109 protein-coding genes and 1 riboswitch (2 of these 110 only partly in view) are annotated in these 115,343 nt (G+C 48.4%); of the genes, 57 read left to right on the top strand and 52 right to left on the bottom strand.

All coding sequences use genetic code 11. The annotated features are described in order from the left end of the window. From Q7P67_RS01855 to Q7P67_RS01805, 11 genes are all read left to right on the top strand, one after another. On the top strand, positions 1-116 hold the final stretch of the coding sequence (locus tag Q7P67_RS01855; RefSeq protein WP_303850140.1) for a homoserine O-acetyltransferase. The gene continues 1,000 nt to the left of window position 1, outside the view; the window shows 116 of its 1,116 coding nt (coding positions 1,001-1,116); its start codon lies off the left edge, out of view; it ends in the stop codon at positions 114-116. A 1-nt stretch (position 117) separates the two neighbouring features. Continuing rightward, positions 118-834 carry a class I SAM-dependent methyltransferase gene (locus Q7P67_RS01850; protein WP_303850138.1) on the top strand — a complete coding sequence of 239 codons (717 nt, stop codon included), beginning with the start codon at positions 118-120 and terminating at the stop codon, positions 832-834. Positions 835-887: 53 nt separating this feature from the next. Beyond that, positions 888-2,681, top strand: coding sequence for a chloride channel protein (locus Q7P67_RS01845; RefSeq protein WP_303850136.1), 1,794 nt, complete (start codon positions 888-890; stop codon positions 2,679-2,681). Positions 2,682-2,829: 148 nt separating this feature from the next. After that, positions 2,830-3,078, top strand: coding sequence for a hypothetical protein (locus Q7P67_RS01840; RefSeq protein WP_303850134.1), 249 nt, complete (start codon positions 2,830-2,832; stop codon positions 3,076-3,078). Positions 3,079-3,144: 66 nt separating this feature from the next. Next, positions 3,145-4,248 (top strand): ABC transporter substrate-binding protein, encoded by a 1,104-nt coding sequence (locus tag Q7P67_RS01835; RefSeq protein WP_303850132.1) that lies wholly within the window; start codon positions 3,145-3,147, stop codon positions 4,246-4,248. Further along, a complete protein-coding gene (locus Q7P67_RS01830) occupies positions 4,245-6,923 on the top strand; it encodes a PAS domain S-box protein (protein ID WP_303850130.1) in 2,679 nt (892 codons plus the stop codon). Before Q7P67_RS01835 ends, Q7P67_RS01830 begins: the two co-directional genes overlap by 4 nt. A gap of 69 nt (positions 6,924-6,992) precedes the next feature. Further along, complete coding sequence (locus Q7P67_RS01825; RefSeq protein ID WP_303850128.1) at positions 6,993-8,231, top strand: HDOD domain-containing protein; 1,239 nt, start codon at positions 6,993-6,995, stop codon at positions 8,229-8,231. Between the two features lie 3 nt (positions 8,232-8,234). Then, positions 8,235-9,785, top strand: coding sequence for a sensor histidine kinase (locus Q7P67_RS01820; protein ID WP_303850126.1), 1,551 nt, complete (start codon positions 8,235-8,237; stop codon positions 9,783-9,785). 14 nt (positions 9,786-9,799) lie between these two features. Beyond that, a complete protein-coding gene (locus Q7P67_RS01815) occupies positions 9,800-12,829 on the top strand; it encodes a PAS domain S-box protein (RefSeq protein WP_303850124.1) in 3,030 nt (1,009 codons plus the stop codon). Continuing rightward, positions 12,826-13,776, top strand: a complete 951-nt coding sequence (locus Q7P67_RS01810; RefSeq protein ID WP_303850122.1) for a diguanylate cyclase — start codon at positions 12,826-12,828, stop codon at positions 13,774-13,776. Before Q7P67_RS01815 ends, Q7P67_RS01810 begins: the two co-directional genes overlap by 4 nt. Before the next feature lie 190 nt (positions 13,777-13,966). Then, positions 13,967-15,715, top strand: coding sequence for a sensor histidine kinase (locus Q7P67_RS01805; RefSeq protein ID WP_303850119.1), 1,749 nt, complete (start codon positions 13,967-13,969; stop codon positions 15,713-15,715). A gap of 18 nt (positions 15,716-15,733) precedes the next feature. Here Q7P67_RS01805 and gmhB read toward each other — a convergent pair whose 3' ends face one another. Continuing rightward, a complete protein-coding gene (gmhB, locus tag Q7P67_RS01800; RefSeq protein ID WP_303850117.1) occupies positions 15,734-16,267 on the bottom strand; it encodes a D-glycero-beta-D-manno-heptose 1,7-bisphosphate 7-phosphatase in 534 nt (177 codons plus the stop codon). Between the two features lie 74 nt (positions 16,268-16,341). Between gmhB and Q7P67_RS01795 the strand changes: the two genes are divergently transcribed. From Q7P67_RS01795 to Q7P67_RS01725, 15 genes are read left to right on the top strand one after another with little or no spacing between them, the layout of a single operon-like run. After that, positions 16,342-17,130: a ParA family protein gene (locus Q7P67_RS01795; RefSeq protein WP_303850115.1), complete on the top strand. Its 789-nt coding sequence runs from the start codon at positions 16,342-16,344 to the stop codon at positions 17,128-17,130. Further along, positions 17,127-18,626: an Hsp70 family protein gene (locus Q7P67_RS01790; protein WP_303850113.1), complete on the top strand. Its 1,500-nt coding sequence runs from the start codon at positions 17,127-17,129 to the stop codon at positions 18,624-18,626. Before Q7P67_RS01795 ends, Q7P67_RS01790 begins: the two co-directional genes overlap by 4 nt. Before the next feature lie 21 nt (positions 18,627-18,647). Next, complete coding sequence (locus Q7P67_RS01785; RefSeq protein WP_303850111.1) at positions 18,648-20,888, top strand: methyl-accepting chemotaxis protein; 2,241 nt, start codon at positions 18,648-18,650, stop codon at positions 20,886-20,888. Between the two features lie 39 nt (positions 20,889-20,927). Further along, on the top strand, positions 20,928-22,439 hold the full coding sequence (locus tag Q7P67_RS01780) for a chemotaxis protein CheW (RefSeq protein ID WP_303850109.1): 1,512 nt from the start codon (positions 20,928-20,930) through the stop codon (positions 22,437-22,439). Continuing rightward, entirely contained in the window at positions 22,436-23,509 is a 1,074-nt protein-coding gene (locus Q7P67_RS01775) for a chemotaxis response regulator protein-glutamate methylesterase (RefSeq protein WP_303850107.1), read from the top strand. Before Q7P67_RS01780 ends, Q7P67_RS01775 begins: the two co-directional genes overlap by 4 nt. A 1-nt stretch (position 23,510) precedes the next feature. Beyond that, a complete protein-coding gene (locus Q7P67_RS01770) occupies positions 23,511-23,807 on the top strand; it encodes an STAS domain-containing protein (protein WP_303850105.1) in 297 nt (98 codons plus the stop codon). Then, the gene (locus Q7P67_RS01765; RefSeq protein WP_303850103.1) at positions 23,807-24,169 is read left to right on the top strand and encodes a response regulator; all 363 of its coding nucleotides are present in this window, start codon (positions 23,807-23,809) and stop codon (positions 24,167-24,169) included. The genes Q7P67_RS01770 and Q7P67_RS01765 overlap by 1 nt, the downstream gene beginning before the upstream one ends. A gap of 16 nt (positions 24,170-24,185) precedes the next feature. After that, a complete protein-coding gene (locus tag Q7P67_RS01760; RefSeq protein WP_303850101.1) occupies positions 24,186-25,241 on the top strand; it encodes a HEAT repeat domain-containing protein in 1,056 nt (351 codons plus the stop codon). 18 nt (positions 25,242-25,259) lie between these two features. After that, the gene (locus tag Q7P67_RS01755; protein ID WP_303850099.1) at positions 25,260-26,087 is read left to right on the top strand and encodes a protein-glutamate O-methyltransferase CheR; all 828 of its coding nucleotides are present in this window, start codon (positions 25,260-25,262) and stop codon (positions 26,085-26,087) included. A 2-nt stretch (positions 26,088-26,089) separates the two neighbouring features. Continuing rightward, positions 26,090-26,455 carry a response regulator transcription factor gene (locus Q7P67_RS01750; RefSeq protein ID WP_303850097.1) on the top strand — a complete coding sequence of 122 codons (366 nt, stop codon included), beginning with the start codon at positions 26,090-26,092 and terminating at the stop codon, positions 26,453-26,455. Between the two features lie 16 nt (positions 26,456-26,471). Next, complete coding sequence (locus tag Q7P67_RS01745) at positions 26,472-29,408, top strand: chemotaxis protein CheA (RefSeq protein ID WP_303850095.1); 2,937 nt, start codon at positions 26,472-26,474, stop codon at positions 29,406-29,408. Positions 29,409-29,419: 11 nt separating this feature from the next. Then, on the top strand, positions 29,420-29,776 hold the full coding sequence (locus tag Q7P67_RS01740; RefSeq protein ID WP_303850093.1) for a response regulator: 357 nt from the start codon (positions 29,420-29,422) through the stop codon (positions 29,774-29,776). Then, entirely contained in the window at positions 29,769-31,241 is a 1,473-nt protein-coding gene (locus Q7P67_RS01735) for a hypothetical protein (protein WP_303850091.1), read from the top strand. Before Q7P67_RS01740 ends, Q7P67_RS01735 begins: the two co-directional genes overlap by 8 nt. Next, positions 31,241-31,927 carry a response regulator gene (locus Q7P67_RS01730; protein WP_303850089.1) on the top strand — a complete coding sequence of 229 codons (687 nt, stop codon included), beginning with the start codon at positions 31,241-31,243 and terminating at the stop codon, positions 31,925-31,927. The genes Q7P67_RS01735 and Q7P67_RS01730 overlap by 1 nt, the downstream gene beginning before the upstream one ends. Before the next feature lie 51 nt (positions 31,928-31,978). Further along, complete coding sequence (locus Q7P67_RS01725) at positions 31,979-34,498, top strand: EAL domain-containing protein (RefSeq protein WP_303850087.1); 2,520 nt, start codon at positions 31,979-31,981, stop codon at positions 34,496-34,498. Here Q7P67_RS01725 and larC read toward each other — a convergent pair. Together larC and nth are read right to left on the bottom strand one after the other, a co-directional pair. Next, a complete protein-coding gene (larC, locus tag Q7P67_RS01720) occupies positions 34,473-35,630 on the bottom strand; it encodes a nickel pincer cofactor biosynthesis protein LarC (RefSeq protein ID WP_303850085.1) in 1,158 nt (385 codons plus the stop codon). The two genes, Q7P67_RS01725 and larC, sit on opposite strands and share 26 nt — an antisense overlap. Then, positions 35,602-36,234: an endonuclease III gene (gene nth, locus Q7P67_RS01715; protein WP_303850083.1), complete on the bottom strand. Its 633-nt coding sequence runs from the start codon at positions 36,232-36,234 to the stop codon at positions 35,602-35,604. The genes larC and nth overlap by 29 nt, the downstream gene beginning before the upstream one ends. Before the next feature lie 167 nt (positions 36,235-36,401). On the opposite strand from nth, the gene Q7P67_RS01710 reads away from it, so the two are divergent. Continuing rightward, on the top strand, positions 36,402-37,157 hold the full coding sequence (locus Q7P67_RS01710; RefSeq protein WP_303850081.1) for a sulfite exporter TauE/SafE family protein: 756 nt from the start codon (positions 36,402-36,404) through the stop codon (positions 37,155-37,157). Here the strand turns inward: Q7P67_RS01710 and Q7P67_RS01705 are convergent. Continuing rightward, complete coding sequence (locus Q7P67_RS01705) at positions 37,147-38,013, bottom strand: DUF2156 domain-containing protein (RefSeq protein WP_303850079.1); 867 nt, start codon at positions 38,011-38,013, stop codon at positions 37,147-37,149. The two genes, Q7P67_RS01710 and Q7P67_RS01705, sit on opposite strands and share 11 nt — an antisense overlap. A gap of 357 nt (positions 38,014-38,370) precedes the next feature. Between Q7P67_RS01705 and Q7P67_RS01700 the strand changes: the two genes are divergently transcribed. From Q7P67_RS01700 to Q7P67_RS01675, 6 genes are read left to right on the top strand one after another with little or no spacing between them, the layout of a single operon-like run. Continuing rightward, positions 38,371-39,162, top strand: a complete 792-nt coding sequence (locus Q7P67_RS01700) for an inner membrane protein YpjD (protein WP_303850077.1) — start codon at positions 38,371-38,373, stop codon at positions 39,160-39,162. Between the two features lie 7 nt (positions 39,163-39,169). Beyond that, a complete protein-coding gene (gene hemA / locus Q7P67_RS01695; protein ID WP_303850074.1) occupies positions 39,170-40,441 on the top strand; it encodes a glutamyl-tRNA reductase in 1,272 nt (423 codons plus the stop codon). Next, a complete protein-coding gene (gene hemC / locus Q7P67_RS01690) occupies positions 40,438-41,361 on the top strand; it encodes a hydroxymethylbilane synthase (RefSeq protein WP_303850072.1) in 924 nt (307 codons plus the stop codon). Before hemA ends, hemC begins: the two co-directional genes overlap by 4 nt. After that, entirely contained in the window at positions 41,361-42,038 is a 678-nt protein-coding gene (locus Q7P67_RS01685) for a uroporphyrinogen-III synthase (RefSeq protein WP_303850071.1), read from the top strand. The genes hemC and Q7P67_RS01685 overlap by 1 nt, the downstream gene beginning before the upstream one ends. Positions 42,039-42,049: 11 nt before the next feature. Further along, the gene (hemB, locus tag Q7P67_RS01680) at positions 42,050-43,021 is read left to right on the top strand and encodes a porphobilinogen synthase (RefSeq protein WP_303850069.1); all 972 of its coding nucleotides are present in this window, start codon (positions 42,050-42,052) and stop codon (positions 43,019-43,021) included. Further along, positions 43,011-43,745, top strand: a complete 735-nt coding sequence (locus Q7P67_RS01675) for a DUF815 domain-containing protein (RefSeq protein ID WP_303850067.1) — start codon at positions 43,011-43,013, stop codon at positions 43,743-43,745. The genes hemB and Q7P67_RS01675 overlap by 11 nt, the downstream gene beginning before the upstream one ends. Here Q7P67_RS01675 and Q7P67_RS01670 read toward each other — a convergent pair. From Q7P67_RS01670 to Q7P67_RS01620, 11 genes are all read right to left on the bottom strand, one after another. After that, complete coding sequence (locus tag Q7P67_RS01670; protein WP_303850064.1) at positions 43,736-44,113, bottom strand: (deoxy)nucleoside triphosphate pyrophosphohydrolase; 378 nt, start codon at positions 44,111-44,113, stop codon at positions 43,736-43,738. The genes Q7P67_RS01675 and Q7P67_RS01670 overlap by 10 nt on opposite strands. Positions 44,114-44,371: 258 nt before the next feature. Continuing rightward, entirely contained in the window at positions 44,372-45,541 is a 1,170-nt protein-coding gene (pgk, locus tag Q7P67_RS01665; protein ID WP_303850062.1) for a phosphoglycerate kinase, read from the bottom strand. 9 nt (positions 45,542-45,550) lie between these two features. Continuing rightward, the gene (gap, locus tag Q7P67_RS01660) at positions 45,551-46,549 is read right to left on the bottom strand and encodes a type I glyceraldehyde-3-phosphate dehydrogenase (protein WP_303850060.1); all 999 of its coding nucleotides are present in this window, start codon (positions 46,547-46,549) and stop codon (positions 45,551-45,553) included. 176 nt (positions 46,550-46,725) lie between these two features. Beyond that, positions 46,726-47,907 (bottom strand): PAS domain-containing protein, encoded by a 1,182-nt coding sequence (locus Q7P67_RS01655; protein ID WP_303850058.1) that lies wholly within the window; start codon positions 47,905-47,907, stop codon positions 46,726-46,728. Between the two features lie 35 nt (positions 47,908-47,942). Then, positions 47,943-48,602 carry a ComF family protein gene (locus Q7P67_RS01650; RefSeq protein WP_303850056.1) on the bottom strand — a complete coding sequence of 220 codons (660 nt, stop codon included), beginning with the start codon at positions 48,600-48,602 and terminating at the stop codon, positions 47,943-47,945. Next, a complete protein-coding gene (gpmI, locus tag Q7P67_RS01645) occupies positions 48,602-50,119 on the bottom strand; it encodes a 2,3-bisphosphoglycerate-independent phosphoglycerate mutase (RefSeq protein WP_303850054.1) in 1,518 nt (505 codons plus the stop codon). The genes Q7P67_RS01650 and gpmI overlap by 1 nt, the downstream gene beginning before the upstream one ends. 81 nt (positions 50,120-50,200) lie before the next feature. Further along, the gene (locus tag Q7P67_RS01640; RefSeq protein WP_303850052.1) at positions 50,201-50,563 is read right to left on the bottom strand and encodes a TraR/DksA C4-type zinc finger protein; all 363 of its coding nucleotides are present in this window, start codon (positions 50,561-50,563) and stop codon (positions 50,201-50,203) included. Between the two features lie 56 nt (positions 50,564-50,619). Next, positions 50,620-51,027, bottom strand: a complete 408-nt coding sequence (locus tag Q7P67_RS01635) for a 23S rRNA (pseudouridine(1915)-N(3))-methyltransferase RlmH (RefSeq protein ID WP_303850050.1) — start codon at positions 51,025-51,027, stop codon at positions 50,620-50,622. Positions 51,028-51,095: 68 nt separating this feature from the next. Then, a complete protein-coding gene (locus Q7P67_RS01630; protein WP_303850048.1) occupies positions 51,096-51,779 on the bottom strand; it encodes an RNA methyltransferase in 684 nt (227 codons plus the stop codon). Next, positions 51,776-53,686, bottom strand: coding sequence for a transketolase (locus tag Q7P67_RS01625; RefSeq protein ID WP_303850046.1), 1,911 nt, complete (start codon positions 53,684-53,686; stop codon positions 51,776-51,778). Before Q7P67_RS01625 ends, Q7P67_RS01630 begins: the two co-directional genes overlap by 4 nt. A 75-nt stretch (positions 53,687-53,761) precedes the next feature. Then, positions 53,762-54,619 (bottom strand): DMT family transporter, encoded by an 858-nt coding sequence (locus Q7P67_RS01620; protein ID WP_303850044.1) that lies wholly within the window; start codon positions 54,617-54,619, stop codon positions 53,762-53,764. Positions 54,620-54,701: 82 nt separating this feature from the next. Here Q7P67_RS01620 and Q7P67_RS01615 point away from each other — a divergent pair, with 82 nt between their 5' ends. Further along, positions 54,702-55,286 (top strand): TetR/AcrR family transcriptional regulator, encoded by a 585-nt coding sequence (locus Q7P67_RS01615; protein ID WP_303850042.1) that lies wholly within the window; start codon positions 54,702-54,704, stop codon positions 55,284-55,286. On the opposite strand, the gene Q7P67_RS01610 is transcribed toward Q7P67_RS01615, so the two are convergent. Beyond that, positions 55,273-56,211 (bottom strand): glycosyltransferase family 9 protein, encoded by a 939-nt coding sequence (locus tag Q7P67_RS01610; RefSeq protein WP_303850040.1) that lies wholly within the window; start codon positions 56,209-56,211, stop codon positions 55,273-55,275. The genes Q7P67_RS01615 and Q7P67_RS01610 overlap by 14 nt on opposite strands. After that, positions 56,211-57,248, bottom strand: coding sequence for a lipopolysaccharide heptosyltransferase II (gene waaF, locus Q7P67_RS01605; protein WP_303850038.1), 1,038 nt, complete (start codon positions 57,246-57,248; stop codon positions 56,211-56,213). The genes Q7P67_RS01610 and waaF overlap by 1 nt, the downstream gene beginning before the upstream one ends. Before the next feature lie 196 nt (positions 57,249-57,444). Between waaF and pheA the strand changes: the two genes are divergently transcribed. The 14 genes from pheA (at position 57,445) to Q7P67_RS01535 (ending at position 71,147) form a co-directional block, all read left to right on the top strand. Further along, positions 57,445-58,515, top strand: a complete 1,071-nt coding sequence (pheA, locus tag Q7P67_RS01600) for a prephenate dehydratase (RefSeq protein ID WP_303850036.1) — start codon at positions 57,445-57,447, stop codon at positions 58,513-58,515. Continuing rightward, positions 58,512-59,609, top strand: a complete 1,098-nt coding sequence (gene hisC, locus Q7P67_RS01595) for a histidinol-phosphate transaminase (protein ID WP_303850034.1) — start codon at positions 58,512-58,514, stop codon at positions 59,607-59,609. Before pheA ends, hisC begins: the two co-directional genes overlap by 4 nt. Continuing rightward, entirely contained in the window at positions 59,606-60,628 is a 1,023-nt protein-coding gene (gene aroF / locus Q7P67_RS01590) for a 3-deoxy-7-phosphoheptulonate synthase (RefSeq protein ID WP_303850032.1), read from the top strand. The genes hisC and aroF overlap by 4 nt, the downstream gene beginning before the upstream one ends. After that, on the top strand, positions 60,625-61,452 hold the full coding sequence (locus tag Q7P67_RS01585; protein ID WP_303850030.1) for a prephenate dehydrogenase: 828 nt from the start codon (positions 60,625-60,627) through the stop codon (positions 61,450-61,452). The genes aroF and Q7P67_RS01585 overlap by 4 nt, the downstream gene beginning before the upstream one ends. Further along, complete coding sequence (gene aroA, locus Q7P67_RS01580; RefSeq protein WP_303850028.1) at positions 61,449-62,729, top strand: 3-phosphoshikimate 1-carboxyvinyltransferase; 1,281 nt, start codon at positions 61,449-61,451, stop codon at positions 62,727-62,729. Before Q7P67_RS01585 ends, aroA begins: the two co-directional genes overlap by 4 nt. Beyond that, positions 62,729-63,379 (top strand): (d)CMP kinase, encoded by a 651-nt coding sequence (cmk, locus tag Q7P67_RS01575; protein ID WP_369695985.1) that lies wholly within the window; start codon positions 62,729-62,731, stop codon positions 63,377-63,379. Before aroA ends, cmk begins: the two co-directional genes overlap by 1 nt. A 93-nt stretch (positions 63,380-63,472) precedes the next feature. Next, positions 63,473-64,321 (top strand): 4-hydroxy-3-methylbut-2-enyl diphosphate reductase, encoded by an 849-nt coding sequence (gene ispH / locus Q7P67_RS01570; RefSeq protein WP_303850024.1) that lies wholly within the window; start codon positions 63,473-63,475, stop codon positions 64,319-64,321. Continuing rightward, entirely contained in the window at positions 64,308-66,002 is a 1,695-nt protein-coding gene (locus tag Q7P67_RS01565) for a S1 RNA-binding domain-containing protein (RefSeq protein ID WP_303850022.1), read from the top strand. Before ispH ends, Q7P67_RS01565 begins: the two co-directional genes overlap by 14 nt. Positions 66,003-66,147: 145 nt before the next feature. Further along, positions 66,148-67,014: a signal peptide peptidase SppA gene (gene sppA, locus Q7P67_RS01560; protein ID WP_303850020.1), complete on the top strand. Its 867-nt coding sequence runs from the start codon at positions 66,148-66,150 to the stop codon at positions 67,012-67,014. Between the two features lie 2 nt (positions 67,015-67,016). Continuing rightward, a complete protein-coding gene (locus Q7P67_RS01555; RefSeq protein WP_303850018.1) occupies positions 67,017-67,892 on the top strand; it encodes a LysR family transcriptional regulator in 876 nt (291 codons plus the stop codon). 1 nt (position 67,893) lies between these two features. Continuing rightward, a complete protein-coding gene (locus tag Q7P67_RS01550) occupies positions 67,894-68,082 on the top strand; it encodes a hypothetical protein (protein WP_303850016.1) in 189 nt (62 codons plus the stop codon). Beyond that, positions 68,079-68,834, top strand: coding sequence for an acetolactate decarboxylase (budA, locus tag Q7P67_RS01545; protein ID WP_303850014.1), 756 nt, complete (start codon positions 68,079-68,081; stop codon positions 68,832-68,834). The genes Q7P67_RS01550 and budA overlap by 4 nt, the downstream gene beginning before the upstream one ends. A 267-nt stretch (positions 68,835-69,101) precedes the next feature. Beyond that, the gene (locus Q7P67_RS01540) at positions 69,102-70,622 is read left to right on the top strand and encodes a YifB family Mg chelatase-like AAA ATPase (RefSeq protein ID WP_303850012.1); all 1,521 of its coding nucleotides are present in this window, start codon (positions 69,102-69,104) and stop codon (positions 70,620-70,622) included. 87 nt (positions 70,623-70,709) lie between these two features. Next, complete coding sequence (locus Q7P67_RS01535) at positions 70,710-71,147, top strand: Rrf2 family transcriptional regulator (protein WP_303850009.1); 438 nt, start codon at positions 70,710-70,712, stop codon at positions 71,145-71,147. Positions 71,148-71,158: 11 nt separating this feature from the next. On the opposite strand, the gene Q7P67_RS01530 is transcribed toward Q7P67_RS01535, so the two are convergent. From Q7P67_RS01530 to Q7P67_RS01510, 5 genes are all read right to left on the bottom strand, one after another. After that, positions 71,159-71,851 (bottom strand): DUF2461 domain-containing protein, encoded by a 693-nt coding sequence (locus Q7P67_RS01530; protein WP_303850007.1) that lies wholly within the window; start codon positions 71,849-71,851, stop codon positions 71,159-71,161. After that, positions 71,848-72,912, bottom strand: coding sequence for an MBL fold metallo-hydrolase (locus Q7P67_RS01525; RefSeq protein ID WP_303850005.1), 1,065 nt, complete (start codon positions 72,910-72,912; stop codon positions 71,848-71,850). Before Q7P67_RS01525 ends, Q7P67_RS01530 begins: the two co-directional genes overlap by 4 nt. Before the next feature lie 62 nt (positions 72,913-72,974). Continuing rightward, entirely contained in the window at positions 72,975-73,628 is a 654-nt protein-coding gene (locus tag Q7P67_RS01520) for an enoyl-CoA hydratase/isomerase family protein (RefSeq protein ID WP_303850003.1), read from the bottom strand. Between the two features lies 1 nt (position 73,629). Then, entirely contained in the window at positions 73,630-74,430 is an 801-nt protein-coding gene (locus Q7P67_RS01515) for an enoyl-CoA hydratase/isomerase family protein (RefSeq protein ID WP_303850001.1), read from the bottom strand. Between the two features lie 76 nt (positions 74,431-74,506). Then, positions 74,507-75,358 carry a zinc dependent phospholipase C family protein gene (locus Q7P67_RS01510; RefSeq protein ID WP_303849999.1) on the bottom strand — a complete coding sequence of 284 codons (852 nt, stop codon included), beginning with the start codon at positions 75,356-75,358 and terminating at the stop codon, positions 74,507-74,509. Positions 75,359-75,480: 122 nt separating this feature from the next. Between Q7P67_RS01510 and Q7P67_RS01505 the strand changes: the two genes are divergently transcribed. After that, positions 75,481-75,717: a hypothetical protein gene (locus tag Q7P67_RS01505; protein WP_303849997.1), complete on the top strand. Its 237-nt coding sequence runs from the start codon at positions 75,481-75,483 to the stop codon at positions 75,715-75,717. 323 nt (positions 75,718-76,040) lie between these two features. On the opposite strand, the gene truA is transcribed toward Q7P67_RS01505, so the two are convergent. From truA to Q7P67_RS01480, 5 genes are read right to left on the bottom strand one after another with little or no spacing between them, the layout of a single operon-like run. Further along, positions 76,041-76,781, bottom strand: coding sequence for a tRNA pseudouridine(38-40) synthase TruA (gene truA, locus Q7P67_RS01500; protein WP_303849996.1), 741 nt, complete (start codon positions 76,779-76,781; stop codon positions 76,041-76,043). Beyond that, positions 76,768-77,466, bottom strand: coding sequence for a hypothetical protein (locus Q7P67_RS01495; protein WP_303849994.1), 699 nt, complete (start codon positions 77,464-77,466; stop codon positions 76,768-76,770). Before Q7P67_RS01495 ends, truA begins: the two co-directional genes overlap by 14 nt. A 6-nt stretch (positions 77,467-77,472) precedes the next feature. Beyond that, positions 77,473-77,688 (bottom strand): twin-arginine translocase TatA/TatE family subunit, encoded by a 216-nt coding sequence (locus Q7P67_RS01490; RefSeq protein WP_303849992.1) that lies wholly within the window; start codon positions 77,686-77,688, stop codon positions 77,473-77,475. A 53-nt stretch (positions 77,689-77,741) separates the two neighbouring features. Further along, positions 77,742-79,205, bottom strand: a complete 1,464-nt coding sequence (lnt, locus tag Q7P67_RS01485; RefSeq protein WP_303849990.1) for an apolipoprotein N-acyltransferase — start codon at positions 79,203-79,205, stop codon at positions 77,742-77,744. A 47-nt stretch (positions 79,206-79,252) separates the two neighbouring features. After that, a complete protein-coding gene (locus Q7P67_RS01480; protein WP_303849988.1) occupies positions 79,253-79,597 on the bottom strand; it encodes a FeoA family protein in 345 nt (114 codons plus the stop codon). A 171-nt stretch (positions 79,598-79,768) separates the two neighbouring features. On the opposite strand from Q7P67_RS01480, the gene Q7P67_RS01475 reads away from it, so the two are divergent. Next, positions 79,769-80,212, top strand: coding sequence for a Fur family transcriptional regulator (locus Q7P67_RS01475; RefSeq protein WP_303849986.1), 444 nt, complete (start codon positions 79,769-79,771; stop codon positions 80,210-80,212). Positions 80,213-80,596: 384 nt separating this feature from the next. Here the strand turns inward: Q7P67_RS01475 and Q7P67_RS01470 are convergent, their stop codons facing one another. From Q7P67_RS01470 to Q7P67_RS01455, 4 genes are all read right to left on the bottom strand, one after another. Beyond that, on the bottom strand, positions 80,597-81,880 hold the full coding sequence (locus Q7P67_RS01470) for a divergent polysaccharide deacetylase family protein (RefSeq protein ID WP_303849984.1): 1,284 nt from the start codon (positions 81,878-81,880) through the stop codon (positions 80,597-80,599). Positions 81,881-81,956: 76 nt separating this feature from the next. Beyond that, positions 81,957-82,319 (bottom strand): hypothetical protein, encoded by a 363-nt coding sequence (locus Q7P67_RS01465; RefSeq protein WP_303849983.1) that lies wholly within the window; start codon positions 82,317-82,319, stop codon positions 81,957-81,959. A 65-nt stretch (positions 82,320-82,384) separates the two neighbouring features. Next, the gene (locus Q7P67_RS01460) at positions 82,385-83,149 is read right to left on the bottom strand and encodes a 1-acyl-sn-glycerol-3-phosphate acyltransferase (protein WP_303849981.1); all 765 of its coding nucleotides are present in this window, start codon (positions 83,147-83,149) and stop codon (positions 82,385-82,387) included. A 1-nt stretch (position 83,150) separates the two neighbouring features. Continuing rightward, entirely contained in the window at positions 83,151-84,023 is an 873-nt protein-coding gene (locus Q7P67_RS01455; protein WP_303849979.1) for a GNAT family N-acetyltransferase, read from the bottom strand. Between the two features lie 187 nt (positions 84,024-84,210). On the opposite strand from Q7P67_RS01455, the gene Q7P67_RS01450 reads away from it, so the two are divergent. Together Q7P67_RS01450 and Q7P67_RS01445 are read left to right on the top strand one after the other, a co-directional pair. Next, positions 84,211-86,595, top strand: coding sequence for a glycosyltransferase (locus Q7P67_RS01450; protein ID WP_303849977.1), 2,385 nt, complete (start codon positions 84,211-84,213; stop codon positions 86,593-86,595). Next, positions 86,595-87,845, top strand: a complete 1,251-nt coding sequence (locus tag Q7P67_RS01445) for a radical SAM protein (RefSeq protein WP_303849975.1) — start codon at positions 86,595-86,597, stop codon at positions 87,843-87,845. The genes Q7P67_RS01450 and Q7P67_RS01445 overlap by 1 nt, the downstream gene beginning before the upstream one ends. A 10-nt stretch (positions 87,846-87,855) precedes the next feature. On the opposite strand, the gene thiL is transcribed toward Q7P67_RS01445, so the two are convergent. The 7 genes from thiL to Q7P67_RS01410 form a co-directional block, all read right to left on the bottom strand. After that, on the bottom strand, positions 87,856-88,728 hold the full coding sequence (gene thiL / locus Q7P67_RS01440) for a thiamine-phosphate kinase (RefSeq protein WP_303849973.1): 873 nt from the start codon (positions 88,726-88,728) through the stop codon (positions 87,856-87,858). Further along, positions 88,725-89,339, bottom strand: coding sequence for a thiamine phosphate synthase (thiE, locus tag Q7P67_RS01435; RefSeq protein ID WP_303849971.1), 615 nt, complete (start codon positions 89,337-89,339; stop codon positions 88,725-88,727). Before thiE ends, thiL begins: the two co-directional genes overlap by 4 nt. Continuing rightward, positions 89,339-90,604, bottom strand: coding sequence for a phosphomethylpyrimidine synthase ThiC (thiC, locus tag Q7P67_RS01430; RefSeq protein WP_303849969.1), 1,266 nt, complete (start codon positions 90,602-90,604; stop codon positions 89,339-89,341). Before thiC ends, thiE begins: the two co-directional genes overlap by 1 nt. A gap of 58 nt (positions 90,605-90,662) precedes the next feature. Further along, positions 90,663-90,753: riboswitch (TPP riboswitch) on the bottom strand. Positions 90,754-90,793: 40 nt separating this feature from the next. Next, positions 90,794-91,066 carry an acylphosphatase gene (locus Q7P67_RS01425; RefSeq protein WP_303849967.1) on the bottom strand — a complete coding sequence of 91 codons (273 nt, stop codon included), beginning with the start codon at positions 91,064-91,066 and terminating at the stop codon, positions 90,794-90,796. Then, entirely contained in the window at positions 91,063-92,559 is a 1,497-nt protein-coding gene (locus tag Q7P67_RS01420) for a M14/M99 family metallopeptidase (protein WP_303849965.1), read from the bottom strand. The genes Q7P67_RS01425 and Q7P67_RS01420 overlap by 4 nt, the downstream gene beginning before the upstream one ends. Continuing rightward, positions 92,556-94,118, bottom strand: a complete 1,563-nt coding sequence (locus tag Q7P67_RS01415; RefSeq protein ID WP_303849963.1) for a L,D-transpeptidase family protein — start codon at positions 94,116-94,118, stop codon at positions 92,556-92,558. The genes Q7P67_RS01420 and Q7P67_RS01415 overlap by 4 nt, the downstream gene beginning before the upstream one ends. Positions 94,119-94,122: 4 nt before the next feature. Then, a complete protein-coding gene (locus Q7P67_RS01410) occupies positions 94,123-95,445 on the bottom strand; it encodes a hypothetical protein (RefSeq protein ID WP_303849961.1) in 1,323 nt (440 codons plus the stop codon). 59 nt (positions 95,446-95,504) lie between these two features. Between Q7P67_RS01410 and trkA the strand changes: the two genes are divergently transcribed. The 4 genes from trkA to Q7P67_RS01390 are packed head-to-tail and all read left to right on the top strand — an operon-like array spanning position 95,505 to position 101,769. After that, positions 95,505-96,848 carry a Trk system potassium transporter TrkA gene (trkA, locus tag Q7P67_RS01405; protein WP_303849959.1) on the top strand — a complete coding sequence of 448 codons (1,344 nt, stop codon included), beginning with the start codon at positions 95,505-95,507 and terminating at the stop codon, positions 96,846-96,848. 3 nt (positions 96,849-96,851) lie between these two features. After that, on the top strand, positions 96,852-98,303 hold the full coding sequence (locus Q7P67_RS01400) for a TrkH family potassium uptake protein (protein ID WP_303849957.1): 1,452 nt from the start codon (positions 96,852-96,854) through the stop codon (positions 98,301-98,303). Continuing rightward, positions 98,300-100,528, top strand: a complete 2,229-nt coding sequence (hypF, locus tag Q7P67_RS01395; RefSeq protein ID WP_303849955.1) for a carbamoyltransferase HypF — start codon at positions 98,300-98,302, stop codon at positions 100,526-100,528. Before Q7P67_RS01400 ends, hypF begins: the two co-directional genes overlap by 4 nt. A 50-nt stretch (positions 100,529-100,578) precedes the next feature. Further along, on the top strand, positions 100,579-101,769 hold the full coding sequence (locus Q7P67_RS01390) for a response regulator (protein ID WP_303849953.1): 1,191 nt from the start codon (positions 100,579-100,581) through the stop codon (positions 101,767-101,769). Here Q7P67_RS01390 and Q7P67_RS01385 read toward each other — a convergent pair. Genes Q7P67_RS01385 through Q7P67_RS01350 form a run of 8 tightly spaced genes read right to left on the bottom strand, consistent with a single transcriptional unit; the run spans position 101,766 to position 108,280 of the window. Further along, complete coding sequence (locus tag Q7P67_RS01385; protein WP_303849951.1) at positions 101,766-102,596, bottom strand: ABC transporter permease; 831 nt, start codon at positions 102,594-102,596, stop codon at positions 101,766-101,768. The genes Q7P67_RS01390 and Q7P67_RS01385 overlap by 4 nt on opposite strands. After that, on the bottom strand, positions 102,583-103,563 hold the full coding sequence (locus tag Q7P67_RS01380) for an ABC transporter permease (RefSeq protein WP_303849949.1): 981 nt from the start codon (positions 103,561-103,563) through the stop codon (positions 102,583-102,585). Before Q7P67_RS01380 ends, Q7P67_RS01385 begins: the two co-directional genes overlap by 14 nt. A gap of 9 nt (positions 103,564-103,572) precedes the next feature. Then, positions 103,573-105,216, bottom strand: a complete 1,644-nt coding sequence (locus Q7P67_RS01375; protein ID WP_303849947.1) for a peptide-binding protein — start codon at positions 105,214-105,216, stop codon at positions 103,573-103,575. 1 nt (position 105,217) lies between these two features. Next, positions 105,218-105,535 (bottom strand): preprotein translocase subunit SecG, encoded by a 318-nt coding sequence (gene secG / locus Q7P67_RS01370; protein ID WP_303849945.1) that lies wholly within the window; start codon positions 105,533-105,535, stop codon positions 105,218-105,220. A gap of 15 nt (positions 105,536-105,550) precedes the next feature. Continuing rightward, entirely contained in the window at positions 105,551-106,312 is a 762-nt protein-coding gene (gene tpiA / locus Q7P67_RS01365; protein WP_303849943.1) for a triose-phosphate isomerase, read from the bottom strand. 5 nt (positions 106,313-106,317) lie between these two features. Then, the gene (locus tag Q7P67_RS01360; RefSeq protein ID WP_303849942.1) at positions 106,318-106,680 is read right to left on the bottom strand and encodes a polymer-forming cytoskeletal protein; all 363 of its coding nucleotides are present in this window, start codon (positions 106,678-106,680) and stop codon (positions 106,318-106,320) included. Further along, positions 106,677-107,519: a ParB/RepB/Spo0J family partition protein gene (locus Q7P67_RS01355; RefSeq protein ID WP_303849940.1), complete on the bottom strand. Its 843-nt coding sequence runs from the start codon at positions 107,517-107,519 to the stop codon at positions 106,677-106,679. The genes Q7P67_RS01360 and Q7P67_RS01355 overlap by 4 nt, the downstream gene beginning before the upstream one ends. Beyond that, a complete protein-coding gene (locus Q7P67_RS01350; RefSeq protein WP_303849937.1) occupies positions 107,516-108,280 on the bottom strand; it encodes a ParA family protein in 765 nt (254 codons plus the stop codon). Before Q7P67_RS01350 ends, Q7P67_RS01355 begins: the two co-directional genes overlap by 4 nt. 203 nt (positions 108,281-108,483) lie before the next feature. Between Q7P67_RS01350 and Q7P67_RS01345 the strand changes: the two genes are divergently transcribed. Then, the gene (locus Q7P67_RS01345) at positions 108,484-109,512 is read left to right on the top strand and encodes a sensor domain-containing diguanylate cyclase (protein ID WP_303849935.1); all 1,029 of its coding nucleotides are present in this window, start codon (positions 108,484-108,486) and stop codon (positions 109,510-109,512) included. On the opposite strand, the gene Q7P67_RS01340 is transcribed toward Q7P67_RS01345, so the two are convergent. The 6 genes from Q7P67_RS01340 to Q7P67_RS01315 all read right to left on the bottom strand — a co-directional run. Further along, positions 109,490-110,305 carry a metal ABC transporter permease gene (locus Q7P67_RS01340; RefSeq protein ID WP_303849933.1) on the bottom strand — a complete coding sequence of 272 codons (816 nt, stop codon included), beginning with the start codon at positions 110,303-110,305 and terminating at the stop codon, positions 109,490-109,492. The two genes, Q7P67_RS01345 and Q7P67_RS01340, sit on opposite strands and share 23 nt — an antisense overlap. Next, positions 110,302-111,066: a metal ABC transporter ATP-binding protein gene (locus Q7P67_RS01335; RefSeq protein WP_303849931.1), complete on the bottom strand. Its 765-nt coding sequence runs from the start codon at positions 111,064-111,066 to the stop codon at positions 110,302-110,304. The genes Q7P67_RS01340 and Q7P67_RS01335 overlap by 4 nt, the downstream gene beginning before the upstream one ends. Positions 111,067-111,130: 64 nt before the next feature. Next, entirely contained in the window at positions 111,131-111,898 is a 768-nt protein-coding gene (locus Q7P67_RS01330) for an enoyl-ACP reductase (protein WP_303849929.1), read from the bottom strand. 12 nt (positions 111,899-111,910) lie between these two features. Next, complete coding sequence (radA, locus tag Q7P67_RS01325; RefSeq protein WP_303849928.1) at positions 111,911-113,248, bottom strand: DNA repair protein RadA; 1,338 nt, start codon at positions 113,246-113,248, stop codon at positions 111,911-111,913. Beyond that, positions 113,249-114,277, bottom strand: coding sequence for a Holliday junction branch migration DNA helicase RuvB (gene ruvB, locus Q7P67_RS01320; RefSeq protein WP_303849926.1), 1,029 nt, complete (start codon positions 114,275-114,277; stop codon positions 113,249-113,251). Positions 114,278-114,741: 464 nt separating this feature from the next. After that, positions 114,742-115,343 carry the 3' end of an acetate kinase gene (locus Q7P67_RS01315; protein WP_303849924.1) on the bottom strand. Its footprint extends 649 nt past the window's final position, so the window shows 602 of its 1,251 coding nt (coding positions 650-1,251); its start codon lies beyond the right edge, outside the window; the stop codon is at positions 114,742-114,744.

Here is a 115,343-nt window from a genome sequence, read left to right as displayed (position 1 = left end):
AACAGGGCAAAGAGACTCACTGGGAGAACATCACATCCGACTACGGACACGACGCGTTTCTCCTTGAGTTCGAGGTGCAGACAGACCTGATAAAAGATTTTCTCGGCAGAGTATGATATGAGTTTCGATTCCAGCGCCGCAAATTACCTGAACAGCAGCGACCACCGCACAGGTTCCGATCTGGAGTTTCTGGCGGAAAGATTTGCAGAGGTAAGGTTCGGGAGGATGCTGGATGTCGCCTGCGCAGCGGGACACTTCGCAAACGCCGTACCTGCGGACATAAAGATAGTCACCGACCTGAGCCTGAACATGCTGAAAAAAGCGGACGAGGCTTTCGGGCTTTCCCTTGGCGCCGTTTCCGCAGCAGAGTTTCTGCCGTTTCAGAATGATTCGTTCAATTTTGTCGGATGCCGCATTGCCATGCACCATTTCCGCAATCCGTGCATGTTCATGGGCGAGGTTTTCCGCATCATGAAACAGGACGGTATCTTTGTGCTGATAGATTCCGTAGTTGACGCAGACGACGGACACCTGAACCGCATCGAGCTTCTGCGGGACGAAACCCACAAAAAAAGCCACACGGTGGAAAATATAATTGCCATGGCAGAGTGCGAAAGGCTGGAGGCGAAAGAGGCTGTCATACTGCACAAGCGGCACGATTTTTCAGAATGGGCAAACAGACTTAACCCGTCGACGGAACTTTTCGCCGAAATAGAAAAAGCATTCTTTGACCTGCCTGCGGAATATAAACAGAGATACCGCGTTGAAACAGAGAACGGGCGCATAAAGGCATATACAGACAAAAAAGGCTTATTTATTTTCCAAAAACCTTGACTTCACCGCCGCGGGTGTTTACTGTAGCGGTTCCTACTGGTAAGATATATATAATGAAACGTTTTAAGTTTAAAAAATTGACACTGCCTGTAATCGGCAGATGGTTCATACTCGGTTCCATTGTGGGTATTGTGGCGGGTCTCGCCTCCATAGCCCTCTTTTTTATGATTCAGGTCTGCGAATACTATTTCCTTGATGTTGCTGTCGGCTGGCCCGTGGGCGAAACATCCGGCGAACCTTCACTTTTCGGTCACTCAGGGAAAGAGTTCAACAGGTGGCTTCTGCTCATCGTTCCCGCCCTCGGCGGTCTGGTGAGCGGATACATCGTCTACAGATTCGCGCCGGAAGCGCAGGGCGCAGGCACAAACACCGCCATTGAAGCAATCCATCAGAAAAAAGGCAACATCCGCTGGCAGGTGCCTATAGTCAAAATCTTTACCAGCGCAATAACCATCGGTACCGGCGGTTCAGGCGGTCGGGAGGGTCCGATCTCCCACATAGGCGCGGGCTTCGCGTCCTTTCTCGGCAATCTGCTGAGTCTCACCGACAGGGAGAAGAGAATACTTACAGCCGCAGGAATGGGCGCAGGCGTCGGGGCTATCTTCCGTTCGCCGCTGGCAGGTGCAATATTCGCAGCAGAAGTGCTCTATTCGTCCTCCGATATGGAATATGAAGCGCTTTTACCCTCTGCCATAACATCCATAATCGCATATTCTGTTTTTTGCAGCGTTTTCGGCTGGGAGCCACTGTTTGCAGCCCATGACTTTACGTTCCGAAACCCTGCGGAACTGATAGGCTATACCATTCTCGGTTTCGCGTGTGCGGTTTTCGGCTGGTTCTTTGTCACGGTATATAAAAAATCTGCCGAAACTTTTAAAAAAATACCCGTTAAACCATATATTAAGCCAATGATAGGCGGGTTTCTTACAGGCTGCGTTGCAATTATCATCCCGGAAGTTCTGTCAGGCGGCTATGCCCAGATAGACCACGCGATGTCAAATAATCTCGGACTGCTTTTCCTTGTCCTTTTTATCTTCGCAAAAATATTTGCTACCGCTTTCACCATCGGTTCCGGCGGTTCCGCAGGTTCTTTCGGTCCCTCAATGGTAATCGGTGCCTGCGTCGGCGGCATGGTCGGCGTGAGTCTCAATGAATTGCTCCCCATAATCGCACCGGAGCCTGGTGCATTCGCCGTTGTCGGCATGGCGGGATTTTTCAGCGGGATTGCGAACACTCCTCTGTCCTCCATAATCATGGTGAGCGAAATGACCGGAAATTATCATCTTCTGGTTCCATCCATGTGGGTGACGACGCTTTCATTCCTGCTTCTGCGCAAAACCAACCTTTATTACAATCAGGTGCCCCAGCGCAGCGACTCGCCCGCACACAAAGGAGAGTTCTTTCTTCAGGTTCTTCAGGATATTAAAGTCAAAAACATTATGCGTCCCGACCCGATAACGATTCCTGAAACCATGAAGTTCAGCGACGTGGTTCATTTAATATCAAAAACAAAGCACAACAACTTCCCCGTTCTTAAAGAGGATGGTTCGTTTGTCGGCGTTCTGCTTTTTGAGGAACTCCGCGAATTTGTTTTCGACGAAGGTCTTGAAGATATCGTCGTTGCTGGTGAGGTCTGCGAAAAAGACCTCCCATACGTTTATCCTGACACTACACTTGCCGATGCAATCGACAGCATCGGTTTCAAAAATGTTGAACTGCTTGCGGTTCTCGATCCCGAAAACAGCCAGAAACTTCTGGGGATAATCACCCGCAGAGATATAATCACGACATATAACAAAATGATACGCCGCAGACAGCTTGCGGAGCGGGAGAAGGATGATTTCTGATTAGATATACATAAAATGACTTCCTGCCGCCCGCATAAAACAACAGAAAAATTTCCTCTTCTTTTTTCTAAAGTAATGGCTTATTATGCCGATACGATAAAAGCACGGATGCGTAATTTTATACAGGGATGTTCCGTCAGGTGCGTCCATGTCCAGAGTTATAGGCGGTTCCGCCTCAAATGAAGCATACACTCGTATGCTGGAAGAACAGAGACAGAAAAACACCGAAAAAATGTATCAGCAATATCACCACAGTGAACGTATTCGTTCGTATAATGACGATGCGACATATCGCCAGTCGGTACGCACGGACACTATGGAAAGTCAGCATCAGGACAGCTCAAGGAAAGAACGCAGATTCGGACATCCGGGCTACAATCTTGATGTGTATGCATAATTCTGCATACAACACAATATAATTGTACATAAATCCGCTCTGTGATATGATTACGGCGGAGATACAATGTACAGATATTTTCTGATATTCATTATTTCAACCGCGCTTTTTCTGTCCGGATGCAGTACCGATTCCGGCAAAACAACTGTCGGTTTTATAAACACTCTTACCGGAAGATACTCCGACATGGGGCAGGATTCCATGAAGGGGGTACTTCTGGCTCTTTCCGACTCCGGACTGGAAGACAAAATTTCCCTTGATATTCAAGATGATACAGGCACGCCGCAGGGCGGAGCATCTGCACTCTCCCGTCTTTCTGACAAGGGAGTGAAATATATAATAGGTCCGGGACTGAGCAACGTAGCCAAATCCACGGTTCCTCTCCTTAAAAGCCGCGGTATGTATATGTTCAGCCCGACTGTCAGCACCTCCGAGCTCGCCGGCATCAATGATAATTTTGTCAGAATAATCCCGTACAACAGCAAAGATCAGGCAATGCGCATAACGGGCTACATCGTTCGGGAACTTGGCGTTAAAGAGACCGTTATCATCTATGACACCAGAAACAGTTCATATTCAACGGATATTGTTCGCAACATCACCGCGTCGTTCATGATGCGCGGGTGCAGCGTGCGGGACATCCGCGCTTTCAATCCGGAATCAGGCGAAAGTATGCAGAAACTCATTGAAGAGGACAAAGCAAACCCGCCAGATATGTATTACATAGTTGGCTCTCCTCTGGACACTGCGCTTATAATCTGGCAGATACGCAAAGCCGGATATGCTTCAAAGATAGCCATCCGGGCATGGGCAGCGGGCAACGAATTTATGAAATTCGGCGGGGATGCAGTTAACGGAGTATACCTTTTCGATTTTTACATAGATAAATATTCTGAATCATACAAAGAGTTCAGTAAAAAATATAAGGCAATGTTCAATGAAGAACCGTCGTGGATGAGTGTCCACGGGTACGAATCGGGCTATATACTTTTTAATGCGCTGGGCAGTATAAAAAGCGGAACACCCTTCTGTGAAGCTGTCAGGGAGAGCGCAAAGACAATAACTCTGCTCAAAGGACTTACGCTGGATAATTACTGCGATGCGAGCCTCCCTCTCAGCGCCTTTATAATCAGAAACGGAAAAGTCGAACGTATCGGGAGTGCCGAATGAAAAAGAACCCCGCCCTGAGCAGAATGTTCGTGGTCTCCTTTCTTCTTTTCCTCATGCTCCCGCTGGCTGCGGTGCTGACAGTATTCCTCCTAAGTTCCTACGATTCGCAGGATGAAAACGTTAAGAACAGGCTTAATATCGTCGCCTCCTCACTGAACGACAGGATAAACGACAGACTGGACAACCCTTACAGATTCCTTGAGACAATCGCTGAAGTGACGGAAAAATACGGACAGAAGAACGAGCATCTGGACACGATGCTCTCTTCCGGCATAAAGAGCTTTAAGATATTTGAAGCAATATATGTCCTTGACGATAAAGCAAGAATATCGCTTTTTGACTCTTCTTACTACAAAAGTTACGACCGTGACGACTTTATAGGCATCCCTCTGCCGGATATCTCTTATAAAACCGGAATGGAGAATAAGTGGAGCAGAGCCGTAACGTCGCCGCTTTCAAACAATATGGTGGTAAGGGCGGTTGTGGAGTTTGACGGAGGGTACGTTGTCGGCGACATCAGTACCGGATTCATAAGCGAACTTCTTTCAGAGGCTGTACAGGACAGCAGCACAGTTATAACTCTGGCCGCCGCAGACGGAACAATCATTGCGTCGTCTGTAAAAAACATGGCGGGCAGCCTTTCAAAACATCCGCTTATGTCGCTCGCCGGCAGCTATGAACCTGTTGTGCTTAACTATCATTTCGGAAAAGAGGAACGTGTCGGAACCATAAAAACAGTCCGCACACCCGGCTGGTTCCTCCTTTACGAACAGTCCGCGTCCTCCGCTTACGTCTATTTCACACAGATACTGCTTATGAACGTCGGTTCCGCCGTTGTTCTTGTGGGCTTCTCTATTTTTGTCCTGTTCTTCATCAGGGCAAAAGTGATCGTTCCCATGCGTCTTCTGACAGAACGCAGCGAAATGATAGCCCAGGGAACCTTCCTTGAGTTCAAGGACTCTGAGAAGGGAGTTTTCAAAGAGCTTAGAACCCTTTACGACAGCTTTGAAAAGATGATGATAACCATTGACCGCCGGGAAAAGGAACTGCGGGACAAAGAGGAATATCTGCGTTCCGTCTTCGATTCGACAACAACCACAGGTATTCTCATAATTTCCACTGACTCGGAACCCATCATAATGGATGCAAACGTCGGCGCACAGATAATCTTCGGATACAAGCTGTCGGAACTGCTCGGTCTGCCGCCCGCAGGACTTATAAAGGCGTTAGGCGACGAACTTTCAGACATGTGTATGGAGAGCCGCAGAACCGACGCAATGGTCACAAAGCAGCTTGAAATGGTCAAAAAGAACGGCATGGTCTTCCCCGTTCTCTGCTCCGTATATCCTCTTTTCGGTTCCAACGGGAACATAATGGGTTTCATTTGCGTATGTATCGACATAACAGAGATAACCCGCGTGCAGAACGAGCTTGAAAGTGAAAAAGAACGGCTGGACGTTACACTCAGGAGTATCGGCGAGGGTGTCGTCGCCGCAGACAGGTTCGGTCGCATAACCCTTGTAAACAGCAGTGCGGAAAATATTCTTGGGCAGAAATACAGGTTTATCCTCGGTCACAACATAAACGAGGTAATCCAGGTTTACGACTATGAGACCGGAAAATCTCTTACAGAAAAGATAACCGATCTGTCACCGAAATCAAACCGTACCTACCGCGCAAACATGGTTACAAAAGATGCAGGTGTTATCACCGTTTTCATAACCTCCTCCGCAATGACGAACAACAAGGGCGAGATAATCGGTTCCGTCTACGTTTTCAGGGATATCACCGACCGTATGAAGATGGAACAGGAGCTTATCAACCGGAAGAAAATGCTTGAGGACGTGAACAGGAGTCTTGAAAAGAGGGTACAGATTGAGACCGAAAAGCGAAGAAAGAATGAGCAGATGCTTTTCGAACAGGCAAAATTTGCAGCCATGGGACAGATGATAAGCGCTATCGCCCACCAGTGGAGACAGCCGCTTAATGCTCTTGCCCTCTATGTGCAGGATATAGAGGATGCCCACGAAATGGGCGAGGTTGACAGACAGTATCTCATGAACTTCGCGTCCAACGCAATGCGCCTCATAGACCATATGTCAGCGACTATAGACGATTTCAGGAACTTCTTCCATTCCGCAAACTCAACTGAAAAAGTTGACGTTGCCGCAGTAATCCTTGAATCTCTGTCTCTGGTCACAACTCAGTTCCGCAGCCAGATGATAAATTACAAAGTAATAATCAGAGATAATGAAAGCGAAGTTATCTTCGAAAACAAGATACCTGAAGACTATAAACCCATAAACGACATAGAGCTCACTATCTTCCCAAGCGAGTTGAAACAGGTGCTGCTTAACATATACCAGAATGCCAAAGACGCCATCATCGACTACAGAAAGAACACGGGTGAAAAGATTGGCAACATAATAACCACAGTAGTGTATAAAACCGACAGGCTGAAAATAGATATCGAAAACGACGGGGGCAATATCCCAGAAGAAACACTCGGGCGGATATTCGACCCTTATTTCACAACAAAGCCGGAAGGAGAAGGCACCGGAATCGGTCTTTATATGTCAAAAATCATTATTGAAGACCACATGGACGGACTGCTTGTGGCGCAAAACACCGGATACGGCGCGCTGTTCTCCATCACGCTGACATATGACAATTGACAATACCTCAGCTTGTGTTATCTCAATATTTGTGATAACTTCATAACATACGGATAAGAAAGGCAGATTATGGGACTGATCTATATTGATGATTTAAGACCCGGTATGAAGCTGGAACATGATCTGATTTGTCCTAACGGTCGTTTCTTGCTCAGCTCAGGTTCCATACTGGAAGAAAAACATATCAGGATCGCCCGCTCGTGGGGGATCACCGAGGCTCATGTCGTCGGCATGGACAGGGAAACGCTGAATCTGGAAGCACAGGCAGGATTCAGTCCCGAAACCATGGCGTCTGTGGACGCGTATATGGAACAGCTTTACCGTTTCGCAGATCTGACAGTTCCCGCCATGGGAGAAATTCACCGGATAAATAAGCTGATACTCTGCAACAGAGTCGAAAATAAAGGGGCGGACGCACTCCCGAAAGCACCCGCCGTAACAGAGGCGAGACTCCCGAAAGGATTCACCAAAGGTTCAGTGACAGCCGATTCAATGGTGGAAAAAGAGGTCGGTCTGGCTTCGTTCCCCGACGTATATTATAAAATAAAAGACGTTCTTTCAAACCCGACAAGCTCCGCTTCGCACATGGCGGACGTGGTTGAAAAGGACACCAGCCTTTCCGCAAAACTTCTTAAAATAGTTAACAGCGCTTTTTACAGCTTTCCTTCAAGAATAGATTCCATCCGCCGCGCAATCACCATTATCGGCACGAAGGAACTGGGCACACTCGCCGTGGGCATCTCCGCCATCGAGGCTTTTAAAGGCATTCCCACGGAGTTCACCAACATGCGCAAATTCTGGAGACACTCAATAGCGTGCGGCGTTTTTGCCAGACTTCTGGGAGTCCATATAGACGATGTTTCCACGGAGAGACTGTTTGTTTCCGGTCTGATGCACGACATAGGCAGACTGGTTATTTTTCGTGCTCTGCCGGAGGAATCGGCATATACCCTTTTCATGTCATGCAAACTTCAAAAGCCGCTGGCGGATATAGAATACGAAGTGCTTGGATTCGACCATGCGGACGTTGGCGGGGCACTTCTTGAGAAATGGAAGTTCCCGACCCAGCTTGTCAAAAACGTTCGGTTTCACCACAGCGTAAAAAACATTCATATAGAATCATCAATTATTGCTGCCGCCGACTGCATGGCGGTGGCATTCGGCTCCCCGGTAACCAGTTCATTCATAATTCCCTCCATCTCGAAAGAGGTCTGGGACGCACTGGGGATATCCACATCCGTCATAGCGAATGTGGTCACGCAGTCTGAACGGCAGATAGATGAAATTGAAGACGCGTTCTTCGGGTGATATATGACAGAAAAAGATCATATGGACTTTATAGAAGCCAAAGCCGAACACCTGCAGAACGAAAAGAACAACACAATGAAGGTGCTCGAAGCCATCTGCTCCGTGCGCAATCTTAATACCAGCCTCAATAAGCTGGATACCCACGATATCATCCTTGAAAACGCTTTCAACAAACTTCTGGCACTGGTCAGACTGAAAAACGGCGGATTTTTTCTTGTTGACGAGCTTTCAGGCAATTTCTCACCTACAAAATTCTTTCCGCAGGAGGACAGAGAGCTTCTTCTTACGGAAACCGACAAACTGATAATCGACGGAACCTTTGCCATGGCTGTCAAAACCGGCAAAACCACCGTAATAAAAAGTAAATCCCTGAAATCACATATTCTTCTGCATGTTATGTCTACAGTATCCCGCACAAGGGGACTATTCATCGGTCAGTTGAGCACTGCGAAAGAGGACATACCCGACGCCGTGTTCTATCTCATAACTATTCTTATGAATGAAACAGCCCACCAGCTTGAAAGTTTCGAACTGTACAACCGCAACAAAGAAACAAACAGAATGCTCACAGAAAGCGTTAAAAAGCTGGAAGATTCACAGCAGCAGCTTAAAAACTTCAACGAAAAGCTGGAGGCGGAAGTCTATAACCGCACGAAAGAGCTTAAAGCAACCAACGACCTTCTGGAGAATGAAGTAAGTGAACGCAAGAAAATAGAAAAACTGCTTATGCAGCAGAAAGAGGCTCTTCAGGAGCTTAACGAAACCCTTGAAAACCGTGTTGCAATAGAAACCGAAAACCGCAGGAAAAGCGAACGGATTCTCCATGAGCAGAGCAAACTCGCCGCTATGGGACAAATGATGAAAGCCATTTCCCACCAATGGAGACAGCCGCTCAACGCCCTCGGTATGATAATTCAGGATATGCTGGACGAACACGACGAAAAAGGGATATCGAGAGACTATCTCAACGACAGTGTAAACAAATGCCTGAAACTGGTCATGCACATGTCGTCCACCATAGATGATTTCAGTTCTCTCGTCCGCAGCGACACCGACAAGGACACCTTCAGCCTTGTACCCGCCATACACGAGGTGATTTCTCTTGTGGAGGTACAGTACAACAGACTCGGTATATTTCTTGAACCGGAGATTTCCGACCAGTTCGCACAAAGCACAGGACAGCCGCGTATCATGGTACACGGCGACAGCGGCATGTTCAAACAAATAATCATGAACCTGCTGGCGAACTCGAAAGACGCCATTCTGCCGCGGCTTGAAAACGGAAAATCCGAAAAAGGACTTATAAAAATATCTCTGGACTGCGACGAAACATCCGCCATTGTAAACATTGAAGACAACGGCGGGGGCATACCGGAAGATATAATAGACAGAGTTTTCGAACCCTATTTCACCACAAAAAAACACGACAAAGGCACCGGAATAGGGCTTTATATCTCACGGCTGGTCGTGCAGGAACATATGCGCGGCGAAATAAGCGCCGGAAACAGCATGAACGGCGCAGTAATAACCTTAAAGATCCCGCTTTCCTCCTGAGAAAGGAGTGCTTTATGCCCGATAAACTAAAGCTGGCGGTCATTTCAGAAAACCCCGACGGGCTTCTGTACGGGAAAGCCGTGCAGTTCAGCCTTTTTTCGCCGGATGATCCCGGTTCTCTTGATCCCGCTCTTTTCGATCTCATTTTAATAGATGCCCGTGACGGCAGAAAATATCTTTCCGCAAAAAGTTGCGCACAGCTTCACGGCGGCACCGCAGTTATGTTTGCCTCGGAGACTTTTACCGCGGCAAAGAAAACAGAGCTAGCCGGAAGCACGCCTGCCATTTTTGCCATAGCTCCAGTAATCTATTCCGAAATGCTGCCCCTGCGCGGAGCATCCGCAAAGAGACAGGCTGAAATGTTTGCCGGAATGAATGAAAAACGCAACAGATCACTCGCCGTTCTCGGACAGATGTATGAGGCGGAGTTCGAAGACATACTGGACTATGCTCTGGACAGCGCCGTTGAACAGACAGAAAGTACCGAAGGTTCCATAAGCATAATGGACAAAGAGGCAGGCGGTCTGCGCCTTGTGGTTTCTCTCACGGAAAACGGAAAAGCCGTTTACCCTCTTCAGCAGTCGGTATTCATCAGAACCGGAGACATACATGGACTGGAAGCAGTCCTTTCAGACAATGAACCCTATATCGGCTCGGACGGCAAAAACACCATGATAGTTCCCCTCATGGCGCAGGGAGGTGTAAGCCTTATCCTTTGCCTCAGCGGTAAAAAGACAACCTACACAGTAACCGAATCCATAGGTCTTGTGCACTTCATGGAGGGCGTCTGGAGGCTTAAAGAGCGTAAAGACGCGGAAGAGGAGATAAACCGTCTTAATGCCGAACTGGAAAAAAAAGTCGAGGAAAGGACATCACAGCTTCGCACCAGCGAAAACCGTTTCCGTGCGGCATTCGAATCGTCGGCAAACGGTATGGCGATCATCTCGCTCACCGGGGAACTGATACAGGTGAACCGTGCAATGGCGGCTATGCTTGGCTACACACAGCAGGAGATGAACGGCAGACCTTTCACCGACTTTCTCCACGCTGACTATGCAGAAACCGCTATGTCGCTGATGAACGACCTTATAAAAGGCAAAATAAGTCACTATTCTGTAGTTAAAAAATATATCCATAAAAACGGAGGATTGATTATAGTCTCCGTAAGCGCCGCTCTGGCACACGACGAGAACGAAGTCCCGCTTTATCTCATAGCCCAGCTTGTGGACATCACCGAAGCCGAAAGGACGAAGGCGGAACGGGACAGGATTTTCGAACACAGCCGCGACATTATCTGCATCGCGGACTTTTCCGGTCACTTCCGCTATGTCAACCGCGCCTTTGAAGACCTCATAGGCATCCCCGCAGAGCGTATCACGGGCAGAAAGTTTCTCGACGTTTTCTCGCGGGACGAAGCAGGCAGAGCGTCCAGCTTCATAAGCAGACTGGCGGGTGGCGCAGATATCACCGATTATGAAAGCAGACACGTCTCCGCAGGAAAAGAGCCGGTGTGGCTGTCATGGTACGCCACCGCCGACAGAGACAACATGCTCATTTATGCCATAGCACGAAACATTACAGACAGAAAAAAATACGAGGACGCCCTTAAACAGTCGAAAGAAAAGGCTGAAAAAGCCGACATGGCAAAAAGTGAGTTCCTTGCCAATATGAGTCACGAGATACGTACACCTCTTAACGCTGTCATAGGTTTCAGCGAACTGCTGGAGGCACGCGTTAAAGACGTTAAGGCTAAATCTTACATCAAATCAATCAAAACCAGCGGGCGCGCCCTTCTGAACCTGATAAACGACATCCTTGACATATCTAAACTGGAAGCCCACGCCGCACGGATAAGCACTTCTCCCGCCAGCATAAGGCATCTCGTCGCTGACACCGTGAGCATCTTTTCCCTTAAATCCGTCACCAAAGGTGTGACCATCACCAGCAGCATAGACAGGCAGGTGCCCGAAGCACTCATGATAGACGCTCCGCGGATACGCCAGATACTGCTTAATCTTGTTGGCAACGCAGTTAAATTTACTGAAAAAGGCTTCGTCCGGGTAAACGTGACATGCACGCCTGTCAACGACGGCAGAACAAACCTTCGCATAGTGGTTTCCGATTCCGGCATCGGCATACCCGAAAGTGACTTCAAAACAATTTTCGAACCGTTCCGTCAGCGTGACGACCACAATATCAACAGATACGGCGGAACCGGACTGGGGCTTTCCATTTCCCTTAAACTGGCGCAGATGATGGGCGGAACAATCTCCGTCACCAGCGAGGTGGACATAGGGTCACAGTTTTTTGTTGACCTGCCGGACGTGCTCACCGCCGAAGCGGCTTTCTCTGAAAAAGGGTCTGCACCGGAAATCACTTTCAAGCCGGCAAGGGTTCTTATCGTGGATGACGACGAGATGAGCCGTAATATCCTGCGGGAGATGTACGAAAGATGCGGTATGACTGTCCTTGAGGCGCAGAACGGAAACGCTGCGGCACTGATAGCGGAGGAGATAGTTCCGGCTCTTGTCATTATGGACATCAGGATGCCCGACATGGACGGTTTTGAAACGGCAAAACGGCTTAGAGCCGATCCCGCTACCGCAAAAATACCTATAATAGCACTGACCGCCGCACATGATGAAACCAACAAAGAGGGTATGTTTAACGATTTTCTCATGAAACCGGCTGATTTTACGCATCTTATGCAGGTTTCCGCAAAATACCTGCCCGTTGAGGCGGGAAAATCTGTGAAGGAAAAACCGCTCCACGATATGGAATCAGTGGATGCTGTAGAAGAACTGCTTGTAAATAAAGATGAAACAAAGGATATTCTGGAACTTTTCAAAAAGAGTATAACCGTTATTGACCTCGGTTTTTCACAAAAAATAGCCGATATGCTCCTTTTTCAGGGGAAAAAACTGCAAAACAGAGATATAATTTCATTGTCTGAACATCTTAAAGCCTGTATAGATAATATGGAAATTGACAAAATCAAAAAACTGTTCCGGCAAATTCACGAAAGGACGAAAGACATCAGATGACCAACGAGACAGAATACAACAAAACCCTCATACTGATTGTGGACGATAATCAGCAGAACCTTAAAGTTCTTGGCAACATCCTGAGAGAGAACACAAAATACGGGCTTGCATTCGCCATGAACGGATTTGAAGCGCTGGATTTTATAAGTACAACAAAACCGGACATGGTGCTTCTGGACGTCATGATGCCGGATATGGACGGATACGAGGTTTGCAGACAGATAAAGAAAGACCCAAAAACCGCCAACATCCCAGTTATTTTCATCACAGCAAAGACAGAGGCTGAGGATGCCGTTTTGGGATTTGAAGCCGGCGGCGTAGACTATATCTCAAAACCATTTCATGAAACAGAACTTTTAATGCGCATCAGAACACATCTCGATCTGAAACTTTCCAGAGATATGCTTGAAGAGAAGAACAGGGAGCTTCAGGGTGCATACGAAACCATAGAAAAACTTGCGCTCACCGACTCGCTGACGGGACTCGCGAACCGCAGAAGCATTATGAACCAACTGGCCGTCGAGGTTTCCCGCTGCGACAGAAACGGCGGGTTTTTCTCGCTCATCATGTGCGACATCGATTTTTTCAAGAGAGTTAACGATACCTACGGGCACGACACCGGAGACTACGTTCTGAGAAACGTCGCGGATGTCATGCGTGCCAACCTGCGCCAGCAGGACATAGTGTCTCGCTGGGGCGGAGAGGAGTTTCTCATTATGCTGCCGTTGACAGAACTTGAAAAAGCGGTTTCCGTGGCGGAAAAGCTGCGCGAAGCGATAAAAAGCACCGAAATGTCGTTTGCAGGAGAAAATTTCAGAGTGACCATGACCTTCGGAGTGTCCGGCTACGACAAGGGAATGGGTATTGAGCACAGCATAAAAAAAGCTGACGACGCCCTCTACACAGGCAAACAGACAGGGCGAAACAAAGTCGTTATGGCGGAATAGCCTTGTTCAAATAACGAAAGTTCACTTCATAACAAAATCAAAACGTTTAATTATTCACCCACCACTATCTGTAGTGTGCAAATATATGTAAATTAATGTATATTGGAACATACTTAATAAATACACAAAATATTTTACAGATTAGCCTGACTTTTCTTTTAGCATACATAATTTTACTCAGGGCGAAATAATGCGTATTGAAAAAAAGCTGCTGCCTCAGAAAGACCTTATCCAGCCACACTATTTCCGCAACCTAACTGCGCTGTTTATAACAATATCGCTCATTTTCAGTTTAATGATTGTTGCAGCTATGTACTATTCTGAAAAAAGCAGAGACGAAAAGGTTGCAAAAGCAAATGCCGCAGCAAGTCTTCAGGCAAGACAACAGAAATATGAAAATTTTATCGCTTCAAAACTTTCACTTGTCAGAACCTTAGGTACAAACAGCAGGGTAAAAGACTTTCTGATTAATAAATCGAAAACAGAGCAGGACAATTTAAACTGTCTGTTTTCTGTGCTGGTGTCACAGGATCCAGATATCAACCAGCTCAGACTTATAGGTAAAGACGGTAACGAACTTATACGTGTCGATAAAGCAGACAGCAAATCTGAACCGTTCATCGTTGCAGAGAATGACATGCAGAATAAATCAGGCAGATACTATTTTACCGAGTCTGTAAGTAAAGCCGAAGGTTCTGTTTATATTTCAGACATCGACCTTAATATTGAGCACAACAAAATAGAGATACCCCATAAGCCCATGCTACGGATTGGTATTCCGGTTTTTATAAACGGAAAAGCGGAAGGCGTGGTAGTAATAAATTATTTTATGCAGACCTTTCTGGAAAATCTCACAAGATCAATCTCTTATAATATATACCTTTTAGATGGCGACAAGCGGGTGATTTTTTCAGGCGACGCTCAGGCTCACAACTGGTCAAATGTATTTCGAAAAAATGACAGATTTGACATTGAAAAATTTAACAACGTTATAAAGCTCAGCGACGGCAATATACTCGGCATAGTGATCAAAACTCATATAAGAACTGCGGGCGAGCTTCTCGGCAGCATCATAATTATTGCAATATCTGCAGTAATTCTTTCGCTTATTGCCGCATACATAATGTCCCGACTGCCTCTGAAACTCTTCAAGAAAATTGAACTTCAGCATAAAATCATAACTAATAACTCTATATCTGACTCAAAAAGTGAGATTTTAAGCTCAATTGCCCACAGATGGAGGCAGCCTCTTAATGAAATCGGTCTTATAATACAGATTCTTGACGAATTGAAAGAAGAAAAGAAAGAAACGGAGGAGGATGTTAAAGAACTGCATTCCCTCATTTTGAACAGAATACATTATCTTTCAAACATCATAGACATATTCGCCTTAGATAAAAAATTGTCAGTTAAAGAAGACTTTAAACTTGTCCACGAAACCAGAGAGACGATGAAGGACATGAAAGCCCTTCTGAACTCCAGCGGAATTTCTATTAATCTCAAATGCCAATGCGCCAACAAATATCACTTCTGCTCTTTAGAGGATTTCGGCGAATACTGCAACGAAGGAAAAGACATCATCTCAGGATATAAGGAAGATTTCAAACAGGTTATCTCAAGCATAATTTTAAATGCAAGGGATGCCATACTGGAAATGCAATCTGAAACCAAAAACATCATGATCGATATCACAACCGATGAAAAATGGTTCTTCATAGCTATATCCAACACAGGATCACAAATCAATGACGCATATATTGACAGGATATTCGAACCTTATTTTACAACGAAAGATGAAGGAAAGGGAACGGGACTGGGATTATACATGACAAAACGGATTATTGAACAACAATTCAACGGCTCCGTTACTGTCGCAAACAGACCAAACGGAGTTGTTTTCAGTATCGCTATGGCAAGAAAGCAAGGCGCATCAGTATAAAATCTCAATACCCGCTGATCATAACCTGTTTTTCAGGTATTCGCTAACCTCTCCGACAGTGGAAAACATCACATCCGCCTCTTCCGGCTTTGTGTCCGTATACTGACTGGCGACGATGATATTCAGCCCCACGCCTGCGGCTTTGCCCGCCTGCATATCCGAGACTTTATCCCCCACCATAACGGACTGCGAGGCATCGATGTCATACATTGTCATTGCCATCAAAAGCATACCCGGCTTGGGCTTGCGGCAGCCGCACTCCCCTGTGAAATCGGGATGGTGCGGACAGTAAAACATATCGGTTATCTCCACCCCGCGCGATTCAAACTGACTCCGCATCCACCTGTGGAGGTTCTCAACGTCCTCCTCGGTATAAAATCCTCTGTCCACCCCTGCCTGATTGGTGACCACAAATATTTTATATCCTTTGAAATTTGCATAAAGGCACAGATCGAAGATGCCATCGATGAACTCAACGTCTTCCGACTTGAAAAGGTACCCTTTATCAACATTGATTATGCCGTCCCTGTCCAGAAAAAGTCCTTTCGCCATACCATCTCCGAGTATTTTTTAATCAATATCAATGTAGCATAATTTTTCAATTTACACTATAATTGTATACAATTATGTCAGCAGTAATAACATTTGCAAACAAAAAAGGCGGAAGCGGAAAAACCTCTACGGTGGTTAACGTTGCGGGAGTTCTCGGAGGTCGCGGATACAGGGTACTCACAGTGGATCTTGACCCGCAGGCACACCTCTCTTTCTGGTCAGGCGTCAACACATACGATACTTATCTAAGCATCTATGACGCCTTGCTTGGCAAATGCAGCGGGAAAGACGCTCTTTTCCGCACTGAGCACGGGCTTTACGACGTTCTTCCCGCATCCACAGCCTTTTCATCTTCCTTCATAAAGCAGCTTCTGGACAAACCTAACCCCGAAGGTCAGCTTAAAAAAGTGCTGCTGGATTTTCAGAACGATTATGACTGCATACTCATAGACACCCCACCCACAGTGGCGGCACTGACGCTGAACGCGCTGGCGGCTGCGGAATCCGTTTTCATACCGATATTGCTGAACTTCCTCGCCATAGAGGGGCTTGCTCAGCTCACGCAGACCATATACCGAATAAACGCCGCTTTCAATCCGGACCTGCGCATGTGCGGCATTATCCCGAACCAGTACGACATCCGCAGCAACCACTCCAAGCGGGTCATGAAAGAGATTTACGAAAACTTCGGTGAAGCAATGATATCACCCCGAATACGCAACGATATCAGGGTTGCCGAGGCTCCCGAATACAGAATCCCCATAAATTTATTCGCTCCCCACAGCAGAGGGTGTATGGATTTCAATCTTTTAGCCGATTTTATACTGGAAAAAGTAACCGTCGCTAAAGGAGTGTCCAAATGAGCAGATATCCCGCCGGAATAGACTTCGGTACAACAAACTCCATGATAGCAATATTTAAGGAGAAGGGAACCATCGAGGTCATTTCATCCGACAGCGGAAAACGCTTTCTGCCGTCTGTGATATATTTCAAGAACGGCAAAGAAGCGGTTATGGGCGACAATGCCCGAAGTATGCAGATGCTGGAATCGGAAAACACTATAGCCAACGTAAAAAGATACATGGGCTCAGATAAAAAATTCTCCGTCTACGGGCAGGAATATACGGCGGTTGAACTTGCCACGCTCTTCTTTAAAAAGCTGAAAAATCTGCACAGGGACTATACGGGGGACGACACGTCGGAGGCTGTGATAACCGTTCCGGCTTATTTTGACCACCTCCAGAGAGAAGCTGTGAGAGCGGCGGCACAGGCGGCGGGTTTCGATGTTATCGCCCTGCTTAACGAACCCACTGCGGCTGCGATATATTACAACAACATAGGCAAAAAAGAGAACGAACTCTGCCTCGTTTTCGACCTTGGCGGCGGAACGCTTGACATAAGCCTTATTGAACTGAATAAAGACTGCCTGAAAGTGATAGCAAGCGGCGGCTCAACGCAGATTGGCGGTCTGGATTTCGATGTTGCCGTTGCGGACTACCTGAATGATGAATTCAGGAAAACACACGGAATAGACCTGAAAACCGACCCTATAGCATATCAGCAGCTTCTTTTTCAGGCGGAGAAGGCAAAGATGGAGCTTTCCAGCCTGAACGAAACCAACCTTGTAATACCCTACATAACAATCACCCCCAAAGGTCCTCTGCACTTCAAAATGGAGCTGAACAAGCAGCTTTTCGGAAAGATAACCGAACCCATAATTCAGGGCATACGAGAGATAACGGAAGGACTGCTGAGAGAAAACAATATAAAACCGGAAGACATAAGCCGTGTGCTGCCCGTCGGCGGCGCAAGCAGGATATGCAATGTGCGGGCTTTTGTTGAAACCATGTTCGGGGCATCCGTCAGCAAAGACCTGAACCCCGAAGAGGCTGTCGTGTGCGGCGCTGCAACCAATGCCGCAATGCGTCTCGGACTTCTCGGCGACAGGACTTTTTACGATGTCACCAGCCACAATATGGGGCTTGAAGACGACAACGGAATGTTTGAAATCATCATGCGCAAGAACGAGCCATATCCCGTATCCTTCACCCAGAGGTTCACGACAGCGAGTGACGACATAAGGGATATAACCGTGCACGTACTTCAGGACACAGCACATTCAAGCCTTAACGTTTCCGACAGCCCGGAAGACGATCCCGACTACTTCATTAGCCTTGCAAAATTCGATTTTACAGTGGAGAATAGCGGAGAAGAAACTCTTATTGATATATGCTTCATCATCGACGACAGCGGGATAGTAACCGTCACAGCCAGAGATGTTAATTCCGGCAGGGAAACCGATTTCACACTGAAAGCGTCATTCGATTCTGATAAGATTAGTGATATTATAATATATTAGGTTCATTTGGAGGTATACATTATGAAAAAGCTGGCGAAACCCACCAGCCTAACCGGAAGGACGGGTATTTTGAAAAAAGATGCAGAATCCGCAGCGGCGTCAAGGGAGGAATCCAAAAAGCAGGCTGTTGAAAAAGCTCGGGCAAGAACCCTGGCAAAGCAGCAGTCAAACGCTGAAAGACTAGCCACTGCATCCGAAGAGATGGCGTCTGCCATCGAACAGGCATCAAGCGCGGCAAACCAGCTTAACGCCTCCATGGAGCAGGTTACAATTGCCTCCGCACAGGCGAGCCGCAGCGCGGAAGGCATCAAAAATGATACGACCGCTCTTGAATCCGACGCAAAGAACGTTCTCGCCACAACCATAGAATATGAAACCTCCACGGCGGAACTCATCAAAAAGGTCAAATCCACAGTTACAGCGGCAAACGAACTGAAAGAATCTGTCAAGGACGCAACGGAAAAGGTTGAGGAATCCACCCAGCTTGTTGACCAGCTTAAAGAGAAGGCTGACTCCATAGGTCAGATAGTTCAGGTTGTAACAAAAATTGCAGACCAGACAAACCTTCTGGCACTCAACGCCGCAATCGAAGCCGCAAGAGCGGGCGAACACGGAAAAGGGTTCGCGGTTGTCGCCGACGAAGTGCGTACATTGGCGGAAGTTTCCGAAAAATCGGCAAAAAATATTAAAAACGTTATAGATCAGTCACTCACACAGGTTCAGCATGTTGTCAGCAAGGTTGACAGCTTCCTCATCCTCTCCAGAACCAACCTGTTCAAAGCGGATTTCATCTCCAAACATTGCGGATATGTCGGCAGCCATACGGATGAAATAGGCATCGAGGTCGGCAAGATAAAGAGCGGAGCGGTAGCCGTCAGCGAAGAATCCACCCGTTCAATGGATCTTGTGAACAGACTTGCATCCTCCGCTGAACAAAACGCAGCAGCGGCGGAAGAAGTGGGCAAATTCACCGAGGAACAGACCAAGGCTTTCACCGAACTTACCGTAGCGTCTCAGGAACTGGCGGAAATGGCGGACGACCTTAAACAGTCCACCGACATCGCAAAATCCTCAGAAGAGGTCGCAGCCGCAGCGGAAGAGCTTTCCTCCACAATAGAGGAATTGGACGCATCCGCAGATGAAGTTCTTAAAGCCATAGACCAGATGGACACCGGAACCTCAGAGATATTCACCGAGATAACAGGCATCACAAAAGAGTTCGACAAAATCAGCACACACATCAACAACGTGAAAAAGAGCTGGCTTGTGATGGCTGACCACGGAAAGCTGGTTGACAACGCACTGGATGAGATAAAAGCTCTCGACCACCTTGTCTTCCTCGACCAGCTCGAAGACGCAATGAACAATAATCACGAATTCCACGGACAGCTCGACCCCACAAAATGTGCATTCGGCGCGTGGTATCTCACATACAAACCCGACGCCGGCAAAGAGGAAAAAGCGTACGAGTGCATCCGCGAACCCCATAATCACGTCCACCTAGGCGCGGGCGAGATTGTCAACCTCATGAAAGAGGGTAAGATGCAGGATGCAAGACGCATCTACGACGAAAAGGTCAAACCGTCCGTCGGCGAGTTCAAAACCCAGTTTAAGGACTTCAAACACGGGATAGAGCTTATCATCAAAGGTTTCGTCGCATCCATAAACAACCTTAAAGACGTTCACGACGAAGTGACCGTTCTCAACAAATCGTTCGGCAACATCAAAAAAATCGTTGATACGATCAATAACGTTGCCATTCAGACAAACATGCTCGCAGTTAACGGCAATATCGAAGCAGCACGTTCCGGAGAATACGGAAGAGGATTTTCCGTCGTTGCCGCAGATATTCGTGCACTGGCAAACGAATCCGCAGACAATGCCGACAAGATGAAAGATATTCTGGACGAGATGTACGAACAGGTTATCAACTTCCAGAATGAGCTGGCAGAGATAACCTCCCTCATCCGCGTTCAGATTACGAAATCACAATACGCCGTTGACAACCTCGCAGAGGTCGGTCAGATACGCAAACACCTTGTGGAACTCTATAAAAAATGCTCAGACCACGTTGACGCAGCTGAAAACAAGGTTGAGCAGGTCAACGGAGCCTGTGAAGAGGGAAGAGAGGCTGCGGAAAACCTCAAAGCCCTTTCCGAAGAGGCGAAAAACGCAGCGGACGAGCAGGTTAAAGGTCTGCGCGAGATAGCGGCGGCGGCGGAAGAGGTCGCATCCCTAGCAGATGAAATGCAGACATTCTGATAATGCTCCTTACAGCATTCCGACAAAGGAGAGAATTAAATGTCATCAGCAGTTGAAAGTCCGCAGGACAGCATATACGTTTCGTTCCGGCTGGGTCAGGAAACATACGGCATAGGTATCGACGATGTTAAGCAGATAATCCGTCTGCCCCACATCACCCGTGTGCCGAAAATGCCTTCCCATGTGCTGGGAATGAGCAATCTGCGCGGAGAGGTCATGCCTCTGACAGACCTGTCCCTGCGTCTCGGCTATCAAAAGCCTTGCGAAAATACGGACGACACCCGCGTTATCGTGGTTGAAAAAGAGGGCACGCTGAACGGCTTTGTAGTTGAATCGGTCAGCGAGGTGAAATCCACCGAGATACACCAGCTTGACGCTTTCCCCGAAATGCTCAATGCGGAAGTGGACAAAAGATACATCAGCGGAATAATGAAGATAAATCAGGGCGGAAACGTCCTGCTCATCCAGATACTTAACACTGACGAGATTATCGATATAACCGCTCTGAAGGCACAGATAGAGAAACAGGGATTCCGCAAAACCTCCGCAGCAAGGTCAGAAGAGGCAGCGGCGGCAGTTCTTCATGAAAAACGCTTCATCAGCTTCAATATAGGGCAGTTGGAATATGCAGTTGAAATACACCGCATAAACGAGATCATCTGGATGCCCGAAGTAACTGCTATTCCGGGGCTTCCGGACTATGTGCTGGGGATTTTTTCACTCAGGGGACGCGTTATACCCCTTATCTCCCTGCACGACAAGTTCGGCAGGAAACACAGCGGTATAAACGAAAACAGCAGGGTCATCATAGTTGACATAAACAATGTGATGGTAGCATTTGCCGCAGACAAGGTGAATGCCGTTCTCAGCGTTGAGGAAAACCTCATCGAAGAGCCGCCGAAAGCATTTACCGAGGATACGGAAGAGATAGCCGCTGTTTTGAAACTTGAAAAGGGCGAAAGACTGGTTATGGCTCTTGAGCCTAAGAATATTGTGAATAAAACGGAGCTGGAGGCACTTTCCAGAGTTGCCGCACAGTCCGCAGGGGATCTGACCATGGCTGAGGCTAACACCCACTCTAAAGACGACGAAAAACAGATTGTCACATTCCAGATAGAAAACGAACAGTACGGTATCCTCATTGAAAAAGTGCAGGAGATAAACCGCTATACGAACGTTACGAAGGTGCCCAAAACTCCTAAGTTTGTCGAGGGCATAATAAATCTCCGGGGCGAGGTTATCCCCCTTATCGACCTGCGCACCCGTTTTGACCTTAAAGCAAAAGAAAGGGACGAATTTACACGCGTAATAATAGTTAATTTAAAGAATATGAAAGTCGGTTTCGTTGTTGACGGGGTTGACGAGGTTCTGCGCATCAAAACCGATGATATTGATGTGGTGCCGCCTGTTCTTTCAGCAACCGTAAGCTCGGAATTTATCGGCGGGGTTGTCAACGTGGTCAGCAAACAGAAGATGATACTTCTTCTGAACATTGAAGACCTGTTCTCCCATTCCGAAATGAGCAAACTGGAGAAAATGAAACAGGAATGAAAAAAATAAGGGTACTGGTTGTCGATGATTCTGCACTGATGCGGAAGAAAATCAAAGAGATGCTGGACGAATCTTTCGGCATTGAGGTCATCGACACCGCAAGAAACGGAGAGGACGGAGTTGCAAAAGCGCTGGCGCTGAAGCCGGACGTGGTGACGCTTGACGTCAACATGCCGGTGATGGACGGTCTTACCGCTCTGAAGATAATAAATGAAAAGAAAGTGTGCCCAGTCATAATGCTCAGTTCGCTCACTCAGGAGGGGGCATCCACGACTTTTCAGGCGCTGGAACTGGGCGCGTTCGATTTTGTGGCAAAACCCAGCGGAACTGTCTCCCGCGATATAGAAACCGTGAAGCGTGAACTCGCCGTTAAAGTTAAGGCGGCAGCAGGGATGGGACTTGCCAAGCTGACCCGCAGAACGGAACCGGCAAAAATTGAAAAATACGAAGTGCAGGAACCTGTATATACCACTCCGCATACCATCCCAGATAATTTCAAAGCGGTGTGCATAGGTATATCCACAGGCGGACCGAAAACAATATTCGACGTTCTGCCCCACATACCGCAGAACCTCAACGCGGCAATCTTCATGGTTCAGCATATGCCTGTGGGGTTTACAGAATCCTATGCGAAAAGGCTGAACGAATCGTGCCGCATAACCGTTAAAGAAGCTGCTCCGGGAGATATAGTCACACCGGGCGTTTGCTATGTCGGCAAAGCGGGCAACCATATGACCCTTTACAAAAAGATGAACGGCGAGATTACCATGCGGCTGGGCAAAACACCCGACCATGCGTTCATCCCCAGCGTTGACATAATGATGGAATCCGTAGCCGGGGTTTTCGCAGACAAAGCTATCGGCGTGCTCATGACAGGAATGGGCAACGACGGTGCCGCGTCCATGTGCAAAATAAAGCAGGCGGGCGGATATACCATAGCCGAATCGGAAGAAACAGCGGTGGTCTACGGTATGCCGAAAGAGGCTGTCCTGAAAGGCTGCGCGGATGCAGTGCTTCCAAGCTATAAGATAGCTGCCGAAATATGCAGAAAAGTGGAAAGAGGTTGGTAATATGGAAGTTAAGGAACTTAAAACCAAAGTTAAAGTAACTTTCCCCGACGAATCCGAAATTTTCATGGCGGAGGAGTTTCTGTCCCTGTTCGGCGGCGTCACCTTTGCGGGAAAAGAGCTTGAGACCGACATGGGCAATGTTTCGTCCATGGACACCGTTTTCCTGCAGATAGCCCTTTCTCTGTTTAAAACGGCAAAGGACGCGGGTTCGAAAATATCAGTAAAATCATGTGAATCATTCGATAAATTACTCAGTCTGTACGGACTGCATATACAAGATGCGGTCGGAGGGAATTAATGAAGCGTATTCTTATTGTAGATGACGCCATAACTATGCGCCAACTGGTTGCGGCGACACTGAAATCAGCAGGATATGAAGTTGTTGATGCCAGAGACGGGGTGGATGCACTCAAAAAGCTGGACACAGGAAGGTTCAACCTTGTGGTTTCCGATGTCAACATGCCAAACATGGACGGCATAACCTTTCTTAAAGAGATGAAAAAGAACCCCACACATAAATTCACCCCTGTGATAATGCTTACAACAGAGTCTCAGGCGGGGATAAAGGAAGAGGGCAGACAGGCGGGAGCAAAGGCATGGATAGTCAAGCCTTTCAAACCCAACGATCTTCTCGCAGTTATAAAAAAGATAATCGGCTGACGGCGGGAGCTTTAACGTGGACAGACAGACGCTCATTGAAAAGCTGAAAAATACTGACGAGGCGGAGAGAATATATACTGTTGAGGATGTTCTTTCCGAAAAGAACGAAGACCTCTATCAGGTTCTCATCTGCCATATGTATTCGGAAAAGAGCCGTCTTGTCCGCGAGCTGATAGTCGAGGCGTTCAAAGTGCTCGACATAACACCTTTCTTCGCCGATATAGCGAAATATTTCGAGTCTTCCGACGCATACGTCAGAAACTGCGCCATCGAGATTTTCGGCGCAAAGGGAGAGGACGCGGTGGCGTTTCTCACTTCCATCATGGATCACCAGAACCGCGAAGTGCGCAAGCTGGTGCTGGACAGCCTTGTGGCGACCAGCTCAAAATACTCCATTCCCGCTTTGCGGGCGGCGCTTAATGACAAAGCGCCAAACGTCATGATGACCGCTGTGGAATATCTCGGTAAGATTTACGACGATGATTCCCTAGAGGATATCATGAAGATTTTCGAGCAGACGACAGAGCCGATGGTGCGGATGTCGTGTCTCGAAACGCTAACAATAATGGGTAAACCTGCTACAGTGGACCGAGTTCTCGCCGTTGTGGGCGGAAAGGTCATGGACAGTATCTATAAACCTACGGTTTTAAGGCTGGTTGGCGAAAAAGGTTCAACCCGACATCTGGATTTTCTCCTTTCGTTTCTTAACAACAAGAACACGATGTATTTCAAGGAGATTGCCAACGCAGTACTGAAAATAGTGTCCAGACACGACATACACAAGCTGGACGAGCAACATACAAAATTCATGCTTAACAACCTCCGCAATCTCGACGGTTATCCGGAGGAGAGACTTACTTTTCTTTACATTGTGTCGCACCTTGATATCCCGGACAAGGCCGCTCTTTACGAGGAACTGGCGTCAGACAGCAACGAGAACATCTGCTTAACTGCTCTTGAGCATCTGGCTGTGACAGACAGGGACAAAGCTATCAGGATAACGGAAATGAAACTCGCCGGAGCAAAAGGCGAGTTCAGAAGGATGCTGCAGGGACTTCTGGAAACATTATAGGAGCGTCACAACCGGCTTATGTTCATCAACAACGATGACTACACAGACCTGACCGCTTTTATTTATAAAAAGTCAGGAATAAAGTTTGAAGAGAAAAAAAGGTATTTCATCAACAAAAGGGTTGAAAAAAGACTCCTTGAGATGGGAACGGACAGCGTGCGGGAATACCTGCGCTATCTGAAGTTCAAAGATACCGGAGAGGAATTTCAGGCTCTCATGAACCTGCTGACGGTGAACGAGACCTATTTCTTCCGCGAGTTCGCAACTCTTGAAACCTTTGCGGAGCACTGTCTTCAGGAGATCGCAGAGAAAAAAGCTGCGGCAAACGACAGGAACATACGCATATGGTCGGCAGGTTGCTCCACTGGCGAGGAACCGTATACGCTGGCGATAATCGTAAGGGAGATGCTGGAAAACCTGACAGGCTGGGACGTGCGAATCCTAGCAAGCGATATCGACGAAAACGTTCTGGCAAAAGCCGAAGAGGCAAAATATGACGACCGCAGCCTGAAAGACGTTCCGGAGGAATATTTCAGGAAATATTTCACAACCTCCGGTGGTTTCCACTCCCCGGTCAAAGAGGTGCGGAACATGGTCACATTTGAACATCTCAACCTGATGGACAGAGAAGCCATGCGCAAAAAACGCGGGTTCGACTTCATATTCTGCCGCAACGTTCTGATATATTTCGATGAACTGTCGCGGAAACAGGTTGTCGATCACTATTATATCTCCATGAACAGGGGCGGGTATATCTTTCTCGGACACAGTGAATCGGTTGGCAGGATAACCACCGCGTTCAGCATGAAACGCATGGGTTCAGGCGTTGTATATTACAAGGGGTAATTATGGCTATTAAGGTATTGGTTATCGATGACTCGGACATGGTAAGGCATTTCCACAGCAACATCCTGAAATCTTCGGGATTTGAGGCTGACGGTGCCATCGACGGCATGGATGCTCTCGAAAAGTCCATGCAGACCAACTATGCCCTTATGCTCTGCGACCTGAACATGCCGCGCATGGACGGTATAACCTTTATAAAAGAATACAGAAAAACGGGAAAAGAGACCCCGATAATCATAATAACGACTCAGGAAGAGCTGGAAAACCGCAAGAAGGGATATGAATCCGGCGCAAACCTGTACATAACAAAACCCGTTAAGCCCGACGACCTGATACTTAACATCAAGATGCTGCTGGGCATCAGTTGATTACCGGAGCGGAAATATGACTCAGATCGATATGGAAAAATTCAGGATGGAATTTCTTGAGGAGGCGGCAGACCTGCTTGAGAACGCCAATGAGAGCATCCTTAAAGCGGAATCGGAAGGAGACGCGGAACTGTTTAACGCGGTTTTCCGCAATATCCACACTATAAAGGGGAGCGCAGGCGGGTTCGGGTTCGACAATATGTCGGAATTTTCCCACCACCTCGAATCACTTCTGGACAAGCTGAGAAACGGTGACGTCACCATTGACGCGGATATCACCGATCTGCTGCTGAAAGGCGTTGACATCCTCTTCGAAATGATCGATTACGCACGGCAAAAAAGAGAATATGACCGCGACCTGACAGATATAATCACACTTTTCGGTGCGGCAAACAACATGAAGCAGGACGCCCCTGCAACAGCTGCGGACAAAGCGCCCGCTGCCGGACTGCCGTTTGCCGGAAAAGACATTTCAGAGATTCTTAAACAACACGACCCCGGTTTCGGAAAAGCCTACCAGATCAAGATGAATTTCACCGACGACATGCTTGAGAACGGGTATGACCCCCAGACGCTGCTCTCAAACCTCAAAGAAATTTCCGAATATTACCTTGCTGTAACCGATACCTCCGTGCCTGAACTTTCGTCTATTGAGCCTTATAAACTCTATCTGCATCCTGATATATATATAATAAGCGACGCTTCTCCGGAGGAGATAGCCGATCTGGCTTTCGACCCTGAACTGATGACTGTCACCGAGATTTCTCTGAAAGAACCAGAAAAGCAAGAGACAGCAGCGTCGGCACCCTTTTCAGACGAAGAGTTCACGGAAGAGGAGCTGGACGTCGAAACCGTTGATACGGCGGGCATACAATACGAGATGCTGGCGGAGCTTGCCAGCGGTATAGAGGACTATTTCGAATCGATAGAAAACTTCCTGATAGAGATAGAAAAAACCGGAGAGGGCACAAAAGATGCGGTGGACAACATCTTCCGTGTTTTCCACAATATCAAGGGAGACTGCGGATACGTCGGCTTTTCCTTCCTTGAAAAATATGCCCACCTAGTTGAAAACATGCTGGACAAAGTACGTTCCGGTGCAATAGTGTTCGACAGAAAGGCCGCCGAATTTATCCTCAACGTTATTTCCGACGTAAAGGCGCTGGTAAAGGCACTGCTGAACAAGGTCACACCTGAACTCCCGAAAACATACAGACAGCTCCAGAACCTTCAGGAATCCATGCTAACCCTTGAGGAGAAGGTGCCTGCCGTTACAGGCGACATCAAAATATTTCTTTCTCAGGTGGATCAGTTCTTTGAGATAATAGGGCTTGCTAAGGCTGACGGCAACAATGCCGGTATGCTTAAAAGAGCCGCTATGGGATTCTCAAACGCGGCAAAATTCATAGGCTTCACAGACCTTATGGAAATGGCTCAGAAATTTGCAAACAAAGCGGGTTCCGGTGCGGATTTCTCCGCAGAACTTGCGAACATAGAGAGTTACATCAAGGTTCTGAAATCACCCGCAAAAAAACTGGGCGAACTTTTAGTGGAATCAGGCAAGGTCACAGCAAAAGAGATTGAAGAGGCGAAGGCGCAGCAGAAAAAGATAGGCGAGATACTCGTCGATCAGGGGAAACTGGAACAGAAAGACCTTGAGATAGCCCTGAAAAAACAGGTTATCATGAAAGCCACAGGCGCGGCAGCAGACAGCGACAGCATCTCCCTTGCATCCGCTCTCACAAAAGAGGAGCAGGAGGAAAAGGGCGATTCATCCAAAGAGAAATATTCCCAGTCCATGAAAGTGGATCAGGAAAAGATAGATAAATTCACCAACACCATAGGCGAGCTTGTGGTGGCAAAGAACGCATACGAATACATGATGCAGCGGCTCATACGCGAATTTGACCTGCCCACAAGTCTTATAAAAGACTTCAAGGACAACTCGAATCTTATCTCCCGTATTTCACAGGATCTCCAGAGGGATATCATGTCCCTGCGCATGGTGCCCATCAAGCAGATTTTCAACAAGTTTCCGCGAGTTGTCAGAGACATCGCAAGAAAACAGAACAAACAGATAGACCTTCGCATAATCGGCGAGGACACGGAAATTGACAAAAAAATAGCCGATATCCTTTCCGACCCGCTTGTGCACCTTGTGCGCAATTCATGCGACCACGGCATTGAGCCGCCGGAGGACAGAGCGAGAGCCTCCAAGCCGGAAGAGGGACACCTGATTCTTAAAGCCTATAACGAGGGCAGTTTTGTTTACATAGAGGTAATCGACGACGGACGCGGTATCGATCCGAAAAAAATAATGGCAAAAGCTATACAGAAAGGGCTTACTTCCGAAGACGCGGTGCTCACCGATAACGAGATAATCCAGTTTATCCTTGCCCCCGGTTTCTCCACAGCAGAACAGGTGACAGATATATCAGGGCGCGGCGTGGGCATGGACGTTGTTAAAAGCTCCATAACCAGCGTCGGCGGTACTATTGACGTGCAATCATCCGTGGGTGACGGTTCAAGGGTTGTAATGAAAATACCCGTAACCATAGGCATGTCAACATCGCTTCTGGTGAGGATGCACCCGGACGAGCACTATGCTTTCCCAATCGAAAATGTGGCAGAAACCATAAAGGTTGCCAAAGAACAGGTTAAAGACCTCCATTTCGGCAACGGAATCTACTACAGAGGCAACGTACTCCCCCTTGTGCATCTTTCAAAACTACTTGGTGATGGGGAAAAAGCCCTTGCGGATGAAGTAAATATTGTTATAACGGTTACAGACGACGGCAAAACGGGTATAATTGTTGACGAACTGCTGAACAGGATGGACATCGCCATAAAACCCGTTCCTGAATACTTTGCACACCTCAACTACATAGGCGGAGTGACCATACTAGGCGACGGGCAGGCTGTTCTGGTTCTGAACGTCAATAAATTATTATAATGGCGGGTCTTATGAACGTACTTATTGTGGACGACAATACTCTGCACCTTAAAATGTGCAGAATATTACTTGAGAAGCTGAAGCACACCGTGCAGACGGCGGAATCGGTTGCCAGTCTCAAAAGCGGACTGCGCAGCATGAAAGAACCGGACGTGGCTTTTGTGGATTTCAGGCTTGAACCTGGAGTGACAGGGGTCGATATCCTGAAAATGCTGAAAGATGAAAATAAATGGACGCGTACAAAATACATAGCGCTGACAGCGGATGTTGCGGAAAAGAGCCATCTTGACGGAGCGGGTTTCGACGGAATTATTTTTAAACCGGTAACAGAAACCCTTCTGGCGGAGACACTGAAAAAATATGAGTAGCGCATACGACAAACTGAAAGGTGAAATTGACGGCTGTTTCTATCAAATCGTCGGAATTATCAACGAGATAATCGAGCACCGCAGCGAGAGTTTCGCCGCTATGCTCAGCGTCGGTGAGAAGATTCAGAGCGATTCCCACAGTTTTGTCGGCAATACGGACGAGATAGTCCGCCACATTTCCGAGAACATAAACAGGAAAATCGAAAACCTGAACATGGATAAAATGCGGGAGGAGCTCAACGAAGCTACCGGGACTTTCCTGTCCATTACTGACGAGCTTGAACTTCTGTCGTACAACACCATCTGCCGCACAATGGCGCTGGGCGACAAAGGTTCAACCATCACCCACATCAGCAAGGAAATTAAAAAATACTCCACAACCGTCAAAAGCCTTCTGGACGAAATAACAAAGGATTTTGCAGAGGTGTATGAGAAATTCCGCTACATAGCCGAAAATATCCTCAACAGCGACATTAACAGCAGCGCCGAATTTCTTAAACTGGACGATACAGACAACATTGTCATAACGTCCGACGTTTCCGTCCTTATAGAACATTCCCAGTTTCACGATATCTTCTCGCAGGAGCTTGAGATAATCAAAGAAGCCATGGGACAGAACAAATTCCAGAACGCATACGAAGCGGGAAAGGTTTTCGGAGTATATGAAAAGTCACTGGCAAAACTTGATTTCATCAAATCCGAACTTCAGAATAAGTTATACATGATTAAAGAGGTTATGAAAGATTTCCTCTATTCTTTCAACACAGACCTGCAAAATATAGTGGGAAAGACCAATATCCTCAGAGAAGAGCTCGTGCGGGTGCATGAGGTTTCAAGCACCATATGCAACACCATACGCGATTTGCAGGTTAAAACCACACAATCCCAGACGGCAATTAATCAGGCGACAATGCGGGTCAACGGGCTGGGAAAGCAATCCAAGACCTTTAAAAACCTTGTTGTGGTGACAGCCATAGAGGTTGCACGCATAAACGACGAAGACCTCCGAAGTGTTGTTTCGTCAATGCTCAGCACAGAGCAGGAACTGCAGACACTTATACTCAAACTGCACGCAAACATAACCCTCTGGCAGAACCTGCAGAAAGATTTCAGCTCGACTTTTAAGGAAGCAGGAACACATCTCCGGTCCGTGTGCAGCGCCACAATGTCTACAGACAGAGACCAGATGCTGAAAAACACCTACGAACTGGAGGAACATCTCACCCATTTCAGAACCATATTCACCGGCGATAAATATATGACGTTTTTCGATTCCAACACGGAAAGACTTATAGAGCTCTTCGGCGAGTTCATTGACAACGTGCAGGAAGAATTTGAAAAATTCAACGCCAGACTCACCGACAGCATCCTTTCCGATGATGACTTCACAAGAGGACGGAACGATTCCGAGCTTAAAGATATTCTCGCTTCTGAGGACGAACAGTCGAGTATTGAGTTCTTCTGATGTCAAAGCTGCTCATTGCCGATGACGACAAAATGAACAGGATTCTGCTTTCAAAGCTGATGCAGAAGCTGGGAGCAGAGTGTTCCCTTGCGGAAAACGGACAGGAAGCGCTGGACATTGCCCTGACCGGAAACTTCGATGCAGTGCTGCTGGACATAAACATGCCATTTATTCAGGGTCCCGACTGTGCGGAAAAGATACGGGCTGATTTTGCGGACAGAAACGAAAAACCGCCTGTGCTTGTATGTATCTCAGCCGACAACGACTTTTCAGATTCGCCGTTATTCGACTATTCCCTTTCAAAACCATTTATGAGTGATGATATTTCACAGTTTCTACACGCCGTTGAAGAGTGCTGCGAAGATATTAAATATGATATCACACAGGTCTCGGAGATAATCGGTCTGGACAGTGAAACCATGTTAATGCTCATGGAGGAGTTTATAGCCGTTATGGACGAGGAGATACTCAACCTCAGAGATTCCGTTTTCGCCGGAGACAAAGAGATTATTACCCACGTCGCACACAAGATGAAGGGTGCTGCAGCGGGGATGATGGTTCTGAGATTGCAGGAACTTTGCGCCTCCATGCAGACTGCCGAAAAATCCGATAGAAACAGAATTAAACTTCTGCTCATCCAAATAATCTGCTGCTACAGTAAATTTAGGGCATTATTCACATCCTGACCGACTTGCGGCGGCAGAACCTTTCTGTTAGATTATACTTAGGAAAATATCATGATAAACACGGGTGAATGTCTCGCAGATCTTCTGAGCAAGGGGAACATTATCTTTTTCAGGCTTAAACCTGAAACCGGATACCCTTTTGCATGGCTGTCCATGAACTCAGCAGATATAATCGGTTACTCTGAAGCGGATATCGAAAATGGCTTATGTCTGACCGATATAGTTTTTCGTGATGACCGTTTCTCCGTCCTTTCAACACTTGAGGAAAAAGTGCAGGACGAAGAGACGGCGTGCTTCGAATCCGGTTTCCGCATAATCTGCGGTTCAGGCAAAATAATCAGCGTTCATTCATTTTTCAGCATTACTTCAGACTGCATATCCGGATATATGAGCGACAACTCCGGCAGTTCGGAAATCTCCGCCCGGCTGGAAACCATCCTTTCCACCATGCCCGGCGGAATGATAGAAATGGACACGGAATGCCGCATTATAACCGCCAACAAAGCGATTCAGGAGATTTACGGCTATACCGCTGAAGAACTGCACGGGCAGAGCCTTTCAATCCTTCTTGAGGAGCACAGCGGCAGCTTTGTTATGGACAATTTCCGTATGGCGGCTATAAGCGAGGCGCTTCCGACACGCTTCACCCACAGACACCTGAAAAAAAACGGCGAAACGGTGTACGTTGAGCTGGCATGGGACTACATACGTGACAGCAAACAACGCATCAAGGGGTTCATCTGCTCAATAACCGACGTTACGGAGAGAAAAAAATACGAAGATGAACTGGTCAAATACAGAAAACACCTCGAATCGCTGGTGGAAAAGCGCACAAACGAGCTGAACGAAGCAAACCGTCAGCTCATGAAAGAGATCGACGAGCGTATCGAAAAGGAGCGTCAGCTTCTTCTCGCCGCCAGCGTTATAGAGAATACCATCGAAGGAATCACCATAACGGACTGCTTCGGCACAATATTGCAGGTGAACCCCGCGTTCACCCAGATAACTGGTTTCACACCCGAAGAAGCAATAGGTAAGACTCCGCGCATACTGAAATCTGAAAAGCACGACGAGCAGTTTTACAGCAGCATGTGGCAGAGCCTAATAAAAAGAGGCAACTGGTCGGGGGAGATATGGAACAGACGCAAAAACGGTGACGCATACCCCGAATGGCTCTCCATCAACGCCATTAAGGACGAACTGGGCAACATAACCCACTTTGTGGCTGTGTTCCACGACATCTCAGAGGTTAAACAGGGCGAGGAGAAGCTCAAATATCAGGCGAACCACGATACTCTGACGGGGCTGCCCAACAGACAGCTTTTCAACGACCGTCTGGAAATGGCAATAGCTTTCGCAAAACGCCACAGTCAGAAGGTTGCCGTCATATTCATAGATCTTGACAACTTCAAGAACGTGAACGACACACTGGGACACTATGTCGGAGATATTCTTTTACAGCGTGTCGCAGAAACCCTAAAAAAATGCGTCCGCACCGAAGATACCGTCGCACGTCTCGGCGGTGACGAGTTCATGCTTATTCTTCAGGACATCCTTACGGAATCCAACGCTGTTGAGACTTCAAGGCGGATACTGACAGAGTTTGCAAAACCCATCAATATAAACGGGAACGAGTTCTTCATAAACGCCAGCCTCGGCATAACCATCTATCCGGACGACGGGGAGGACGTTCTAACCATGGTGAAAAACGCAGACCTCGCCATGTACCGTGTCAAAGAAACGGGCAAAAACGGCTATCAGCTTTTCACTAAAAACATGAACGAAAAAGTTCAGACCCGCGTCAGCATGGAAAGAGAGCTGAGGAAAGCTGTTATGTCCGGAGAGTTCGAAGTCGTTTATCAGCCCAAAGTCAGCCTCACAACGGGTATGATATGCGGCGCGGAAGCCCTTATCCGCTGGAACAGAGATGGACAGATAATCTCCCCTCAGGAATTTATCCCGATTGCAGAGGAGACGGGGCACATAATCGCCATAGGAAAATTTGTTCTGACAAAAGCCTGCGGTGACGCCGTTAAATGGCACAAACTCGGATTTAAAGATATCGACGTTGCCGTGAATCTCTCAGCAAGACAGTTCCGAGATGAAAACCTCATAGACACAGTATGCGGCATAGTTAAGGAAACAGGTATAAAACCTGAGCTTCTGGGACTTGAGATAACGGAGAACACTATGATGGAGGATATCCAGACCACCATCATAGCCCTTGCCCATCTTGTTCAGCATGGGATAAAGATTTCCATAGATGATTTCGGCACGGGTTATTCCTCACTGAGCTATCTGAAACTGTTTCCCATAAACATATTGAAGGTGGACAGGCAGTTTATAAAAGATATCCCGGAAGATGCCGACGACATAGCGATATCCACGGCTATAATCAATCTGGCGAAGGGTCTTAACCTTCATGTGATAGCCGAAGGGGTGGAGACGCAGGCGCAACTGGATTTCTGCCGCGAGCGTGGATGCGACGGGATTCAGGGTTTCTTTTTCAGCAAGCCCCTGACTTTCAGCGAGTTCGTCGCACTTCTCAGGAGCGGTAAAAAGCTGCTTTAGCAGCGGAATACACCTCGGCGGCGGGTATGTTCAGTTTTTCTCCCGCTGCAACACAGTCGTCCCATTCCGGACTGTATTTTATAATATCTTTGTATTCAAGCACCTTGACACCAACCTTGACTCCGCGCACATCGGCGCTCTCCATCCGTCTGTCCATGATAATCCTTTCAACAGGATAATGTCTCAGTCCCGCCGTGGAAGTTTCAGCAAACAGCACGCGCGCCACAGCCTCAAGATTCTCCTTTTCACAAAGTACGTTCAGAAGAAAGACAGGTCTGTTCTTTTTGCCGATGGTCTGAGTGACAGTGACATCCAGCGCAACTGATTTCAGCCGTGCGAACAGGTGCCCCATCATCTCTCCCGTGCAGTCGTCAACGGACGTTTCCGCCATGACCAGCCCGCCGGAAGCAGCATCTTCAATAAGTATGCCGCGAAGCATGTTGGGCACTGTTTTAAAAGTCTTAGTTCCGGTGGAAAATGCAGTCTTAACCATTTTTCCGGAGAATCCGCCGTATTGTTTCACATAATATTTCAGGATTGCGGCGCCTGTGGGAGTGGTCATCTCGGTCTGTTCCGATGAAGGGGCGACCGGTATGCCCTCAAGTATTTTGAGCACTGCGGGAGCCGGAACGGGCATCATACCGTGCGCCATTTTCACCATACCGCTGCCCAGAACAGGTGCGGACGAGGTTATACACTTTATGCCGAGCTGCTCCACGCCGTATGCAAACACGGCTATATCGAATATGGAATCCAGCGCCCCTACCTCGTGGAAATGCACGTCCTCCGGCGATTTTCCGTGAACCGCACCCTCGGCATCTGCAATTATCTGAAATATACCGATTGCATCCCTCTTCACCTGTCCGGAAAAAGCGGAGCGCTCCAGCATTTCGCGTATATCCTTCATTGTTCTGTGGGCGTGCTCATGTGGCAGATCCAGTTTCAGCCGTCCGCAGACAACACCGGAAACGTCAGCACTCTCCATGGAAGCCTTTATATCTACACCGACCATACCGGAAACGAGTTTCGCCGCCTCCGCTATGTCAAGTCCCAGCCCGCAGAGAACCCCGACAGACATATCGCCGGATATCCCCGAAACTATATCAAAGTGAAGCGTAGTACCTGCAGACATTTCTCACCCCGCATATTCCGCATTTCGGATTTTTTGCCGTGCATATCTCCCGCCCGAAGCGGATGCACCTGTGCCCCCAAATGCAGTGATTTTCTCCGTCTATCAACTGTTCAAGTTCGTGCTCTATCTTAACCGGATCCTCGCTGTCCACAAGACCCAGCCTGTTAGTTATCCTTTTGACATGTGTGTCCACAACGACACCCGCCCTGTGCCATATGTTGCCGCGCACAACGTTTGCCGTCTTGCGCCCGACACCTGCCAGAGCCGTAAGCGCGTCCATATCTTCGGGCACATCTCCCCCGTGCTTTCCCACAAGATCGTTCGCCATGCTGATAAGGTTCTTCGCCTTGACCTTATACATTCCCGCGCTCTTTATGATCTCCGACACGTCCTCGTATTTTGCTGATGCCAGAGCGAAAGCGTCGGGATATCTTTTAAACAGCTCAGGGGTGATTTCGTTCACCCGCTTGTCGGTGCACTGCGCGGAAAGAGCCGTTGCGCAGATAAGCTGGAACGGGCTTACATAGTCCAGCGAACAGGAGGCATCCCTCCAGTTCTCTTCCAGATACTTTTCAAAAATCTTCGAGAGTTCTTTTTTATCCATATTTATCCGATCGAATGAGATTCCTTTGCTGCACTCGCAAATACAAACGATACCCGTCTTCGCGAGGAGCTCGGCGACGACGCGATCCCGTCTTTACTCAATACGTTCTATTTATAATTTATTTTTTTCCGTTTGCCCATACGCAGTTTTTAAGTGTAAAATCCGCAATGGACTTTGAATTTCTTAAATATCTGATACTTCCGGTATTCGGTTTTCTTGCCGGATTCATCAACACCATGGCTGGAGGAGGTTCGTTTCTTACAACCCCTCTGCTGATATTCACAGGTCTGGAACCCACCGTGGCAAACGCCACGAACAGACTTGGCATCTGGATACAGTCCGTTTTCGGTTTCAACAAATTCCGCACCATGGGCTATTTTCCTGTCCGCATGGGAAGAGTATCAATAATTCCGTCCGTGACCGGTGCGCTTCTGGGTTCATATCTTGCAACAATCGTTGCCGAGGATGCTTTCCGCAAATATCTTGCGTTCTTTATGGTCATTATGACCCTTGTGACCTTTTTCAGACCGAAATCGCTTAAAGTCGCGGAAGACCTTGAACACGGTCTTAAAAATACGGCTGTCAGCGTTCTGGTGTTCTTTGTTATGGGCATATACAGCGGATTCATACAGGCAGGGGTGGGCTTTCTGGTTCTTGCGTACTGCGTTATGAGCGGAATGGACTACATCCGCGGGAACGCCATAAAGATGTTTATGAACCTCTCCACAGCCACCCTTTCAATGGTTGTCTTTATTTACAACGGCAAGGTGATGTGGCTGCCTGGAATTCTTCTGGGTCTCGGAATGGCATCCGGAGCTGTCATTGCCGCAAAATTTTCCGTTAAGGCGGGGAACGTTTTTGTTAAGAGATTCGTTTCGGCGGCGGTGATACTGTTCGCCGTCCTTCTTCTGGTCACTGAATAAAAGTCATTCTGTACTTTTTGACAAGTACGTCGGGAACGTAGCTGGTCTTTGCTACGCGCAGGGCGACACTGCCCAGATCCTGTTCAAAGTTTATAAACTCGTACCTTTTCGGCAGTATCGATGCGAAATCATTATAGATGAACTGATAAATGCCTTTGTACATGGTAAGCCCTTTTGCAAAGTGCATGACATAAGTGTTCTCCGTCAGCTCTTCGCCGAGGATGAACGCCGCAGGCTTCTTGTCCGCATAGTATATCCCGCCGCATATCCCCAGCTCTTTATAAAGCGTAAGCGCCTCGTGGCACGCTTTAAAATCGGTCTCCTCTCTGGGCAGATCCGCCTGTTTCTGCCATTCGTCAAGGATATAGAACGCGTCCTGAATGTTGTCGTCAGTAATCATGAACGCCGTGGCGGAATAAAGCTGTGTGAACTGTTTAAGCAGATTACGCTTTTTGTGGAGTTTGCGTCCGGCATAGGTGGACATCTTCACACTGGTGTATATATAGTCCGTATCGCCGTCAAGATATGTAAGGTTCACGCCGTACTGTCTGAAATACTCCGCCCAGTCCTCGAAAACGGGAAAGAAAAAGTCGCAGTTCTTTTGAAGTGCGCGCAGTGTTTCAACGGGAACCTCGCGCATGTCCGCAGCGGGCATGATATGTGTCTTTCCGTCATATGTCGTTCCCTGTATGAAGGTAAAACCGTCCCTGTCGAAAACGTGGTAGTCATGGTTTCCGCGGAAAAGGAAGAGGTTCTGAAAACTGTACTCGGATACAGGGATATTAACGGATTTCAGCTTTGGAGCAAGCATTGATTTATGTTCCAGCGAGATAGGTGTGCCGATCATTTCTGTCATACATTGTACCATCTACATCAATTTCGTCCAAACTCAATTAAATGCAAGTATAAAAATTATTTTGTTGTTGTACGCCCTAAATGCCAAGTAACGCAACATAAAATCTCATTTATGAAATAATTTTGCATCGGGGCTTAATAAATTTTCCCTTTCAAAAATACCTGTGTTATATATAATTTAGTTTCAGGTTTTGATTCATCGCCGACAGAGGATTGCCGGCGGACTAAACAACCGTGTCTTACCCCCTCCTTTGAGAAAGGAGGGCTGGGGCGGATTTAATTGATATCTAATTAAAATCCACCTTAATCCCCCTTTGTTAAAGGGGGAGATAAGAGCGTAAAACGGAGCGGATAAACAATGTTTTTCGACCTTTCCATTCTGTGCGCAGTGCTTGCGCTTCTGCATGTGACCCTGTTCATTTTCATGGGACACCAGAGGCTTGCGGCAATAACAAACATCTTCGCCGTTCTTGGGCTGGTGTTCTCTTCGGCACAGTTCATCACCCTCTGGCAGACAAAGCATGTGCTTCCCTTCGGCTCTGTCAGCGGACTTTTCCTGTTTCTCGCTCAGGCGCTGATGCTTGTTTATGTCATGATGTATGTGAAATACCGAAGGCTTACACTTGGACTGTTCATTTTCCCCCTTACGGTGCTTTTCATTATTATAGCCCGTTTCGCAGGCGGAATTCCCGCGAACGTAAACCCCCACGCGGCTGGTTTCTGGCTCTATATCCACCTGCCGTTCACAATAATCGGCACAGCCTTTTTCATGGTTTCCACCATCGGCGGAATCATGTATTTCGTTCAGGAGCGCCAGCTTAAAAACAAGAACTTCGGAATAATCTTCCGCAGCTTCCCGCCGCTTGACACCATAGACAAACTGATAAATACCACGCTTTACATAGGCTTCTACACCTTCACCATAGGACTTCTTTCCGGACTCATATGGATGATGTACGCAAAGGGCATGATAAATATTTACAGCCCCAAGCTCGTTTTCGCCATAATCACATGGATAATTTACAGCGGTATAACATTTTATAAACAGATAAAAGGGATGTCTCCAAAGGACACCGCTTTGTCTACCATAGTGGGTTTTATTTCCGTACTGATAACATACGTCGGTGTGGCTTTTTTTGTAATGGGATGACACAAATATGCAGCTTGCAGTCTTAGGCTTAAACCACAACACCGCCCCTGTCGGCGTGAGGGAAACCCTTGCCGTTGACGGGTCGGAACTTGCTGAGATTTATTCTGAAATAATGAGCAACGACAGGATTTATGAGGCTATGATAATCTCCACCTGCAACCGGGTGGAATACTACATCGTAACCGACGATTTCCTGTGCAACATTGAAAGCGTTCTTGAGATTGTCTCCGAACACTGCAAAATGGACAGGTCGGAACTTCGCAAGTATACCTATATCCACTGCGGAGAGGATTCCGTGCGCCATATTTTCCGTGTGGCGAGCGGACTGGACTCTCTTGTCATGGGTGAACCCCAGATCTTCGGACAGGTGAAAGACTCGTTCGAGAACTGCCGTCTTTACGGCGGTGCGGGTACTTTCCTCAAAAAACTTGAGGAATACACCATCAAAACCACCAAAAAAGTGCGCACATACACAGGTATAGGCGAAAACCCCGTTTCCGTCAGCTACGCCGCCGTTGAGCTTGCCACTAAGATTTTCGGCAGCCTCTCCGACAAACATGCGCTCATCATAGGCGCGGGCGAGATGTGCGAACTTGCCTCGAAACACCTTGTCACCACGGGCATAGGCGGAATAACCGTTACCAACAGAACCTTTGAAAAGGCGCAGCGCCTCGCAGGCGAGGTGAACGGTTCGGCTGTTGAATTTGACCGTTTCAAAACCTGCCTGCCCGATTCTGATATAATCATCAGCTCCACAGGCGCGACAGACCTTCTGGTGACAGCCGCCGACGTTAAAGAGACTATGGCGCAGAGAAAACGCCGCCCCATGTTCTTCATAGACATTGCCGTGCCCAGAGACATCGACCCCCTCATAAACGAACTAGAAAACGTATACGTTTACAGCATAGACGACCTCAAGGCTGTTGTTGACGCCAACCGCAAACAGCGTGAAAAAGAGGCTGTCAAAGCCATGGAATACATCGACGCCGGACTTGAAATGTTTTACGAGTGGCTGGAATCCATGAAGATAATTCCCGTCATAAAATCCCTGCGTCAGCAGTTTGAAGAGAAAAAGGAGGAGGAGCTTAAACGCTTTTCGTCCAAATTCAAGATTGAGGACAAAGAAGAACTTGCTAAAATAGAATACCTCGTTACTGCATACATGAACAAAGTGCTGCACACGCCGCTGAAAAACCTGAAAAACGCTTCCGCGGTTAAGGGCAGATACTCACTGGACGAGGCTCTTAAAATCTTATTCGAACTTGAGGATGTGAAATGAAAAAAGTCGTAATCGCAACAAGGGGCAGCAACCTCGCACTCTGGCAGGCAGAACACATCAAAGCACTGCTTATGGAAAAACATGGAGTTGAGGTTGAGCTTAACGTAATAAAGACAAAAGGGGACATCATCCTCGACGTTCCGCTGGCAAAAATAGGCGGCAAAGGGCTGTTTGTTAAAGAGATTGAACAGGCGCTTCTGGACAACACCGCCGACATAGCCGTGCACAGCATGAAAGACGTTCCAATGGAACTGCCCGAAGGACTGACACTTTACGCAAGCCCCATAGGCGAAACACCCTATGACTGCTTCGTTTCCGTTAAATATAATAAGCTGGACGAACTGCCTCAGGGCGCAATCGTCGGCACAAGCAGCCTGCGCAGAAAAGTGCAGCTTAAAAAATACCGCCCCGACCTCGTTATCAAAGACCTGCGCGGCAACGTGAACACACGCCTTGCCAAGCTGGAAAAGGGCGAATATGACTGTATAATCCTTGCGAAAGCGGGACTTGTACGCCTCGGTTTCGAAGAACGTGTCCGCGACACTTTCAACACAGAACTGATGCTCCCCGCCTGTTGTCAGGGTATACTCGGCATCGAGATACGCGAGAATGACACAGAGATGATGAACCTGCTGAATTTCCTCCGCCACGACGAAACCGAAACACGCGTTAAATGCGAACGTGCGTTCCTTCGCCGTCTGGAGGGCGGATGTCAGGCACCCATAGCAGGACACTCCGTAATCAAAGATAACGTGATATCCATGCGTGGTCTCGTTTCCGATATCGAAGGCAGCGTCTTCATAGAAGAGAGCATCACAGGCGACATAAAAGACGCGGAAGCTCTCGGAAAAGCTCTTGCCGACAAGATTCTCGGCAACGGCGGAAAAGAGATACTGGACGAAATCTACAAAAACGCCTGATGAACGTCCTTATAACACGGGAAGCCGACAAAACCGCGAAGTTTGCACAAATTCTTTCGCAGGCGGGTCACACCCCGTTCTCCCTGCCGATGATAGAGTGCGTCCCCGTTGATGCGGAGATAGGCGGCTATTACGATTTTGGCGTTTTTACCAGCCTTAACGCGGTGAAATATTTTGACAGATATAAAGATTCCGTCCGTTTCGGACAGATAGTGGCGGTTGGTTCCGCAACGAAAGGCGCCATGGAAAAGGCTGGCTTTAATGTTGACCTTATGCCGGAGGAGTTCTCCGCAGAAGGACTTATAAAGTTATTTGAAGGACGCGACCTGACCGGCAGAACCTTCCTTATGGCGGGTGCTGAAACCCGCGCCGGAAATTTTCACGAGTGGCTGAAACAGAACAAATGCACCGCCGAAATTGTCACTATATACAGAACGGTTCCTGTTCAGAGAACAAAAGCTGAAATTGAGGCTTATATCACTGACAACGCAATCAACGTTGTCACTTTTGCTTCGCCCTCAGCCGTGCGTGCGTTCTTCGATGTGGCAGATACGGACAAAACCATCGTCGTAATCGGCAAAACCACCGCAGACGCGGTTAAAAAATATAATAAAGATTGCCTGACCCCTAAGGATTTCACCCTTGAGGCTATGACAGAGATTATAAACTCACTTTAAAGAGGTGGCATATGTTCCCCATAGACAGACCCAGAAGACTCAGAACCAGCGAAACAATGAGAAGAATGGTACGTGAAACCACTCTCAGCGCAAACGATTTCATCTACCCGCTGTTCGTCTGCGAGGGCGAGAACATCAAAAATCCCGTTTCCTCCATGCCCGGCGTTTTCCAGATGTCCATCGACAACATCATCAAAGAGTGCGAGGAAGTCAAAGCTCTCGGCATCCCCGGCGTAATCCTTTTCGGCATCCCCGCCTATAAAGACGAAATGGGTTCCGAAGCATACAACGAACACGGCATAATTCAGAAAGCCATACGCGCAATCAAGGCACACGTTAAAGACCTGCTGGTCATAACCGACGTCTGCATGTGCGAATATACAGACCACGGTCACTGCGGAATCATTAAAAACGGCGAAGTGGACAACGACGAAACCCTCCACTACCTCGCCCTTGAAACCCTTACACACGTCAAAGCGGGCGCGGACATGGTTGCACCCAGCGATATGATGGACGGACGCGTGGAAGAGATGCGCAATATTCTCGACGACAACGGATATTCCAACATACCGATTATGAGCTATTCCGTTAAATACTGCTCCGCTTTCTACGGACCCTTCCGCGAGGCAGCGGAATCAACTCCTAAATTCGGCGACAGAAAAACATATCAGATGGATCCGGCGAACCGCACAGAGGGACTTAAAGAAGCGGCACTGGACATAGCGGAAGGTGCCGACATAATAATGGTCAAACCAGCTCTGCCCTATCTGGACATAATCAGCGATCTGAAACAGAATTTTGACAGACCCGTTGCCGCATACCACGTCAGCGGCGAATATGCTATGATAATGGCGGCAGACCAGCTCGGCTGGATGGACGGACACAGAGCCATGATGGAAGCACTCACATCCATCAAACGTGCGGGTGCTGACATAATCATAACCTATTACGCGAAGGAAGCGGCGAAAGCTCTTGGGAAATAAAACAAATGCTTACAGGTGGTTTGAAGGCGAACTTGTCCAGATAGACCACATTGAAAAGGTGTTCAGAGGCGATCTTGTCGCCATCGACAGGCAGGTGGATCTGGCTGTCAGAAATATTGAAGCGTTCATAAAAGGCATACCCGCTCTCAACATGCTCCTCTGGGGCGAAAAGGGACTGGGCAAATCCACCATGATAAAAATGCTCCTTACGGAATATGCGGAAGAGGGGCTTACAGCAGTTGAGTTCCGCCATACTGACATTACGGATCTCTATGGTCTTTATGGAGAAATCCGTAAGATGCCTGATCGTTTTGTTATGATATATATGGACGATATTTCTTTCGATGCAGGAGACTCCGTGTACCGCCTTTTCAAGTCTATCCTCGAAGGAGGACTGGAAGAAAAGCCGAAAAACTGCATCTTTGTTGCCACTTCAAACAAGCGGCACATGATAACGGAAAAGGCTGAAACCTTCGGCGACGTATACGACCGCGACGAAGTGAACGAAAAAGCCTCTCTGTTTGCGCGTTTCGGGCTTGCTATAGGATTTTATCCCTTGAATCCCAAAGACTACAAACAAATTGTTAAATCTTATCTTGAGCAATTTAACATAGGTCTTTACGAGAGATGGGAAATTGAAGCTGAAGCCTATGCGATGGATAGGGGCGGAAGAAGCGGCAGAATTGCCAAACAGTTTGCGATTTACAAAAACATCTATAAATAATCAAGAATTTCAAGATCACCGGGGGCGAGCTCTTTTGTTTTGAGTTCGTCCACGGTTCCCCAAAACATGCCGATATGCTCTTTCATTTCGAATCTGCTCGAAATCAGATCAGAATGGTAGAAGTGCAAAATAATTTTTCTCTCGTCTGTAACCTTTTGAATCGTCTGGATAAACCTGCACACTTTTACATCAGCGTCAAATTCTTCCAGCATTTCGCGGATTAGAGCTTCTTCGTGAGTTTCGCCCGGCTCTATCTTTCCGCCGGGAAACTCCCAGAGACCGCCAAGCTGTCTGTCCAGCGGACGACGGGCTATGAAATACTTTCCTTCCTTCTGAAGAACCGCCGCAACAACGTTGACTTCTTTCATAATAACCTCGGAGCAACCCGTCGCTTTTCTCGCAAAAACGCCCCAGACTATGACAACTGATATTGAAAAACGAGACAACCGCGCATCAGGCTTATGTTATTTTGATTGGTGCTTAGATGCGAGCATTACAAGGAAGCCTTTTTGAGAGGACTGTGAGCACACAGAGGAGTATGTTAGCAGCCCCGAAAAAAGCCTGACACCGTAATACGACGTATATATGCGCCAAAAAAAGCGGGGCAAACATGCCCCGCACGTTATTTATCTGTCCAGTATGTCGATTCCCGGCAAAGACCCGAACTCTATAAACTCCAGAGAAGCGCCGCCTCCCGTGGAAATATGGTCGATACTGTCACTTACTCCTGCAAGGTTCACTGCGGCAACGGAATCCCCTCCGCCCACAACAACCGTGCCACCAGCTTTACCGAGTGCCCTCGCTATGGAGAAGGTGCCGTTTGCGTACTGCGGATTCTCGAACACGCCCATGGGGCCGTTCCAGAGGATAGTATTGCATCTGTTCAGTTCGTGGATGTACATCTCGACTGTCTTAGGACCTATATCAAGCCCCATAAATCCATCAGGAATGTCCACACCGTCACATGCAACGGGCTCTCCTCCGAACTCTTTGGAGATTACATGATCCATGGGGAGCATTATCTTAACCTGCTTCTTTTTGGCGATGGCAAATATCTCCTCAACAACGTGGAGCTGATCCTCCTCAACAAGGGAAGTGCCCACCGGATGTCCCTGATATTTCAGAAAGGTGTACGCCATTGCTCCGCCCACGAAGATATCGTCTGCAAGTTCCAGAAGGGACTTGATAACGCCTATCTTGTCCGAAACCTTTGCTCCGCCTACAATTGCGCCGAATGGTCTTGCGGGATCCCTGATAAGCTGGCTGAAATACTTTATCTCTTTTTCGACAAGGAAGCCTGCCGCCTTATCGTGAATAAGCTCAGCCATGCCGTATGTGGATGCGTGCTTACGATGGCATGTTCCGAACGCATCGTTGATGTAAACGTCTGCGTTTGCGGCAAGCGCCTTCACAAATTCGGATTCGTTCTTCTCCTCGCCTTTGTAAAATCGGAGGTTTTCGAGGAGGATGATGTCACCGTCCTTCATTTCCGCCACCGCATCCGCAACTGGAGCACCGATGCAGTCCTCAACGAATGTTACCGGGATGAACTTGTCTGTTATGTACTTTGCCACCGGAGCGAGAGAATAGTCGGGGTTCTTCTCTCCTTTCGGTCTTCCGAGGTGGGACGCAAGGATAACCTTTGCGCCCTGTCCCTGCGCATAGCGGATGGTTTTCATAGCCTCCACGATGCGGGTGTCGTCTTTAACTACACCGCCCTTCACAGGGACGTTGAAATCTACGCGGATAAATACTCTTTTTCCTTTAAGGTTCAGATCTTTGATACATTTCGCCATAAATAACCCTTAAATAACTTTAGTAATAAGCTCGGCACAGCGGTTTGAGTAGCCCCATTCGTTGTCATACCAGCTTACAATCTTCACCATGTTGCCTTCAAGCACCATAGTGAGCAGAGAATCGAATGTTGATGATGCGGGTTCACCGTTAAGGTCGATTGAAACAAGGGGTTCGTCGGTATAACGCAGAACGCCTTTCATAGCACCTTCGGCGGCTTTTTTCATCGCCTCGTTCACAGCCTCTTTTGTTGTCTCGGCGGCAAGCTCAGCGGTAAGGTCAACCATGGAGACGTTGGGAGTGGGAACACGAACGGAATAACCTGTCAGCCTGCCTTTCAGTTCGGGCAGAACCAGACCCACAGCTTTTGCCGCACCTGTTGAGGTGGGGATCATGCTGACGGCACATGCTCTTGCACGGCGCAGGTCTTTGTGGGGCAGGTCGAGTACGTTCTGGTCGTTTGTATATGCGTGGACTGTGGTCATGATACCTTTTTTCAGTCCGAAGGTGTCGTTGAGAACTTTGGCAACAGGTGCCAGACAGTTTGTTGTACAGGAAGCGTTGGAGATGATGTGATGCTTTGTTTTGTCATACTGGCTGTCATTAACGCCGATAACCAGAGTAAGGTCAACATCTTCTCCGGGTGCGGAGATGACAACTTTTTTAGCGCCTGCATCTATGTGTTTCTGTGCAAGGGGACCTTTTGTGAATCTGCCTGTGGATTCCAGAACCACTTCAACACCCATCTCTTTCCATGGCAGCAGGGCGGGGTCTTTTTCCGCGCATATTTTCACTTTTTTACCGTTGATAATGATGCCGTCTTCCGCAGCTTCAACATCAAACTTTGCGGGTCCATGGACAGAATCGTATTTGAGCAGATGTGCCAGTGTCTTGGTGTCTGTCAGGTCGTTGATGGCAACAATCTCAACATCCAGTCCCCGCTGGATTATAGCTCTGAGGGTACAGCGTCCGATACGTCCGAAACCGTTGATTCCAAGTTTTACACCCATTTTAACCTCCGGTATTATCCCTTGTTATTTATTACTGTGTCGATAAACCATTTTCATAAAAACAGACTGCTTCGTCACAATGTTCCTCGCAGAGGCATCTGTTTGTCTTCGCGGGGAACGACCGCAACGCGGCGATCCGGATTTATGACTTTTCATCACTCCGATATTTTTATATTTCAGTCGCTTTCGGGGGGCGCTTCCAGCTTCAGGTGGCGGCGGACGGATTTTATCTCGTCTGTCACCATTTTAAGCAGCGTCCCAAGCTCCTTGTCAGTAACAACGGATTTCTTATTTACAGTATTGATAAGCCTTTCAAGCTGATAAACGGTTCTCTTGCTGAGGTCGTTATATTTCTCCTGCTGCAATTCAAGTGTGCTCTGAAAGTTTTTCAGCGCAGTTGCGGAACGCACCAGCTTGTTCTTTATATCCTTATTTTCCTGGCGGAGTTTAAGAAGCTCATTTATGTTGTCGTCCGCAAAGAGTTTTTCAAGCGCCTTGCTCATTTTCCGGTTTTTAAGGAAAACCTCGTCATAGTTCTTTTCAAGGTCTTTGTACGCCTTTTTCAGATCGCCTATCTCGTTCATCTTGTCAACTTCGGCCTTCTGAAATGTTTTAACCCGTTCCTTATATTTTTCGATGGACTGTACGAGCTGAAAGTTCTCTGTGATATCGAACATAAACTCGCCGAACTCATTCAGTTCCCCCGTCTGGTCATACACAGGGAACATATGGTGCTCGAAATGCCTTGTTTCGCCGTCTTTTTCTATGCGTATATTCTGTGACCCGACGTTTTCCCCGGCTATTATCTCCGCCATGCGGCAGAATGAACATGGTTCTGTGCGTCCGTGTATCACTTCATAGCACTTTTTCCCGATTATCTGAGGGATATTGGCTATCCCCAGAAAATCAGCCAGCGCCTTGTTGACGTTTATTATCAAATATTCAGAAGAAACGCTGAAAAGCGGCATTTTAAGACCGTCCAGCAGTTTCATCATCTTCATACGGCTGTGACGGAGAACCCTTACGGACTCCTGTGCCTCTGCCATGACTCCGTAAAAAGACCGGGCCACCGAGTTGAGGTGTTTGCGGTTCTTGTCGGAGTTTATCATAACGACGACCCGCTCCCCTTCGTGTACTGAGCGAAGGAAGTAGAAGGACATCATAGTTTCGCCCTTTTTAAAGGACTGAAAAAAGGTTTCGTCACTGTCCAGATAGGACTTCATTGTAACGGGCACCGGAACTTTTTCATGCTGTCCGGCGACGACCTGATAAAACGCTCCCTGATCGGGTAAATAAATATACACAGGGAAAGAGCAGTCCCTGAACATAACAGACACTCTGGATATAAGTGAGTTCATCAATACCTCTTGGACACTACTTTATCTGAGAGATTTCAGTAATGTCCGCCCGAAAGGACATAAACTTCCGTCTTTTCAGCACCGGACTGTTTAAGCACTTTGCAGCACTCGCTGACAGTGGCGCCTGTGGTTATAATATCATCAACGAGCAGAATTTTCAAACCAGTTAAATCCATGCGGCAGAAAAAAGCGCCTTTAACGTTAAGATGCCGCATCCTGCTTTTAAGTTTATACTGATATTCGGTTTTTCGCCCGCGGACAAGCAACGGTTCATATTCAGCCCCGCAAAGCCCGGCAATATGTTTTGCAAGACTGCGTGCGGGATGTGCTACTCTTCTGAATTTTCTTGTGAAATGTGACGGAACGTCTGTGATTATATCATATTTTTGTAAAAAGTCAGCGCGGACAAGGGCACCCAGACTGCCGACGCCCGTCACCCTGTATCCGAACTTTATCTGGAGCAGGAGCTTTTTCAACGCTCCCGTATATCTGTAATCAATATATATCCTGTCCCATGGCGCACCGCCGAGGCAGTGCCCGCATACCTTAACCTCCGAACCGGAAGGGTGCCCGCAGTTTTCACAGAAATGCTTATATCCTGTCAGACCGCCTCTGCAGTCACTGCAAAGCGGAAGCCGCGTTTCACATCTGCCCCCGCATCCTGCGCACTCAGGCGAAAATATCTCACCCAGCATCACTTCACTATCAGGCTTTCTCCCGTCATCTCCGCGGGTTTGTCAATTCCAATGATATCGAGCAGGGTGGGCGCTATGTCGGCCAGCTTGCCAGTTTTATCCGTGAGTTTGCAGTCATAATTATAAATAATGAAAGGAACAGGATTCAAAGTATGAGCTGTATGTGGCTGGTTGTTCTCATAGTCCCACATAAGCTCACAGTTTCCGTGGTCAGCCGTAACTGCGAGAACCGCGTTTTTCTCTTTAACAACCTTCATAACTTCGCCGAGGCACTCGTCAACTGCCGTACAAGCCTTGACCGCCGCATCAAGAATACCTGAGTGCCCCACCATATCGGGGTTTGCAAAATTCATGATGACAACGTCAACGGAATCTATCTCCTGCTTGAACCTGTCCACCACCTGATAAACGCTCATTTGGGGTTTCAGATCGTATGTGGCAACGTCGCGGGGCGATTCCAGCAGTGCGCGTTTCTCGCCCTCGAAAACCGTTTCGGCTCCGCCGTTAAAGAAGTATGTAACATGCGCATATTTCTCGGTTTCTGCTATTCGAAGCTGTTTCAGTCCGTGTTTGCTGACAACCTCTCCGAAGATATTTTTAAGAGCTTCCGGTCCGAAAGCATAGGGACACGGAAATTTGCTGTCGTACTGGGTGAGAGTCATGAAGTGTATATCCGGTGTGACACGGCTGAATTCCGTAAAAGCCTTGTCTGTGAAAACTGTGGTAAGCTGCCTTGCTCTGTCCGCGCGGAAATTGAAGAAGAAAACACCGTCGCCGTCGTTCACTTTTCCGTCAAAACCTTTTATGATCGTAGGTTTTATAAACTCGTCGGTCTCGCCTCTGTCATAACCGGACTGAACGGCTCCACATGGATCGTCCGCCTCAAACCCGATACCTTCGCGAATGGCTTCATACCCCAGCTTGGTTCTGTCCCATCTTTTGTCCCTGTCCATCGGGTAATAGCGTCCGGCAACTGTGGCAACCCTGCCGCAGCCCAGTTCATTCATATATGCAACCAGTTCCTGCATATAACCAAGACCGCTTTTTGGGGGAGTGTCCCGCCCGTCCATAAAGGCATGGACATAAACTTCCGGTATTCCGAACTGTTTCGCTATAGAAATGATACCTTTAAGATGCTCGATATGGCTGTGCACACCGCCGTCGGAGAGCAGTCCGAAAAGGTGCAGTCTGCCCGTATCAGCTTTAACGGTGTTCAGAAAGGCAGCAAATTCAGGATTCTTCGCCATGCTGCCGTCTTTTATGGCAAGTGTTACGCGCAGAAGCTCCTGATAAACTATACGTCCCGCGCCGATGTTTGTGTGACCGACTTCAGAGTTTCCCATCTGACCCGCCGGAAGACCGACATATTCCTCACTGGCATTAAGCCTTGTATGCGGACATTCCGCCATGAGTTTAAAGAAGTTCGGAGCTTTGCTTATTCTGATGGCGTTATATTCTTCCTCGTCTCTGAGACCCCAGCCGTCGAGGATGAGCAGTACGGTTTTCTGATTCGACATGACATTCTCCAAAAAGATTGGTGATTTGAACGTGAGTTTAGCACAAAAAAGAAAACCCCGCCATAATAGACGGGGTGCCTGTTACATCTTGATAAGACCTTTCTTTTCCAGTTCGGTCTTGCAGTCGGTGCAGTATCTGGCGAAGGGCACATATTCGAGGCGTCTCTCCTCAATGTCCTCTTCACATTCGATACAGACGCCATAGGTGCCGTTTTCGATGCGCACGAGAGCCTGCTCAATGAGCCGGAGCTTTAAAGCGTCCGTCTCAACACGCCCCAGCATGAGGTTTTTGTTATAGAGATTGTATGCTTCATCGGCGGCGTCCTGTGTTCCGTCTTCGCCGAGGCTCATTGCATCCTGATATCTCTCGTTGAGCTTGTCGATGAGTTCTCTCCTCATCTTGAGCAGTTTGTCCCTGTGGTAGTTCAGTCTTTCCCTGTCCATACCAGCCCTCCTTAAAAGCCAGATGTAAAAGCAGAAAAGCCTTTTACACGCAGTTTCTATTTATGATACGGATGACCGTTCATGATGGTCAGCGCCCTGTATATCTGTTCCGCCAGCACCAAAAGACTGACCCTGTGTGCCATTGTCATTTCGGACAGCGAAATAAATTCTTTAGCCGACGCCCGAACTTCCGCGGGCAGTCCCTCCGCCTCGCCGATGTAAAAAGTGACATCCCCGTACGTTTCGATACGTTTTTTGAGCCATTCAGCGAACTTTTCACTGGAAAACTTCGTCCCGGCGGGATCCATCCCCACCAGAAGTCCTTTGCAGTTTCCGCCGCGGCTGCTTTTGTCAACCTCAACCTGAACGGGAACAAAGCCGTTAGACATTTTTATGTATCTGTCAACTAAGTTCTTTATCTCAGGCTCTTTAATTTTGGATGCCATCACAATTTTTATCAGCATCGGAATTGCTCGTAAAATATAGAATGAGTTTTAGTCTGTCAACTCTTTTCAGAGTGAAAGAATACTTTTTACAAATTCCTCGTAAACTCATAAAGTATAACAGCAGCGCTCTGAGCAACGTTCAGAGAGTCTATATCCCCGCGCATGGGGATTTTCACATGGGTATCCGCCATCTCCAGAAGAGCGGGACGGATTCCTTTCCCCTCTGAACCCATGATAAGCGCTGATTTCTGATCAAACACGGCATCTTTCAGCGCTGTCTGACCGTTAACATCGGCAGCATACGCCTTGTATCCGGAGTCTTTCAGCTTTTTAAGCGCTGTTGCGGTATTCACCGCGCCGACGATCAGCGTATGGAAAATAGTTCCGCTGGAAGCCTTGCATACGGCTGCCGTTACCGGAGCCTGTTTATCAAATCCTACCAGTACCGTCTTAACGCCGAAGCAGTTAGCCGCTCTTATTATCGCCCCGTAGTTGTGGGGATCAAAAATCCTGTCCAGAACTATTACAGGACCGTTTTCAAGTATTTTATCAAACGCTTTGTCAAAGTTTTTCGGTTCTATATCTTTAATTTCGGCGGCGACACCCTGCGCCTCCTGTCCGAAAAAGTGTTCAAACTCTTTTGAACCGTAAGTACGGTATTCCACTCCGAACCTTTTGGGATCGAAAGTTGAGTTCACCTTCACATGAAGGAGTTTTACCATATCAAGTTTGAGGGCTTCCTCAACAGTGTTGCGTCCGTGAACTATCATGCAAGCTCCGCTTTGATGCTCTCTGCGACTGTTTCAGGGTCGAGACCGAGCAGCTTAAAGATATCGTCCGGTGTTCCTGAAAACGCATAGCCTCTCACGCCGAAACGCACCAGACGCACCGGTTCTCCGTCATCTGAAAATTTATTCGCCAGAGTCGCGGCAAGTCCGGTAAATTCGTTATGGTCCTCATAAACAAAAACCGGCTTATCAGTATATTTCTCAAATACTTCCATGTCAGGGTGAAGAGGGCATGAGCAGTTGAGCACTGCCGCCTTTATCCCCTGTTTCTCAAGGATATCCGCTACTTTGAGCGCCCTTGCGGTCATGCTGCCGTAGGTTGCGATGGCGAAATCGCCGTCGCGCAGAACGTCAACCTGTCCGTATTTAAAACTGTAGTCTTTTCCGAAGAAGGGTTTGTCACCGTTCGCAACAACAGCCAGCTTTGAACGTCCCATACCGACGAGGAAATTGCCGGGGTTTTCCGCCGCAAAGCACACAGCCTTGTAAGTCTGGTTGGGATCTGCGGGAATTATCACGCGGAAACCGAAGAGGTTGCGCAGTGTGCCGAGATAGTCTATGCACTGGTGAGTCTTTCCGTCCTCGCCCACATCGATGCCGATGTGTGTTGTAACGGTTTTCAGGCTCGCGCCGTTTATGTCGTTCAGTCTCTGCTGGTTATAAACCTCGTCAACACCGAACACACCGAAATCAGCGAAGAACGGAAGTACGCCGTTCACGCTTGCCGCACCTGCCGCAGAACATGCGTGGTGCTCCTGAATACCCGTCTGAACAAAGTTGTCGGGAAAATCTTTTTCAACTTTGTCTGTTTTGACAGAGCTTGCAAGGTCGCAGTCGAAAACGGCTATGGGGGTCATGCCCTCAGCCTGCGAACCCTTCACAAGGTCGTATATAGCGTCCCCGAAAGCCGAACGGCAGTCGGTTTTAACATCCAGTCCGTATTCCTTGTCTTTATCGTATGAAACTCTGACTTCCGGTATCTCAAGCTCATGGTGAGACGGATCGAATACGAAATTCTTCCTCATCTCTTTATATTTAGCTATGTCGTTTTCCAGACCGAGTTCCGCAAGCGCCTTATCAAGCTGGTCATCAGTGAGTGGCTTACCGTGGTATCCGTGGATGTTTTCCATGAAAGATACGCCCTTGCTCATAACGGTTTCGGCGAGGATAAGCACAGGCTGCTCTATCTTCTGTCCGTATTTGATGGCGGTGAAGAGCTTTTCATAGTCATGTCCGTCAACTGTGATAACGAACCAGCCGTCCGCCGTATAGTCGTCTTTGATGTTCTGATACATAACGTGTTCGATATCGCCGCTTATCTGGAGTTTGTTATAGTCGATGAAAGCGGTGATGTTGTTCAGTCCGTGCATGGCGGCGAAGCGTCTTGCTTCGGACTGCTGACCTTTCTGCTGTTCGCCGTCGCCCATGAAACAGAATACGTTGAAATCCTCACCGGCAATCTCGCCCGCCATGGCAGCGCCGCAGGCAGCGGAAAGTCCCTGCCCGAGGTTTCCCGTAGTCCATTCAACGCCGTTCACCATCCTTTCGATGTGCCCTTCATAGATGCTCCCTGCAAGACGGAACTCGGAAACAGCCTTATCAATGTCGAAAAAGCCGTTTCTTGCCAGCGCGGAGTATACGCCGGGGCTGGTGTGTCCGTGGGAAACGAATATTCTGTCGCGTGAGGCAGATTTTACGTTTTCAGGAGTGATGTTGGCAAACCTGTAAACGGTCAGATACATGTCTATGGAAGACATTGAGCCGCCGGGGTGTCCGCTTGCGGCAAGTGTTGTCATTTTAAGTATATCGCCGCGGCAGAACCTTGCGGTCTCCGCCAGCGCTTTTTCATCCTCTGCGGTGAAATCTACGTCAAAGCCTCGGTTTCTCATATATATTACCTCAGTTATTTCATATATAAGCCTTTCGGCTTAGGCTTTATATAACGTATGCAGAGATGTGTCAATTTATTTGGCTGATGCCCGTCTGATACGGGACAGCGAATGGAGCGCAACCACGGAAAAAATCACTGCGCCGCCTACAAATGTCTGAACAGGCGGAACCTCCGTGAAAAACAGCCACGCCAGAAAAGGAACAAGCGCCGTGCGGGAAAGTGTGAAAAGACTTATCTCCATGGCGGTTATGTGTCTTGCCGCGGTTGAAATGAAAGCCCTGCCCACGGGCGCACTGAAAAGCCCCATGGCAGCCATTATCAGAACGGGAACCATGCCGAAACCGCCGAAGTCCGTTCCGAACGAGCTGAATATCGCCACAAAAAATCCGCCCAGAGCGATTGCCATAGTGCGGCTTATCTGCGGGTATTTCCGCCAGATTACATAGTTCATCGACGAGAACATGGAAGCGGCAAGCGCCAGCATATCCCCCTTTAACCCGTGATGGGCCATAGACCCGCGCACTATTATATACACCCCGATAACAGACGCGGCAACAGCCGCCCACGTCCACAAATCCGTCCGCTCGCCCAGAAGTATGCGGCTGTAAACCGATGAGAAAACTGCGGAAGAGGTCATAATAAGCACCACGTTTGCTATGGTTGTCTCCTGAACCGCCAGAACGAAAGTCGTTCCGCTGCCGCCCATCACAGCTCCGGACAGAATTATTATGAACCCGCCGCTTTTCAAAGAGCTGAAAATTCCCTTCCCGAAAAAATGAGCCGCCGCCGCCATCGACACAAACGAAAAAACACCGAAAAGAAAGGATGCCTCGAATCCGCCAAGCCCCGAAAACCTGATGAATATCGCATCGAAACTCATAAGAAAGATCCCTGAAAACGCATACAGAGTACCTTTTAACTGCTCTGACATATGAACCTCCGAATGAAATCATACTATATAGTATGATAAGCTAATACTTGACAGTATTGTTGTCAACAGGTATTCTTTAGACATGTCAAAGGCGCTTGAAAACTACAAAACGAAACGCGAATCAATAATAAAAGCCGGCAGAGAGCTTTTTCTGAACCACGGCTATTCCCGCACAAGCATGGACGAGGTGGCAAAGACAGCCTGCGTGACCAAACAGACGGTTTACCGCTATTTTGTGTCGAAATCCGACCTGTTCGCTGAAGTTATCTCACAGATGAGCAAAGAGAACGACATCTACACTTTCGGCGATATGACACCCGAAAAGGAACTTAAAAAATTCGGGATACAGTTTATCTCCATGCACATGGCAAGGCACAGACTGGAGCTTTTCCGTATGATGATAGCCGAAAGCAGAGACGGAAGCGAGATAGGCGGAATGTTCAAAAGCATGATTCAGGATGCCCGCAGAAAACCGCTTACAGAATTTCTGTCTGACAGACTGAGTGTCAAAGAAGCGGATAGAATGGCGAACCTGCTTATAACCATGCTGCTTTCCATGCGCTCGCCAATACTAATGAACACAAGAGATGTTCCATGCACAGACGAGATAGAAAAACATGCGGAAACCTGCGTAAAACTCTTCCTGAACGGCGTTAAAGGCTTTTAAGAGCTTCCACAACCTTATCAGGAGTCAGTCTTTTCATGCAGTCGAAATGCCCTTTCGGGCAGGCTTCAAGCCCGTGCACGTCGCATGGACGGCACTCAACGGAGTTATCCTCCACAACCTTAACACCGGAAAACGACGGATAGAACCCGAAATCTTTCGTTGTGGAACCGAATATCCCGACCGTTGGCTTTTTAAGGGCGACGGCGGCGTGGAGCGGACCCGAATCGGACGATATCACAGCTCCGCATGATGCTATCGTATCGAAAAAATCCCTTATTTTTGACTTGCCTGTCCTGTCGATTATCCCTTTAACATCCGGCGCTTTCCCGTCACCTGCAAAAACCGGCATATAGCCGTTCTCTATCAGAAGCTCCGCAAGCTCCCCGGCATAGGGGTAGGTCTTCGTATATCTGCTGGCGAACGGATGCACAAGAACGTGCTTCGCCACCGACCTTGCATCTGAAAACAGCACAGGACGGAGTTCTTCAAGCTCCGGCATGGGAACGTTGAAAGTCTGCGCTATGGGTTCGAAATATTTCTGCACGACGTGAAGATCTAGCCGCGGATCATGTTTCCGCGTCTTCACAAATCTGCGTCTGGCGGCGGAATCCTTCACATATTTATGGTAGTCAGCCTGCGCGTGGAACCTGAGAAACATGGAGAGCAGTTTGCCGTGGAGATCGAAGATATGGTCATACTCCTCGGTTTCCTTCTGGATAAGGCTGAAATAGGAGATTATCCCATCCTTTTTGTTGTGCTCCAGCACCCGGTTAACGAACGGCAGTCCCCTGAAAACGTCGGCATAGGGCGCATAGGTCAACACGTCCGCCTCGGCATCGGGAAACAGTTCTTTGAATTTGCGGATGACCCCAGTTGTGAGGATTATGTCGCCGAGGGAGCTGAAACGGACAAAAAGAACTTTCATCAGTCCGCCTTCACGGTTTCGTATTTCGCTTTTACAGGTTCCGGTACAACCTCTTTTTCAAGGAGTGCCAGAACGTCGTCCGCAGATATCTCAAGCATACAGCGAAAGTGTTTTTTAGGGCATTTTCTGCTGCCGTGCAGTCCGCAGGGGCGGCAGCTAAGCCCCTCCACTTCCGCAACGCGGCTTACTTCGTCGTAAGGCGTGAATCCAAGCTCTTTCACAGTTGGTCCGAAGATTGCGATGCACTGCACACCCGCCGCAACGGCTATGTGCATAGGACCCGAATCGTTGGTGACAAGAAACTCAAAATTCGCTATCAGCGCGGGAAGCTCTTTCAGCGAGGTTTTTCCGCACATGTTAATATGTTTATGCTTTGCCGCCTGCATAAGTTTTTCCGCGGCGGGAACGTCGTCCGGAGCACCGATTATCACAGGCGTATAGCCTTCATCTTTAAGCCTGTCCGCAACCTCGGCAAACCTCTCCGCAGGCCACATCTTCGTAGCCCATACGCTTCCGGGAGCTATACCTATCAGGTTTTCGCCCAGCTTCGCAAACTCAGCTTTTGCGGTTGCATCTATGGCAACCTTTAATGGATATTTCGCCGGATACTCACCGAACGCTGTCTCGTAAAGGGTCAGGTTGCGCTGCACCTCGTGTATATCCATATATCTTGCGCAGGATTTCGTGAGAAGAGCGGAGAACGCACCCTCAACAAATCCCACGCGTACGGGTATCTTCGCCAGAAACAGAGTCAGATTGGTGCGGAAAGATTTATGCGGCGAAAGCACCATATCGAATCCGTGCTGTTCAAGTTCCTTTGCAAAACGGAAAATGCCGGACAGACCTGAATAATTTCTTCGTTTATCAAAGGGTATCACTTCCGAAATTTCGGCAAGCCCCTCGAAGAGCGGCACATATTCCGGACGTACACAGAAAGATATTTCCGCTTCGGGATATTTGTTCTTAACAGCCTGTATCAGCGGCGTAGTGAGCACGCTGTCGCCCAGAAAGGACGGATTGAATATTAATATTTTCAAGTTATTTTCACCTGATTACGTTGGTATTTCAGAATATACAGACAGCCGCGGACGAAATCAATCTGTTTCGGAAAATAGTTAAATAACTAACCAACGCGATACGGTTTTCCGAGATAATATAGCGTTTTAATTTTTTTGCATCAAAACGCGCTTCAAACTCTTGCGAAACGGGCATTTGTCTGCTATCTTCTCTTCCATGGAAGAACTTGACAAACACAGACAAAACATTGACGATATCGACCAGAAAATTCTGGAACTCCTGAACAACAGGGCAAAAGAGGCTATGCACATAGGCGAGATTAAAAAAGCCGCAGGACAGCCCCTTTACGTTCCTTCGCGGGAAAAGAAAATATTTGACCGCCTGACAGGGCTTAACAGGGGACCATTTCCCAACGACGCTCTGCGCTCGGTTTACCGTGAGATAATCTCCGCCTCCCTCTCTCTGGAAGAGGTGCAGAAGGTGGGATATCTCGGACCCGAAGGCACATTCACAAACATGGCGGCTATAAAGCAGTTCGGACTCTCCGCAACGCTGATACCCATCCGCAACATCCCTGAAGTGTTCGACAGTGTTGAGCGCGGACGGATGGCGTTCGGCATAGTGCCTGTGGAGAACTCCCTTGAGGGCATAGTCAACCATACGCTAGACACCTTCACCACCAGCCACCTGAAAATATGCGGCGAGATATACCTTGAGATAAGCCATAACCTTATGAACAAAACGGGCAATTTCGAGGATGTTCAGGTGATATACAGCCACTATCAGGCAATCGGTCAGTGCCGCAAATGGCTTGCCGCGAACTGCCCCGACATCCCTGTTCACGAAATAGATTCCACTGCCAAAGCTGCGGAACTTGCATCCAAAGACCCCACCGTTGCGGCCATATCAAGCGAGATGGCTCAGCTTAAATACAGCCTGCGGGTGGTTGAAAAGTCCATTGAGGACAACCCGAACAATTTCACACGTTTCCTGTTGATAGGCAACTATGAGCCTCTGCCGACAGGCAACGACAAAACTTCCATAGTCTTCTCCGTTGCCCACAAGGCTGGTTCGCTTTACGAAGCGCTCTCTGTTCTTGCAAAGGCGGAAGTTAACATGACAAAGATTGAGTCCCGTCCGTCCCGCCAAAAGGCGTGGGAATACGTCTTTTTTGTTGACGTTGAAGGGCATATAGCGGATAAAAGATTAAAAATCGCACTGGACGGTCTCAGCGAACATACGGCATTTTTCAAGGTGCTCGGTTCCTATCCTAAGGGGGAAAAATGACAGATTTCAAAAAACTCGCCGGAAAAGCAATATCAGATATCGTACCCTACAAACCCGGCAAACCCGTTAAAGAGCTTGAAAGAGAGCTTGGAATCAAGGAAGCCATAAAACTCGCATCAAACGAAAACCCTTTCGGTCCCTCACCAAAGGTGAAAGCGGCAATTAAAGACTTCTTTCCCGAAATTTCACGCTACCCCTACGGCGACGCGCACTACCTGCGCACAAAACTCGCCGCAAAACTTGAAGTACCCGCCGACATGCTCCTTTTCGGAACAGGCTCAAACGAGATAATAGAGCTCGCAATCCGCACGTTCCTGAAAGACGGCGAGCATGTCATAAGCCCCGCGCCCAGCTTCTCCGTTTACTCATCAATCGCTCAGGCGGCGGGCAAATCATGTAACTGGATACCCTGTAAAAAAGACTTCTCCTTCGATTTCGACGCGCTTCTTGACGCAATAAACGACAAGACCCGCATGATATTCATAGCGAACCCCAATAACCCCACAGGCGCATACACCGCAGACAAAGAACTGCGCGCGTTTATGGAAAAAGTTCCCTCCGATGTCATAGTCGTTTTCGATGAGGCATACGTCGAGTTTGCAGATGCTAAAGACTTCCCCGATACGATGAAATATCTGGACAAATTCCACAATATTTTCATCATGCGCACCTTTTCAAAGGCATACGGTCTTGCGGCTCTGCGCTGCGGATATGTGGTTGCGGACGCAATGGCTATAGACATGATGAACCGCGTGCGTCAGCCCTTTAACACCAACATGGCTGCACAGGTAGCTGCGGAGGCAGCACTCGGCGATGAGGCATATCTGGACAAAGTCATCAAAAAGAACAAAAAAGGCAGAAACTATCTCCAGAAAGAGTTCAAAAACCTCGGACTGCCTTTCGTCAAGTCACAGGCAAACTTCATCCTTGTCGAAGTGGGCGACGGCGAAAAGGTTTTCAACGACCTTCTGAAAAAAGGAATAATAGTCCGCTACCTCGGACCTTCACTTGGCAAATACATCCGTGTATCCGTGGGCACGATGGAAGAGAACGAAGCCTTCATTGAACAGCTCAAAAAGGTTCTGGGCAAATGATTATAGTTTTTAAAAAGGATGCGGCAAAGGCTGACATCGACCATGTTCAGAACAGGCTGGAACAGTTCGGCTTTAAAACGAGCATGTCCGAAACAAACGGCAGAGCGATACTCGGCGCCATCGGCGACGAACGTATTCTGCGGGAAAAGCCTCTTTTTGCCATGCCCGGCGTTGAAAAGGTCGTGCCCATATCAAAACCTTACAAGCTGGTAAGCTCCGATTTTAAAAAGACTGAAACCGTAATCGACATAAAGGGCGTAAAGATTGGCGGCGGAAATGTCGTCGTCATGGCGGGGCCCTGTTCCGTTGAAAACCGCGATATGCTCATGTATCTTGCGGAGCGCACAAGCAAAGCGGGCGCAAGGATACTGCGGGGCGGCGCTTTCAAACCCCGCACATCCCCCTATGCCTTTCAGGGGCTTGGGGAGGAGGGTCTGAAATACCTCCGCGAGGCTGCGGACGCGCATAATATGCTTGTCATAACAGAGCTTATGGATCCCCGCGATATGGATTTAATCTGCAAATACACTGACATAATCCAGATTGGCGCCCGGAACATGCAGAATTTCCGTCTGCTTAAAGATCTGGGCACCGTCAGAAAACCAGTCATGCTTAAACGCGGTCTGGCGGCGACCATGAAGGAACTTCTCATGGCGGCTGAATATGTTGCGGCGGGCGGAAACGACGACATCATCCTCTGTGAAAGGGGCATACGCACCTTTGAAACGGAGACCAGAAATACACTCGACCTGTCGGCTATCCCCGTGCTGAAAAGCATGAGTCACCTGCCTGTTGTGGCAGACCCAAGCCACGGCACAGGGCGCAGAGACTGTATCCTGCCCATGTCGCAGGCGGCTGTTGCGGCGGGTGCCGACGGACTTATAGTCGAGGTGCATCAGTGTCCCGAAGAGGCTCTCAGCGACGGTGACCAGTCAATACTTCCCGATGATTTCGACGTTCTTATGAAACGTCTTAACATAATCGCAGAAACCATAGGAAGAAAGCTGACCACTGCATGAGTATCAGAACAATAGCTTTTGCGGGTCTGGGACTCATCGGCGGGTCACTGGCTCTTTCCTTCGCCGAGAAGAATATACGTCTCATCGCATACGACAAGAACCCTGAAACGCTGGCAAACGCCGCAAAAACGGGGCTTTTCGAGTATCTGACCGATGATGCCGATACCCTTTTGTCTCTGGATTTCGACCTGCTGTATATCTGCCTGCCTGTCCGTTCGGCTGTGGAGTTTGTGAAATACCTCGGAGCCAAAGGGTTCAAAGGAGCCGTTACCGACGGCGGCAGCACAAAAACCGCCACGGTTGAGGCGGCAAAAGCGGCGAAACTTAATTTCTGCGGCGGGCACCCCATCGCAGGGAAAGAGGTTTCCGGCTTTTCAAACGCCATCAGAGGGCTTTTCGGCGGCGCATACCACATCCTCACACCAATAGAGGGCGGACTAGACCCCGAAGGGCTGAAAGATCTGCACGAATCAATCGGTATGAGGGTCTGCATAATGGATGCAGCCACCCACGACAGGGTTTTCGGGCTGATAAGCCATCTCCCGCACATATCGGCTTTCGCGCTGGTGCAGACGGTTTTCAAAACAGACAGCAACGCGCTCAACTATACTGGGGGCGGTTTCCGCGATTTTACCAGAATAGCCGCAAGCGACCCGCGCATGTGGACGGACATCTTTATGGAGAACGACAGAAACATGCTCGCAATGATAGACGAATACATCTCTTTCCTGAACGTGTGGAAAGAAGCAATAAAGAATAAAGATGCCGATGCCGTTTACAGCATGATAGAGAAGGCGGCGGGCATCAGGAGAACCCTGAAATGACCGTATTTAAACAGGTTAAGAGCCTTAAAGGCACCGTCCGTGTTCCTTCGGACAAATCCATCAGCCACCGCTCGTTCATGTTCCTTTCCATGGCGAAGGGCAAAGGGCGCATAATCGACCCGCTCCTTTCCGCTGACACAAAGGCGACAATGGCAGCTATGCAGGCGATGGGCGTTACCTTTGAGGAGACGGTGAACGGCTTCACGGTCACATCGCAGGGTTACAAAGATTTCAAGGAACCCGACAACGTTATCGACTGCATGAACTCCGGCACAACTGCGAGACTGCTCACAGGCGTATACGCGCCTTCGGGCAAATATATAGTCCTGACAGGCGACCACTCCTTGCGCAAAAGACCCATGGACAGGGTTATAATCCCACTGTCGAAGATGGGAGCGAACTTCGCGGCGCGTGACAACGGAAGATGCCTCCCGCTGACTATAATGCCTTCGAATATGCACGCCGCTGACATCATGGCGGAAACTAAGAGCGCACAGGTCAAAAGTGCCGTTCTTCTGGCTGGCGTCCAGGTGGAGGGCACAACAACCTATACCGAAAAAGCTGTCACCAGAAACCACACCGAGATAATGCTTGCCGCTCTGGGTGCAAAGATACGCACAGAAGGGCTTAAAATAACCGTTGAAGGCGGAGCTGACCTTAACGCCATAGACATAGTCGTTCCCGGCGATTTTTCGTCGGCCGCATTCTTTCTCGGCGCGGCGCTCATGTTCGAAGGTTCGGAGCTTATGCTTGAGAACGTCGGGCTGAACCCCACCAGAAGCGGGATGCTCAAGATTCTCGACGACATGGGAGTAAAATACGCAATCGAAAACGAGCGGGGCGGGGCGGAAAAGCTGGGGGACATAATCATAACCTCTCAGAACTTCAACGGCTGCACCGTAGAGGGGGACATCATCCCCAACATAATAGACGAGCTGCCTATGATTGCCACTCTGGGGCTTTTTGCGGACAGCCCTGTCACCATACGCGGCGCGAAGGAGCTTCGCGTCAAGGAGAGCGACAGGATAGCCGCAACTCTCCATAACCTCAACGCACTTGGTGCCGAAACCGAAGAGTACGAGGACGGCATGAAGGTATACCCCATAAAGAACGTAAACACCAAAGCCGCTCTGAAATCATTCGACGATCACCGCATTGCCATGATAGCCATTATGCTTGCCAAAAGGTTCGGCGGTGAAATCAGTGTGGACAACGTACAGTGTGTCGATGTATCATTCCCCACGTTCATGGAGACCTTTTCCGAACTGGAGGGATGATGAAAATAGCAGTGGACGGTCCCGCGGGAAGCGGCAAAAGTACCGTCAGCAAGGTTGTTGCGAAAAATCTAGGCATCACATACCTGGATTCCGGCGCACTTTACAGAGCGTGCGCATACATAGGCGTGAAAACCGGTACGCAGGACGCGGCACTGGTTGAGCAGGTCGCACATGCCGGACTAGAGTTCGACACGACAGGAAAACTTTTTCTCACCCTTAACGGTGAAACCGAAGATATATCAACAGTCATACGCACACCGGAAATAGCTGCGAATGTCAGCGCCGTTGCAGCCATGGAGGATATCCGCAGGCTGGTTACGGACAAGCTGAGATTCATGGCTTCAAAAACATCCGTAATAATGGACGGAAGGGACATTGGAACCTGTGTTTTTCCTGACGCCGAATACAAATTTTTTCTGGTGGCAAGCCCAAGGGAACGCGCAAGGCGCAGAATGAAGGATTTTGAGGCGATGGGGTTTGAAAAATCCATCGAAGAGATAGAAGCAGACATTATAAAACGTGATAAACTGGACTCCGAAAGGGAGCACGCTCCGCTGAAAAAGGCGGAGGATGCCGTTGAAATCGACACAACTGACTTGACAATAGAACAAGTTATATCAATAATAACCCAGACGGTAAGCGGAAAGTAAAGCAGATTGCTTTGCTGTGCCCGCAAAGACGCCTCTGCGAGCCGATGAAATCGGCGCGGCAGCCTTATTTTGAAAAACAGATACGGAGAATAGGTGGAAATTATAATAGCTGACCATGCCGGATTCTGTTTCGGTGTGGAAAGAGCCGTGGGTCTGGTTGAGGAGACTTCCCGCAAACACACGGAAGTTTATACACTGGGACCCATAATTCACAACCCGCAGATAGTACGAAAATTCGCCGAACAGGGAGTCGGCGTGTGCGAAGACACTGAAAAGTTCAACAGCGAAAACACGGTTGTAATCCGCTCCCACGGCGTTCCGAAACAGATATACGGCGATCTGAACGAAAAGTCGGTCAATATTGTCGATGCAACATGCCCCTTTGTCAAAAAAGCTCAAAATTCTGCACAAAAGCTGGGACAGGGAGGCGCAAGTGTGGTCGTTTACGGAGAAAATAACCACCCTGAAGTGAAAAGCATTGTCAGTTTTATAGATTCTGAATATTTTATCGTGTCCGGCGAGGACGAGGCAAAAGCTCTGCCATTCAGAGAGAAATACGCTCTGATAGCCCAGACCACACAAAATTCGGAATCATTTGACAAAATTGCCGAAATACTTAAAACTAAATGCAGCGGTCTCACCGTAAGCAACACTATATGCAACGCGACAAATCTCCGGCAGGTATCCGCCATCAGTCTCGCAGGACAGGTGGACACAATGCTTGTCATCGGCGGAAAGAACAGCGGCAACACCCGCAGGCTTTTCGAGATATGCAAAGAGATATGCCCGAATACACTGCATATCGAGACCAAAGACGAGCTGAAAAAGGAAATGTTTACAAACTGCCGGAAGGTTGGCATCACCGCGGGAGCCAGTACCCCCGGCTATCTGGTTGACGAAGTAATAGAATTTTTAAAAGAGGTCACTAATGAGCAGGATTAACGAAAACGGCGGCGACAACATGCGTATGGAAGACTTTGAAGCGATGCTTGAGGAGTCTCTCCAGCAGCCTGAAAAGAACTCCGTCGTGAAAGGAACCGTAGCCCAGATAAACGACAGCGACGTGCTGGTGAATATCGGGTACAAAACAGAGGGCATCGTCCCCACCTCCGAATTTCTCAAAGACGGCAAAATAAGCGTTAAAGTCGGCGACGAAATCGAGGTTCTTTTCCTCGGCGTTTCAGGCGGCGGCGGCTATCTCAAGCTGTCCAGAAAAGCCATCGAAAAGGAAACGGACTGGGTGGACGTCGATAAATCTCTGGAAAGCGGCGCGCCTCTGACAGTTAAGATAACTGCTGTTGTTGATAAAGGATTTCTCGGCAAATACGGGGAAATCGAATGTTTCATTCCGGAAAACCACATGGATTTCAAAAACTCCACAATGAAACCCGAAGAATATATCGGCAAGTCATTCGAAGTTAAAGTTCTGAAATCCAATAAGAAACAGCGTTCTTTCCTTGCTTCCCGCAAGCTCCACATGATCCAGTCTATCGAAGCCGGCAAAAAAGAGTTCTTCGAAGGCATTGAAGAGGGTCAGGTGCTTAAAGGTAAAGTGAAAACCATAAAACACTACGGCGCGTTCATGAACTTCGGTTCCGTGGACGGCTTCCTGCGCAAAAACAACATCGCATGGGGCGTTGTTAAACACCCCAACCAGTATCTTGAAGAGGGTGACGAGCTTGAAGTCAAGGTTCTCAGCATTGACCTCGAAAACGAGAAACTTGAAGTCGGTCTGAAACAGATGGCTGTTGACCCGTGGGATATGGCTGCGGCAAAATACCCCGTCGGCTCGGAAGTCAAAGGTATGGTTGTTGCCAGAAAGAACAAAGGCTTCGTAATGGAGATCGAACAGGGCGTTGACGGTTTCATCCCTCTGGAAGAAATTTCATGGCTCAAAAACGCCAAGATATCCATCGAACCCAAAGATGCCGTTCTCGGACGCGTAACCGATATCGATAACGAAAAGAAGAAACTCGTGGTTTCCCTGAAAGCTCTTCAGGAAAATCCCTGGTCGTCGCTGAAAAACAACCACCCCGAAGGTTCTGTTGTTGCAGGGACTATTAAGTCCATCACAGATTTCGGTATTTTCGTAGATTTCGGCGAGTTTCTTGACGGTCTCATCCGCAAAAAAGATATCTCATGGACGGACGAACCTCAGGATCTGAACACTCTCTACAAAGAGGGTGACAAAATTGAGGCGAAAGTCCTTAAAATTGACCCCGAAAGAGAGAGAATCAGCCTTGGTATCAAACAGATGGAAACTAACCCATGGAGAGAGATAGGAAAACTTCTTCCTCAGGGCAAAGTTGTTGAGGTTAAGGTTCTTTCAATCCGCAAAGACGGACTTGAGGTAGAACTTCCCAGAGAGCTTGTGGGCTTCATCCCCGAAAACGAGCTTGATGTCGAAAGAGTTGACCCCGCGGATAAATTCGCAGTGGGCGATACCATCAAAGCCGTTGTCTTCCGCAACGATGCAAAAGAGAGGAACGTTCTTCTGTCAGTACGCAGATTCCAGCAGGATTCCGAAAAACGCGAGGTAAAAGAGTACCTCAGAAGGCTGGAACAGTCCGACGACAGCAGCTTCAGCCTCGGAAACATCCTTAAAGACAAACTGCAGCAGTAAATAGATAAGGGATTGCCGCGTCGCTTTCGCTCCTCGCGAAGACAAATAACTGTCTCTGCGTGGGAGCAGGAAAGTTGACGCGGCAGTCTCATTAAAATGTTCCTGATTATCAGAAGCCTTTATTTTCTTTAATCCGCGAGGTTATATGAGCAGATTTTTTAAGTTCATCGGCAAAGCGGCTCTTTTCATTCTCATTTTCGCAGTCATAGTCCGAATAATATCCGTTATGAGCGCATCAGGCGAAGACCTCATCCTTGAGGATACCATAGCTGTCGTCCGCCTTGAGGGTGTTATAATGGACACGCACTATCTGGATGAAAAGCTGAAAAGCCTCGATGAAAACGACAAAGTGAAAGGAATAATCCTTGAAATAAACTCTCCCGGCGGCGCTGTCGCACCGTCACAGCAGCTTTACATCCGCATAATGAAGATGCACAAACCAGTATACGCAGTGATGGAAACCATGGCGGCATCCGGCGGCTATTACACAGCCGTTGCATGTGACAAAGTATACGCTATGGAGAGTACCATAACCGGCAGCATCGGCGTTATCATGGAATACACAAATTTCCGCGGGCTGATGGATAAGTTCGGCGTTCAGAGCGTCGTCATCAAAAGCGGAAAAATGAAGGACGTTCCGTCACCCACACGGGACCTTACGGAAGAGGAACAGAAATACCTTCAGGGCAACATAAACGACTTCTATGAGCAGTTTCTCCGCGATATCCTTAAACGCAGAAAAATCGACGAAAAGAAACTCCGCGAACTTGCGGACGGACGTATATTCAGCGGGAGACAGGCGCAGAAGCTGGGTCTCATAGATAACATCGGCACCAGAGAAGATGCAGAGGAAGCTATGAAAAAACAGCTTGATATGCCCGATATTCAGATTGAGGAGTTTTATGAGCCGGAGCAGAGTTTTCTTCGCTCACTCATGACAAAGGCGAAGACACTCGCCGCTTCAGAGGGTGTTGACGGCGGTATATACTATCTGTACAAACCGGGACTCTGACCATGGAGCTTGCCCAGCTTGCGGCTTTTGCAGCTACGGCTGAACTTAAAAATATGACAAAGGCGGCGCAGAAGCTCAACCTGAGCCTTTCCGCGCTGTCCACGCAAATAAAACTGCTTGAGGAAGAGCTGAACGTTAACCTGTTTTCAAGACAGGCGCGGGGCGTTGATCTTACTCCGGAAGGTGCGGCACTCCTTGAGAGTGCAATTGCAGTCAACGACACAGTGCAGAGCATAAAAAGACAGGCACTGCGTATGCAGAAAGAGGTTAAAGGCAGCGTCACCCTCGGCGTGAACACAAACCCCGTCTTTCTGCGCATCCAGACAATCAACACCGCATTCCTTAAAAACATGCCCGACATTTCGCTGCGCTTTGCCGTGAGTGAATCCGGTAAGACTCCCCAGATGCTCCGCTCCGGCGAGCTTGACCTCGGTTTTTCATACGGCAGATACGCCGATAAGGACATATATACAATAGAGCTTTTCCCTGTAAAACTCTGCATGGTGGTCCCGAAAGACCATCTTGAGAGCACAGAGAACGTATCGTGGGATACTCTTGCGGAAATTCCGTGGGTATGGGGAAGCGAGGACTGCCCTTTCCGCACGGAGCTTGTGCGCTCCCTGCCCGGCATAAAAAATCCGAAAAAGATAATCGTCGCATCCGATGAAAATCTGATGATAGAGTTGGTTAAAACAGGTACGGGGGTCTGCGTTCTCCGTGAGGACAACGCACAGGAACTCGCCGAACAGGGATATGTTGACATACTCCATGACAAGACAATCTCCGTTCCGATATGTATCTCCTGCCTGCAAAACCGCAAAGATGAACCGCTCATCGACCTTGCGATGAAAACCATAACCGACGTATATGAGGTGTGATATGAAAACTGCCGCTATTCTGCTGGCTGCCCTTCTTCTGCTGACCGCCGGATGCTCCAAAAGAGCATGGTATGACGGTATGCAGACAGGACACAACTATGACTGCGGAAAACTTGAAGGTGAAGCGAGAGAGAAATGCCTCCGACAGGGCAACATGAGCTATGATCAGTATAAAGAGCTTCAAAAATGAAACGGCTTCTGCTGTCCTTTGTTTTTGCCGCAGCGCTCGCCGGATGTGCACATGACACCGGAGCAATAACCCAGATATCTACCATTGATGCACTTCTTGCGGGCGACTACGACGGATCTGAAAAGACCTCGAAGCTCACGAAATACGGGAATTTCGGAATAGGCACGTTCGACAGGCTGGAAGGGGAAATGATAGTCCTTGACGGCAAAGTATATCAGGCGAAGGCGGACGGCAGGATATACACTCCGGAGAACATCACAACGCCTTTCGCATCCGTATCGTTCTTCGAACCGGAAATCACTGTCAATATAGATAAACCCGCCACTTTCGAAGAGATTGAAAAGCTAGTGGATGAAAAAGTACCCGATATGAACGTTTTCTGCGCCGTTAAGGCGGAAGGGAACTTCAAAAGGATGAAGGTGCGCTCCGTGCCGGCACAGGCAAAACCGTATCCGCCCCTTGCGGAGGTGGTCAAAACACAGCCGGTTTTCGAGTATGAAAACATCAGTGGTACCATAGTCGGTTACAGACTGCCCGCGTTCGTTAAAGGGATAAACGTCGGCGGATATCACCTGCATTTCATCGACAGTTCAAAGACATACGGCGGTCACATACTCGGATTTGAAATGGCGGATGGAAGTGTGTCCGCAGAAACTGAAAGAAGGCTTACGCTGATTCTCCCTGAAAGGGGACTCAAAGATATAGATTTATCGAAAGACAGAAGCGGCGAGCTTCAGAAGGTTGAAAAGTAGAAAGCCCCGCAATCTGTGCTGATTGGCGGGGCTTTAGACGTTGGGTGGCGTCAACTCATTACCCATTGGTCTTTCTCCTGTCCCGAACCTTTCGCGAAACCATTCAAATCCGTAGTAACTTCTTCTCAGATACCGTCTTCTGTTCGGGGGGCTTCGTTACTGCCTAGGCTGCAACTTATAATGTTAATATGTGCCGCCGAGCCAAATCCGCAAGTGGGAAAATTAAATGAATTGCACATATTTCAAAAATATCTGTATAATCGCAGTATGTTCTCAAAAGTATACAGTGCACTGGTAAACGGTATAGAGGCGGAGATTGTTGAGGTTGAAACGGACATAGGAGCCGTCGGTCTGCCGTCATTCAACATGGTTGGACTGGCTGAAACAGCCGTAAAGGAGAGCCGCGACCGAGTTAAAGCAGCTATGAAGAATATGAACCTCAACGTGTTCGCACACCCAATAACCGTTAACCTCGCACCCGGCGACATAAAGAAAGAGGGTACGCACTTCGACCTGCCTGTTGCCGTGGGGCTAACCTGCTCCGCGGGAATGGTGAAGTCTGTCCCCGAAGACTGCCTTTTCGCAGGGGAACTTTCACTGGACGGAAAACTGCGCGCCGTTGGCGGAATACTCCCTATTGCGGAGGGTGCTAAAAAAGCCGGATTTAAAAAGCTCATAGTGCCTTCGGATAACGCAGACGAGGCTGCCGTTATAGACGGCATAGACGTTTTCCCCTTCGAAGATCTCTCATCCGTCACTGAATTTATCAACAACGACTGCAAAGGAACTCCGCACACTCTGGACAAAGCGTCGCTCTTCACATCCGTAATGGAATATGACGTGGATTTCTCCGACGTAAAGGGGCAGTTCGCCGCCAGAAGATGCGCGGAGATAGCCGCGGCGGGGATGCACAACCTCTTTATGATAGGCTCTCCCGGCAGCGGGAAAACCATGATTGCCCGCCGGATGCCCACCATCCTTCCTGATATGACACTTACAGAAGCTATTGAAACAACAAAGATATATTCGGTCGCAGGACTGATCCGCTCAGGACGCGACCTTGCAGTGCACAGACCATTTTGCAGCCCGCACCACACAAGCAGCAGCATAGCCCTCATCGGCGGAACATCAAAAGCGATTCCTGGTCAGGTGAGCCTCGCCTCAAACGGCGTACTCTTTCTTGACGAACTGCTGGAGTTCCCCCGAAGCGTTCTGGAAACCCTGCGCCAGCCACTTGAAGACAAAGAGGTCACTGTTTCCAGAGCCGGACGCACAGTGACGTATCCTGCAAACTTTATGCTTGTTGCCGCTGCGAACCCCTGCCCCTGCGGATACCTCGGCGACAAACAGAAGGAGTGTACCTGCTCGCCGTCACAGATACAGAAATACAGATCGAGGCTTTCGGGTCCCCTTATGGACAGGATTGACCTCCACGTGGAGGTCGGTTCAGCAGACATAGCCGAGCTTGCGGCAATGGCTGACGGTGAACCATCCGAAGCCATACGCGGGCGGGTTGCACATGCCCACGCGGTTCAGTCGGCTCGGTTTAAACATTCAAAAACCCGCTTCAACAGCAGAATGAGCGAAAAGGAAACCAAAAAATATTGCATCCTCGACGAAAAAACATCTAAACTGCTGGAAACCGCGGCAAAGAAATACAATCTAAGCGCCAGAAGTTATTCAAAAGTGCTTAAAACAGCCCGCACAATAGCAGATTTAGACAGGTCAGAGCATATCGGTGCAAAACACATCCTCGAATCCCTTCAATACCGTCTCATACAGGAATAACAGTATTTTTTCAATAATCGCTTATTTTTGTTAATAATAACCTCGTCATGATTCGACATTTCCCCACATACGGTGATATAATATAGTATGAGAATATCCAAGAAGACCGAGTACGCGGTACACAGTGTGCTCTATATTACTTTTTTTAAAGACCGGACAGTTCTGTTGGACGAACTCGCTGCACAGGGAATTTCCAGAGAGTATCTGGCAAAGGTCATGCGGCTGCTCACAAAGAGCGGTATTCTGAAATCCTCCGTGGGGGTAAATGGAGGATACGTTTTAGCAAGATCTGCTGATGAAATCACTCTGGAAGACATTTTCAATGCTGTTGAGGGCGACGCTTTTTACAAATGCGAATCCAGATCACGCAAATGCGGACTGGCAGGCAAATGCGGATTGACGGAAGCCTTTAACGCGGCAAGGGGAATGTTCCTCGGCGAACTGAGAAAATGTAAGATTTCAGATATGCTTGGAAAAAGCGTATCGGACGGAAGCTGGCTGAAAAAGATGAATCCGGTGGTTTAGGACACAGTATATCAGGCGACGGGTTCACGGGATGCTTCCAGAAGAAAGCGATATAACGGCGCGAGGCTGAAAAAACCTTCGAGCAGCATACCTGCGAACCCGTTTCCGTATATAGATTCATCATTGTCTCTTTCCGCGACCATAAAAAGGTTCTTACGTCCGTACCATTCGGCAAAAAGGTCGTTTCCGCTGCCGGAAGGTCTCCTTTTATACTCATCTCCCTGAAGTGAGAAGGGTTGACCGGAATCTGAACCGTAAAAAGACACGGCGTCTGCGAATCGTTTTGTATCTGTGTCTATCATCTCTCTGAAACGGCGCATAGTGGCGGATTTTGCGCTGTAAAAACCCATTCCCCACACATAGCGTTCCGCTCCTATCTCAACGAAATAAGCAGGAGCGTCACACCAGTCCGCATTCGGTCTTTTGAAAACAAGCCAGCTCACCGATTTATAAAGCGTCTTGTCATTCGAAAAGCGTGTGTCCCTGCGTATGCGCGAAACTGTTCGTCCGCCGGTGATGAACTGTTCGTCTATGGAGAGCATACCGTCGGTAAGTTCCGCAGAAAGCTCCTTCATGGGAGTCTGGACATACTTTTTATATTCGTCCCTGTGAGCCTCAAACCATTCATGGTTGTTATTGTCCCTGATACCGCGGAAAAATCCGAAGGTTTCAGGAACGAATCCTTTGAAATACTGACGCATCATTTATACTTTTCCCACCATCCGCCGACGGGCACAACACCGCCCACAGTGAACGGCATTCCTATCTCAGGAACCGCATAGCTGAGGTGTTTTTTATGCGCCTCTGCGGTGAATCTTTCGATGGGTTCTTTCCAGTAAAATTCTGAAAGAGTGAAAGTTCCCCAGTGTATCGGAAGAACAAGCCCGCCGCCGAGATCTTCCGATGCCTGCACAGCCTGTTCCGGCGTCATATGGCTGTATGCCCATTTAGCGTTATAGGCGCCTATGTCAATCAGAGCCAGGTCGAAGGGTCCAAACTCGTGCCCTATCTGTTTGAACTGCTCCATGTATCCTGAATCACCGCTGAAAAATACCCTGTGACCGCCCATCTCAATGACATACGATGCCCAGAAAGTCTTGTTGGTATCGTAATAACCCCTGCCGGATCTGTGCTGCGCCGGAGTGGCGGTAATCTTAATGTTAGGCATGGAGACCGACTGGTACCAGTCAAGCTCTATGATGCGCAGAGGTTCCACACCCCATTTCTCAAGATACTGACCCACGCCTAGTGGCACTATGAACATACCGACACGCTGTTTGAGCGCCTTTATTGCCTTTTCATCAAGATGATCATAGTGGTTGTGGGAGATTATGACAGCATCGACATAACCGATGTTTACTCCCTCAATGGGATTTATGTCGGTATAGCGTTTGGGTCCAAGAAAGCTGACGGGAGAAACTATATCGGAAAACACGGGGTCGGTGATTATCTTCATCTGCCCCTGTTTAAGCATAACGCTTGCATGACCGAGCCATGTCGCCTGAAGGGTGTCGCCTGTATCCATATTGGCGTACATTGGGTTGACACGGTGCACCTTTATCGTCTCTTCAGGAGAAAACTTACCGCTCTCGAAAAGTATCCTGTAAATAGAAAGTAATTTATTTCCGGAGCCCCCGGAAGGGGTTTCTATAAGGTTGTGAAAAGTTCCGTCGCGGAAATGCTCCGACGCATACACAACCTTTTTTTCGTATGTGGCAAACATTACAACGACTATGACCGCTGCGGCCAGAAATATCTTTCCCATCGCAACTCCCTGAATAAAGACAATAATTATATAAATTATGCCTCAGTCTTCAAAAATAAACCCTAAAAAATAGCTGAAGAGCCATCCAGTGACAGTTTAAAGCCGGAAAGCAGCACTCTGCTTTTGCGGTTTATCTTTTCGCAGAGGATGTCGGTCATGTGTTTAAGCTCTTCCTTGCTGTGTGCAACACCGTTCAGAAAACCGCCTCGCTTCATATATTCCGCGTCGAACGCGTTTCCGGTTATCAGAAACTCGGAAGCCGCCGCCGACTGCATCAGTCTCGGTATCGCCTGCGTGCCGCCGAATCCGGTTATGATGCCCAGCTTTGCACCGGGGTGTGCAAATTTGCTCTTCCCCGTTGCATAACGGAAATCGCACGAAGCCGCAAAGTCCATCCCGCCGCCCATACAGAAACCGTCTATCTCGGCGATCACCACCTGCGGCATGGTTCTTATTGTCCCGAACATTGTGTTGCCCAGTTTCGAAAACCACTTCGCCTCAAATCCGTTATATTTGCTCAGCGTGCGCAGATCCGCACCCACGGCAAAACATCCGCCCTCGCCGTAAATTCTTACGGTCTTCGCGTGACTGTCTCTCACCATGCGCAGATTTTTTATAATCTCTTTAAGTGTCTCCACATCCAGAAGCGTGAACTGCCCTGTCTGCGGAACCAGTCTGATATGGGCTGTAAGCCCCTCTATACGGGTTTCTATCATATCAGAACCTGTAATCTTCCCATCTGTCTCTGAACTGCGCCTCGCGTTTTTCAACAAACGCCGAAGTACCTTCCGTCTTATCAAAGGTAGAAAATGAGAAGGTGAATGCGTTCTGCTCCAGAAGAAGTCCCTTGGCAAAATCCATATCCAGCGTACTGTTTATGGTCTCTTTTGCAAGCCCCACGGCAAACGAACTGCGTTTGCTCATAAGGGTTGCGGTGTCCTCAACCGCTTTCGCAAGTGAGTCTGCGCCGTCCAATACCTTACTGACCATCCCTTTGCCGTAAAGTTCGGCTGCGTCAACAGGTTCTCCTGTGAAAACGAGGTATTTCGCAAACGTTTCATAGGTTTTTCTTGCTGCAAGCTGTGTTCCTCCGAAACCGGGAACGAAGCCGTATTCAGTTTCGTTGAAACCGAAACGGCTCTTCGCTGTGGCATACACCATATCGCAGGCAAGTATAATCTCAAACGCGGGACCGAAACAATCTCCGTCCACAGCGGCAAGCACAGGCTTTTTCATATTTCTGATGAATGAAACCAGCCTCTGCCCCATTATGTTATATTGCTTAACCACAGCAGTGTCAGCCTTTGACAGTTTCTCGATGTTGTGCCCTTTGGAGAAAACACCATCATGTCCGCTGCGGATTACCGCAAGATTGACGCTTCTGTCTCCCTCCGCCGCGTCCAGTGCGGCGAAAAGCCCGTCAAGAGTCTCCATGCAGACGGGGTTGCCCTGCACGCTGCATGAAACGGTTATCAGGCACACGCCGTTGGAACTGGAAAATGTTACCGGATTGTCCATATCAACCTCAGAAAAATAATAAGTTTGCTTATTATAAAAAAAGCGGAACGCGATGTAAACAAATGAAAAGAAAAAATCAGGATGCGCCTTTGTTTTCCAGTGAAAAGTGCTGCTGATCTATGCGGCTGTGGTATTCGCGGCGAAGCTCACGTTTCGAATTGTTTTTCAGCATCTCCTGGCGGAGCTGTCTTGCAGATTCCATGCTCTGTCTGCCGGAAGGATCCATATGCTCAAGATTCTGGAAACCGTTATTCACAGCCTCCATAGCCTGCTTCAGTGCAGCCTCTCTGAAATATGCCACCCGCTCCTCAAACCCCGGCTGGGCAGTCTTTTTTATCATACGTGTGATAGCGTGTATTTTAAGGTTTTTCTGGGAAATGACACCAAGACGTATGGCTCTGACCTCTCCTGCAAACCAGTCGGGCTTTATGCCCATGTTCCTGAGGAAAACGTCGCCGTATTTCGGTGAGAATTTCAGCAGGAGCTGCAGCATCTTAGAATAGCGGTTATAGTGCATTGACTCTTCCGCCATTTCAAATATAAGGTGGGAGCGCATCCGCCCCGCATCTACATATGCGATATGCTGGGGAACCATGTTATTATGTGCGATGACATCCGCTGAAAGGTGGGCACTGTACCCGTAGGCAAATGCCTGTTCCTCATCACTGCGGATATCGGAAAACATCTTTGAAACCGTCTGCCAGCTATGTGTAGGCAGGTTTTTCTTGAAACTTGAGAAATCTTTAAACAGATTGAACAGATCGGGAAAGATATTACCGCAAAGGAAGAACTGCGGGTTTGAGGTGATAACGTCTATTCTGCTGTTTTGAAGCACCTGCATCCCTATGCTCAGGTGGGTCTCAAACCCCCACGCAAAAGATATATCAGGAAAAGCAAATGCTGCTATAATTATTAAAAATATCGGCATAGAGATTAATTTATTACACTTGCCCTTAAAAACAAGGGAAATGTAACGGACAAAAATTGTCCTTTGGTTGACAAATGAGAATAAGACCATTATAGTGTAATTAACAACACAAGAGGTGCCTTATGAAAGAGGAAGCGCTTAAAATCAGAAAGAAGATTCTCCCCATGAAAGACGCCTATGAAGAGCTTGACCCAGAAGAAAGGACTGAACTGAAACAACTCCAGAAAGAGCACGACGACCTGTACAACGCCCTTTGCGACGAGGACAAAAAATGGTATGACAGCCAATTCTCGGACTGGTATGCAAAATATCTCGACATAGAGACCAAGATATTTATCAAACCCAGCGAAGGCTGCTGAGAAGAATAGGACTCTACCGGATTGCCGTTTAGAGCATTTTCATAAGATGTGCTCTCTTTGCGAGAGGAGCGAACTCCATTTGCAACATATTAATGCTGAATGGAGCATATCACCGCGTATCTGCACTCCTAGCGAAGACGGAATAAAAGTCATGTCTCTGCGAACCCTGAAGGGGCGGTGCAGTCTCATTCAGTCAGGAAACTTGCTGTTCAGAACCAAGCAGTTTGAGGCGTGCCAAAAAATAAGCGCATTGTACGAGGTTTGTACCTGAGCATTATTTTTTTGAGCAGAAAGAAGTAATGCGCCGCATATAAACGGCAATATCAATAGAAGACCTGTTTAAGGTATAACCCTTCCGCCGGAGCCGTCGGACCTCCCTTTTTTCTGTCTCTGGTTTCAAGCATCTCCCGCACCCGTTCAGGTCCGTGTCCGTCGCGGCAGAACTTCACCACCGTTCCGGTGATTATCCGCACCATGTTGTGAAGAAACCCGCTCCCGTTCACCTCAAGACACCAGAGGTCTCCCTCTTTATAGAATTTAGTGAAGTTTATCGTCCTGACGCAATTCTCCCTCAGACTCTCCGCCGCGCAGCAGGCTGTGAAATCGTGCGTTCCTTCGAATGCAGCCAGAATATCCGGCGCAGGGCTGAAATCTATGCGCCCGCGCACCCACCATGCTCTGTTGTGCATGAATGCGCTGCGCACCCTTGCGTGGTGCATCCTGTACATATAAGTCTTTGAAACGGCAGACCGCTGGGCATTAAACTCAATCGGGACATCCCATGCCTTAGCTATTGAAATATCCATTGGTAAAATGCTGTTAAGACCCAGAACAACCGCTTCGTCCGGGATATAGGTTTCAGTTATGAAATTTGCCGTCTGCCCCAGAGAGTGGACACCTGAATCGGTTCTGCCTGAACCGACAGCAACGACATCCTGCTTATACAGCACCTTGAGCGCTTTTTGCAGCTCCTCCTGAATGGAAGGGGAGTGGGTCTGCCACTGCCAGCCGGAATAGTCTGTCCCGTCGTATTCAACTATTACAGCCTTATTATACGAGGGCATAGAGCACCGCAGCCGCAACGGCACAGGCACCGAGCAGCATTTCATACATGTTTGGCAGACTGATAGGCACAGCGGTATATTCGCCCGCGTCAACCTTACGCGCCACAGTGTCGGCATGGGCGAGAAGGCTGTGCATCAGCGGCTTGATATATTCGTTGGGGCGAAAAAGCACTTTATAAGCCTTTCCGCTGTATTCAGGCGAAAGTGTTATCTTTTTAACTGTCCTCTTCGCATCGTCTATAAATATCGGGATAAATTCCAGAGCAACCATCATCACCACCCGCAGGTTCTTTCCGGCATTTCCGCGCACCGGAAATGAAAGCAGAGCTGCGAGAGCCCTCGTGTCTGTCAGCGCCGAAAGAAGAATGGAATAATATATTATCAGAAAAAAGCGGTATGTCAGCACGGCGGAGCTTTTAAGACCTGCAGCAAAGAAGAAATTAACTGCGAATGTGACTATCAGAACAGTTATGAAAGGTTTTATCTTATAAAAAGTTTCAACTGGACTGATCCTTGCAAAAATCTGCACCGCTATTGCAGGAATAGTTATGAGTGAGTATGACAATACCGAACCGGACATGCCGACCATCTGGATTATACTCAGAAATATGATCAGCTTAACCGCCGGATTCAGCTCATAAAGAACAGAACCGGCAGCAGTCCTGTCGCCTGCTGCCATGCCCATCTATTCTCAGGATTGCTTTTCTTCGTCGTCAGCGATCTTTTTTTGTGTTTTGGGAGTAATGTCCACAGCATCTTCCGTGCTGCTTACATCGTTAGCCGCTTTTTTGAAATTTCTGATCGCTTTGCCCATGCCTTCGCCTATCTGGGGAAGTTTGCCCGCGCCGAAAACAACAAGGGCGATAATTAAAACAACAAGAATCTCTGTTGAACCAAGTCCGAACATGTTTCTCCTCCGTGTTACCCACTAATATATGCAATAGTGGAAAAACTCAATGTTTATTTATAAAAACGTCTTCTGCGTTCGTATAAGTAAATTCCAAGTATAAGCAGCACCAGCCACAGATAACCCGTCACGGAGAATATACTCCGCGCCGTAACTGTCTGCACATCGCAGTCGAGATAGCCCGCTTTATTCAGACCAAGTTCCGCCTGAATAGTTCCATCCGGATTTATACACGCCGAAACTCCGGTCTGCGCCGCACGGACTACACTCCGCCTGTACTCAACAGCGCGCATTATATCGGTTGCCATGTGCTGATAGGGTCCCTGTGTATCGCCGAACCAACTGTCGTTTGTAACAACGGCTATCATGTTCGCCCCGTCTTCTATCTGCGGGCGGACAAGACTGCTGTATGCGCTTTCGTAACAAACCAGAGGCGCAGCTTTTATCTTGCCGTAATCGAAAACCCCAGGAATTTTGCCTGCGGAAAAGTCCTCGGCCCCTTTAAAAAAATAGTAGTCTATAGGTTTAAACAGAGCACCCAGCGGAAAATATTCCCCGAAAGGCACAAGGTGCCGTTTGTCATACGTCTGAACGTTCTTTCCTTCAAACAGGTATACGCTGTTGTAATATTCCCTGTCCTTCACTTTTCCGTTGTTGCGTATAACACCCGCCAGCACCGGAGTATCCTCCGAAACGATACTCATCAGCCTGTAACCTGTGAAATCCTTATCCATCATTTTCGGATAAACACTTTCCGGCAGCATCAGAAGCTCGTAGTTCTGCGGGGACGAATTGCGTATGAGTTCGCTCACCTGCAAGGTAACCTCAAGCTCCTTGTCCGTATCCCATTTGTCGTTCTGGCTGTAAGCAGGCTGAATTATCCTAGTTTTCAGCACTTCGTGGTTATATTCCCTGTGCTGCGCCAGAAAACCGTATGCAAACAAGGCAAGCAGTGCCACAGACGCGATTGCGAACGAATTTCTGTTCCTGTCCCTTATAAAAGACGCCAGCGCAAGGTTGAAATAAGCCACCGCAAGGCTTATCAGATATTCTCCGCCAATGTCCGCCGCCTGAACGGCTGGAGCAAACGAAGTCTGCGTGTGTCCCAGATAAAGCCACGGGAAACCTGTAAAAAAATGTGCACGCACTATCTCAAGCGCAACTATTACCGTAGCCCCAAGGATATTCGCCGATGGACGGCGCATATATACCCAACCGAAAAGCGCCCAGAAAAGAGCCAGCACAGCGGCAAAAACCGCAACCAGCATCATTCCGATTATGGCGGGGGCACCGCCGAAATGCGAAACGGACGTTTCGACCCATCTAAGGTTATAACAATAATAAAGGAAAGCGAAAGTAAAGAAAACCAGCCACGGACGGCTGTTTCGCGATGCCGCCAGAATAACGGGCACCAGTGCGAAATATGCCAGAAACCAGAGATCTATTCCGGGAGAAGCGAGTGTCAGCAGGAAAGCCGACAGCAGAGCAGAAAAATATGGAATGAGTTTTTCTTTCATTGGCAGATGATAATATAAGACAGGGATAACTGCAATCTAAAGAAAAGTCAGATGCGGCAGCCGATACCGAATTTGCGGCAGAACCTGCCAAGGCGGCTGTCGTCGAGGAGTTCGCCAGATGTCATCTGAACAAGTATCTTGCCAGCCATGCCGCGTCCGAGAACAATCTTCGTACCCTCGCAGGTGACAATTATTTCTCCGCCGCCGTCGTTGCCTGAAACCTCAACGTTCGCACCTTCGTATATGCCCATCTCTTTCAGACGACGGGCAAAGCGGCAGTGCTCGTGGTCTTCGCAGTCTATGACCAGCTTTCTGATAATCCCGCGGCTGCCCGCTTTCAGCATAAGAAGCGGAACTGTTGTAATTGCGTTTTCACAGCATGTATTTGACACTTCGAGTTCTCCCGTATGCTAACTATACAGCGAATGAAACTCATTATCAATATCAAATTTGCATAGTAATTGCGGATTTTTAATCCCGAAATTTATTTCCAGTGCAAAAATATATGGAATAAACAGAATTATCGGGTTATTCTGTAATAAAGAAAACAGTCGGGGATGTGCATGAGCCACAATACAAAAGACATTCACAGTATATTTTCTCAATATCTGAGCGAACAGAACCTGAGAATGACAACTCAGCGCGAACTTATTCTTAAAACTTTCTGTAAACAGAAAAAACACGTCACCGCCGAACAGCTTTACGAAATATTGAAAAAAGCAGACCCCACAATCGGACATGCCACTGTGTACCGAACCATGAAACTTCTCACAGAAGCGGGGATTGCAAGGGAACTTAACTTCGGCGAAGGCTCAATCCGTTACGAACCCGACACAAGCAAAGAACACCACGACCACCTCGTCTGCGTTAAATGCGGAGAGAATATAGAGTTTCTTGACGAAGAGATTGAAAACCTCCAGAAAAGGGTGGTTTCTAAATACGGCTATCAGCTTGTGGATCACTCGCTGAACCTTTACGGAATATGCCCTAAGTGTCAGAAAGGTTAGACATCAAAATGTCGTCGTGACATTTTGATGTAAACGCTCCGGTCGGTTAAACCTCCCTATGCTCACGCTACTGAGTTTTATGCGGTAAAACCACTAAAAACTCCTCCGCGGTGTCCATCCATGGACACTTGTCAGGCATCAAAATGTCGTCTGACATCACTCTCTCCGTCTTCGCGAAGAGCACAGCGACGAAGCGATCTCACTTTAAGCCCTTCTTTATCAAAAGAGGAAGAAAGACTCCGGTATTTAAACTCGGTGTTTAGATGCGGGCAGTTCAAGGCGGCGGAGAAAAAATAAGCGCATTGTACGTATAAAAGTACATGAGCATTATTTTTTATACGACAATGCAGAAATGCGAAGCATATAAACGCCAATAACAACCTGTCAATACATGAGGTCGGTAACAGGAACTATCCTGACTCCCATCTTCTCTATCTCAGCCAGCGCCTCCGGCAGCGCCCCGACCGTGCCGTCTCTCAGATGCCCGATGGCAATTGATGTTCCGTTTGAAAGAGCTTTTCTTGCCGCAGCCACAAGCTGAACACGGACGTGGTTCTCCTTGTCAGTCTTCGACACCAGCCCCGGTTCCTCGTTATCCAGAAACGTGCTGTTAACAGCGCACTTCATTCCAGCCTTCCGACATTCTTCATATGCCTTTGAAGACGGGGAAGTGTGACTGTCCAGAAATCTGTCAGTATAAAGTTTCATATATTTAAGAGCCTGTTCCATCTTCTCAGCATCCTCAGTGTACGCCGAACCGGTGTGATTGTTCGCGCCGTCAAGCCGCATACCGAAATATGCAAAGTTAGCCTTGGTTATGGCGCCAATGAGGGCATCGGGCATATTGAGCAGCAAGGCGCCCTTTCCGGGGTCAAAATCTGGGTATGCTTTGGGCTGCATTGGAAAGTGTATGAAAACAACGTTGGAGCTGCTTTTCGCTATTTTCGCTGTCTCAACGCCATAAGGGGTGTACGGAATAACAGCGAAAGTTACAGGATAGCCTACGTTCGCAAGCTGCTTTGCCAGAGGGATGCTGTAGCCGCAGTCGTCTATTACAACGGCGAGTTTTGCGGTATATTTTATCGGTTTTTTCACAGCCGGAAGCGGTTTAGGCTCCGGTGCCTTCTTAGATACGGGTTTCTGCGGTTCCGGTTTTTTTTCAGCAGGCTTTTTCACTTCCGGCTTCGGTTCAGGCTTCTTTTCCTCAACCTTCGGAGCCTTAGGCACAAAAAAACCGATGGAGTATTCGCCGTGAGTATCTTTCACCACCAGCGGAGACTTCGAGACTATCTCAAGTCCGTTCTCTTTCATATATACGGCAAGGTCGGCGGAAAGTTTCTTCGCCGCCTGTTCGCTGTCGGTCTGTATGGTGATTGATTTATCCGCACGGCTTATTCTGTCCTGACTCAGACCTCGGTCGAACATGAACAGTTTTACGGCGTTAACGGCGCTCACTACCTCAACAGGTTTTTCCACCGTTTTTTCAACGGTTTTCTCTATGGTTTTTTCAACAATTTTTACTTCAGGTTTCTTCTCCGCTTTTTTTTCAACAACAGTCTTTTCCGGTACTGCGGTTTTTCTGGCAGGTGATTTATCATCGTCCTTCATCATATAGAAAACGGACGCGACTATAAGCGGCAGGAAGATTATCAGAACGCCGATCGGCATCTGTTTTTTATTTACGCTTTTTGATGTGCGCCGGGGTCTTGCTGCCGGTTTTCTTACATTTTTTCTGGGAGGCATATCACCACGACATTATAACTGCCTGATCAGACATCAGGATATTAAAGAAATAGCTGGTCTCCGCCTGCTCGCATCCGGCGATTATATCCGCCGCACGAATGTTAAGACTCTTCATATCGTCCAGACCGATAAACACACGCCCGCCGTCTTTGATAAATTCTCTGATGGTGTCCAGAGCGTCCATCTGGGTTGTCGGCACGGTGAATGTCGGTTTCGCCTTATCCGCGACCAGCACTCCTTCCGCGGAAAGGAGCAGAATCACCACCGAAGAGTGGCTAAGTGCCGATTTTGCAAATCTGAGCGCCTTTCCCGCTTTTATGGGTTCGCTTGAAGTCAGGTGAACGATAATGATTTTTTCAGACACGGCAAATCCTCCGTAGAATAATATTATACAGTATAGCCGTTAAATGTGAAGAGTTAAAAAGAATTTCAGGATGCTGTGAAATATACCGACTCGATGAGTTCCTGCGCGCGGCGGGTAATATATTTTCTGTCATGTTCAAGGCTGTTCATCCCCTGCATAAAAGCTATGTCAACTTCCGTTCTGCGCACTGTGATAAACCGGAGAAAATGTGGAGCAAAGCTCATATCTCCGTACCAGCAGACCAGATCGCAGTTTTCAGGAGAGAAGACCGCGCCGTCTATTCGCGAATATTTCAGGCAGACAGGCACCACGTCAACACCCGCCTCAGAAGCTCCTGCAAGGAAAGACGAGCGGAAGGGAAGAATCTGTGAGCCGTCTGTGGACGTCCCCTCCGGAAAGAGCACGACATTGAAACCCTGTGAGATTATCTCCGTTATACCGTCAAGCTCTCCCTTTATGTTACGGACGTTCCGCCGCTCCACAAAAAAAGTTCCGCCGATGCGCGCCATAAATCCCAGAAAAAAGGTATTCTCCATCTCAACCGAAGAGATGAAAACTGAAGGGCGAACGGACGATATAGCCATAATATCCAGATATGACATATGGTTACAAACCATGAGCCTGCCTTTTCCACAGGAATCATCCGAAAGGTCTGCGCGCACTCTTATTCCCAGAAACCTGCACCCTGTGCGGCACATCACAGACGTCCACCACACGGATACTCTGCGGCGGTTCACGTCAGTTACTGCATAAAACCGCATCACCAGCGCGCCGATGATGAAAACACAGAACAGAAAAACAACGCCCGCCAGACGGTATGCTTTAAACATGCTATTTCAGGAACTTCCTTACGAATGAGGGATCCATTTTTTTGCGGTCAATGAGCGTAAGATAGTCGTAGCATTTGAAAGCCTTGTCATAGGCAGGTTTCCCGCATACGAAACCGCCAGCTTTCAGATATGAGAGCAGAAGGGGCGGAACAAGGTTCACCGCCGCCTCGCGGAAAGGTGCGAAACGCTCTTCACCTGTTTTTTCGATCATTCTGTCAAATTTTTTATCTTTAAATTTGCCGCGTGGTCTTATCTTTTCGTATTCTTCCGGCAGATAGCCGCTGCCTTGCAGCCAGTGATGGATGAGCGCCGTCTGGAAAGTATCGTCGGAGTGGATTGACGAACAGCCGAACATATATCTTGAATCGGTTATGGACATATAAGCACCGAGCCCCTTCCAGAGAGCCGCTATGGTGGCTCCGTTGCGGTATTCAGGATGTACGCACGCGCGCCCAAGTTCTATTTTGTGACCGGAAAGCTCTTTTATCTCATCCATGTGGAACTCTTTCTCCGAATAGAACTTTTTATTAAATCTCGTGCTGTTCAGCCTGTATGTGCCCACAGGTTTTCCTGTTTTTTTGTCAATTATGGCAAGGTGGTCGAAGAAAGTGTCAAATTTGTCAACGTCTATGCCGTAAAGATCTGTTTTATATGCGTATTCGCCGTAAAACACCTGATAGCGAAGGCGCAGAACCTCCATAAGCTCGTCGCCGTTTTCTATTATCTTAATTACAAATCTGCTGTTGTCCTCGCAGAAGGTTGTGTTGGGGCGGTATGTGCGTATGCGGAAACGCAGAGTCTTCGAAATGTCCCTTATAACGCCCACCGCTTTTTTCACATTCGCGGGAGCCAGCTTTTCCTTTAATGCGTTCATAGACACCTCACAGTTTATGTCTGAAAAGTAGCAATCAAATGTTAAAAAACGGTGCGTATTTTGCAATAAATCCATCAAATATTTCACAACAGCCGCTATTTATAACAACAATCTGACATTTCAGGGAAATTATGCTGACAAGGCTGGCATATATATAAGCGCATATAAACATATGAGAGGTCGGCACATGGCACAGGCGGACTTGCACTGTCACTCCAAATTCTCAAAACATCCTTCTGAATGGTTTCTTCAGCGCATCGGGGCTGCCGAATCATACACGGAGCCGGACTTCATCTATCAGACGGCGAAAAGCCGCGGAATGGATTTTGTCACCGTAACAGACCACAACTGCATAGACGCCTCCGTTTACCTTAACGAAAAATATCCGCAGGATACCTTCACAGGGGTGGAGTCCACCGTATATTTCCCCGAAGACGGATGCAAGATGCACATTCTCGTATACGGGCTTAACCACAAGCAGTTCGAGATGATACAGAAACTCAGGCGGGACATATATCAGTTCCGCGACTATATAAAGGAACAGCGGCTGGCATACTCCGTCGCCCACGCAACGTTCAGCGTAAACGGACGGCTGGCGCTTAACCACCTTGAAAAACTGATGCTGCTCTTCGACGTTTTCGAAGGCATAAACGGCGGAAGGGGCAAACTGCACAACACCACGTGGGTGCGCACTCTTGAAAACCTGACACCACTTGCAATGGAGAATCTTTACTCCCGCTACCGCATAGAACCTATAAGCGATACGCCTTGGGTAAAGGGCTTTACGGCGGGTTCCGACGACCACGCCGGGCTTTTCCTCGGCAAGACATACACCCTCACCCGTGCGGCGACACCGCAGGAATACGTTGAGGGCATCCGCAAAAAGGAATGTCGCCACGCGGGACGCTACAGCGATTTCCACTCACTCGCATTCACCGTATACAAAATAGCCCACGATTTCAGCCGCACAAAAAAGAGCGTCCACTTTGCAGGTGGCTTTTTCAGCAAGATAACGGGTTATATCTTCGAACAGGAGAAACCGTCGCTCATGGAGCGCATAAAGCTGAAAGGCTTTAAAATGAAGAACTCCGGCAAAATTAACCAGCTCATAGTGGAGCTGATTCAGGAGATGCAGAACGAGTCCTTCAACAACATAGAGCGCAAGCTGAATATGGTCTACCACAAGGCTTCCGACATCTCAGACGAATATTTCCGTATGATGTTTTCCCACATGGCAAAAGATATCGAAAAGATAAACATGGACGACCTTTACAGAAGTGTCACCACTGCGCTTCCGGCTGTGTTTCTGTCCATACCGTTTTTCAGCTCTTTCAACCAGATATACAAGGACAGGGAGCTGATAAACCAGTTGAACGAGAGCTACAACTACGGGTCAACACCCGTCCGCAAACGCATTTTGTGGTTTACAGACACCATAAACGACCTGAACGGTGTTTCCGTCACCCTGCGCACCATCGGCAAAATGGCACACGACAAGGGATACGACCTTAAAATCGTCTCCTGTCTCACGCCGGAGGAGATAGACCACCGTCTACCGCCCAACCTCATAAACCTGAAACCCATAGAAACGTTCAAGCTGCCTTACTATGAAAAGATAACCGTAAAAGTGCCCTCAGTTATCCGCGCTCTGGAAGAGATTTACGACTTCGAACCGGATGAGGTCTTTATATCGACTCCGGGACCGGTGGGGCTTCTGGGGCTGCTTGCCGCCAGACTTCTTTCCGTTAAATCGACAGGCATCTACCACACGGATTTTACAAAAGAGGCGAAAGAGATAACCCATAACGACTCGCTGTCAAACCTTGTGGAAGCCTATACCAGATGGTTCTTTGATTCCGTTACGGAGCTTAAAACAACATCTGCACAGTACCTTGATTACCTTGAAGACAGAGGCATAAGCAGAAACAAGATGTCCGTTTTCAAACGCGGTATAGATGCGCGTCTATTCTGCCCTATGGACAAAAGACCCGACAACGTATTCACCCTTTGCTACGCCGGAAGGGTTTCGCAGGACAAAAACATCGATTTCCTGCTGAACCTATTCACCGACCTTGAAAAAAAATACAGGGTAAGGCTCATCATTGCCGGACACGGACCCTACAGTCCGCGCGTTGAGGAGTTTGCCAAGGGCAGGGACAACGTAATCGTCAAAGGGGAGATAGAGCACTCGAAAATGCCGGAAGTCTATGCCCAGAGTGATCTTTTCGTATTCCCCAGCAACACCGACACCTTCGGCATGGTTGTGCTTGAATCGCAGGCGTGCGGCATCCCCGCCGTAGTATCAGACATGGGCGGACCCAAAGAGATTATAGAGGACAAATTCACAGGATTCGTTGCCAAGGCGAGCGATTATTCAGACTGGACGCAGAAACTTTCCTATATGATAGAACTATGGCAGACGGACATTGCAGCTTACAGAAATTTCGGACGGAATGCCCGCGAACACGTCCTTGAACATTTTAACTGGGACAAGGTTCTTGAGGAACTCTTTGTGCGCAAGCCCGACGCTGATGCTCCGAAACCCGCCATATCCAGGCGACTTGCCGTCTGATGGGACTTTTTAAAGAGGCTGTGAGTAATCTGCCGGCACTGATGCGGGGCAGGACAGCGGGACAGCTTATAATTCAGACCACGGACATGTGCAACGCGAAATGTCCGCAGTGCGGAATGCGCACCCAGGAGCAGTTCAAACGTTCCAAACTGGACGGCGACAGCATTATAGCGATAATAGACCGCGCGGCAAAAAACCGCGTAAAAGCACTCTCTTTCACAGGGGGCGAGCCCTTCCTTTTTCAGGAGACACTGCTGACCTGCATAGCACATGCACACCGCAGAAATATACCCTTCATCCGCACAGGCACCAACGGTTTCATGTTCATTGGGGCTAATAAGCCAGGATTCGCCGACCGTATGCGTGAGTTTGCGCGGAGGCTGAAACATAGCGGGCTTTATACCTTCTGGATAAGTCTGGACACATGGGACGTAATGGAGCATGAAGCAAACCGCGGTCTCGCCGGTGTCACCGACGGAATACGCATGGCACTGCCTGTTTTCAGAGAGGAGGGGATCTACCCGTCCGCCAATCTAGGCATAAACAGGACGATAGTGCGGGGCGAACTGACGGTTGACAAAGACAGCAGCGACTTTGAAAAAGTACGTTTCTATGAGGCTTACAGAGAGGGTTTCGCTAAATTTTACGGATTTGCCGAGGCAATGGGATTCACCATAGCGAACGCCTGCTATCCCATGAGTATGCAGGAGGGGGCTGTCTATAAGGCGGAATCATCCGACAACATGGTCTGTTACAATGATACGGAAAAATATCTGCTGTTCAAAGCTCTTTATGACACAATACCGGAGTTTCGCGGCAGGATACGCATTTTCACCCCCAGAAACTCACTGCGGATGTTGATGCGCCAGTATTCCGGCGAAAAAGATGCCGGATTTGCATGTTACGGCGGTATAGATTATTTCTTCGTCAACAGCGTAAACGGACACGCCTATCCATGCGGCTTCCGTTCCGGTGACGATTTAGGTGAATATGTCAGTCTGAATACGCAGGATATCCGCATAAAATCTTATTGCCGCGAATGCGACTGGGAGTGTTTCCGCGACCCTTCCAACCAGACTGGAGCCATAGCGGAAATTTTTCGCAGACCCCTGAAAACAGCCATGACCTTCATAAGAGATCCGCAGTTCACGAGGGACTGGTGGAGCGATCTCTTTTATTATTTCGCCTGTTCGATGTTCAATTTCAGAACGCCGCCTGATTACGGCAGGATGAAAAAGTTTCAGAAGTGAAACAGAGACATTAAAAATTGTGTTCGTAGCCGACATCTGAGATGTCGGTAAGCTGTCCGTCCTTTTCAAGCCACACGCCGGAACCCGCCTCAACACGCCCGATACATACAGCGGACGGATATGCTGATTTCAGATCATCAACCCTGTCAGCAGGAACTGTGAACAGCAGTGAAAACTCCTCGCCGGAACCCAGTGCGTATTCAACGGAATAACCGTCATGCGGTACCTTTGGATATTCAATAACAATTTTTACACCGCTCCTGCCGGATATATGGGAAGCGTCTCTGCCAATACCGTCGCTCACGTCTATACATGAATTCGCGATACCCGTTCTGCCGAGAAAATCCCCCAGAGCAGTCTCTGCGCGCACAAGATAGTGGTTATAATTATCCGTATTGCCCGCAATCTCTCTGTCAAGAAGCTGCCGCACGCGTCCGGCAGGTCTGGAAAGAAACAGCAGGTCACCGACTTTCGCACCGGAACGGGTGAGTACGTGCTCATTTCGCTCCCCGACGATGGTAAGCGAAACGAAAAGCCCCGATGCGGAAGACGTTGTGTCCCCGCCTATGAGTTTTACGCCGTATGATTCAAACGGTCTGACTATATCCTCAGCGGAAATTTCCCTTCCTGCCGGAACGGCAATCCCCAAAAGTGCATATTTCGCCACGCCGCCCATTGCGGCTATGTCGCTGACGTTCGCTGTAAGGAGTTTCTGCATGATATGACTGAACGGAGCGTCGTGTGTAAAATGCACGCCCTCCGCCATGATGTCTTTTGCAATAAGTGTCGTGCCGAATAAGGCGGCATCGTCACCTACCCCTAGGGCGATGCCGCTGTTATCCAGCATATGTGACAAACTCTCTATAAGAGAGAATTCTTTCATAACTTTTCCGTTTTTTCGCGCAGTTCCGCCGCCGCTTTTGCGGGGTTTTCCGCCGCGCATATGCACGAGGAAACAGCAACGCCTGACAGCCCGCAGCCGTAAAGCGTGTGTATATTCTCAGCATTTATCCCGCCGATTGCAACTGCGGGCTTTGATGTGAGCTTTATCAGCTCCGCTATGCCTTCCGGCGCTATAACCGGACGCAGGTCTTTCTTTGTTCCCGTCATAAAAGCGGGACCCACACCGATGTAGTCCGCAAGTTTCGCAGTATCAATGTCCTCTGTCGTGTTGCACGAATAGCCGTAAAGCATATCTGGATAGGTCTCTTTCGCCCTTTTCAGCGGAATGTCTTTAACGCCCAGATGCACCGCCCGCGCGCCGAGACAGCGTGCAAGGTCTATTCTGTCGTTAACAACGAAAAGCACGTCGGTTCCCGTAAGAAGCTCCATGAGCTTCTGTCCGGTCAAATACTGCTCTCTGGCAGTCATGCCCTTGTCGCGAAGCTGAACCGCCGTCACGCCGTTTTTCACCACCTCCGGAATGAAAACCTCCAGAGGTTTTTTCAGCATCTGCGTTTCAAGAACGAGGTAGAGCTTTAAATGGTTTTTCATCACAGCTTCTTGTCTATTTTGACCGCGCACAGCTTTCCGCACATGGAGCATGAACCCATGTCGTGATTGCGCTTGAATTTCTTTCTTGCCGTTTCAGGGTCAAGGGCAAGCTCGAACTGGCGTTCCCAGTCCAGTTCCTTTCTGGCGATGCTCATCTGTCTGTTGCGTTCAACGGCTCCGGGCACTCCCTTTTCCATATCGGCGATGTGTCCGGCAAGACGGGAAGCCATGACACCCTGATAAACATCGTCCTCGTCAGGGAGACAAAGATGCTCGGCAGGGGTTACATAGCAGAGGAAATCCGCACCTGCGGCACCGGCGATGGCTCCGCCGATGGCTGCGGTGATATGGTCGTATCCAGCGCCTATGTCTGTGGGGAGCGGTCCGAGAATATAGAAGGGTGCTTCGTTGCAGAGGCGCTTCTGGAGCATCATGTTTGTGGCTATCTGGCTCAGCGGGACGTGTCCGGGTCCCTCAATCATTACCTGAACATTTTTGTCATAGGCGCGCTTTGCCAGCTCGCCGAGGATGATAAGCTCGTCTATCTGGGGTCTGTCGGTGGCGTCGGCCGTCGCACCCGGACGGAAACCGTCGCCAAGGCTCAGCGTAACGTCATACTTGTATGCAATTTTTAGCAGTTCATCGTAATATTCATAAAGGGGGTTCTCTTTCTGATGTGTGCGTATCCAGTTGGCAAGAATTGAACCGCCGCGTGAAACGATTCCGCATACGCGATCGCTGTTGTCCATTCTGGCGACGGATTCTTTGGTTATTCCACAGTGAACCGTGATGTAGTCCACACCCTCGCGGCACTGTTTCTCTATGTTGCGCAGGAGCACTTCTTCATCGATTTTGTCAGTGGTAAGGTCTTTCATGGCGAGTTCCGCAGCAACTGCGTATATCGGAACCGTACCCAGCATAACGGGGCAGTTCTTCTCTATCTCCCTGCGGATGGCGTTCAGGTCGCCCCCTGTGGAAAGATCCATAACGCTGTCTGTCCCGGCGCGTATCGCTGCTTCCAGTTTTTTCAGCTCCACATCAAGAAAAGGGCAGTCGCCGGACGTGCCGATGTTGGCGTTAACCTTGGTTTTCAGCTTTCTGCCGATGCCGCGCACATCGAAATTTCTGTTTATATTCTTAGGGATAACGACCTTGCCCTCCGCTATGAGGTTAACGAGTTCGTTAACGTCTATAAACTCATCCGCCGCAACCTTCGCTATCTCCGGTGTTATGATTCCTTTTTTTGCCGCCTCAAGCTGTGTCATATTTCACTCCTTAACAAAAAACCCCATTCCGGACAAATGCCGAAACGGGGTCATAAAGCCTTGCTAAATGTCCGTTCCCTACGTCGGCATTACCCGAATCAGGTCTTAGGGGTATATCTCAGCCGCATCGGGCACCCCCACGGTTTTAAAACTATATTACTTTTCACATACGTTCGCAAGAGTGATTTTTTATCTTTCTATGACAAACTCCGTATAACCGGAATCACCCTGTATCTCTTCAATGTCCATACTTTCAACGGACGAGAAGGGCGAACCCTCTTTCGCTTCGGCAAGCGCCTCCTCAACAGCGGCTCTTTCACCTGTTATATCAAGCTCAACCGAGCCGTCGGGCATGTTGCGTACATAGCCTGATACGGCAAGACGCGAAACACGCCTGTGCACCGAGGCGCGGTAGCCCACACCCTGCACAATACCGTATACCCTTGCTCGGACGCGTATCATTTCATTTTTATCCAGAATTTCGCAACTTCAGCCTTATCTTTTGAAACCACAACGGGATATAGCATCTTAGAGCTGTCTTCCGCATATTTTGTCATGAAGCGTTTTGGCTGAAGATTTATAACATAGCCTCTGTCGTCGCCGTCGTTAACGACGCTGAAAGAGGGGACGTATCCTTTCAGGTTAACGGAAAGACCTGTGTCCGCTCCGTCCTGCAGGAGTGCGATAAGCTCGAGCTTCGTTCCCACACGCACGGTCAGAGTGTCGCCATTTGTTACAACAGAAGGTTTTCCGTTCACTTTTATGCTGAAAGAATAGCCGGAAACCGGAGCCTGAACTGAAGGTTCTTTAGCCGGTTCAGGTTTCGCAGTTGCAGTGACGGTTTCTTTCTTTGGCTTAGTCGTTTTAGCAACCGCTATATTGATATTTCCAATTTTTACGTTGTCCTTGCGTAACTGGAGTACCGAATTGTTTTTTATTATAAATTTAGAATTAAGATCGTTAAGGGTGCCGTACCCAAGAAGATCGCCTGAAACGCCTCTGTCATAGTTGGATTCGATGTGCCTAAGCTCCACCACATCTCCCCTGCTGATATAAAGGGTTTCACCTCTGTCCACTTTTTTGGGCTCATCGTTAACGGCGATTATGGCGTAGTCAAATCTCGGCTTTTCAAGGATAATTGAGGGAACTTCCGGCACAATGCCGTATATCTTCATAAACTCGTTCACAGCGTAGTTATGGTAAAGCACTTTAAGCTCCACACTGGGCAGGTTTTTGGAGGATTCTATCCCATATGCCGGAATGCAGTATTGTTTAACAGCATAATAGGTGGCTGTTTTGCGCATATCGCTGAACGGGGTTTTCGGATTAGCAGTATCAGTGTTGAAATAGTGCAGGTGATACCTTTCATCGCTTATCTTTGAGTTTACGGTCTCAAGGACATCGAGGGCATGGCTTTTCAGGTCAATGCTTCTGCCGTCCGCACATTTATACACGTCGGCATCAGTAATAACAGACTGACCGAACCTGTTGGGGTTGCGGTTTGCATCCACATAAACCGGATTGTGATATCCCCACCCGTCGTGCAGATTAAGGAATACGTCAGATTCTTTCATAAGTTTCTTTACGACGGACACAACCTTGTCCATCTCAAACCTTTCCGGTTCGTCCAGAAATCTGCGGTTCATGTCTCCGTCGGGTCCTCTGTCGAATAGGATAACGGATTTGAAATTAGCTCTGGGTATTACTATCAGGTTGCCTTTTTCAAGCCGCAGGTCGGAATATAAATCCGCGGAAAGGAACCCGCCCGGCTCGTCACCCTGTATACCGCCGAGGATAAGCATGGTGGGTCCGTCCTGCCGCCCGTATATCTTATAGACCTGCAGTTCGTAGTCTGTTCCTCTGAAATAGTTCTCCACCTTCGTATAGGGTCTTGTCTGGGCAAATGCGGAAACCGCCGTCAGAAGCGTGACAATAATCAATAAAAGTTTTTTCATTTCGCTCTCCAGTTTTCGGAGACTATACGGAGTCCGCTGTCGCCGTTTTCAAGTATAAGTGTTTTGATACCAGTGTCGCTGTAGGTATCGCCGGTATATTTCTGTATGAATGTGACAACTACAGTGTCGTCTTTGCCCATCTCAACCTTGACGTCTTCAATCGTTACGGAGATAGAGGCTATTCTTCCGAACTTGCCGCCCTTGTCCTTTTTCCATGCGTCAAAGTTCATGCGTCCGCCTTTGAACCTTTCGGAATAGTATGACATATATTCGTCTATATTTCTGCTTTCCCATGCAGTCTGCCATCCGTCCAGAAGCGCGGCGGCAGTTTCACGGATGCCGGTCATGTTGTCTTCCAGAATTTTTTCAGGCTCGGACTGTTCCGGAGTTTCATGAATTTCGGGCTGTGCGGTTTCTGTCTTTTCCGGCTCAACCTGAGCGATTATCTTTTCAGACAGAGGTTTAACAGTTTCTTTCGGGGTCTCTTTCGGCGTTTCTTTAACAACCTCTTTCACCGGTTCTTTTTTGGGTAACGGCTTCGCAGAGGCAACAACCACAGGCTCAGGTTTTTTAGACTGCTCTTTCGGTTTTTCAGCAAGCTCCGGCAGAACAGGCTTGCTCTCCTGTGCTTTTGCCGCAAGTCTCACGTTTCCGCCTTTCATCTGTTCAAAATCTTCCGCAACAATCCTGAGCTGCCCGCCCTCATTACGGAAATAAAGGGTTTTACGCCCGTAAACGGTCATATTCGCCGCGGAATAATACTGGTCGAACTGTGCCACAACCTCATCCTTTGACTCATGGAAGATACGGAAGTTGTCCGCGGCTATCTTCCTGTCCGGATAGGTGTCCATCAGATATTTTTTATAGTTGAGATACGCCTGCAGGCTTTTGCCGTCCTTGGAGCGGAAGCCTTTGCCGTATGCTTTCTTGAATCTGTCGAAGTTATTCGCCTGCCACGCGTTTATAAACTCATTAACAGCGGCTCTGGCGGTGTCATACGACTGCCTGTATGTTTGAGAGGAACCTATGAGAGCGTTTCTTGTTATTATAACCGGAGTACCGGGTTTTAAGTATTGCGAAAGTCCGCGGATGTCGGGGTTGTCCAGAGCAACACAGCCTTTTGTGGCGGGATCCTGCCTGTTGTCCTCCTTTCCGTGGAGCCAGATGCCTCCTCCTGTTTTCCCGTTAAGGTTATCAAGCAGGTTAGGGTAGTTCAGAGGAAACGCACCGAAACCGTATATCTTTGCGGTCTCTTTGCCGTACATCTCTATGAGGCGCTGACCGGAGAGGAAACCCGTTATTCTGTAAACACCTTCCGGAGTTTTAAGATCCCCGCGGGAAGCCTTGTCCCCGTTTCCCTTGCCCACAAGCACGTTGACCGATTTTATGATTGATACCCCGTCGCCCGTGACGCGCACGACGTGCAGTTTTCTCTTTTCCTTTTCAACGATGACAGCGTTAAAGCTCTCTCCCCTTTGCGCCGCGACGTTAATTATTGTGTTTGCCGCAAATGCACAGGAAGCGGTTAAAAGCAGAAGAATAATCAGAAACTTTTTCATAACCCTACCATTCAATATTTTTTCCGTAGAGGAAATAGCGATCCAGTTTATTTTTGAGCATACCCTGAACCGGTTTCGACATTCCGACGGGTATGTTATCATAAAAAACAGCCCCGCCATGATAGTCAGAGGGCATGTCTATGTCAAACCCTTTCAGGTACCTGAGTGCATTATTATAATCGGTCTGTGACTTTATATCATCCCTGACGATGTCCGCAAGCTGCCAGAGCGCCTGAGAGGTGAGCTCGCCCTCTCTCTTAAACAGCATTATGCCGTTGCTCTTAAAATTGATGCTTCTGTCCATGCGGGTGGTCAGGAACTTTGAACCGCCCTTTTCATAAACTTCGGCGTATTCCGGAAATTCCGTGAAAAATTCGTTAACCTCTTTGTCAGGTTTAAACCGAACAAAACTGCCGCCCTCCGAGGGCTTGCCTTTTTTTCGTATGGCAGCAATAAAAAAGCCGTCGTACTCATCCAGATGCGGCAGGAAACGGATAACCTTTTCGTCCACTTCCTTGTCGCCGCTTATGCCTTTCGTATACTGACCGTTGTTTATGTCAACCGGTTCACAATCAAAACTGTCCAGCAGGTGTCTGACCACCGCCTCATTCTCTTCGACAGCAAACGTGCAGGTGGAATAGACCATCACGCCTCCCTCTTTAAGCGACACGAAGGCGGAATCCGCTATCTCCTTCTGCAGCTTCGCCATACGCTCCGTAAGCTCCTGCGACCACTCGGCGTTGACGGTTTTGTTGCGCCCAATCTTGTTTTCATTGCTGCATGGTGCGTCCAGCAATATACCGTCGAAAAATCCGTCGAACACCTTGTGCAGGCTCCGTCCGTCCATGCTGACGGTGCGCACCGAATAGCTTCCGTATTTTTCTATGTTGAACTGTAATGATTTAAGGCGTTTCGGGGATGGTTCGTTGGCGATTATTGCACAGCGGTTTTTCAGGATGTCCGCCATGGCGCACGTCTTGCCGCCCGGCGCACTTGAAACGTCGAGGATGTACGGATAGTCGGGCATAAGGGACGTAAGCACTCCGGCAGTGAAAACGGAGGAGGGATTCATAATATAAAACCCGCCCGTCTGAAAGCCTATTGTGTCCGTAAGCCTGTCAGCATTCTCCGTTATCCTGTAAACCGAGGGTATCTCCGAAGTCTCAAACCCTATGGAAAGCTCCGAAAGCTCTTTCAGATAATCGGCGTTTCTGGCGGCAGCAAGCCTTATGTGGCGGCTCTTCTCCCGCATCAGTGTTTCGAAGAACTTTTCTGCACCGTTTCCGAAAACAGTGGTGTATTTTTCGATAAAATCCTTATTCAGCATGGAGTAAAGGATAAAACAATTATGTTGAGTTTACAACTGTAATATAGTAGGCTTCATATATGAAAATAGTTGTTGCAGGCGCGGGAGAGGTCGGTTTTCATATCGCATCCTCCCTTATAAACGAAGGCAAGGACGTTGTTCTGGTGGAAAAAAATCCGGCGCGGGCTAAGTATGCCTCGTCCCATCTGGACTGTCTCGTAATAACAGGCGAAGCAACCAACCCTGACGTACTCAAAGAGGCGGGCATTGACAGTGCCGACGCCTTCATCAGCGCAACGGACTACGACGAGGTAAACATGATAACCTGTTTCATCGTCGCAAGCGAATTCGAAGTGCCTGTAAAAATTGCCCGCGTGCGCAACGTAAGCTATTCCAAACGTAAAATGTTCGGCACTGCTCTGGCGGGCGTTGACTATGTCGTTAACCCTGAGATTGAAGCTGCAAAAACCATCGTTTCAACCGTTCAGCACGGAGCAACAAGCGACATTTTCCTTTTCGAAGACGTAAATATCCAGCTCAGAGACATCATCGTTGACGACGATTCTTTCTTCTGCGGAAAGACACTTAAAGACATCAAACGCGATCTGAAAGAGGAATTTCTCATCGCCGGCATCATGCGCGACGAAGAAATCGTAATACCAGACGGCGACACGGTTGTTCTCGACAAAGACCACATATATCTCGTGGCATCGTCCCGAAGTTTTGTGAGGATACTTAAAAAGGCAGGGATGCACGGCAAAAAACTGAAATCCATCGTAATACTCGGCGGTGGAAACATAGGGCACCATGTTGCCGATATGCTTCTGAAACAGGGCAAAAGCGTCAAGATAATCGATAAGGATTACGAGATATGTAAAATGCTCACGGCGGATTTCCCCAACGCGCTGGTGCTCAACGCAGACATATCCGACGAGAGCATATTCGAGGACGAGCAACTTTTCGGCTGCGACGCCATCATCTGTACGACTCACAACGAGGAACTGAATATCCTCGCCGCCATATACGGAAAATCAAAAGGCATCAAACGTGCGGTTGCGCTGGTCAACAAAAGCAACTACATCACAATTTCCGACGATCTGGGCATAGACTCCACCGTCAGCCCCAAAGTCAGTTCTGTAAACGCCATACTGAAATATATCAGAAAGGGTAATATCAAGAGTGTTATTAAGGTCCTCAACGGAATGGCGGAGGTTGCGGAATTTTTTGTGGCACACGGGGCGGATGTTACAGAAAAACCTCTTAAAAATATCAGACTGCCCAAAGGAAGCCTTGTTATCGCCGTTGCCAGAAGAAACAACACCTTCATCCCCGACGGCAATTTCGTTATGCAGTCTGGCGACATAGCGCTGACCTTTTCCGCAGGGAACACAGCGGAATCGCTCCAGTCGTTCTTTTCTGAGTAAGCCATGCACTACAGGGCAATAATAAAAACAATCGCCATTCTTCAGGTGATAATTGCCGCTTTCCACCTCTTGTGCGGTGTTCTCGCCATCCGGTTCGGAGAGAGCCACGCAACAAACAGCTTTTTCATATCCGGCAGCCTGCTCATAAGCGTTGGCGCCGTCGCACTGTATATTCTTAAAGATGAAAAGCCGAAAAACCTTTCAACAAAAGACGGGTTTCTTCTGGTTACCGCAAGCTGGGTTGCCGCAGTTCTCGTTGGTGCACTTCCATACCATATCGCGGGTGTTGTGCCCACATATGCCGATGCTGTTTTCGAGACCATCTCCGGTTTCTCCACAACAGGCGCAACCATCATTACGGACATTGAAGCACTGCCAAGATCCATCCTATTCTGGCGTTCGCTGACCCACTGGCTGGGCGGAATGGGCATAGTTGTTCTCGCCGTTGCGGTTCTGCCTCTTCTGGGAATCGGCGGTATGCAGCTTATTCAGGCGGAAGCACCCGGTCCCACAGTGGACAAGCTGACACCCAGAATCACAGAAACTGCAAAATATCTGTGGTACATATATCTTTTCTTTACAGTTGCGGAAACCGTACTTCTTATGCTTGGAGGAATGACCCTTTTCGATTCTCTCAACCATACTTTTGCAACTGTTGCCACGGGCGGTTTCGGAACGAAGAACACTAATGTCCAGCACTATAACTCCGCATATGTAGACTATGTGATAACAGTTTTCATGCTCCTTTCGGGGCTGAATTTCTCCCTTCATTTCCGCTTTCTCACAGGGAATTTCAAGCCTGTGTTCGCTGATTCCGAGCTTAAAACCTATTTGGTGATAGTAACTATTGCCACTCTGGTCACAGCATATTCACTAACGGGAACTGTTTATCCGGACTTTGCAACAAGCGTGCGCTATGCGGTATTTAACGTAGCCAGCTTTATAACCACAACAGGATTTGCCAACGACGATTACGAAAAATGGCCTTTTCTGGCACAGACAGTTCTTTTTCTCCTCATGTTCGTGGGCGGATGTTCCGGCTCCACAGGGGGCGGTATAAAGGTCATAAGGATAATCACTCTGCTGAAACAGGGGCTCAACGAGATGAAATATCTGATTCACCCACGCGCGGTTTTCGCACTGCGCATCAACGGACAGCCTGTAAAAAAGAATATTGTATATGCCATCAGCGGATTTTTCTTCCTGTACATAACAACGGCGCTCATTGTTGCCCTGATAGTCTCCACATCAGGCGTCGACATAGCAACTGCGTTTTCCGCTTCGCTTACGACTCTGGGCAATATAGGTCCCGGTTTCGGGCTTATCGGTCCCACAGAAAATTTTGCTTTCTTCCCTGAATACGTCAAATGGGTTTTAAGCGCTGCCATGCTCATCGGCAGGCTTGAGATATACACTGTTATCGTGCTCTTCACTCCGATGTTCTGGCGCAAATGAAAACTTTTATATTACATATCAACGGAATAGTGCAGGGAGTGGGCTTCCGCCCGTTTGTTTACAACCTTGCCGTGGCAAGGGGAATAAACGGTTCTGTGGTAAACAGCGGACGCGGCGTTGAGGTGCAGATCAACGCACAGTCTTTACAGGATGCAGAAAACCTCCTCCATGAAATCATTAAAAACGCGCCGCCGCTGGCGCATATAACCGAAAGCTCCGTTTCCGAGGCTACGCACACCCATTACGAAGGTTTTACCATAGAAAAATCAACCCACTCCGGCGGACTGTCCCTTGTTCCGCCGGATACAGCCATATGCCCCAACTGTGCAAAAGAGATTTCCGACCCTTCCGACAGGCGGTTTGAATATCCGTTCACCAACTGCACCGACTGCGGTCCGCGCTACACCATTATGCTGGATATGCCTTACGACAGACCGCGCACGGTTATGTCTGAGTTCACCATGTGCCCTGACTGCCGGAATGAATATTTAAATCCCGCGGACAGACGCTTCCACGCACAGCCAAACGCCTGCCCCGTATGCGGCCCATCCGTAAGCTATCGCCACCTCACTGGCATTGAAGCTGTGATTGCTGTTGCTAAGCTCATCGACAGCGGAGAACTGGTCGCTGTGAAAGGGCTTGGCGGGTATCATCTCATATGCGACGCTGCTAACGATGCGCCCATCCGAAAACTGCGTGAACTTAAAAAACGTCCTGATAAGCCGCTGGCTGTGATGGCGCTGCCTGAAACTTTAGAACGGCTTAACATCTCTGAACCTGAAAAAAACCTGTTGTTCAGCCAGTCGGCACCCATAGTTGTTCTGGAGTGTGACAATCATGAAATAAGTCCGCTGGTCTGCCCAATGTCCGGTGCAGTGGGGTACATGACCGCATACACGCCGCTGCATATGGTTCTCATGAAATATCTGAAAACAAAATTCATCGTAGCAACCAGCGGAAACCTGAAAGATGAACCTATCGCAAAAGATCCCCATGAAGCGGAAGAGACGCTTTCACTCTTCACTGAACATTTTCTTCACCACAACAGACCTATACATAACAGGTGCGATGATTCTCTCGCCGCGGTGGTCAACGGATATCCGTACATCATGCGTCGTGCCAGAGGCTTTGCACCCTATCCGGTAATTTTGCCATCAAAATCAGAAAAATGTGTTATCGGCACCGGAGCCCATCTTAAAAGCACCGTAACGCTGGCAAAGGACGGTTACGGCTTCGTCAGCCAGTACATAGGCGATCTGGACAACCCTGCTACCTGCTCGTTTTACGATGAAACTGTCAAAAAGATGCAGTCCCTTTACGGGCTCACTCCGGAAACTGTCGTCTGCGACCTCCACCCCGATTACCACGGCACGCGCTATGCCCGTTCTCTGGGTATTGATACAATAGAGGTTCAGCATCATCTCGCCCATATGTTCGCATGTATGGCGGAGAACGGACTTACAGACAACGTTGTCGGAATAATTCTCGACGGGACAGGTCTCGGCACAGACCGCACCATCTGGGGCGGGGAGTTCTTCGTTATGAAAGATATGAACATCTCACGCGCATTGCATCTGCCGTCCGTTCCGCAGCCGGGATTGGACTCAGCAGCGAAGAACCCTGCGCGGATGCTGGTGTCCTATCTTAACAGCTTCGGTCTGCTTAAAGACAATATCCAGCTGGTCACTGCCGAAACCGGGCTGCCCGAAAAGGATATCAGTTTTATCACAACAATGACGGAAAAGAATATAAACTGTATATCCACAACCAGCACAGGGCGCATGTTTGAAAGTGCCGGAGCGCTTATCACACAAACCCCTGTAAATCTTTTCGAGGCACATGCAGCCATGAAACTTGAAGGTTTTTGCTGTGATAACACCAGAACTTACAACATTTCATCTCCAGACGAACTTTTCTCCTGCGTTATTGACGACCTGAACAAAGGCACCGACAGACGGCTCATAGCCTCCGCATTTCATAACGGATTTGCGGACTGGATTTTCAGTCAGACAGTCAGGCTGTGCAGTGAAAACAGTATAACGGACGCCGTTATTTCCGGCGGCGTTTTCCAGAATATATTTCTCGTTCGAAGGCTTGTTTCTCTCTTTGCCCAAAGTCCCGTCCGGCTGCACCTGCACTCAAAAGTACCGCCCAACGACGGGTGTATCTCCCTTGGTCAGGCGTTCTTTGCAAATTTTCACAAATTGACCAACATGAATCTATAATCGCTTTCCAAACCATAACAAATGTTCTATACTCAGATTAGAGAAAATATATGACACACCCTGATATTTCCCTGCTGATCTTATGCAACCACAGCCGTGCCTGCATGGACGTTAAGGAGGTTCTCGGCAGCCTCTGTTTTGATATGACCATTGCGGCAAATACCGAAGAAGCATATGACCTGCTTACAAAAAGAAATTTTGATATAATCGTTTCAGAATTCGATCTGGACGGAACCGACGGAATTAAATTTCTTCAATACGCCGCGTCCCTGAACAGCTTTTCAACCCGTCTCATTGTTGGCAGCAGCACTAATGAAGACACTATCATCAAAGCCATCATCAAAGGTATAGCCTGTGCATATATAGATTCCTCGTCCAACAGACACCTTATCATGTCAAAACTCGCGGACATGGCGCGTGTGCACACCAGCATGGATAACAAGCGCATCCGTCAGATACATAACGGTTCCAACAGTTTTCCAATTGTCATGAATATCTACGAATCCCTTATGAACGCGCTCAACAACGACCTGCCACTGACCAGAATAGCCCAGACAGTCTCAGGCGACGTTACCCTGACATCAAAAATACTTCACGTTGCCAACTCAGCATTTTACGGCAGCTTTGCGGGAACCTCTGTTGAAAAAGCGATAATCTTCATGGGGCTTAACACTGTTAAAGACATTGTGCTGATGCACTCGCTGGCTGCAAACCTTAACATGACAGCCGAGCAGAACCAGTATTTTGAGGCTACAGTCAAACATTCAGTCGAAACAAACTATTATCTGAACAGCATCTCCCACATATACAGGGAGTGCTCGCTCTCACCGCTTAATAACTCTGTGGGCATCATCCACGACATAGGCAAAATAATCCAGCTTGTCTTCTTTCCTCTGGAATTTCAGAGCATTACGGCATACAGAGCGGAGAATCCCGATACTGACTATTTTACATGTGAAAAGGAATCGGGCAACTTTTCTGTCAACCATGCAGAGGTAGGAGCATATTTTCTGAAAATGTGGAATTTTAACCAGTATGCAGTGGAATCAGCCCTGTTTCATCATACGCCTGAGCTTGCATCTGCAAACACAAAGGCATGTGTGGAAGCGCTTTTTCTGGCGAACACCCTTGCGGATATCAGAGACGGCTACGATCTCTCTCTGGAAGAAGCTGTGGGAAGATGTACCATCGTTAAGGCGGACCCTTCCGTCCTTATGAACATAGAGCCGCCCAGACGCTAGTTTTTCGGGTCTAAAATATCTCTCAGACCTTCGCCCAGAAGATTATAACCCAGTACAGTGACGAATATGGCAAGACCGGGGAACATGGACAGCCACCAAGCAAACATGATATTGTCCTTGCCTGCTGTCAGGATATTTCCCCATGAAGGGGTAGGGGGCTGAACGCCGAGCCCAAGGAAACTCAGAGAACTTTCAGTGAGTATAGCTCCCGCTATGCCCAGAGTCGCCGTTACGAAAATAGGCGTCATTACGTTTGGCAGAATGTGCTTGAACATTATTATTCTTCCTGAAATTCCCTGCACCTGCGCCGCGGTTATGTAATCACGGGTTTTAACGCTCATAACCTCTGCCCGCACAAGACGGGTCACTCCCATCCAGCCGGTTAGCCCTATTACTGCCATTACGTTGAAAACTGAGGGGTTAAGAAATGCTATAACCGCAAGTATCAGGAAAAAAGCGGGGAAACAGAGCATTATGTCAACAATGCGCATTATGATTATATCTGTCCAGCCGCCGAAATATCCGGCGATAAGTCCGAGGAAAACACCTATTATAAGCGATATACCCACTGCGACAAAGCCGACAAACAAAGATATGCGGCTGCCGTATAGAATGCGGCTGAAAACATCTCTGCCAAGCTCATCAGTACCGAAGAAATGCTCTGCGGATGGTGCGGCGAATATATTATTAAGGTCTATTGCGGTTGGGTCATGAGTAGCGATAACAGGTGCAAACACTGCAAGAATTATAAAAAACAGCACCACTGCAAGACCTGAATAAAACAGGTAACTCCCCTTAACCTTACCGAGCAGCCTATTTTTTGCCATATCGTATCCTTGGATCTACAAGCCCGTAGCAGATATCCGCAATAAGGTTGCCGATAAGGGTGAGCACGGCACCCATCACCAGTATACCCATGACAACGGGATAGTCACGCATCATAACAGCCTGATAGAAAAGCTGCCCCATTCCGGCTATGCCGAATATTGATTCGAAAATGACACTGCCGCCGATAAGCCCCGGAACGGAAAGCCCCAGTATAGTGACCACAGGCAGCATAGCATTTTTCAGTGCATGTTTGAAAACAACTCTGCGCTCAGAAAGCCCTCTCGCCCGTGCGCTGATAATGTAATCCTCACCCAGCACCTCAAGCATTGAGTTTCTGGCAAAACGGCTCAATCCCGCCAGACCGCCGAAAACCGACAGAAGAACAGGCAGAAAAGAATGCCACGCGACATCCCATACCTTGCCTAAAAATGAAAGCTGATCGAAATTATATGAAGTAAGACCGGATATGGGCAGCCAGCCCTTTATCACACCGAAATAGTACATGCAGAGGAGCGCCAGCCAGAAAGTTGGTACGGCAAACCCTATGAATACGAACACTGTAACGCTTTTATCGAACAGGCTGTTCTGTTTATACGCCGACCAGACCCCAAGAGGCAGGGCTATGAGGAATATGAGGAGCATACCCATAACGTTCAGATAGATAGTGACGGGCATCCGCTCCATTATTTTTGCAGTGACGGTCTTTCCGTCCTGACTGAAAGATTCCCCGAAATCCAGCACCGCAACACGTTTCAGCCATATAATGTACTGTTCGGGGAGAGGCTTGTCCAGCCCGTACATCTTTTCAAATTTCTGGTATGCAGTCTCCGAAAATTTCGGATTCATGGACGCAAGAAACTGCGCGGGATCCCCCGGAGCAAGATGGATAACAAAAAAGCAGATCAGGGTGATGCCGAAGAGCAGAGGGATCATCCCTGCGAGTCTCGCGGCTATGTATCTGAGCATTTGCAACTCTTACTTCTGGAAGCTGTATTTCTGCTTGTCCTTCTCAACCCACCAGTCTTCCTGATTGTATCCTATGCCGGCGGGCGCGGGTCGCACTTCGTTGAAACGCTTGCTTACCGCAACAAGAGCATTGGGCACCATAAGGAATGTATAGGGCTGATCCTCAGCCAGAATCTCCTGAGCCTTGAAGTAATATTCTTTACGTTTTTGAGGATCGAACTCTTTGCGTCCGGCGATGAGCTGTTCATCAAGCTCTTTGTTCTGATAGCAGATGAAGTTCAGCTTCTGTCCGCCGCAGTTGCCGGAATACCAAACATCGTACAGGTCTGGATCGTTCAGAATGTTCCAGCCGAGCACAACTGCATCGAATTTCTGTTTGTTTATATATTCGTTTATGAAGGTCGCCCATTCAAGGACCCGTATATCAACCTTGACCCCTATCTTCTCCCAGCTTTTCTGCAAAACCTCGCATATGCTGGTACGGACAGTGTTGCCCTGATTGGTTATCAGTTCAAATTTCAGGGGTTTACCTTCTTTTTCAACGATTCCGTCGCCGTTGGTATCTTTGTATCCCGCCTGAGCAAGGAGTTTTTTAGCGGTTTCAATGTTGTAATCATATTTTTTGACGTTGGGATTATACCAGACCGTTCCTGGTTTATATGGTCCTGTCGCCTCAACACCAAGCCCGAACTGAAGACCTTTTATTATGTCCTGCTTCGGAGTTGCGTATGCCAGAGCCTGACGCACGCGCTTATCCTGAAACATGGGTTTTTTCTGATTATATCCCACATAGTCATAGCTGGAAGCCAGATACATATGCTTGTTATACTGGCTGGTGAACCTGGGGTTGCTGTCTGTCTGCTTTGACCATTGCAGAGGTGAAAGCCCCATAATATCTATGGAACCGTTGAGTAGTTCAAGGAACGTCGTTGCAGTGTCTGGGATTATCCGGAAGATGTATCTGTCAAGATACGGTCTTCCGAGGAAATAGTCGTCGTTTGCCACAAGGGTGATTGAATCACCCGCCTTCCATTCAAGAAACTTATAAGGACCTGTACCCACCGGTCTTCTGAGCAGAGGGGACTTTTTAACATCCTGCCCCTGCAAAAGATGCTTGGGCAGCATAGGCATTCCCCAGCTTATGAGTGCCGGAGCAAACGGTTCGTTGTAAGAAACCTTTACTGTGTATTTGTCAATAATTTCAAATTTGCTGACAAGCCTGAAATCCGCATCGTAAGAAGTGGGCGTTTTGTCATCTATCATGAATTTATAGGTAAACTCCACATCCTCAGCAGTAAAAGGTTTGCCGTCGTGCCATCTGACGTCCTGATTCAGGTGAAAGATGATACCTTTTCCGTCGTCAACAATCTCCCAGCTGTCAGCCAGATCTCCGACTATATTCATGTTCTTGTCGTATCGCACCAGACCGTTGTAAATCTTATCAGCTACGTCGTGTGATGCGGAATCTGAGGTTATATTGTAAATAAGCCCCGTCGCGTCACCGAGCATTGAAACAACAACAGCATCTCCGTAAACCGCATTGGGAATAGCCCGTTTACGCGAAACTTCCGGCTCTGCGCCGCTGTCCGATTTTTTCTGCCCGCAGCCGAAAACGGCAAAAACAAGCAGTACGGCAAGAAACTTTTTGATCACCTTACTTAGACTCCATCGGGATAACAGGTTTTTTGGTTTCGGCAGGTGCCTGCTGACCAGCGGGGTTGCTCTGCATGATGCTGCCGGTTGTTTTCTGCGTGGAAAGAACAGCCAGAGTAAGCGATGTCAGCATAAAGATAATGGCAATAACGGTTGTAACCTTGTTCATTATGTTAACCGGTGCGCCTGGTCCGAAAACGTCGCCGGCTCCGCCGCCGAATGCAGAACCGAGTGAAGAACCCTTGCCTGACTGTATAAGAACCGCAAGGATAAGCAGAAAGCAGATTACGATATGGATTGCGAGAATTACAGTGTACATTAAAAAATCTCCGAGTTATTTATAATAGTTGATTATTTTTATAAAATCTTCAGCAACAAGGCTGGCTCCGCCAACCAGTGCTCCGTCAATATTCTCTCTGAGCATCAGCGCTCCGATGTTGTCGGGCTTAACGCTTCCGCCGTAAAGGATGCGTATCTTGTTTGCTATTACAGGTCCATAAGTCTTAGACAGAAACTTTCTTATGGCGGCGTGCATCTCCTCCGCGTCCGCGGGGGTTGCCGTCTTTCCTGTACCTATCGCCCAAACAGGTTCATAAGCAATGACAATGTTGTTTACACGGTCAACGCTTACCCCTTTAAGACCCATACCAAGCTGGTAAAGCACTTTTTCAACATGAACTCCAGCCTCTCTTTCAGCAAGAAGCTCGCCGACGCAGAGGATGGTGTGGAGTTTACATCTAAGAGCAAGACGCACCTTCTCGTTGATAAGTTCATCACTTTCTCCGAAAACCGTTCTTCTCTCTGAATGTCCGATAATAACGGAATCTGCTCCCGCTGTAAGAAGCATATCGGCGTTTACATCACCTGTGAATGCTCCTTTTTCATGCTGGGAAACGTTTTGTCCGGCAACGGATATCGGAACACCCATGTCCCTGATTGTTCTTGCCACTGTGGAAAGGCTGCAGAAATCCGGCGCAACACCGACGTCAACCATTCCGTAGTCCAGTTTGACAGAGAGCAGAGAACGCACAAGGTCATCTGACTGCTTCACGTCGAGGTTCATCTTCCAGTTGCCGAATATAAGGGGTTTTCTCATGGGGGTCACTCCTCTGTGCCGATGCTTCTGTCCTCGCCCATCTGACAGCTTCCGTTGAACACAACACCCTCTTCAACCTTGAAAACCGGTGTGATAATGGTTCCTGTCACATATGCTGGCTTATAAAGCTCGACCTTTGTCTTCGCAGTGATAACGCCGTCAAAGCGTCCGGAAATTTTTATGTCCCCCGCTTCAATCTCCGCCTTAACATTGCCGGAGTTTGCAATAACCAGAGTGTCCTCTGTTTTTATATTACCTTCAAAGTTACCGTCGATTCTGACCAGTCCGTCGAAAATCAATGTACCCTGAAACGTCGTGTTTTTGCCGAGAAACGCGTCGATGCCGCCGGTGTCTTTTCCCTTTATCAACTTAATTCCCCTCTGATGCTCCTGATAATTCTGTCAAGCTCATCATTGCTGGTATATTTTATCTCAATTGTTCCGCCGTCTTTTCTGGATTTGATCTCAACCTGAGTTTTGAAAAATTCCTCCATCTCGCTTTTGAGACTGAGCAGGAATACGTTTTCGGATTTTTCCGTTTTTTCGGGTTCCAGCTTCTCTTTTTTGGAAGCCAGTTTTTCGGCTTCACGGACGGAAAGGTCATTTTCTATTATTCTGATAAGTATTTCAACAGCCTTTTTCTCATCCAGACCGATAAGACACCTTGCGTGACCTTCGGTTATCTTCTTCATTTCCAGAGCTTCTATCACACGTGAAGGAAGCCCCAGAAGGCGGATGGTGTTTGCCACTGCGGAGCGGCTTTTTCCTACTACGTCCGCAACATCCTCCTGACGGTAGCCGTGGGTTTCCATCAGGTTTTTATACGCTCTTGCAAGTTCCAGCGCGCCGAGATCCTCCCTCTGGATATTCTCTATGAGGGCAAGCTCCATCTGCTCGGACTCTCTGATTATCTCGCGCACAACCGCAGGCACCCTGCGCAGTCCGGCGAGACCCGCCGCGCGCCAGCGCCTTTCTCCGGCTATGATAACGTAGCCTTCCTCTGTTTTCGCCAGAACGATAGGCTGAATTATACCGTTTCTGCGGACAGATTCGGTGAGTTCTGCAAGAGCCTCTTCATCAAAAACTTTCCTCGGCTGGTCGGGGTTGGGATAGATATCCGTGATGTCTATCTCGCTGACCATGGTTCTTGGCTTGTCAGCCTTAGGTATCAGCGATTCAAGTCCTTTGCCCAGTGAGGTTTTTTTCATGATATCCTCTCCAGCATCTCTTTTGCGAGGTCAATATAGCTCGCGGCACCCTTTGATTTAAGGTCGTATTCTATTATGGACTGACCGAAACTGGGAGCCTCGGCAAGTTTCACATTTCTTGGGATGATGGTCTTGAACAGGCTTTCGCTGAAATATTCCTCCACCTGTTTCTGAACCTCTTTTGAAAGGTTGTTGCTGGGGTTGTGCATGGTGAGCAGTATGCCCTCCATCTCAAGCTCTTCGTTCAGGCTTTCGCGTATCAGACCTATGGTGTTGAGAAGCTGCCCCAGACCCTCCATAGCATAATATTCGCACTGAAGCGGGATAAGCACGGAGTTTGCCGCCGTAAGCGAGTTGACGGTGAGAAGTCCCAGCGAAGGAGGACAGTCGATTATCACCAGAGTGTAATCGTCTGATATCTTTGCCAGCGCCTTTTTCAGCTTGGTTTCTCTTGATATCTCGGTGACAAGCTCAATCTCCGCTGCGGAAAGGTTTATGTTTCCGGGGATTATGTCGAGGTTTTCAACGCTTGTGTGGATAATGGAGTCCTTCGCTTCCGCTCTGCCTATCAAAACGTCATAGATGGACGGCTGCCCCTCCTCAAGGGACACACCGAGACCGCTTGTGGCGTTGCCCTGCGGGTCCATGTCCACAACAAGAACCTTTGCCTCGGCAAATGCCAGCGCCGAGCTTAAATTTATCGCGGTCGTGGTCTTGCCTACGCCGCCTTTTTGGTTTGCAATTGCGATAATTTTTCCCATTAGTCTTACAGCCTAATAAATTACAGTATAAAAATCAAGACAGTTTATTATCATAAGCCGTTCAATATACCTTATCTGTAAAAAAGTGAAAATCAAAATTTATTAATTTATGTCTCAAAAACCGCCTTGCGAAAGCAGGATTTCTGGAATACTATCTCCAAGGATACATTTATTATCGGATATATATTATTAACGGAGCATGTATGTCTGACTTTTCCGGATGTAAACTTCTCCCCGACAGCGGCAAAATGCTTGAAATTATCAGGGCACAGTCCGAAATAACCAAAGCCGGACCCGACCTTGGAAGCATAATGAACGCCGTATGCGAACAGGCACAGCTTCTTGTTGACGCAGACGGAGCAACCGTTGAGCTGGCAGAAGACGATGAAATGGTTTACAGGGCAGTTTCCGGCAGCCTCTCCTCATATCTTGGACTAAGACTCAAAAAAGGAACAAGTCTTTCCGGCATGTGCGTCGGTTCATGCAATATCATGTACTGCAAGGATTCCACTTGTGACGAAAGGGTCAATAAAGCCGCCTGTCTCCAGGTCGGCGCCGTTTCTCTGCTTGTTGTACCGCTTAAACATGAGGAAGAATGTGTCGGAGTTCTCAAGGTAACTTCTTCCAGACCGCATTTTTTCACTGAGACTGATATGTGCGTCCTCTCCCTTATAGCCGATATGCTCGGTTCATCAATATACAATGCGTCCAGAAACAATACGGAGGAACTGTTCAAAAAAGCTACCACGGACTTTATGACAGGACTTTCAAACCGTGCCGCTTTTTATGACGAACTGCGCAGAAAGGTAACCTTATCCCGCCGTTCTGCTCTGAGTTTCGGCGTTTTGATACTTGATATGGACGGACTGAAATATATCAATGATAATTTCGGGCACCTCGCAGGTGATGCCGCTATAAACGAGTTCGCATTCAGAATACGCAGCGCTTCGAGGGAAAATGACACGGTTGCCCGTCTCGGCGGAGACGAGTTCGGTATCATAGGCGGAGATATAAAAAATAACTCTGACGGAAATATGCTTACAGACAGACTTTACGCGGAAATAGAAAGACCTTTCAGCTTCGAAGATAATCCACTGCCTTTCAGCGGGAGCATAGGCTATGCGATATTCCCCCATGATTCAGAAGATATGCAGGCGCTGATAGATATAGCCGACAAAGCAATGTATAAGGTCAAGAAAGAACGGAAGGTCAGGAACGCAGTTTCTCTTTAAGTTTCTCATATAATATAAAGACGAAGAAACATACTGACGATACGGCTATTATGCTTGCGCCGGACGTGAGATTGAACACATAAGCACAGTAAAGCCCAGCTATGGTGAACACCAGCGACAGGATACTTGAAAGGATCATCATGCCTTTAAGAGAGCAGACCTTTTTCTCAGCTATGTATGGCGGGATAGTAAGCATCGCTATTACAAGAATAAGCCCCACCACCCTTATAAGAAGCACAACCGCAAGTGCGGACATAACCAGAAGAACGGTGTAGATCAGTCCTGAACGCACACCCATGCTGGTGGCATACTCCATATCGAAACTGACGGCGTGTATCTGCCTGAAATAGAACAGAACGTATCCTATTATAAAGATATCGAGCACACCCATATACACAAGGTCGCTGTCTGGCACCGCAAGGATGCTGCCGAACAGATAGCTCATCAGATCAACGCCGTAACCGGGTGTCAGATCAGCCAAAATGATACCGAACGCCATGCCGCACGCCCACATGACACCTATCACCGTATCGGAACGGTTCTTGTCCTTGAGCGTTATGAGCGCCATTATCACTGCCGCAACAACTGCGAATATTCCGGCTCCCAGAAGAGGGGATATGCCCAGAAAGAATGCCATGCCTATACCGCCGTATGCCGTGTGGGCTATACCGCCGGATATGAAGACTATGCGGTTAACAACAACAAGGGTGCCGATTATCCCGCACGCGATAGAGGCAAGAACACCTGCCCAGAGCGCGTTCTGTATGAATCCGTATGAAAGTATGTCGGTCATTTGTGCTCCATGAGAACCCTGTGGGGGTGTCCGTGGGCAACAAGCTCAACGGGACACTGGGCATCCGCGCCGTATGACATCTGCATCATTTCGTCGGTGACTTCAGCCTCGTCGTGTTTGTGCAGTGTCGTGCTCACACAGGCAACGGAAGTTGCAAATTTAGGGATTATAGTAAGATCGTGGCTGACAACCACGATGGTCATTTTCTCGTTCAGCTTCGCAAGGATATCGTATATGCGGGTCTGACCCTCCATATCGACGTTTGAAGCCGGCTCGTCCAGAAACAGAAGCTCCGGCTCGCCTGCAAGCGCACGCGCCATAAGCACCCGCTGCCGCTGACCGCCGGAAAGATCGTCTATCCGTTTTTTGGCTATTTCGCCTATCTGAAGCTCTTCAAGCACCATGCGGACGTAATCCCTGTCGCTTTTTTTCGTGAACCCGCCGCGGGTGAGCATCCTGCCCATCAGCGCCACATCCTCCACTGTAATGGGAAATCCGCCGCCGGAGGTTACGTTCTGGGGAACGTAGCCTATCCTGTTCACAGTACCCGGTCTCTGACCAAGCACCCGGATATCGCCGGACTGAGGCTTGAGGATACCCAGAAGTATCTTGAGAAGCGTACTCTTCCCTCCGCCGTTGGGACCTATCACAGCGAGAAATTCGCCTTTTTTTATGTCGAAGCTGATATCGCGCAGAACTTCATTTGCGCCGTATGAAAAATTCAGATTTCTGACACTGACTGCTGTTTCCGTTTCCGACATTATGCCGCCTGAATAAAAAGAGGGCACACAAAATGCCCTCCGATATGCTTACTGAAAAGTAACTTTATATACCCATTATATTGTAGCCGTTGTCCACATAAATGACCTCGCCAGTTACAGCGGATGAGAGGTCACTTGCAAGATAAACGGCTGTTTTGCCCACGTCTTCCTGTGTGCAGTTGTCGCGCAGGGGGGCATGTTCCGCTATGTGGTTGAATATCTTTTTGAAATCGGATATTCCCGCAGCGGCGAGCGTCTTTATGGGACCTGCGGAGATAGCGTTAACGCGCACCTTGTTCACGCCGAGGTCGGCGGCAAGATAACGTGTGGAAGCCTCAAGAGCCGCCTTCGCAACACCCATAACATTATAGTTCTGAATAACTCTTTCCGCTCCGAGGTATGACATGCAGATTATGCTGCCGCCCTCGTTCATGAGGGGTTCAGCATATTTTGCAAGTGCAGGCAGCGAATATACGCTGATGTCCATTGCAAGAGCAAAATCCGCTCTTTTTGTATCGACGTAGCGGTCTTTAAGCGCATCGCCGGGTGCGTATGCAACCGAGTGGACGAGGATATCGAACTTGCCCCATTTCTCTTTAACGATGTTAAAGCAAGCCTCTATCTCTTCATCCTTGGTAACGTCGCAGGGAACGAGAAATTTCCCTCCGAGTTCTTCGGAAACCTTTGCCACTCTGCTTTCCAGCTTTTCGCCTGCATAGCTGAAAGCCACTTCCGCGCCCTGTTCAATGAAATTTCTGGCGATGGCATATGCGATGCTTTTATTGTTCGCAACACCGAAAACCAATGCCTTCTTACCGTCAAGAAGTCCCATATTCTCTCCTTATTAAAACATATCAAGGAACCCTGATATATCCTTAGTTAAAACGATTTCTATTTTTTTGTCAAACTCGACTTTTTCGGGAAGGAAAAATTTCCTGATACCCATTTTATAACATTCGGCAACTCTGCTCTTCATATTTGATACCGGACGCACGGTTCCTGTGAGTCCCACTTCGCCTATGAAGGTGGTCTCAGGCGATATCGCCTGCTCTCTGTATGATGAAACGATTGCAGCGCACAACGCAAGATCGGCACTGGTCTCCGTTATTTTCATGCCTCCGGCAACGTTCACATAAACGTCACTGCCCGCAAGGTTAAGCCCGCCCTTTTTGTCCAGCACCGCCATGAGCATGTTCATACGGTTAAGGTCAATTCCCATGGCGTTGCGCTTGGGAAACTGATAAAAGGTCGGCGCAACAAGTGCCTGCACCTCTACGAGAAAAGCCCTCGTACCCTCTATAACGGGAACGTTCACCCGTCCGGAAACACTCCTGTCCGCGTCGTCTGCAAAGCTGTAGTTCTTCAGCTCCATCAGCCCCTTGTCGCTCATTTCGAAGATGCCCACCTCGTCCGTGGGACCGAAACGGTTCTTCACGGAGCGCAGGATGCGAAGCCCGCGGCTGTAGTCCCCTTCAAAATAAAGCACTGTGTCCACAAGGTGTTCCAGAAGTTTAGGACCCGCGATGTAGCCGTCCTTAGTCACCTGACCGATAATAAGAACGGTTATGGCGCGGCTCTTTGCAACCTCAACCAGTCTGTATGTAACGTGCCGAACCTGCCCTACGGTTCCTGCGGCAGAATTAAGTTCCGCAGAGGCGACCGTCTGTATTGAGTCCAGTACGACAAAATCAAATCTCTCATTATCCAGCGCCGAAAGCACATCCTCAAGACTGTTGGTGGGCAGGATGCTGATATCCGCAGATGACATCCCAAGCCTGTCGGCTCTCAGCTTTATCTGTGCTGCCGATTCCTCGCCGGAAACGTACAGCACTTTCCTGTTTCCGCCGGAAAGTATACCCGCCGACTGCAAAACTATCGTCGATTTACCGATCCCCGGCTCTCCGCCGACCAGTATCACCGAACCCTTTACAAGTCCGCCGCCAAGCACCTGATCCAGTTCACCTATGCCGGTGCGGGTGCGCTCGGTTTCAAGTCCCCTGACCTCACGCAGATTCACTGCCGTAACGTTTGCCGTCTGACTTTTTTTACCTGCAGGCGCAGACGGTTCTTCAATCTCTTCAATGAAGCTGCTCCAGCTTGAACATTCCGGACATTTGCCTATCCAGCCCGGCGAAACGTATCCGCAGTTCTGGCAGACGTAACGGCTCTTCTTTTTCGCCATCTAGTCGTTCTCGTCCAGAAAATCCGCAACTGTAACGCGGTTGGGTGCCGTGAGCCGCAGGTGCTCATAAGCCATGGCTGTTGCCATGCGCCCTCTGGGGGTTTTTTTGATGAAGCCTCTGTATATAAGATAGGGTTCGATAACATCCTCTATGGTATCGCGCTCCTCGCTGAGCGTAGCCGCCAGCGTATCCACGCCTACAGGACCGCCGCCATACTTCTCTATTATGGAGAGCAGCAGGGAACGGTCTGAATTATCCAGTCCTTCCCGGTCTATCTCCAGACGGGAGAGTCCTTCACGCGCTATGTCCAGCGAAACAAAGCCGTTGTTCAGCACGTCTGCAAAGTCCCTGATACGCCGGAGTATCCTGTGCGCGATACGGGGTGTGCCGCGGCTTCTGGAAGCTATCTCTTTCGCGGCGGCATCCTCTATTTTCGTTTCAAGGATTGATGCTCCGCGCAGAATTATGCTGGTAAGCTCGTCTATGCCGTAAAATTCAAGTTTAAGAATCATCCCGAACCTGTCTCTAAGAGGGGAGGTGAGAAGGCCGGCGCGGGTTGTGGCGCCAACGAGGGTGAAGGGGGGCAGGTCTATTTTAACGGTTCTTGCGGCAGGACCCTGACCGATGAGAATGTCGAGTTTATAGTCTTCCATTGCGGGATACAGAATCTCCTCAACGTTTGAGTGGAGCCTGTGTATCTCGTCTATGAAGAGAACGTCACCCTCCTGTAAATTCGTCAGAAGTGCGGCAAGATCTCCTGCACGCTCTATGACGGGACCGCTGGTGGAATTTATATTCACTCCCATTTCGTGGGCAATGATGTTTGCAAGGGTGGTCTTTCCCAGTCCGGGGGGACCGTGGAAAAGGCAGTGGTCAAGGCTCTGTCCGCGCTTTTTCGCCGCCTGAACAAAGACCTTGAGATTCTCCTTAACCTTTGACTGACCTACATAATCGTCAAACCCGCCGGGTCTGATGTTCTGTGTCTGAAAGTCCTCCGGCTGCTTGTCTTTGGAAAAGATGTCGTCCATCCGTCCGCCTGTGGATTGATTTAATAGATGTACTACAATAGCAGTTTTACAGATAATTGCAAGGTTTGGGAGTAAAATGACGGTGCGGGGGGCTGCCCGCACCGTCCCAAGAGGTGGCATTCATGTTATGCCTTTTTAACGGGTGGTTTTGAGGATTAAAAGGGTGTCACCTTTTATTTAGCAGCTCTAAAAATCAGAATAGGACTTTTTTTATCTTTTTAAAGGGGAAATTTAAAATAATTGCAGATTTTTTTTACGATAGAAATTCTTGAGACTGCTCCGCATCGCTCGCAGTGACGATTCCCAGACTGTCTTAAAATTTGCTGCTTAGATGCGGGTTATACAAGGAAGATTTTATGAGACAAGCAAAAGCATACGTACTCTGTATGTGTTGCGAGAGAATGGAATCTGACGCGGTAGAATGAAGCAGATATGCGGCAAAAAGAGAAGCCCGCCGAAGCGGGCTATTTTAAGAAAGAATAGGGATACTCCGTATGATCTTTGTAAGTCCCCTCAAGTATCGCAACCACATCCTCCACAAACACAAGTTCCTCGTTCGTGGGGATAACAAAAACTTTCACTTTTGAATCGGGTGTGGATATCTCTGTCTCACCGTGCTTGGAGAAAGTTTTCAGATTCTTCTCTTTATCAACAACAATCCCCATCGGCTCAAGATTTTCTATAGCCATCTGACGTATAACACCTGCGTTCTCGCCAACGCCCGCAGTGAACACGATAGCGTCCACCCTGCCGAGCACTGCATAATATGCGCCGATGTATTTGCGAAGTCTGTATGCCTCCACCTCAAGCGAAAGAGTACAGCGGTGTTTGTAGTCCTCGTCTTCGCAGCTTATGACGTCGCGTCTGTCGGTAAATCTGCCTGTTATGCCGAGAACGCCTGATTTTTTGTTCAGCAGGTTGTCCATGGCTTTCGCGTCAACGTTCAGCTTCTGCATCATGAAAAGCGGAACAGCCGGGTCAACGTCGCCGCATCTTGTTCCCATAACAGCGCCTTCAAGTGGAGTCATACCCATTGACGTATCCACACTCACTCCGTTTTTTATGG

The organism is Seleniivibrio woodruffii (assembly GCF_029267515.1).
Lineage (GTDB): Bacteria > Chrysiogenota > Deferribacteres > Deferribacterales > Geovibrionaceae > Seleniivibrio > Seleniivibrio woodruffii_A.
Note: the sequence above shows the minus strand (reverse complement) of the source record. Positions and strands in the feature narration are given on the sequence as shown.

Coding starts and splice junctions, on each gene's coding strand:
- Q7P67_RS01850 (WP_303850138.1), top strand. CDS start 118: ATGAGTTTCGATTCCAGCGCCGCAAATTACCTGAACAGCAGCGACCAC.
- Q7P67_RS01845 (WP_303850136.1), top strand. CDS start 888: ATGAAACGTTTTAAGTTTAAAAAATTGACACTGCCTGTAATCGGCAGA.
- Q7P67_RS01840 (WP_303850134.1), top strand. CDS start 2,830: ATGTCCAGAGTTATAGGCGGTTCCGCCTCAAATGAAGCATACACTCGT.
- Q7P67_RS01835 (WP_303850132.1), top strand. CDS start 3,145: ATGTACAGATATTTTCTGATATTCATTATTTCAACCGCGCTTTTTCTG.
- Q7P67_RS01830 (WP_303850130.1), top strand. CDS start 4,245: ATGAAAAAGAACCCCGCCCTGAGCAGAATGTTCGTGGTCTCCTTTCTT.
- Q7P67_RS01825 (WP_303850128.1), top strand. CDS start 6,993: ATGGGACTGATCTATATTGATGATTTAAGACCCGGTATGAAGCTGGAA.
- Q7P67_RS01820 (WP_303850126.1), top strand. CDS start 8,235: ATGACAGAAAAAGATCATATGGACTTTATAGAAGCCAAAGCCGAACAC.
- Q7P67_RS01815 (WP_303850124.1), top strand. CDS start 9,800: ATGCCCGATAAACTAAAGCTGGCGGTCATTTCAGAAAACCCCGACGGG.
- Q7P67_RS01810 (WP_303850122.1), top strand. CDS start 12,826: ATGACCAACGAGACAGAATACAACAAAACCCTCATACTGATTGTGGAC.
- Q7P67_RS01805 (WP_303850119.1), top strand. CDS start 13,967: ATGCGTATTGAAAAAAAGCTGCTGCCTCAGAAAGACCTTATCCAGCCA.
- gmhB (WP_303850117.1), bottom strand. CDS start 16,267: ATGGCGAAAGGACTTTTTCTGGACAGGGACGGCATAATCAATGTTGAT.
- Q7P67_RS01795 (WP_303850115.1), top strand. CDS start 16,342: ATGTCAGCAGTAATAACATTTGCAAACAAAAAAGGCGGAAGCGGAAAA.
- Q7P67_RS01790 (WP_303850113.1), top strand. CDS start 17,127: ATGAGCAGATATCCCGCCGGAATAGACTTCGGTACAACAAACTCCATG.
- Q7P67_RS01785 (WP_303850111.1), top strand. CDS start 18,648: ATGAAAAAGCTGGCGAAACCCACCAGCCTAACCGGAAGGACGGGTATT.
- Q7P67_RS01780 (WP_303850109.1), top strand. CDS start 20,928: ATGTCATCAGCAGTTGAAAGTCCGCAGGACAGCATATACGTTTCGTTC.
- Q7P67_RS01775 (WP_303850107.1), top strand. CDS start 22,436: ATGAAAAAAATAAGGGTACTGGTTGTCGATGATTCTGCACTGATGCGG.
- Q7P67_RS01770 (WP_303850105.1), top strand. CDS start 23,511: ATGGAAGTTAAGGAACTTAAAACCAAAGTTAAAGTAACTTTCCCCGAC.
- Q7P67_RS01765 (WP_303850103.1), top strand. CDS start 23,807: ATGAAGCGTATTCTTATTGTAGATGACGCCATAACTATGCGCCAACTG.
- Q7P67_RS01755 (WP_303850099.1), top strand. CDS start 25,260: ATGTTCATCAACAACGATGACTACACAGACCTGACCGCTTTTATTTAT.
- Q7P67_RS01750 (WP_303850097.1), top strand. CDS start 26,090: ATGGCTATTAAGGTATTGGTTATCGATGACTCGGACATGGTAAGGCAT.
- Q7P67_RS01745 (WP_303850095.1), top strand. CDS start 26,472: ATGACTCAGATCGATATGGAAAAATTCAGGATGGAATTTCTTGAGGAG.
- Q7P67_RS01740 (WP_303850093.1), top strand. CDS start 29,420: ATGAACGTACTTATTGTGGACGACAATACTCTGCACCTTAAAATGTGC.
- Q7P67_RS01735 (WP_303850091.1), top strand. CDS start 29,769: ATGAGTAGCGCATACGACAAACTGAAAGGTGAAATTGACGGCTGTTTC.
- Q7P67_RS01730 (WP_303850089.1), top strand. CDS start 31,241: ATGTCAAAGCTGCTCATTGCCGATGACGACAAAATGAACAGGATTCTG.
- Q7P67_RS01725 (WP_303850087.1), top strand. CDS start 31,979: ATGATAAACACGGGTGAATGTCTCGCAGATCTTCTGAGCAAGGGGAAC.
- larC (WP_303850085.1), bottom strand. CDS start 35,630: ATGTCTGCAGGTACTACGCTTCACTTTGATATAGTTTCGGGGATATCC.
- nth (WP_303850083.1), bottom strand. CDS start 36,234: ATGGATAAAAAAGAACTCTCGAAGATTTTTGAAAAGTATCTGGAAGAG.
- Q7P67_RS01710 (WP_303850081.1), top strand. CDS start 36,402: ATGGACTTTGAATTTCTTAAATATCTGATACTTCCGGTATTCGGTTTT.
- Q7P67_RS01705 (WP_303850079.1), bottom strand. CDS start 38,013: ATGACAGAAATGATCGGCACACCTATCTCGCTGGAACATAAATCAATG.
- Q7P67_RS01700 (WP_303850077.1), top strand. CDS start 38,371: ATGTTTTTCGACCTTTCCATTCTGTGCGCAGTGCTTGCGCTTCTGCAT.
- hemA (WP_303850074.1), top strand. CDS start 39,170: ATGCAGCTTGCAGTCTTAGGCTTAAACCACAACACCGCCCCTGTCGGC.
- hemC (WP_303850072.1), top strand. CDS start 40,438: ATGAAAAAAGTCGTAATCGCAACAAGGGGCAGCAACCTCGCACTCTGG.
- Q7P67_RS01685 (WP_303850071.1), top strand. CDS start 41,361: ATGAACGTCCTTATAACACGGGAAGCCGACAAAACCGCGAAGTTTGCA.
- hemB (WP_303850069.1), top strand. CDS start 42,050: ATGTTCCCCATAGACAGACCCAGAAGACTCAGAACCAGCGAAACAATG.
- Q7P67_RS01670 (WP_303850064.1), bottom strand. CDS start 44,113: ATGAAAGAAGTCAACGTTGTTGCGGCGGTTCTTCAGAAGGAAGGAAAG.
- pgk (WP_303850062.1), bottom strand. CDS start 45,541: ATGGCGAAATGTATCAAAGATCTGAACCTTAAAGGAAAAAGAGTATTT.
- gap (WP_303850060.1), bottom strand. CDS start 46,549: ATGGGTGTAAAACTTGGAATCAACGGTTTCGGACGTATCGGACGCTGT.
- Q7P67_RS01655 (WP_303850058.1), bottom strand. CDS start 47,907: ATGAACTCACTTATATCCAGAGTGTCTGTTATGTTCAGGGACTGCTCT.
- Q7P67_RS01650 (WP_303850056.1), bottom strand. CDS start 48,602: ATGCTGGGTGAGATATTTTCGCCTGAGTGCGCAGGATGCGGGGGCAGA.
- gpmI (WP_303850054.1), bottom strand. CDS start 50,119: ATGTCGAATCAGAAAACCGTACTGCTCATCCTCGACGGCTGGGGTCTC.
- Q7P67_RS01640 (WP_303850052.1), bottom strand. CDS start 50,563: ATGGACAGGGAAAGACTGAACTACCACAGGGACAAACTGCTCAAGATG.
- Q7P67_RS01635 (WP_303850050.1), bottom strand. CDS start 51,027: ATGCTGATAAAAATTGTGATGGCATCCAAAATTAAAGAGCCTGAGATA.
- Q7P67_RS01630 (WP_303850048.1), bottom strand. CDS start 51,779: ATGATAGTTCACGGACGCAACACTGTTGAGGAAGCCCTCAAACTTGAT.
- Q7P67_RS01625 (WP_303850046.1), bottom strand. CDS start 53,686: ATGAGAAACCGAGGCTTTGACGTAGATTTCACCGCAGAGGATGAAAAA.
- Q7P67_RS01620 (WP_303850044.1), bottom strand. CDS start 54,619: ATGTCAGAGCAGTTAAAAGGTACTCTGTATGCGTTTTCAGGGATCTTT.
- Q7P67_RS01615 (WP_303850042.1), top strand. CDS start 54,702: ATGTCAAAGGCGCTTGAAAACTACAAAACGAAACGCGAATCAATAATA.
- Q7P67_RS01610 (WP_303850040.1), bottom strand. CDS start 56,211: ATGAAAGTTCTTTTTGTCCGTTTCAGCTCCCTCGGCGACATAATCCTC.
- pheA (WP_303850036.1), top strand. CDS start 57,445: ATGGAAGAACTTGACAAACACAGACAAAACATTGACGATATCGACCAG.
- hisC (WP_303850034.1), top strand. CDS start 58,512: ATGACAGATTTCAAAAAACTCGCCGGAAAAGCAATATCAGATATCGTA.
- aroF (WP_303850032.1), top strand. CDS start 59,606: ATGATTATAGTTTTTAAAAAGGATGCGGCAAAGGCTGACATCGACCAT.
- Q7P67_RS01585 (WP_303850030.1), top strand. CDS start 60,625: ATGAGTATCAGAACAATAGCTTTTGCGGGTCTGGGACTCATCGGCGGG.
- aroA (WP_303850028.1), top strand. CDS start 61,449: ATGACCGTATTTAAACAGGTTAAGAGCCTTAAAGGCACCGTCCGTGTT.
- cmk (WP_369695985.1), top strand. CDS start 62,729: ATGAAAATAGCAGTGGACGGTCCCGCGGGAAGCGGCAAAAGTACCGTC.
- Q7P67_RS01565 (WP_303850022.1), top strand. CDS start 64,308: ATGAGCAGGATTAACGAAAACGGCGGCGACAACATGCGTATGGAAGAC.
- sppA (WP_303850020.1), top strand. CDS start 66,148: ATGAGCAGATTTTTTAAGTTCATCGGCAAAGCGGCTCTTTTCATTCTC.
- Q7P67_RS01555 (WP_303850018.1), top strand. CDS start 67,017: ATGGAGCTTGCCCAGCTTGCGGCTTTTGCAGCTACGGCTGAACTTAAA.
- Q7P67_RS01550 (WP_303850016.1), top strand. CDS start 67,894: ATGAAAACTGCCGCTATTCTGCTGGCTGCCCTTCTTCTGCTGACCGCC.
- budA (WP_303850014.1), top strand. CDS start 68,079: ATGAAACGGCTTCTGCTGTCCTTTGTTTTTGCCGCAGCGCTCGCCGGA.
- Q7P67_RS01540 (WP_303850012.1), top strand. CDS start 69,102: ATGTTCTCAAAAGTATACAGTGCACTGGTAAACGGTATAGAGGCGGAG.
- Q7P67_RS01535 (WP_303850009.1), top strand. CDS start 70,710: ATGAGAATATCCAAGAAGACCGAGTACGCGGTACACAGTGTGCTCTAT.
- Q7P67_RS01530 (WP_303850007.1), bottom strand. CDS start 71,851: ATGATGCGTCAGTATTTCAAAGGATTCGTTCCTGAAACCTTCGGATTT.
- Q7P67_RS01525 (WP_303850005.1), bottom strand. CDS start 72,912: ATGGGAAAGATATTTCTGGCCGCAGCGGTCATAGTCGTTGTAATGTTT.
- Q7P67_RS01520 (WP_303850003.1), bottom strand. CDS start 73,628: ATGATAGAAACCCGTATAGAGGGGCTTACAGCCCATATCAGACTGGTT.
- Q7P67_RS01515 (WP_303850001.1), bottom strand. CDS start 74,430: ATGGACAATCCGGTAACATTTTCCAGTTCCAACGGCGTGTGCCTGATA.
- Q7P67_RS01510 (WP_303849999.1), bottom strand. CDS start 75,358: ATGCCGATATTTTTAATAATTATAGCAGCATTTGCTTTTCCTGATATA.
- Q7P67_RS01505 (WP_303849997.1), top strand. CDS start 75,481: ATGAAAGAGGAAGCGCTTAAAATCAGAAAGAAGATTCTCCCCATGAAA.
- truA (WP_303849996.1), bottom strand. CDS start 76,781: ATGCCCTCGTATAATAAGGCTGTAATAGTTGAATACGACGGGACAGAC.
- Q7P67_RS01495 (WP_303849994.1), bottom strand. CDS start 77,466: ATGGGCATGGCAGCAGGCGACAGGACTGCTGCCGGTTCTGTTCTTTAT.
- Q7P67_RS01490 (WP_303849992.1), bottom strand. CDS start 77,688: ATGTTCGGACTTGGTTCAACAGAGATTCTTGTTGTTTTAATTATCGCC.
- lnt (WP_303849990.1), bottom strand. CDS start 79,205: ATGAAAGAAAAACTCATTCCATATTTTTCTGCTCTGCTGTCGGCTTTC.
- Q7P67_RS01475 (WP_303849986.1), top strand. CDS start 79,769: ATGAGCCACAATACAAAAGACATTCACAGTATATTTTCTCAATATCTG.
- Q7P67_RS01470 (WP_303849984.1), bottom strand. CDS start 81,880: ATGCCGATCGGCGTTCTGATAATCTTCCTGCCGCTTATAGTCGCGTCC.
- Q7P67_RS01460 (WP_303849981.1), bottom strand. CDS start 83,149: ATGTTTAAAGCATACCGTCTGGCGGGCGTTGTTTTTCTGTTCTGTGTT.
- Q7P67_RS01455 (WP_303849979.1), bottom strand. CDS start 84,023: ATGAACGCATTAAAGGAAAAGCTGGCTCCCGCGAATGTGAAAAAAGCG.
- Q7P67_RS01450 (WP_303849977.1), top strand. CDS start 84,211: ATGGCACAGGCGGACTTGCACTGTCACTCCAAATTCTCAAAACATCCT.
- Q7P67_RS01445 (WP_303849975.1), top strand. CDS start 86,595: ATGGGACTTTTTAAAGAGGCTGTGAGTAATCTGCCGGCACTGATGCGG.
- thiL (WP_303849973.1), bottom strand. CDS start 88,728: ATGAAAGAATTCTCTCTTATAGAGAGTTTGTCACATATGCTGGATAAC.
- thiE (WP_303849971.1), bottom strand. CDS start 89,339: ATGAAAAACCATTTAAAGCTCTACCTCGTTCTTGAAACGCAGATGCTG.
- thiC (WP_303849969.1), bottom strand. CDS start 90,604: ATGACACAGCTTGAGGCGGCAAAAAAAGGAATCATAACACCGGAGATA.
- Q7P67_RS01425 (WP_303849967.1), bottom strand. CDS start 91,066: ATGATACGCGTCCGAGCAAGGGTATACGGTATTGTGCAGGGTGTGGGC.
- Q7P67_RS01420 (WP_303849965.1), bottom strand. CDS start 92,559: ATGAAAAAACTTTTATTGATTATTGTCACGCTTCTGACGGCGGTTTCC.
- Q7P67_RS01415 (WP_303849963.1), bottom strand. CDS start 94,118: ATGAAAAAGTTTCTGATTATTCTTCTGCTTTTAACCGCTTCCTGTGCA.
- Q7P67_RS01410 (WP_303849961.1), bottom strand. CDS start 95,445: ATGCTGAATAAGGATTTTATCGAAAAATACACCACTGTTTTCGGAAAC.
- trkA (WP_303849959.1), top strand. CDS start 95,505: ATGAAAATAGTTGTTGCAGGCGCGGGAGAGGTCGGTTTTCATATCGCA.
- Q7P67_RS01400 (WP_303849957.1), top strand. CDS start 96,852: ATGCACTACAGGGCAATAATAAAAACAATCGCCATTCTTCAGGTGATA.
- hypF (WP_303849955.1), top strand. CDS start 98,300: ATGAAAACTTTTATATTACATATCAACGGAATAGTGCAGGGAGTGGGC.
- Q7P67_RS01390 (WP_303849953.1), top strand. CDS start 100,579: ATGACACACCCTGATATTTCCCTGCTGATCTTATGCAACCACAGCCGT.
- Q7P67_RS01385 (WP_303849951.1), bottom strand. CDS start 102,596: ATGGCAAAAAATAGGCTGCTCGGTAAGGTTAAGGGGAGTTACCTGTTT.
- Q7P67_RS01380 (WP_303849949.1), bottom strand. CDS start 103,563: ATGCTCAGATACATAGCCGCGAGACTCGCAGGGATGATCCCTCTGCTC.
- secG (WP_303849945.1), bottom strand. CDS start 105,535: ATGTACACTGTAATTCTCGCAATCCATATCGTAATCTGCTTTCTGCTT.
- tpiA (WP_303849943.1), bottom strand. CDS start 106,312: ATGAGAAAACCCCTTATATTCGGCAACTGGAAGATGAACCTCGACGTG.
- Q7P67_RS01355 (WP_303849940.1), bottom strand. CDS start 107,519: ATGAAAAAAACCTCACTGGGCAAAGGACTTGAATCGCTGATACCTAAG.
- Q7P67_RS01350 (WP_303849937.1), bottom strand. CDS start 108,280: ATGGGAAAAATTATCGCAATTGCAAACCAAAAAGGCGGCGTAGGCAAG.
- Q7P67_RS01345 (WP_303849935.1), top strand. CDS start 108,484: ATGTCTGACTTTTCCGGATGTAAACTTCTCCCCGACAGCGGCAAAATG.
- Q7P67_RS01340 (WP_303849933.1), bottom strand. CDS start 110,305: ATGACCGACATACTTTCATACGGATTCATACAGAACGCGCTCTGGGCA.
- Q7P67_RS01335 (WP_303849931.1), bottom strand. CDS start 111,066: ATGTCGGAAACGGAAACAGCAGTCAGTGTCAGAAATCTGAATTTTTCA.
- Q7P67_RS01330 (WP_303849929.1), bottom strand. CDS start 111,898: ATGGGACTTCTTGACGGTAAGAAGGCATTGGTTTTCGGTGTTGCGAAC.
- radA (WP_303849928.1), bottom strand. CDS start 113,248: ATGGCGAAAAAGAAGAGCCGTTACGTCTGCCAGAACTGCGGATACGTT.
- ruvB (WP_303849926.1), bottom strand. CDS start 114,277: ATGGACGACATCTTTTCCAAAGACAAGCAGCCGGAGGACTTTCAGACA.